Source organism: Pedobacter glucosidilyticus (assembly GCF_002483235.1).
GTDB lineage: Bacteria > Bacteroidota > Bacteroidia > Sphingobacteriales > Sphingobacteriaceae > Pseudopedobacter > Pseudopedobacter glucosidilyticum_B.
The window spans coordinates 60,812-172,069 of the sequence record NZ_DLHN01000029.1 but is presented as its reverse complement, the minus strand read 5'-3'; the positions used below and the strand labels follow the sequence as shown (position 1 = coordinate 172,069).

General features: G+C 34.6%; 95 protein-coding genes. 48 read left to right on the top strand and 47 right to left on the bottom strand.

The genetic code is table 11. The features are described 5' to 3' along the window. The first annotated feature begins 1,649 nt into the window (after positions 1 to 1,649). The 3 genes from rimP to infB all read left to right on the top strand — a co-directional run bounded on the left by rimP (position 1,650) and on the right by infB (position 6,446). Positions 1,650 to 2,123 carry a ribosome assembly cofactor RimP gene (gene rimP, locus B2745_RS13760; protein ID WP_304067740.1) on the top strand — a complete coding sequence of 158 codons (474 nt, stop codon included), beginning with the start codon at positions 1,650 to 1,652 and terminating at the stop codon, positions 2,121 to 2,123. A 30-nt stretch (positions 2,124 to 2,153) separates the two neighbouring features. Then, positions 2,154 to 3,389: a transcription termination factor NusA gene (gene nusA, locus B2745_RS13755; protein WP_026905323.1), complete on the top strand. Its 1,236-nt coding sequence runs from the start codon at positions 2,154 to 2,156 to the stop codon at positions 3,387 to 3,389. Between the two features lie 63 nt (positions 3,390 to 3,452). After that, the gene (gene infB, locus B2745_RS13750) at positions 3,453 to 6,446 is read left to right on the top strand and encodes a translation initiation factor IF-2 (RefSeq protein WP_304067737.1); all 2,994 of its coding nucleotides are present in this window, start codon (positions 3,453 to 3,455) and stop codon (positions 6,444 to 6,446) included. A 59-nt stretch (positions 6,447 to 6,505) separates the two neighbouring features. Here infB and B2745_RS13745 read toward each other — a convergent pair whose 3' ends face one another. Genes B2745_RS13745 through B2745_RS13730 form a run of 4 tightly spaced genes read right to left on the bottom strand, consistent with a single transcriptional unit; the run spans position 6,506 to position 10,296 of the window. Next, positions 6,506 to 7,498: a glycosyltransferase family 2 protein gene (locus B2745_RS13745; protein WP_304067734.1), complete on the bottom strand. Its 993-nt coding sequence runs from the start codon at positions 7,496 to 7,498 to the stop codon at positions 6,506 to 6,508. Further along, complete coding sequence (locus B2745_RS13740; RefSeq protein WP_304067731.1) at positions 7,495 to 8,352, bottom strand: alpha-1,2-fucosyltransferase; 858 nt, start codon at positions 8,350 to 8,352, stop codon at positions 7,495 to 7,497. Before B2745_RS13740 ends, B2745_RS13745 begins: the two co-directional genes overlap by 4 nt. A 60-nt stretch (positions 8,353 to 8,412) precedes the next feature. Next, on the bottom strand, positions 8,413 to 9,351 hold the full coding sequence (locus B2745_RS13735) for a glycosyltransferase family 2 protein (RefSeq protein WP_304067728.1): 939 nt from the start codon (positions 9,349 to 9,351) through the stop codon (positions 8,413 to 8,415). Next, the gene (locus B2745_RS13730) at positions 9,352 to 10,296 is read right to left on the bottom strand and encodes a hypothetical protein (RefSeq protein ID WP_304067727.1); all 945 of its coding nucleotides are present in this window, start codon (positions 10,294 to 10,296) and stop codon (positions 9,352 to 9,354) included. Positions 10,297 to 10,386: 90 nt separating this feature from the next. Between B2745_RS13730 and B2745_RS13725 the strand changes: the two genes are divergently transcribed. Beyond that, a complete protein-coding gene (locus B2745_RS13725) occupies positions 10,387 to 11,082 on the top strand; it encodes a glycosyltransferase family 2 protein (RefSeq protein WP_304067725.1) in 696 nt (231 codons plus the stop codon). On the opposite strand, the gene B2745_RS13720 is transcribed toward B2745_RS13725, so the two are convergent. The 5 genes from B2745_RS13720 to B2745_RS13700 all read right to left on the bottom strand — a co-directional run bounded on the left by B2745_RS13720 (position 11,083) and on the right by B2745_RS13700 (position 17,144). Further along, positions 11,083 to 12,912: an ABC transporter ATP-binding protein gene (locus B2745_RS13720; protein ID WP_304067722.1), complete on the bottom strand. Its 1,830-nt coding sequence runs from the start codon at positions 12,910 to 12,912 to the stop codon at positions 11,083 to 11,085. Between the two features lie 170 nt (positions 12,913 to 13,082). After that, positions 13,083 to 13,913 (bottom strand): FkbM family methyltransferase, encoded by an 831-nt coding sequence (locus tag B2745_RS13715; RefSeq protein WP_304067719.1) that lies wholly within the window; start codon positions 13,911 to 13,913, stop codon positions 13,083 to 13,085. Positions 13,914 to 14,050: 137 nt separating this feature from the next. Next, on the bottom strand, positions 14,051 to 15,037 hold the full coding sequence (locus B2745_RS13710; protein WP_304067716.1) for a glycosyltransferase family 2 protein: 987 nt from the start codon (positions 15,035 to 15,037) through the stop codon (positions 14,051 to 14,053). Positions 15,038 to 15,039: 2 nt separating this feature from the next. Next, the gene (locus tag B2745_RS13705) at positions 15,040 to 15,918 is read right to left on the bottom strand and encodes a glycosyltransferase family 2 protein (protein WP_304067714.1); all 879 of its coding nucleotides are present in this window, start codon (positions 15,916 to 15,918) and stop codon (positions 15,040 to 15,042) included. After that, positions 15,915 to 17,144 (bottom strand): O-antigen ligase family protein, encoded by a 1,230-nt coding sequence (locus B2745_RS13700; RefSeq protein ID WP_304067711.1) that lies wholly within the window; start codon positions 17,142 to 17,144, stop codon positions 15,915 to 15,917. The genes B2745_RS13705 and B2745_RS13700 overlap by 4 nt, the downstream gene beginning before the upstream one ends. Positions 17,145 to 17,197: 53 nt before the next feature. Here B2745_RS13700 and meaB point away from each other — a divergent pair, with 53 nt between their 5' ends. Beyond that, positions 17,198 to 18,094 carry a methylmalonyl Co-A mutase-associated GTPase MeaB gene (meaB, locus tag B2745_RS13695; protein WP_304067709.1) on the top strand — a complete coding sequence of 299 codons (897 nt, stop codon included), beginning with the start codon at positions 17,198 to 17,200 and terminating at the stop codon, positions 18,092 to 18,094. On the opposite strand, the gene B2745_RS13690 is transcribed toward meaB, so the two are convergent. Next, positions 18,078 to 19,367: an aminopeptidase P family protein gene (locus tag B2745_RS13690; protein WP_304067706.1), complete on the bottom strand. Its 1,290-nt coding sequence runs from the start codon at positions 19,365 to 19,367 to the stop codon at positions 18,078 to 18,080. The two genes, meaB and B2745_RS13690, sit on opposite strands and share 17 nt — an antisense overlap. A gap of 159 nt (positions 19,368 to 19,526) precedes the next feature. Here B2745_RS13690 and B2745_RS13685 point away from each other — a divergent pair, with 159 nt between their 5' ends. From B2745_RS13685 to B2745_RS13665, 6 genes are all read left to right on the top strand, one after another. Further along, positions 19,527 to 20,969: an OmpA family protein gene (locus B2745_RS13685; RefSeq protein ID WP_304067703.1), complete on the top strand. Its 1,443-nt coding sequence runs from the start codon at positions 19,527 to 19,529 to the stop codon at positions 20,967 to 20,969. A 69-nt stretch (positions 20,970 to 21,038) separates the two neighbouring features. Further along, positions 21,039 to 21,182, top strand: a complete 144-nt coding sequence (locus B2745_RS16955; protein WP_317131496.1) for a DUF6728 family protein — start codon at positions 21,039 to 21,041, stop codon at positions 21,180 to 21,182. 23 nt (positions 21,183 to 21,205) lie between these two features. Then, on the top strand, positions 21,206 to 21,589 hold the full coding sequence (locus B2745_RS13680; protein WP_026905312.1) for a RidA family protein: 384 nt from the start codon (positions 21,206 to 21,208) through the stop codon (positions 21,587 to 21,589). Then, complete coding sequence (locus B2745_RS13675) at positions 21,586 to 22,509, top strand: EamA family transporter (RefSeq protein WP_304067701.1); 924 nt, start codon at positions 21,586 to 21,588, stop codon at positions 22,507 to 22,509. The genes B2745_RS13680 and B2745_RS13675 overlap by 4 nt, the downstream gene beginning before the upstream one ends. Beyond that, complete coding sequence (gene recG, locus B2745_RS13670; protein ID WP_304067697.1) at positions 22,502 to 24,607, top strand: ATP-dependent DNA helicase RecG; 2,106 nt, start codon at positions 22,502 to 22,504, stop codon at positions 24,605 to 24,607. Before B2745_RS13675 ends, recG begins: the two co-directional genes overlap by 8 nt. Before the next feature lie 14 nt (positions 24,608 to 24,621). Next, complete coding sequence (locus tag B2745_RS13665; protein ID WP_304067694.1) at positions 24,622 to 25,881, top strand: MFS transporter; 1,260 nt, start codon at positions 24,622 to 24,624, stop codon at positions 25,879 to 25,881. Here B2745_RS13665 and B2745_RS13660 read toward each other — a convergent pair. Both B2745_RS13660 and B2745_RS13655 read right to left on the bottom strand, forming a co-directional pair. Further along, on the bottom strand, positions 25,878 to 26,114 hold the full coding sequence (locus tag B2745_RS13660) for a PLDc N-terminal domain-containing protein (protein WP_304067692.1): 237 nt from the start codon (positions 26,112 to 26,114) through the stop codon (positions 25,878 to 25,880). The two genes, B2745_RS13665 and B2745_RS13660, sit on opposite strands and share 4 nt — an antisense overlap. 30 nt (positions 26,115 to 26,144) lie before the next feature. Next, complete coding sequence (locus B2745_RS13655) at positions 26,145 to 27,908, bottom strand: ABC transporter ATP-binding protein (RefSeq protein WP_304067690.1); 1,764 nt, start codon at positions 27,906 to 27,908, stop codon at positions 26,145 to 26,147. Positions 27,909 to 28,100: 192 nt separating this feature from the next. On the opposite strand from B2745_RS13655, the gene B2745_RS13650 reads away from it, so the two are divergent. Further along, complete coding sequence (locus tag B2745_RS13650; protein ID WP_304067689.1) at positions 28,101 to 30,860, top strand: outer membrane beta-barrel protein; 2,760 nt, start codon at positions 28,101 to 28,103, stop codon at positions 30,858 to 30,860. A gap of 54 nt (positions 30,861 to 30,914) precedes the next feature. Here B2745_RS13650 and B2745_RS13645 read toward each other — a convergent pair whose 3' ends face one another. Next, positions 30,915 to 31,130 carry a hypothetical protein gene (locus tag B2745_RS13645; RefSeq protein WP_026905306.1) on the bottom strand — a complete coding sequence of 72 codons (216 nt, stop codon included), beginning with the start codon at positions 31,128 to 31,130 and terminating at the stop codon, positions 30,915 to 30,917. Between the two features lie 131 nt (positions 31,131 to 31,261). On the opposite strand from B2745_RS13645, the gene B2745_RS13640 reads away from it, so the two are divergent. Continuing rightward, a complete protein-coding gene (locus B2745_RS13640) occupies positions 31,262 to 31,855 on the top strand; it encodes a porin family protein (RefSeq protein WP_304067686.1) in 594 nt (197 codons plus the stop codon). A gap of 51 nt (positions 31,856 to 31,906) precedes the next feature. Here the strand turns inward: B2745_RS13640 and B2745_RS13635 are convergent, their stop codons facing one another. Together B2745_RS13635 and B2745_RS13630 are read right to left on the bottom strand one after the other, a co-directional pair. After that, a complete protein-coding gene (locus B2745_RS13635) occupies positions 31,907 to 33,112 on the bottom strand; it encodes an anhydro-N-acetylmuramic acid kinase (protein ID WP_304067683.1) in 1,206 nt (401 codons plus the stop codon). A gap of 1 nt (position 33,113) precedes the next feature. Further along, the gene (locus tag B2745_RS13630; RefSeq protein ID WP_304067680.1) at positions 33,114 to 34,274 is read right to left on the bottom strand and encodes an iron-containing alcohol dehydrogenase; all 1,161 of its coding nucleotides are present in this window, start codon (positions 34,272 to 34,274) and stop codon (positions 33,114 to 33,116) included. Between the two features lie 124 nt (positions 34,275 to 34,398). Here B2745_RS13630 and B2745_RS13625 point away from each other — a divergent pair, with 124 nt between their 5' ends. Both B2745_RS13625 and B2745_RS13620 read left to right on the top strand, forming a co-directional pair. Then, on the top strand, positions 34,399 to 35,586 hold the full coding sequence (locus tag B2745_RS13625) for a class I SAM-dependent rRNA methyltransferase (protein ID WP_304067677.1): 1,188 nt from the start codon (positions 34,399 to 34,401) through the stop codon (positions 35,584 to 35,586). A gap of 46 nt (positions 35,587 to 35,632) precedes the next feature. Then, positions 35,633 to 36,127, top strand: a complete 495-nt coding sequence (locus B2745_RS13620; protein ID WP_304067675.1) for a DUF2452 domain-containing protein — start codon at positions 35,633 to 35,635, stop codon at positions 36,125 to 36,127. Here the strand turns inward: B2745_RS13620 and B2745_RS13615 are convergent. Further along, on the bottom strand, positions 36,078 to 36,896 hold the full coding sequence (locus B2745_RS13615) for an SDR family NAD(P)-dependent oxidoreductase (RefSeq protein WP_304067673.1): 819 nt from the start codon (positions 36,894 to 36,896) through the stop codon (positions 36,078 to 36,080). The two genes, B2745_RS13620 and B2745_RS13615, sit on opposite strands and share 50 nt — an antisense overlap. 66 nt (positions 36,897 to 36,962) lie before the next feature. Here B2745_RS13615 and B2745_RS13610 point away from each other — a divergent pair, with 66 nt between their 5' ends. Further along, complete coding sequence (locus tag B2745_RS13610) at positions 36,963 to 37,649, top strand: OmpA family protein (protein WP_026905300.1); 687 nt, start codon at positions 36,963 to 36,965, stop codon at positions 37,647 to 37,649. A gap of 51 nt (positions 37,650 to 37,700) precedes the next feature. On the opposite strand, the gene B2745_RS13605 is transcribed toward B2745_RS13610, so the two are convergent. Then, positions 37,701 to 38,516: a maleylpyruvate isomerase N-terminal domain-containing protein gene (locus tag B2745_RS13605; protein ID WP_304067671.1), complete on the bottom strand. Its 816-nt coding sequence runs from the start codon at positions 38,514 to 38,516 to the stop codon at positions 37,701 to 37,703. Positions 38,517 to 38,607: 91 nt separating this feature from the next. Further along, on the bottom strand, positions 38,608 to 39,873 hold the full coding sequence (locus B2745_RS13600; protein ID WP_304067670.1) for a DUF6600 domain-containing protein: 1,266 nt from the start codon (positions 39,871 to 39,873) through the stop codon (positions 38,608 to 38,610). Positions 39,874 to 40,110: 237 nt separating this feature from the next. On the opposite strand from B2745_RS13600, the gene B2745_RS13595 reads away from it, so the two are divergent. Together B2745_RS13595 and B2745_RS13590 are read left to right on the top strand one after the other, a co-directional pair. Then, positions 40,111 to 40,824: an SAM-dependent methyltransferase gene (locus B2745_RS13595; protein WP_304067668.1), complete on the top strand. Its 714-nt coding sequence runs from the start codon at positions 40,111 to 40,113 to the stop codon at positions 40,822 to 40,824. Beyond that, positions 40,824 to 41,852 carry a hypothetical protein gene (locus tag B2745_RS13590; protein ID WP_304067666.1) on the top strand — a complete coding sequence of 343 codons (1,029 nt, stop codon included), beginning with the start codon at positions 40,824 to 40,826 and terminating at the stop codon, positions 41,850 to 41,852. The genes B2745_RS13595 and B2745_RS13590 overlap by 1 nt, the downstream gene beginning before the upstream one ends. A gap of 147 nt (positions 41,853 to 41,999) precedes the next feature. Here the strand turns inward: B2745_RS13590 and B2745_RS13585 are convergent, their stop codons facing one another. From B2745_RS13585 to B2745_RS13535, 11 genes are all read right to left on the bottom strand, one after another. Continuing rightward, positions 42,000 to 42,497, bottom strand: a complete 498-nt coding sequence (locus B2745_RS13585) for a hypothetical protein (protein WP_304067664.1) — start codon at positions 42,495 to 42,497, stop codon at positions 42,000 to 42,002. Between the two features lie 15 nt (positions 42,498 to 42,512). Further along, complete coding sequence (locus B2745_RS13580; RefSeq protein WP_304067661.1) at positions 42,513 to 44,009, bottom strand: SUMF1/EgtB/PvdO family nonheme iron enzyme; 1,497 nt, start codon at positions 44,007 to 44,009, stop codon at positions 42,513 to 42,515. 26 nt (positions 44,010 to 44,035) lie between these two features. Further along, the gene (locus tag B2745_RS13575) at positions 44,036 to 47,377 is read right to left on the bottom strand and encodes a beta strand repeat-containing protein (protein WP_304067658.1); all 3,342 of its coding nucleotides are present in this window, start codon (positions 47,375 to 47,377) and stop codon (positions 44,036 to 44,038) included. A 10-nt stretch (positions 47,378 to 47,387) separates the two neighbouring features. Beyond that, positions 47,388 to 47,909, bottom strand: a complete 522-nt coding sequence (locus tag B2745_RS13570; RefSeq protein ID WP_304067656.1) for a T9SS type A sorting domain-containing protein — start codon at positions 47,907 to 47,909, stop codon at positions 47,388 to 47,390. 363 nt (positions 47,910 to 48,272) lie between these two features. Then, on the bottom strand, positions 48,273 to 49,271 hold the full coding sequence (locus tag B2745_RS13565; protein ID WP_304067653.1) for a Gfo/Idh/MocA family protein: 999 nt from the start codon (positions 49,269 to 49,271) through the stop codon (positions 48,273 to 48,275). A gap of 11 nt (positions 49,272 to 49,282) precedes the next feature. Continuing rightward, entirely contained in the window at positions 49,283 to 49,876 is a 594-nt protein-coding gene (locus B2745_RS13560; protein ID WP_304067650.1) for a tRNA-(ms[2]io[6]A)-hydroxylase, read from the bottom strand. A 25-nt stretch (positions 49,877 to 49,901) separates the two neighbouring features. Further along, positions 49,902 to 50,219, bottom strand: coding sequence for a type II toxin-antitoxin system RelE/ParE family toxin (locus B2745_RS13555; RefSeq protein WP_304067648.1), 318 nt, complete (start codon positions 50,217 to 50,219; stop codon positions 49,902 to 49,904). Then, positions 50,195 to 50,392 carry a hypothetical protein gene (locus B2745_RS13550; protein WP_304067645.1) on the bottom strand — a complete coding sequence of 66 codons (198 nt, stop codon included), beginning with the start codon at positions 50,390 to 50,392 and terminating at the stop codon, positions 50,195 to 50,197. The genes B2745_RS13555 and B2745_RS13550 overlap by 25 nt, the downstream gene beginning before the upstream one ends. A 38-nt stretch (positions 50,393 to 50,430) precedes the next feature. After that, on the bottom strand, positions 50,431 to 51,003 hold the full coding sequence (gene nadD, locus B2745_RS13545) for a nicotinate (nicotinamide) nucleotide adenylyltransferase (RefSeq protein WP_304067642.1): 573 nt from the start codon (positions 51,001 to 51,003) through the stop codon (positions 50,431 to 50,433). Positions 51,004 to 51,011: 8 nt separating this feature from the next. Further along, positions 51,012 to 51,584, bottom strand: a complete 573-nt coding sequence (gmk, locus tag B2745_RS13540) for a guanylate kinase (RefSeq protein WP_304067639.1) — start codon at positions 51,582 to 51,584, stop codon at positions 51,012 to 51,014. Positions 51,585 to 51,642: 58 nt separating this feature from the next. After that, positions 51,643 to 52,506: a YicC/YloC family endoribonuclease gene (locus B2745_RS13535; protein ID WP_304067635.1), complete on the bottom strand. Its 864-nt coding sequence runs from the start codon at positions 52,504 to 52,506 to the stop codon at positions 51,643 to 51,645. Positions 52,507 to 52,631: 125 nt separating this feature from the next. Between B2745_RS13535 and B2745_RS13530 the strand changes: the two genes are divergently transcribed. The 4 genes from B2745_RS13530 to B2745_RS13515 all read left to right on the top strand — a co-directional run bounded on the left by B2745_RS13530 (position 52,632) and on the right by B2745_RS13515 (position 54,861). Further along, on the top strand, positions 52,632 to 53,327 hold the full coding sequence (locus B2745_RS13530; protein WP_304067631.1) for a hypothetical protein: 696 nt from the start codon (positions 52,632 to 52,634) through the stop codon (positions 53,325 to 53,327). Between the two features lie 117 nt (positions 53,328 to 53,444). After that, complete coding sequence (locus B2745_RS13525) at positions 53,445 to 53,909, top strand: hypothetical protein (RefSeq protein ID WP_304067628.1); 465 nt, start codon at positions 53,445 to 53,447, stop codon at positions 53,907 to 53,909. Between the two features lie 157 nt (positions 53,910 to 54,066). Beyond that, positions 54,067 to 54,438, top strand: coding sequence for a hypothetical protein (locus B2745_RS13520; protein WP_304067625.1), 372 nt, complete (start codon positions 54,067 to 54,069; stop codon positions 54,436 to 54,438). Positions 54,439 to 54,465: 27 nt separating this feature from the next. Further along, the gene (locus tag B2745_RS13515; protein WP_304067621.1) at positions 54,466 to 54,861 is read left to right on the top strand and encodes a hypothetical protein; all 396 of its coding nucleotides are present in this window, start codon (positions 54,466 to 54,468) and stop codon (positions 54,859 to 54,861) included. 87 nt (positions 54,862 to 54,948) lie between these two features. On the opposite strand, the gene metA is transcribed toward B2745_RS13515, so the two are convergent. The 4 genes from metA to B2745_RS13495 form a co-directional block, all read right to left on the bottom strand. Then, the gene (metA, locus tag B2745_RS13510) at positions 54,949 to 55,893 is read right to left on the bottom strand and encodes a homoserine O-acetyltransferase MetA (protein WP_304067618.1); all 945 of its coding nucleotides are present in this window, start codon (positions 55,891 to 55,893) and stop codon (positions 54,949 to 54,951) included. A 110-nt stretch (positions 55,894 to 56,003) separates the two neighbouring features. Further along, entirely contained in the window at positions 56,004 to 56,732 is a 729-nt protein-coding gene (gene rnc, locus B2745_RS13505) for a ribonuclease III (RefSeq protein ID WP_304067616.1), read from the bottom strand. 64 nt (positions 56,733 to 56,796) lie between these two features. Beyond that, the gene (gene fabF, locus B2745_RS13500) at positions 56,797 to 58,050 is read right to left on the bottom strand and encodes a beta-ketoacyl-ACP synthase II (RefSeq protein ID WP_304067614.1); all 1,254 of its coding nucleotides are present in this window, start codon (positions 58,048 to 58,050) and stop codon (positions 56,797 to 56,799) included. A gap of 20 nt (positions 58,051 to 58,070) precedes the next feature. Then, positions 58,071 to 58,307, bottom strand: a complete 237-nt coding sequence (locus tag B2745_RS13495; protein ID WP_026905281.1) for an acyl carrier protein — start codon at positions 58,305 to 58,307, stop codon at positions 58,071 to 58,073. A gap of 145 nt (positions 58,308 to 58,452) precedes the next feature. On the opposite strand from B2745_RS13495, the gene B2745_RS13490 reads away from it, so the two are divergent. From B2745_RS13490 to B2745_RS13480, 3 genes are all read left to right on the top strand, one after another. After that, on the top strand, positions 58,453 to 58,869 hold the full coding sequence (locus tag B2745_RS13490) for an IPExxxVDY family protein (protein ID WP_304067611.1): 417 nt from the start codon (positions 58,453 to 58,455) through the stop codon (positions 58,867 to 58,869). A 188-nt stretch (positions 58,870 to 59,057) separates the two neighbouring features. Further along, the gene (gene pyk / locus B2745_RS13485) at positions 59,058 to 60,488 is read left to right on the top strand and encodes a pyruvate kinase (RefSeq protein WP_026905279.1); all 1,431 of its coding nucleotides are present in this window, start codon (positions 59,058 to 59,060) and stop codon (positions 60,486 to 60,488) included. A 307-nt stretch (positions 60,489 to 60,795) separates the two neighbouring features. Next, on the top strand, positions 60,796 to 61,194 hold the full coding sequence (locus B2745_RS13480) for a hypothetical protein (protein WP_304067608.1): 399 nt from the start codon (positions 60,796 to 60,798) through the stop codon (positions 61,192 to 61,194). Positions 61,195 to 61,420: 226 nt separating this feature from the next. Here B2745_RS13480 and B2745_RS13475 read toward each other — a convergent pair whose 3' ends face one another. Next, positions 61,421 to 62,398 carry a helix-turn-helix transcriptional regulator gene (locus B2745_RS13475; RefSeq protein ID WP_304067605.1) on the bottom strand — a complete coding sequence of 326 codons (978 nt, stop codon included), beginning with the start codon at positions 62,396 to 62,398 and terminating at the stop codon, positions 61,421 to 61,423. Positions 62,399 to 62,543: 145 nt separating this feature from the next. Here B2745_RS13475 and B2745_RS13470 point away from each other — a divergent pair, with 145 nt between their 5' ends. The 6 genes from B2745_RS13470 (at position 62,544) to B2745_RS13445 (ending at position 70,604) form a co-directional block, all read left to right on the top strand. Then, positions 62,544 to 64,535 carry a T9SS type A sorting domain-containing protein gene (locus B2745_RS13470; RefSeq protein ID WP_304067602.1) on the top strand — a complete coding sequence of 664 codons (1,992 nt, stop codon included), beginning with the start codon at positions 62,544 to 62,546 and terminating at the stop codon, positions 64,533 to 64,535. Between the two features lie 355 nt (positions 64,536 to 64,890). Beyond that, positions 64,891 to 68,205, top strand: a complete 3,315-nt coding sequence (locus B2745_RS13465; protein ID WP_304067599.1) for a vitamin B12-dependent ribonucleotide reductase — start codon at positions 64,891 to 64,893, stop codon at positions 68,203 to 68,205. 278 nt (positions 68,206 to 68,483) lie between these two features. Further along, positions 68,484 to 68,639, top strand: coding sequence for a hypothetical protein (locus tag B2745_RS13460; protein WP_304067595.1), 156 nt, complete (start codon positions 68,484 to 68,486; stop codon positions 68,637 to 68,639). Between the two features lie 2 nt (positions 68,640 to 68,641). After that, positions 68,642 to 68,827, top strand: a complete 186-nt coding sequence (locus B2745_RS13455) for a hypothetical protein (RefSeq protein ID WP_304067593.1) — start codon at positions 68,642 to 68,644, stop codon at positions 68,825 to 68,827. Positions 68,828 to 68,863: 36 nt separating this feature from the next. Next, complete coding sequence (locus tag B2745_RS13450) at positions 68,864 to 69,058, top strand: hypothetical protein (protein ID WP_304067590.1); 195 nt, start codon at positions 68,864 to 68,866, stop codon at positions 69,056 to 69,058. Between the two features lie 991 nt (positions 69,059 to 70,049). Then, complete coding sequence (locus B2745_RS13445) at positions 70,050 to 70,604, top strand: REP-associated tyrosine transposase (protein ID WP_304067588.1); 555 nt, start codon at positions 70,050 to 70,052, stop codon at positions 70,602 to 70,604. Between the two features lie 166 nt (positions 70,605 to 70,770). On the opposite strand, the gene B2745_RS13440 is transcribed toward B2745_RS13445, so the two are convergent. The 4 genes from B2745_RS13440 to typA all read right to left on the bottom strand — a co-directional run bounded on the left by B2745_RS13440 (position 70,771) and on the right by typA (position 75,809). Further along, entirely contained in the window at positions 70,771 to 72,201 is a 1,431-nt protein-coding gene (locus B2745_RS13440) for a M48 family metalloprotease (protein WP_304067585.1), read from the bottom strand. 52 nt (positions 72,202 to 72,253) lie between these two features. Next, a complete protein-coding gene (locus B2745_RS13435) occupies positions 72,254 to 73,042 on the bottom strand; it encodes a DUF4349 domain-containing protein (protein WP_304067581.1) in 789 nt (262 codons plus the stop codon). Positions 73,043 to 73,210: 168 nt separating this feature from the next. Next, the gene (locus B2745_RS13430) at positions 73,211 to 73,888 is read right to left on the bottom strand and encodes an MCP four helix bundle domain-containing protein (protein ID WP_304067578.1); all 678 of its coding nucleotides are present in this window, start codon (positions 73,886 to 73,888) and stop codon (positions 73,211 to 73,213) included. A gap of 109 nt (positions 73,889 to 73,997) precedes the next feature. Further along, positions 73,998 to 75,809, bottom strand: a complete 1,812-nt coding sequence (gene typA / locus B2745_RS13425) for a translational GTPase TypA (RefSeq protein WP_304067576.1) — start codon at positions 75,807 to 75,809, stop codon at positions 73,998 to 74,000. Between the two features lie 123 nt (positions 75,810 to 75,932). On the opposite strand from typA, the gene B2745_RS13420 reads away from it, so the two are divergent. Then, a complete protein-coding gene (locus B2745_RS13420; RefSeq protein ID WP_304067573.1) occupies positions 75,933 to 76,085 on the top strand; it encodes a FeoB-associated Cys-rich membrane protein in 153 nt (50 codons plus the stop codon). Positions 76,086 to 76,132: 47 nt separating this feature from the next. Here B2745_RS13420 and B2745_RS13415 read toward each other — a convergent pair whose 3' ends face one another. From B2745_RS13415 to porU, 4 genes are read right to left on the bottom strand one after another with little or no spacing between them, the layout of a single operon-like run. Beyond that, positions 76,133 to 76,456 (bottom strand): heavy metal-binding domain-containing protein, encoded by a 324-nt coding sequence (locus B2745_RS13415; RefSeq protein WP_026905270.1) that lies wholly within the window; start codon positions 76,454 to 76,456, stop codon positions 76,133 to 76,135. 59 nt (positions 76,457 to 76,515) lie between these two features. Then, entirely contained in the window at positions 76,516 to 76,995 is a 480-nt protein-coding gene (gene ispF / locus B2745_RS13410) for a 2-C-methyl-D-erythritol 2,4-cyclodiphosphate synthase (RefSeq protein ID WP_304067570.1), read from the bottom strand. Next, positions 76,995 to 78,143: a type IX secretion system outer membrane channel protein PorV gene (porV, locus tag B2745_RS13405; protein WP_304067568.1), complete on the bottom strand. Its 1,149-nt coding sequence runs from the start codon at positions 78,141 to 78,143 to the stop codon at positions 76,995 to 76,997. The genes ispF and porV overlap by 1 nt, the downstream gene beginning before the upstream one ends. Before the next feature lie 32 nt (positions 78,144 to 78,175). Further along, the gene (porU, locus tag B2745_RS13400; protein ID WP_304067566.1) at positions 78,176 to 81,955 is read right to left on the bottom strand and encodes a type IX secretion system sortase PorU; all 3,780 of its coding nucleotides are present in this window, start codon (positions 81,953 to 81,955) and stop codon (positions 78,176 to 78,178) included. 201 nt (positions 81,956 to 82,156) lie between these two features. Here porU and B2745_RS13395 point away from each other — a divergent pair, with 201 nt between their 5' ends. Further along, the gene (locus B2745_RS13395; protein ID WP_304067563.1) at positions 82,157 to 83,803 is read left to right on the top strand and encodes an SUMF1/EgtB/PvdO family nonheme iron enzyme; all 1,647 of its coding nucleotides are present in this window, start codon (positions 82,157 to 82,159) and stop codon (positions 83,801 to 83,803) included. Positions 83,804 to 83,840: 37 nt separating this feature from the next. Here the strand turns inward: B2745_RS13395 and B2745_RS13390 are convergent, their stop codons facing one another. Together B2745_RS13390 and B2745_RS13385 are read right to left on the bottom strand one after the other, a co-directional pair. Then, the gene (locus tag B2745_RS13390) at positions 83,841 to 85,529 is read right to left on the bottom strand and encodes a sodium:solute symporter (RefSeq protein WP_304067745.1); all 1,689 of its coding nucleotides are present in this window, start codon (positions 85,527 to 85,529) and stop codon (positions 83,841 to 83,843) included. Between the two features lie 127 nt (positions 85,530 to 85,656). Next, entirely contained in the window at positions 85,657 to 88,083 is a 2,427-nt protein-coding gene (locus tag B2745_RS13385; RefSeq protein ID WP_304067560.1) for a PIG-L family deacetylase, read from the bottom strand. 175 nt (positions 88,084 to 88,258) lie between these two features. Between B2745_RS13385 and B2745_RS13380 the strand changes: the two genes are divergently transcribed. The 6 genes from B2745_RS13380 to B2745_RS13355 all read left to right on the top strand — a co-directional run bounded on the left by B2745_RS13380 (position 88,259) and on the right by B2745_RS13355 (position 95,249). Then, on the top strand, positions 88,259 to 89,611 hold the full coding sequence (locus B2745_RS13380; protein ID WP_304067559.1) for a 3-keto-disaccharide hydrolase: 1,353 nt from the start codon (positions 88,259 to 88,261) through the stop codon (positions 89,609 to 89,611). A 19-nt stretch (positions 89,612 to 89,630) separates the two neighbouring features. Further along, positions 89,631 to 90,983: a Gfo/Idh/MocA family protein gene (locus tag B2745_RS13375; protein ID WP_026905263.1), complete on the top strand. Its 1,353-nt coding sequence runs from the start codon at positions 89,631 to 89,633 to the stop codon at positions 90,981 to 90,983. 37 nt (positions 90,984 to 91,020) lie between these two features. Beyond that, complete coding sequence (locus B2745_RS13370) at positions 91,021 to 92,229, top strand: Gfo/Idh/MocA family protein (RefSeq protein ID WP_304067557.1); 1,209 nt, start codon at positions 91,021 to 91,023, stop codon at positions 92,227 to 92,229. A 137-nt stretch (positions 92,230 to 92,366) separates the two neighbouring features. After that, positions 92,367 to 93,413: a hypothetical protein gene (locus B2745_RS13365; RefSeq protein ID WP_304067554.1), complete on the top strand. Its 1,047-nt coding sequence runs from the start codon at positions 92,367 to 92,369 to the stop codon at positions 93,411 to 93,413. A gap of 6 nt (positions 93,414 to 93,419) precedes the next feature. Further along, positions 93,420 to 94,736 carry a TIGR00341 family protein gene (locus tag B2745_RS13360; RefSeq protein ID WP_304067551.1) on the top strand — a complete coding sequence of 439 codons (1,317 nt, stop codon included), beginning with the start codon at positions 93,420 to 93,422 and terminating at the stop codon, positions 94,734 to 94,736. A gap of 39 nt (positions 94,737 to 94,775) precedes the next feature. Beyond that, positions 94,776 to 95,249, top strand: a complete 474-nt coding sequence (locus B2745_RS13355; protein WP_304067548.1) for a DUF4112 domain-containing protein — start codon at positions 94,776 to 94,778, stop codon at positions 95,247 to 95,249. A gap of 51 nt (positions 95,250 to 95,300) precedes the next feature. On the opposite strand, the gene serS is transcribed toward B2745_RS13355, so the two are convergent. Further along, the gene (gene serS, locus B2745_RS13350; protein WP_026905259.1) at positions 95,301 to 96,572 is read right to left on the bottom strand and encodes a serine--tRNA ligase; all 1,272 of its coding nucleotides are present in this window, start codon (positions 96,570 to 96,572) and stop codon (positions 95,301 to 95,303) included. Between the two features lie 188 nt (positions 96,573 to 96,760). Here serS and rsmI point away from each other — a divergent pair, with 188 nt between their 5' ends. The 7 genes from rsmI to B2745_RS13315 all read left to right on the top strand — a co-directional run bounded on the left by rsmI (position 96,761) and on the right by B2745_RS13315 (position 105,637). Then, a complete protein-coding gene (gene rsmI / locus B2745_RS13345) occupies positions 96,761 to 97,468 on the top strand; it encodes a 16S rRNA (cytidine(1402)-2'-O)-methyltransferase (protein ID WP_304067546.1) in 708 nt (235 codons plus the stop codon). 40 nt (positions 97,469 to 97,508) lie between these two features. Then, complete coding sequence (locus B2745_RS13340) at positions 97,509 to 97,751, top strand: hypothetical protein (RefSeq protein WP_026905257.1); 243 nt, start codon at positions 97,509 to 97,511, stop codon at positions 97,749 to 97,751. Further along, positions 97,733 to 98,050 (top strand): type II toxin-antitoxin system RelE/ParE family toxin, encoded by a 318-nt coding sequence (locus B2745_RS13335; protein ID WP_304067543.1) that lies wholly within the window; start codon positions 97,733 to 97,735, stop codon positions 98,048 to 98,050. The genes B2745_RS13340 and B2745_RS13335 overlap by 19 nt, the downstream gene beginning before the upstream one ends. A gap of 7 nt (positions 98,051 to 98,057) precedes the next feature. Continuing rightward, on the top strand, positions 98,058 to 99,665 hold the full coding sequence (gene lnt, locus B2745_RS13330; protein ID WP_304067541.1) for an apolipoprotein N-acyltransferase: 1,608 nt from the start codon (positions 98,058 to 98,060) through the stop codon (positions 99,663 to 99,665). A gap of 34 nt (positions 99,666 to 99,699) precedes the next feature. Then, positions 99,700 to 100,086 (top strand): hypothetical protein, encoded by a 387-nt coding sequence (locus B2745_RS13325; RefSeq protein WP_304067539.1) that lies wholly within the window; start codon positions 99,700 to 99,702, stop codon positions 100,084 to 100,086. Positions 100,087 to 100,148: 62 nt separating this feature from the next. Beyond that, positions 100,149 to 104,486: a CusA/CzcA family heavy metal efflux RND transporter gene (locus tag B2745_RS13320; protein WP_304067536.1), complete on the top strand. Its 4,338-nt coding sequence runs from the start codon at positions 100,149 to 100,151 to the stop codon at positions 104,484 to 104,486. A 2-nt stretch (positions 104,487 to 104,488) separates the two neighbouring features. Continuing rightward, positions 104,489 to 105,637 (top strand): efflux RND transporter periplasmic adaptor subunit, encoded by a 1,149-nt coding sequence (locus B2745_RS13315; protein WP_304067533.1) that lies wholly within the window; start codon positions 104,489 to 104,491, stop codon positions 105,635 to 105,637. Between the two features lie 58 nt (positions 105,638 to 105,695). Here B2745_RS13315 and B2745_RS13310 read toward each other — a convergent pair whose 3' ends face one another. Next, on the bottom strand, positions 105,696 to 106,565 hold the full coding sequence (locus B2745_RS13310; RefSeq protein ID WP_304067530.1) for an ROK family protein: 870 nt from the start codon (positions 106,563 to 106,565) through the stop codon (positions 105,696 to 105,698). A 300-nt stretch (positions 106,566 to 106,865) separates the two neighbouring features. Between B2745_RS13310 and B2745_RS13305 the strand changes: the two genes are divergently transcribed. Next, on the top strand, positions 106,866 to 109,481 hold the full coding sequence (locus B2745_RS13305; RefSeq protein WP_304067528.1) for a PAS domain-containing sensor histidine kinase: 2,616 nt from the start codon (positions 106,866 to 106,868) through the stop codon (positions 109,479 to 109,481). 49 nt (positions 109,482 to 109,530) lie between these two features. Further along, positions 109,531 to 110,307 (top strand): alpha/beta hydrolase family esterase, encoded by a 777-nt coding sequence (locus tag B2745_RS13300; RefSeq protein ID WP_304067525.1) that lies wholly within the window; start codon positions 109,531 to 109,533, stop codon positions 110,305 to 110,307. A gap of 133 nt (positions 110,308 to 110,440) precedes the next feature. On the opposite strand, the gene tnpA is transcribed toward B2745_RS13300, so the two are convergent. Further along, positions 110,441 to 110,878, bottom strand: a complete 438-nt coding sequence (tnpA, locus tag B2745_RS13295) for an IS200/IS605 family transposase (RefSeq protein WP_304067742.1) — start codon at positions 110,876 to 110,878, stop codon at positions 110,441 to 110,443. Positions 110,879 to 111,258: the final 380 nt, after the last annotated feature.

The following is a 111,258-nucleotide window of genomic DNA, read 5'->3' as shown; positions in this document are numbered from 1 at the left end:
GTTTGTGCTTTGTTGAAAGCATTTGCAACACTTCTTCCGTTTGCTTTCCGGTAGTGTTTTATGAAAGTTTATGCAAAAGATTTATGGGTCTTTCCTGTCAAATCTTCATAGGCCGTCTTTCGTTCTTCGGAAAGATGGATTGATTTTTAAAGGCAGCTCCTAAATATCCGCTCTTTAGGGTCTTTATACTTTATACTATTCAAATCTCCGCTCCTTAGGTTCTTTTTACTTTCTACTTCCAGAAAGGAACAAACATTCATAAAAAACAGACTATCCCGAAGTGCATGAGCAATCCCCCAGAGCCGGAAAGACGAAAAAACAGGAGCAGAAATTAAAAAATCTTGCACAATCAAGCCTATAGCGCATGCGGTTTTGCGTTCGAGTTTGTGTAAACATTCATAAACCACAACCGAGCAAAAATAAGCGCTAATTGTTTTTGAGTGTGGGTAAGGGATGTGCGACAAAGGCTCCTGTGGGATTGATCAGGACTTTTGGTTCCTTTTGGTCCCTCAAAAGGAACGAGCCTCGCCGGCGATAGAGGCGGATAATTATTATTATTAAAGATATTATGAACTAATTAGCTAATGCGCTCAAGGCTTCCTAAGTCTAGCTGGATAGTAGCTTTTTCCTTTGCTGTAATGGCATTTTCACACAAGGCTTTCCGGCCTCATAGGCGGCCAACCCTATTCACTTTTTTCTTGATAAAAAAGTGAACAAAAAATCAAGGCTGATGAATATTTGTTGTTTCGTCTAAATAAATCTTTAACCACAATCCTGAGTGGTGTGAATGGTTTTGAATATTGAAAGCTTCTACAACACCCGTCGGATTGTTTCCCGCCAGTGCATAATGAAAGTTTTTGCAAAAGATTTATTTGCCTACACTTCCAAATCTTTATAGGCCGTCTTTCGTTCTTCGGAAAGTTTGGATTTAGCATTATTGAAAGCTCCTAAATATCTGCTCTTTAGGGCTTTTTAATTTTTACTTTTGATTTTAAACTTTTTAAGTCTTTCTAATCAATACTTTACACTTCCAGAAAGGAACAACCATTCATAAAAAACAGACTATCCCGAAGCGCATGAGCAACAATTAGTTCATTAGTTAAAATTTGATTAGGTTATAAGTACTAAATATCCGTTATTAAGTAATAAGTATAAACTATCCACTATTTAGGCATCTTTTTACTTTATACTTTTGACTTTTTACTTAAATAAAGCCTATAGCGCATGCGGTTTTGCGTTCGAGTTTGTAAAAACTTTCATAAAACATAAATGAGCAAAAATAAGCGCCAATTGTTTTTGAGTGTGGGTAAGGGATGTGCGACAAAGGCTCCTGTGGGATTGATCAAGGGTTTTGATTATTTTTTTCCTCTAAAAAGTAATGGGCCCCGCCGGCTCTTGAAGCGAATCATTAAAATTACGAAATCTAAATATCACTTAATCAACAAGCCATATTTTAGCTTTCCGCCTTTAGCGTTAAGCTTTCCGCCTTTAGCGTTAAGCTTTCTGCCTTCTGCATTAAGCTTTCCGCTTTTAGCTTTATTCACTTCATCATCAAAATTTTAGAATCTCAAAAATTTTATTACCTTTGTGCTGTTGAAAAAAGAGGGGGCTAGATGTCCCCTCTTTTCATTTATCCAAAAAATGTTGTCATGGGTGTTGAACAGAGAGTTAGAGCTTTAGCAGAAGAAAAAATAGCAGACAGGCCTGATTTATTTATTGTTGAAATTAAAGTCATCAATAACACCAAAATTATTATTCTTTTAGATGGCGATAATGGTGTAGGGATACATGATTGCGCTTTGGTAAGCAGACATGTGGGTTACCATTTAGAAGAGGAAAATTTGCTAGACCACGCTTATAATTTAGAAGTAAGTTCGCCTGGTTTAGATACACCTTTAATCTTGGATAGGCAGTTTGCTAAAAATATAGGCAGAAATGTAACTGTAAAACACCTTACTGGAGATAAAGTGGAAGGTAAGTTACTATTGGCAGATGAAGAAAGCATAACGGTGGCACATCAGGTGAAGGCTAAAGGTGCAAAAACCAAAAAAGCCGAACTTGTAGAAAGTAAAATTTTAAAAAACAGTATCGCTGAAGTAAAAGTAAGCGTATCTTTTAAATAGTAGCATTAATAAAATATTGATGAGAATAAAATGAATAGCATTAACTTAATTGATTCATTTCAGGAGTTTAAAGACTTCAAAAATATCGACAGACCAACCGTTATCAGCGTGTTGGAAGAAGTGTTTCGCAGTATGCTGCGTAAGCGTTTTGGTACCGATGAGAATTGTGATGTGATTGTAAACCCGGATAATGGGGATTTAGAGATTTGGAGAACCAGAACCGTTATGGAAGATGGTTTCTCTGAAGACGATGACTTAGAAATAGAATTAGCGGATGCGCATAAAATTGATCCTGATTTAGAAGTTGGTGATGATTTTATCGAGCAAATTACTTTAGAAAGCTTTGGAAGAAGAGCTATTTTAGCTGCTCGTCAAACTTTAGTATCTAAAATTTTAGAATTAGAGAAAGATGAGATTTTCAAAAACTATAAAGATAGAATTGGCGAGATTGTAACTGGTGAGGTTTATCAGGTTTGGAAAAAAGAGACTTTGGTTTTGGATGATGAGGGTAACGAGTTGATTTTACCTAAAACAGAACAAATTCCAGCAGATTATTTCAAAAAAGGTGATACCGTGAGAGCAGTAGTGCTTAAAGTTGAGATGTTAAACAGTAATCCAAGAATTATCATCTCTAGAACAGCACCAGCATTCTTACAAAGATTATTTGAGCTAGAAGTTCCTGAGATTTTTGATGGCTTAATCACCATTAAAAATATCGTTCGCGAGCCAGGAGAAAGAGCAAAAGTTGCAGTAGAATCTTATGATGATCGTATAGACCCAGTAGGAGCTTGCGTAGGTATGAAGGGTTCTCGTATACATGGTATTGTTCGTGAATTGAAAAACGAAAATATCGATGTGATTAACTTTACCAATAACATCTCTTTATACATCCAAAGAGCGTTATCGCCAGCAAAAATATCATCTATAAAATTAGATGATGAAACCATGAGAGCAGCTGTTTACTTGAAACCAGACCAAGTTTCTTTAGCTATTGGCCGTGGTGGACATAACATCAAACTGGCAGGTAAATTGACGGGTTACGAAATAGATGTTTACAGAGAATCATCTGAAGAAGACGAAGATGTTGATTTAGAAGAATTCTCTGATGAAATTGACGGCTGGATTATAGACGAATTTAGAAAAGTTGGTTTAGATACAGCTAAGAGTGTACTAGCACTTAATGTAAATGAATTAGTGAAACGTACTGATTTAGAAGAGGAAACTATCGAAGAAGTACTAGAAATTTTAAGAGCAGAGTTCGAATAATTTTAGATTTGCATTAAGTAAACGTACTTTTGTTTTAAAATTAGAATAGAAAGATCATAATAGATGTCAGAAGACAAAAAGTTAGGAATATTAAAAGTTGCAAAAGAACTAAACATCGGTATTGGTACGATAGCTGATTTTTTAGGTACTAAAGGTTTTAAAGTAGAAGCCAAACCTAATACAAAGCTAACCGATGAAATGTACGGAGCTCTTTTAAAAGAATATCAGGGAGATAAAATCCTGAGAGAAGAAGCTAAAAATATAGTTATTGGCAAGATCCGTCGTGATGACGCTACTCAGGTGAATGAAAAGCCAGAATCATCTACTGAAAGACAAGAAGCTCAGGAAGCGGATCATGAAATCCTGATCAAGAATACAGGTTCAGCAGTTCCGGTTTCACAAGAAGCTGAAAAAGTAGAAGCTCCAAAAGCGGAGCCTGCACCAAGTACTGGAGGTGTAAAAATTATTGGTAAAATCGATCTTGATAGTTTAAATTCTAAAACTCGTCCTGACAAGCGGAAAGAAGAAGTAAAACCGCAGGCAGCGCCACCTCAAGAAGTTAAAAAACCTGAGGTGCCACAACCAGTACCAGCTCCGGAGCCAGTTGCAGAAGTTGTAAAACCTGTTGAAGAAGTTAAGCCAGAACCAAAAGTCGAGGTTAAGCCAGAACCAGTTGCACCTAAAGCAGAAGAAGTTAAACCAGAGCCAAAAGCTGAGGTTAAACCAGAGCCAGTTGCAGAAGTTGTAAAACCAACGCAAGAAGAGCCTATTGATGATGAAGTGATTAGAGCTAAAGCTCAGCAATTAAGCGGACCAAAAATTATTGGTAAAATACAATTACCTGTAAATAAGAAAAAAGATCAGCCGGTTGCCTCTTCATCAAACCCTAATACGGCAGATAATAAAAGAAAGCGTAAGCGTAAACCAGCACCAGGTGGTCAGCAGAACAGGCCGGGTGGAGGTGCTCCAAATACCAATTCAGGAGGACAAGCTACTACAGGCGGCGGTGGTTACCAAGGTAATCGTCCACAAGGTGGAGGTCAAGGTCAAGGAGGTCAAAATAGACCAACTGGCGGCGGACAAGACAACAAAGGCGGAAGACCACCACACAAAAGAGGTCAGCCTTTACCACCTAAGGTAGAGCCTACAGAAAAAGAAATCCAAGATCAGATAAAAGCTACTTTAGCCCGTTTAAGCGGTGCAGGTAAGTCTGGTAAATTTGCACAACGTTCTAAACTACGTGGGCAAAAAAGAGATAGAGCATCAGCAAGTGCCGAAGAAGCAGCATTAGAACAAGAATTACAATCCAAAATATTGAAAGTAACAGAGTTTGTTACGGCTAATGAGTTAGCGAATATGATGGATGTTTCTGTTACAGAAGTCATTTCTACATGTATGAGTTTAGGAATGTTTGTATCTATTAACCAAAGGTTGGATGCAGAAGCCCTAACCATTGTGGCTGATGAGTTTGGATATGAAGTTCAGTTTGTAAGTGCTGAGGAAGAAGAGTTTAATTTAGAAGAAGAAGATAGAGAAGAAGATTTAATCCCACGTTCACCAATTGTTACGGTAATGGGTCACGTAGACCACGGTAAAACATCTTTACTAGACTTTGTGCGTAAAGCCAATGTTATTGCAGGTGAAGCTGGTGGTATTACACAGCACATTGGTGCTTATGAAGTGGTGGTAGAAGGCGATAAAAAAATTACCTTCTTAGATACGCCAGGTCACGAAGCGTTTACCGCAATGAGGGCTCGTGGTGCTAAAGTAACAGACGTAGCTATTATTGTTATTGCTGCGGATGATAGCGTGATGCCACAAACGGTAGAAGCTATTAACCATGCGCAAGCGGCAAGTCTTCCAATTGTATTTGCATTTAACAAAATAGATAAACCAGGTGCTAATACGGATAAAATTAGAGAGCAACTAGCTGCTATGAACATTTTAGTAGAAGAATGGGGTGGTAAATACCAAACTCAGGAAATTTCTGCTAAATCTGGCTTAAACATAGATAAGCTATTAGAAAAAGTATTGTTAGAGGCAGAATTACTAGACTTAAAAGCTAATCCTAATAAGAGAGCTGTAGGTACTGTAATTGAAGCGCAGTTAGATAAAGGTAGAGGTTACGTAGCTACAGTTTTAGTTGAAGCAGGTACCTTAAGAGTTGGAGATCCGATATTAGCAGGTTCTTACAGCGGACGTGTGAAAGCTTTATATAATGAGCGTGGAAACCGTGTAGAAAAAGCGGGTCCAGCAGCACCAGTTCAAGTATTAGGTTTTCAAGGAGCACCACAAGCAGGTGATAAGTTTAATGGTGTAGAAAGCGAACCAGAAGCTCGTGATATTGCAAACAAGCGTTTACAATTACAACGTGAGCAAGGTTTAAGAACCCAGAAACATATTACGTTGGATGAAATTGGTCGTCGTTTAGCGATTGGTAACTTTAAAGAGCTTAACATCATCATCAAAGGTGACGTGGATGGTTCTGTTGAAGCGCTATCAGACTCTTTACAAAAATTATCAACTGAAGAGATACAAGTTAAAATTGTACACAAAGCAGTTGGTCAGATATCAGAATCTGATGTATTGTTAGCTACCGCATCTGATGCCATTATCATAGGTTTCCAGGTTCGTCCATCAGCAGGAGCTCGTAAATTAGCAGAAGCAGAAGAAATAGATGTAAGATTATACTCTATCATTTACAAAGCTATTGATGAGATTAAAGCTGCAATGGAAGGTATGTTGGCGCCAGAATTTGAAGAGAAAATTGTGGCTAACGTAGAGATTAGAGAGACTTTCAAAATCACGAAAGTGGGAACTATTGCAGGTTGTATGGTTCTAGATGGTACCATCAACAGAAATAGCAAAATCAGAATCATCCGTGAAGGTGTAGTTATTTACACTGGCGAGTTAGACTCTTTAAAACGCTTTAAAGATGATGTTAAAGAAGTTAATCGTGGTTACGAGTGTGGTTTAAATATCAAAAATTTCAATGATATTAAAGTAGGCGATATTGTAGAAGCTTACGAACAAGTAGAAGTGAAAAGGAAGTTGTAATTTCTTAGATAATAATAGAAAACCCGTTTAAGTGAGAAGCTTGGACGGGTTTTTTAGTTTTAAAAATTAAATCCTATCATTTGTTTAAAGAGTTTTCGAAATTGCTTCGTAGTGAAGGCCTTCTTATCAAAAAGGGTTGAATTAAAAAAGTAGAAGATAGCACTTTTCTTTTTCTGATGCCTTAATATCTCAAACCACTTTAAATGAATAATAAGATTAAAATCAGATATAGGTAATTTTTTTGAACTTTGATTAGTAGCTTTTATTTTTTTTAATAGTGATAAAAATTCTTCTGTAGAATATTCTTTTACACGGCTGTAGAGAATAGCATGATGAATAGCTATTTCTCTTTCACTAACGTCTATACTCCATCTTAGATATAAAGCTTTAATTATTTTAAGTTCTTCTTGTGATAAGGCTTTATTTTCTGTAAGCGTAATATTGTGTTGATGCACTCTATATTTAACCAATATTTGGTTAAGGTTAGCTATCGGATAAAATTCAGAAATTCTTAAAGCTAAATCATAATCTTCTCCTAAACTATAATTTTGATAACCGCCAACTTCAAGCGCCGCTGCTCTTTTTAAGATAATACTAGAGTTTACAAATACATTCCCAAAGATTAATCTTTCGGCTAAATAATCGGTAGGCACATCTATAAGTACCTCCTCGTTTAAATGATTAAACTGAATAGCTTTACTTCCACAGATGGCAATATCTGGGTGGTTTTCCATAAAGTTATATTGTATTTCAAGTCTTTGTGGTAAAGCAATATCATCACTGTCTAATATGGCTATATATTTTCCTTTTGCTTCTTGAAGTCCTATATTTCTGGTGATAACAAGTCCTTGGTTTTTTTGGTTATTGATAAGTCTAATTCTTGGGTCTGTGTATTGATGAATAATGTTTTCAGAATGATCTGTTGAACCATCATTAACAATTAAGAGTTCAAAATTTTGGAAGGTCTGTTGCAAAATGCTGTTTAGGGCTTCACGAAGAAATCGTTCACCATTGTAAACAGCCATAAAAACAGTGATATCAGGTGAAATCATATTTTTATCCAATTAGAGGGTAAAATACCTATCTCTTTTTCATCATTTTTATGTATCCATTTTTTAGGACCGATAACCATCTTATTTGGATTTGTATTTAACCAAGCGCTCCACCAGCTAAAACTACTATTTGCTATGATTTGATGTTTACAATTACTCATCAATTGCATATCGATGTAATTATTTACCCCTGTATTTCCATCTATAAAAACTGCTTCTATGTTCTTAAAGTTTGATTTACACCACTCTATATCATCAGAGAAAAAATAAAAAATAGGTTGCTGAACATGCTCTTTTATATAATTTATAGCTTGTTGATAATAGTTTAAATTACAGATATTCCCTAATAATTCATGCCCTATATAGTCGCCTCTTCTAATATGAACAGCTATACTCTCATGAGTTCTCATTTGTATTAGTCTTTTTTCATTAGTTGTATCTAAGCTTTTTCTAAAGGTGAAATCTTTTCTTAGTTCGTCTTCTACATCAGAAAAATAAAGTGGATTTTGCCAATATCCCCAATAATATTTCTTTTTAACATCCTTAAAAATATCAGTATCGAAAAAGAATTCTTGTTGCTCTTGATAGTACGCACCTTTCAACCCTAATATTCTTCTTAACTTTCTATTATGCCACTCATTAAAATCCGGATTATAAAGTTTAGCTACAGAAGCCGAAACAATGTCTAATTTAATTGGAAAAATCTCCTCTAATTCTAATCCGTTGTGAAGATGATAATTGTTAAAGCCAGAGGTATCTGCTTTAACAGCATTAAATTTATGCTTTAAGGCTTTATAAAAAGCATATTGGAACATTTGATTCCCCAGGCCTCCAAGAAATTTAACAATTTTCATGATTTTTTATTTCTGAAACCAAAAGCAACTGCATTTATAAAATCAAATTAGTTTTCAGGTTTACTTTTGTAATCTCTTCCTATTTAATGCTTTAATAATAAATTTTATAAAATTAATTATTCCAGAATGTTTTAAAAGTATTAGTAGATTTTGTCTATTATTTAAGTTTCTAAAAAATAATTCTTTAAAATTATTGGTCTCAAGATGCTTATTCTTTTTTAGTAATATTTTCTTTTGTCTCTTACTTAAATTCTTATTTTCATTTATGAGTTCTTTTATTGTTTTTCTTATCACACAAACACTTTCATGCATCTTGAATTTCTCATGGCTTGTATTATTATTATGAACTCTTATAAGGGAATAAACCAAATCATTTTTTAAATAACCATATAAATAACCTTTAAAAGCTAATTTAAGCCAAAAATCCCAATCTTCGCCATAGTTCATATCATTTGAAAATCCATGCACATCAGCTAATATTCTAGCTCTAAAAACAGGACCACATATTGGTGTATTTCTTTCTATCAGACTATAAATTGTATTGTAAATATCTTCATCAAATTCAGGAGAAACTATATTATCATCTAATTCAAAACTAGAATATCGTATATTCATGTCGTCATTCTTAAAATAATAAGTATCACATGATAGTATATCCAAGTATGTATGTTTTTCTAAATATTCTATTTGTAACTTTAATTTATTTTCACTTATTAAATCATCTGCATCTAAAAACTGAATAAATTCTCCATTAGCAGTTTGAAGCCCCTTGTTTCTTGCTTTAGAAACTCCTTTCTTTTTTTCTGTCAGAAGTTTAAATCTCGAATCTTTTTTTGTGAATTGCTCTACAATTTCCTTAGTATTATCGGTAGAACCATTATCAATTATTATAGTTTCCCAATTATTATATGACTGTTTTTCTATTGACTTTAAAGTTTGAGCCAATAGGAAACCATAGTTATAGCTTGGAATAATTATAGAAATTAACCCTTTTATCAATTATTTTTGATTTAAATTATTAACTAACCATTCAAAATGTTCCTGAAATATAAAATCGTATGCATTATTCCCTTCAGGGATGACATTAGCAATCTCGTAATACACCTCTAAAATACGAGGTGTTTTTAATCCTTCTGCTATTGAAAAAGGAAATGATTGATTACCAATAAAGAATTTACATCCAGCAATTACTTGTGCCAAATGTAGAAAATCTGAAACTTGTAGCCACTCTAAATTAGGGATAAATTTTTTCATCGTTTTATATTCGGAAGCTACACCAACAAATTTTAAATTTTTATAGTTATTTAAAAATGAAAAATCTATTGATGGATTAGTGTATCTCTCGCTTCTAGCTAAGATTATGGTGTCTGAAAAAGAATAATCAGGTTTAACAGTTAACCAACTTTTGTACAATTCTGGATTAATACCTGTTACATAACCACACCATCTAGCTATATTACTTTTATCAAGAGGGATGAGACCTGCTCTAAAGAAATCTAAATCAACATGAATTTCTTGATGATTAAAAGGTTCACATACATTTATATATTCTTGTGAATTAATTAAAGGAATAAGCATGTTAGCCATCGCCTCGTTCATCATTACTTCTCCTAAAGGATGGGATGTAAAACCAGACATTTTAAGAGGTTGATTCAATCTTAAATAAAAGTTTATCTTTGTTTCAGTTAGTTCATAAAGCTTTTTTAATGTTGGTAAGGCATAAATAATATCACCTGCATTTCCACTATGTATAAAATTAATATACTGCTTTTGATTAATAAATTCTTGAATTTTATATAAATCAGTTAGTCTTTTATCTTCTATAAATCCTAAAATAAAATCTTTACTTTTTTGAGTTTGAATTAACCATTTATATTCTTTGTATTCTTTTTTATTAGTGAATTTAAGCCATAGCTTTGAAAGGGTATTTTTTTTTTTGACCATTATACATTTATTATGAGTACAAATTTACATTCTAACATATAGAATAAAAATGATTTAATTTATAATTGCTGAAAGTAATCATTAACCAATATGGAACATATAAGTATCATCATTGTAACTTTTAATGCCGCTAAAACATTGCAGAGATGTTTAGATAGTATTTATAGACAGAAAAATATAGTTGCTGAAATCATAATAATAGATGGAAATAGTACTGATGCAACAGTAGACATTATAAAAGCTAATACTGAGTATTTATATTATTGGGAAAGTAATAAAGATAATGGGATTTATGATGCTATGAATAAGGCTCTAAAGCATATCAAATCAAAATGGGTTTATTTCATAGGAGCTGATGATGAGTTATATGATGATTTCTCAAATTTTGTTTTGGAACTCGCGGACAATACTTGTATCTATTATGCAAACGTGATAACAAGAGGAATAAAAAGATCTGGTGAGCTAACCGCTTATCAACAAGCAAAAGATGGTATTTTTCACCAAGCTATGATTTATCCGAAAAGTGTGTTTGAAAAATTCAATTATAATCTTCGTTATCGTATTTTTGCTGACTATGAACTAAACATGAGATGTTTTAAACATTATAACTTTTTATATAAGGATTATATTATAGCTCATTTTAATCATACAGGTTCTTCAGGATTTATTGAAGATATTCAATTTAAAAAGGATAAAAGCTCTTTGATTTACAGAAATTTTGGCTTGATAATATGGCTTCGGTATATTTTTAAACAAATGAAAGAAAAATTTAGAAAAAAGAACTAACTACTCAAAAGTCTGCATATCAATTAATTTTTTATAAAGCCCTTGGTGCTGCATTAACTCTTGATGAGTACCTTGCTCAACTACTTGGCCTGCTTCTAAAACTAATATTAAATCGGCATTTTGGATGGTACTTAAACGGTGTGCAATAACCAAAGAAGTACGGTTTTTCATTAAATTATTGATAGCTTCCTGAACTAATTTTTCTGATTCTGTATCTAAAGCTGATGTTGCTTCATCTAAAATTAGAATAGATGGATTACGCAAAACTGCTCTGGCAATATTTAAACGTTGTTTTTGTCCGCCAGAAAGTTTCATCCCTCTATCTCCAATATTGGTATGATAACCATTTTCTGTAGCCAGAATAAAGTTATGAGCATTGGCAATTTTTGCTGCAGCCTCCACTTCTTCTTGGCTAACTTCATCTATCCCAAAAGAGATATTATTAAAGATGGTATCGTTAAACAAAATTGATTCTTGGCTAACCATGCCCATTTGAGATCTTAAAGATTCTATTTTTAGATTACGGATGTCTTTCCCATCAAATAAAATAGCGCCTTCATTTACATCGTAAAACCGTGGAATCAAATCAGAAATGGTACTTTTTCCACCTCCTGATGGGCCTACCAAAGCCACTGTTTGCCCTTTTTTAATGGTAAAATTTAATTTATCGAGTACTTTTTTATCGGTATAACCAAAAGAAACATTTTGAAACTGGATGCTATCAGAAAAAGGCTGAGCCGCAATGGCATCTGCTTTATCTGTAACCTCTGGTTTAGTATCCACCAAATTTAAAACACGCTCGCCAGCTGCAATACCAGAGTTTATATTACTAAAGGCATCTGTTAAAGCTTTTGCAGGGCGCATTACTTGTGAAAATATAGCAATATAGGTTACAAATTCCTCTGGAGCCAGGTTTGATGCATTTCCAAAAATCAAATTACCACCGTATAATAATATCCCAGAAACGGTACATATTCCCAAAAACTCTGATACCGGAGAAGATAATTGCTGTCTTCTGGTCATAGAGCGGGTAATTTTAGAATACTTTTGATTTTGCTTATCAAACCTATCTGTAACAAAAAATATAGCGTTAAAAGCTTTGATAACCTTGATGCTTGATAAGGCTTCATCTAAATAAGAAATCATCAGACCATAGGTCTCTTGTGATTCTGTGGCCTGTCTTTTTAGAGATTTTACAATTCTGGCAATGATTAAACCAGAAACAGGAATAACCAATAAAGAGAATAAGGTAAGTTTTACGGATATTAATAATAATGCGATGATATAGGCAATAAGTTGTAAAGGCTCTTTAAAAACAACTTGTAAAGTGCCAGTAACAGAGAACTGAACTACTTGTACATCAGAAGCAATTTTAGAGATAATATCTCCTTTTCTTTCATTACTAAAGTAGCCAACATGTAAATTCATCACGTTATTAAAAACCGTTTTACGGAGATTTAGCAAAGTATGAATGCGTAAATCTTCCATAATTCTTTGAGAAAGATAACGGAATAAGTTGGCCAGTAAGTTAGAGCAAATGATAACCACGCAAACAAACTTTAAGGCACCTATTTTACCTTCGTTAACAATGGTAGTTTTGAAGTAATAATTGAATAAATCTATCAGATAACTAAAAGAAAAGCTGGCTTCTGGAAAACTTGGTGCTATAATTTGTTCTTTGGTATCTAAAAATAGGGTGTTTAATAATGGGATAATTAAACCAAAATTAAGTGTACCAAAAACAACTGCAAACAGTGTACAGACTATATAAGGTATTGCGAATTTTTCTATAGGTTTTGCAAAAGATAATAATCTGAAGTATGTTTTCATGACTAAAAACGAAGTTGAGAAGATATAAAATCACCATTTGTGTCAGGCTGAGCAGAAGTCGGAGACTTTTCTGAGTATATCAGAGAACATTTCCACGAAAGCTTCATTAGACAATTATGATTTTTGAGACATCCTCTTTCTTAAATATTTTTACCAGCTAGTTCTAAAGCCTAATTTGTTGGTACTGCGTATATGTTAATTGTTTTTTTAAACTTCATCATATCCGTGTTATGAGGGAGCTTTTCTACCGTTGCATGAATATCAAAATCTTCAAAATAGAAGATATCGTAACCATGTTTTTTAATAACATCGTACAATTCTACCTTAGCGTCATTACTGGCTTTTCCGAAACTTTCTGCTATAATAACAGGCTTACATTGCTCAATTAAATCGCTTATAGATTTGATAATTTCCTTATCGTAACCTTCGGTATCAATTTTTATAAAAGAGAGTTTATTTACCCACTCAGGGTATTTACTTTCTAAGAAAGCTTTTAAATTAACACCTTTAACCTTACTTTCCTGAACAAACTTACCATGTGGGCTATCTTTAGTAGGTGATATTGCTCCATTAGCAAAAGATGCTTCTGATGATACAAAATAAAACTCTTCATCTTGTGTAGAGATGGCGTAATTTTGAGGCTCTAACCTATATTTATCTTCATTTAAAGACGCATTTTTTTGAAGAATTTTAAAAACAAAAGGGTTAGGGTCAAAGCCGAGTGCTAAACCTGATTTACCACTACAAATAGCCATAGGTACTGTAGTATCTCCAATATTTGCCCCAATATCTATAGTTAAATCACCTTCTTTAATAAACTGGTTAAAAAACTCAACCATTGCCGTATGAATTTTTATATGCGGAACCAAAGGGTTAGACCAGTTAGCAAAAGAGATTTGACCGTATTTTCCCAAATCAAAGTTTTCAATTTGTGGAGGATACTCTTGTGTAACTCTTCTTGCTTTTTTTCTGGCTAAAGAAGCTTTAATATAACTTAACATATAATAAAATTAACTTTATTGGGGTTTGGCTAAAACTTAGTCTGTAAAGTTTAAAGCAGTCTGAGAAAGCCTTTGAGGGGTAAATATACACTATTCTGTTAAATGATTACTTATCAAAATAATAACTTTAGTTGATTCTAGCATTTAACAACCTCTTTATTTCCAATAAATGAACGGATTTGATAGATAATATCCATTAAACTATGGTTAGTATTTCGTTCTTTCATTAGGTTTTGAAACTCATCTTTTTTAGTTTTAAGATGTTTTCTGTTTAAAAAAACATTAAAATAAGCCTCAGCTTTATAAAATTGAAATGTTAAGATCCCTAATATAATATCCGTAAATATTACTTGAATGTGCCATAGGAAAAGATTAAAACCAGTAAGATGCAAGTAATGCGTGTAATATCTGTTTCTAAAGTAAACCATTTTAATGTCACGCTTTTTACTATGGTCTTTAGTACTTCCTGATATTTCATGCCTACAAATGGCATCATGTTCATAATAACATTTCCATCCTAGACGCCAGGCTCTGATAGATAGTTCTTGATCTTCACAGTAAAAAGGATTAAACATTTCATTAAATCCTTTTATAGTTTTTAATTTTTTGGCATCTATAAGTGCAATAGCACCAGAAAGATAAAAAGTAGGAGTAAGTGTATTTTTATTTTTGAGGTAAAAGAAATTGCTGGGTTTTATTTTTTGTCCGCTAACCTTTGGGCATCTGGCAGCTTCCTGAATTTGGTCGTCATCCATACCAATTACACGACCCATCACACCAAACGTATCTGTTTTTTCAAAATATTTATAAAGCTTTTTGAAGTAATTGTTTTCTAGCTTAACATCAGTATTTAGAAGAAAAATTAATTCGTTTTTTGCAGCTTGGATACCAATATTACAGGTTTCTGAAAAGCCAGAATTTTTTTCTTTTTGTATTAAGATAATTTTATCTGCATAATTTTCTTTAAGATATTTTACCGAGTTATCTTCAGAAGCATCATCAATTACAATAATCTCAACTTCATCTGCACAAGCATGAATCACATTAAAATTATGCTCAAAATACTTTTCAAATAAATGTTTCCCATTATAATTGGGTATGATTACCGAGATACTTCTCATCATCTTTACTTTACTTTTTGATAATTCTTGTATTCAAAAGGCCTATATCCAGTTCGCTCTTCTATCCATTTTAGTAAGCGCCTTCTAAAATTTAATTTTTTCTTCACCACTGTGGGGTCAAAAGAGAACTCCCAATTAGTATTCGTAATTCGTTGCCGAATCGCTACAGGGTGACTAGAATTAAATTTTACCAATTCGTCTGCATTACCATAATCAAAGCTTTCTGCTTTTGGGATATGGGTTTCAATCCATTCATCATCACGATAAAACTTATTGAAATTTCTCACTTTATGGTTTAGCCCGTGTGGTGGTTTAACCCATCCATAATGATAAATATAAGCATCAATTTCTTTAACTTTTATTTTCCTGTTCTCAAATCTAAATCCTTGTGCATCTCTATAAGAGTGCATACCTTGCATATTTTTGATGATTCTTATTTCTTTCCTGTACCAACGTCTGGAAGTAGCGATATAATCATAAGAACCATAAAAATGTAGATACTTAAATAATAAGCCTTCTATATTTTTATCTTCTAAACATAGCTGCATTTCTTTTTTAATGGTCTCATGATATTTTTCATGCACCACCTCATCGCCTTGTATATAGAACGCCCAATCTGCATCTGGTGATATAGCTGTAAAAGCTTTGTCTGTTTCTAAAGCAAAAGTTTTACCGCCTTCTCTTACGCTATCATCCCAAACAGTATCAATGATTTTGATTTTTGGAGAATCTATAGCTTGCAACAATTGTAAAGTATCATCAGTAGAATTTCCATGGGCAATAATAAATTCATCGCATAGGGGTAAGATGGAAGTAATAGCCTCTACTATCGGATAATCATTAACTACAGCGTTTCTAATAAAGGTAAACCCGGCTACTTTCATCTTTCTGATAAAGTTTTGATATTAAAATTCGTGAATAAAAGTAACAAAAATACTACACTAATACCGCTTATTTGCCTTTCCATAGTATTATCTGTAAACATGTGAAGGATAATAGGAATTACAAATGCTAAAAATATGAAATTATGAATGAGTTCCTTGAGGATAATTATTAACCCACCTAAGAAAATCAAAATGCTAAAAATCACGCCGTAAGAGGCCATGTAATATAAGTATTGGTTATGGATAAAAACTCTGTTTTGAGGGATGAGCCAATAGGAATTATGGGTATATTGATGATCCATCTCCTGTTTTAAATCTGCAGGAGCAACACCCATGAAAATATTGCTTTTGATAATTTCTAAAGCACATTTATTTGCTGCCCAACGCTGGCTTATTGATAAATAATTGGGGTTTTTATTTTCTACTAAATTGATGATATCATGTTTAGTAGAGTTTATTTTTTGCTTAACAGCAGGCACTTTTTGATAAACAATAATACTGGCTAAAAACAATAAGAAAGCGTAACCTAGGTATTTATAGTTTTTATTGATGATGATTTCTCGGCACATAAAAAATAATCCGGTAAGCCATAAAGAAATTAGGGTAAAACGTTGTGCTACTACCACTAGACCTATCAAAAGCAAAATTAAACAAGTAGCAATAATCCCTTTTTTAAAAGATTTTGTTTGCTTTAAAAGTGAGAGTGCTAAAGCTATAAAAGCAAAGCTGTAAAGCAGGCCAAGTTCTGTATGATACGGACCCAAAACAGAAGTTATATTTCTACCTTGGGTGATTATCTCTTGATAAAGTTGCAGATGAGATAATATCCATAACAAATCTACACTGATGCAGAAAACTCCGCAAAATCCAAAAAATAAAGCTAAACGTTGTATACTTGCCTCATGAGGTGTTTTAGCCATCATAAAAACTAACGGAAGTAGCCATAAAAAGCTGTTTTTAAAGAGCAAATTTAACAAAGCAGCTTTATCAGTAGTATTCCAGAAACTCAATAATATGAGGATATATAAACCTATAAAAAAGTAATGCTTTAGCTTTATAGGATTTATTTTTTGATGATGATAAAAGCTATTTATAGCTGTTAAGAGCATTAAAACAAGAGAAATGGATAAAATTGCTCTAGAAAAAAACAATCCAAAAATGAGTAAAAAACAACTTGCTTCTACAGCATGTTCTCTTAATAAAGAATAAATGCTTGCTCTAGGCATCTTGCTCATTTTAAATTGATATTTTTACTTGAAACATAACCAAAGTTAAGTTAATGTTAGATAAGGCAAAAACACTATTAGCAAGTATGACTTCTGGAGATGTTAAATCTCTTGCCAGAGCTTTAACCATTGTAGAAAATGATTTAGCCGGGGCCGATGATATTTTGAAATCTTTACATCTACACCAAACTCCGGTTATTGGGGTTACTGGCCCACCAGGAGCAGGTAAAAGTACTTTGTTAAATAGTTTGATAGGGCATTTAACCGAAAAAGGTAAGAGGATAGCAATTTTAGCAGTAGACCCAACATCACCTTTTAGCTTTGGGTCTTTATTAGGAGACCGTATCCGGATGAAAGACCAGTTCAACCATCCAAATGTTTTTATACGTTCTTTAGCTACCAGAGGTGCTTTAGGAGGCTTGTCTAGCAAAACCATAGAGATGACGGATGTTTTAAAAGCCGCTCATTTCGATTTTATTTTTGTAGAAACCGTTGGCGTTGGGCAGTCTGAGGTTGAAATTGCTGGTCTGGCAGATTTAACTATGGTAGTTTTGGTTCCAGAATCTGGTGATGAAATACAGCATATTAAATCGGGCTTAATGGAGATTGCAGATATTTTTATTGTAAATAAATCAGACAGACCCGATGCACAATTATTTACCATTGGTCTCCAAAAATTAATTAGAGAAAAGCATCAGCAAATAAAAGTTTTTAATACCGTAGCTGATAAGGGTATAGGTGTAAAGGAACTTGCCGGAGAAATACTACTTTTTAAACCTCAGGGTGGGCTCAAGAGAATAGAGTTACTTACCCAGAAAGCTTGGCAATTGATTCAGCATTATCAAATGAGAGCTATCCAAAAAAATAAGCTTCAGCAGAAAATTACCGAAGCTTATCATCCTCATTTTAATATCTATCAGTTTATAGAAACTTTTATGCGTTCATTATAGCTTCTATTTCCTCTGCTTCTATGGGGATATGTGCCATTAAATCTACCGGACCATTTGCGGTTACTAAAATATCGTTCTCTAGCCTGATACCTAAATTTTCTTCCAAAATATAGATTCCTGGTTCGCAGGTTAAGATGTTACCAGCCTCAAATGGCTTGTACCTGTCAGAAATATCATGTACATCTAAACCTAAATGATGCGATGTACCATGCATGAAATATTTTTTATAAGCTGGCACCGCAGGGTTTTGTTTAGCCACATCATGTTTGTCCAGTAAACCAAGCTTTATCAATTCGCTTGTCATAATTTTACCTACCTCATCATGGTATTCGTTCCAAATGGTACCAGGTACTAACATTTTTCTAGCTTCTTTGAAAACATGTAAAACTGCATTGTAAACATCTTTCTGTCGTTTGGTAAAACGGCCGTTTACCGGGATAGATCTGCTTAAATCTGCATTATAGTTGGCATATTCTGCTGCAAAGTCAAATAATATCACATCCCCATCTTTACAAGGCTGATTATTATCATTATAATGAAGTATGCAGGCATTTCTTCCTGAAGCTATAATAGGTTCATAGGCATGCCCTGTAGCGCCTTGCTTAATAAACTCATGAATAATTTCTGCCTCAATTTCATATTCCATTACGCCTGGTTTAACAAATTTTAATACCCTATTGAAGGCATCTCCAGTAATATCACATGCTTTTTGGGTGATAGTAATTTCCATATCAGATTTTACCATTCTTAAATCACGCATGATGGGCGCAACACGTTGGTAATGATGTAAAGGATATTTAGATTTTAAATCCTCTATAAATCTTAAATCTCTATAAGGTACATGATTGGCGTAACGGTCATTCTCATTAGTGTTGAGGTATATATTTTCTGCATAATGTATAATTGCTGATAAAATATTCCAAAAATCATCTAGCCAGTAGATACTTTTAATACCCGAAACACGTTGTGCTTCCTCTTTGGTGTATTTATGACCTTCCCAAATGGCTATATGCTCGTTTGTTTGTCTTAAAAAAAGGACTTCTTTGTACAAAGGATTAGGACAATCCGGAAAAAGTAATAAAATTGTTTGTTCTTGGTCTATACCAGATAAGTAGTATAAGTCTGGATTTTGTTTGAATTTATACAATTGATCTCCACTTCTGGTATATTCATCGTTTGAGTTAAAAATAGTTAAACTATTTTTTTTGAGGCGATTAGCTAAATTTTTACGATTAAAAACAAATAAATCTGCGTTTTTAGTAGTGTATTTCATAAAACTAAATTAAGAAACCCTTATTTTAAAATTGCGTATAAACCTGTAATATGAAAAAAATATTTTGGAATGAAGTTTGATAAGTTGCTGATGTCAAACTTAAAATTTATTTTTGTGACAAATTACAATTAAAATTGTTTAACCTTTAAAAAAATGATTATGAATTATTCTACATTGAAGAAAACGGTCGCTTTATCATTAGCAACTGCTTTCGCTGTAGCGACTCAAGCACAGGAGACTCCTGCTACTACGTCGTCTGCAAAAGTATTCGGAGGGAGAGGCCAGTATAGAACTTGGACAATAGGTGTTAACGCTGGTGGTTCTTTACCATTAAGCATTATCGGCGGTACCAATGATTTTGGAAAGAACGTTGAATTTGGCGAGCACACTATGGGCTTTTACTATGGTATCTCTTTAAGAAAGCAATTAGCACACTCTTTTGGCTTACAAGGTAACTTAAGCAGAGGTAATGTTATTGCTTACAATAAAGGTGTTGGTACTTTCAGACCAGGCGATGCTACACCTTACAGCACTGCTAAAACAGAAGTACAATATGATATTAACTTAAGTGGAGTTGTTAACGTAGCAACTGTGGATTTCTTAAGAAGAGAGAATGCAGTTAATTTCTACGTATCTGCTGGTTATGGTTTAATTGCTTTTAACCCAATGTTATATACTACTTACGCTGATGGCGATGGTACTCCAGCAGTAAATAACAAAGGCTTATACGGTGATGAAGGTAACAATGACTACATCAGACAAGCTTACATCCCTGTAGGTGCTGGTGTTAAGTTTAAATTATCAGACCGTGTTGCTTTAGATTTTGGTTATGATACTAAATTTATTGATGGAGATAACTTTGACGGTGTTTACGCTGGTGGTACTTCTAAAGATAAATTCTCTGTTATACGTGGTGGTTTAGAATTCTCTTTAGGTTCTAAAGCTAAGCCAGACTTAAACTGGGCAAATCCAGTTGCTATGATGTATGATGAGTTAAAAGACCCTACTTTACGTCAAGAAGTTGAAGCATTAAAAGGTCGTGTTACAAATGTTGAGCAATCAGTTCAAGATCTTAAAAAAGATTCCGATGGTGACGGTGTTGCAGATCACTTAGATAAATGCCCTAACACACCTGCTGGTGCTAAAGTTGATGGTGCTGGTTGCGAGTTAGATACTGACGGTGATGGTGTGCCAGATTGGAAAGATGACTGTCCTACTGAAAAAGGTACTCCAGAATTAAATGGTTGTCCTGAAATGGGTTCAGCTACGATGTCTGGTGTTGATAACATCCAATTCGAGTACAACTCTTCAGTATTAAGAACTTCTGCTTACCCTACTCTAGATAAAATTTCATCAATGATGAGAGCTAATAAAGCTCAAGGTCTTCAATTAGATGGCCACGCTTCTGAAGAAGGTACAGATGCTTACAATATGCAATTATCTGTTGATAGAGCTAATGCAGTAAAAACTTATTTAGTTAACTCTGGTGTAGATGCAAAAAGAATTTCTACAAAAGGTTATGGCGAGAGCCGCCCTATTGCATCTAATGCAACTGAAGAAGGACGTGTTAAAAACCGTCGTGTTGAATTCAGACAGAAATAATTAAAACAAATTTTAAGAAAAGGGAGTTCTTGCAAAAGGACTCCCTTTTTTATTTTATAAATTTGCGATATGTTATATTTCTTTAGAAAGAAAGACCCAAACAGACCAGATAATTTTAATCTGAGGGTAATGCATTGGATTAATAAAACAGCCATTATTGTTTTTTTATTGGGTTTGATTTGGAAACTGTTAGATTGGTTTGTCTTACATTAGAGGCTACCATTTAAATTTTGAAAATGAAAAAAATCATCAATACACCTTCAGCACCAGCGCCGATAGGCCCTTATAGCCAGGCTGTGTTAGCAGGTAATACTTTATATGTTTCTGGCCAGATAGCTTTACATCCTGTAAGCGGCGAAATTATAGACAGCACTTTAGCTTTAGAAACTAAGCAAGTAATGGCTAATTTACAGGCTGTTTTAGAAGCAGCAGCTATGGATTTTAGCCATGTAGTAAAAACCTCTATTTTTTTAAGTGATATGTCTTATTTTGCTGAGGTGAATGAAATTTATGGACAATATTTTACTGGAGATTATCCGGCAAGAGAAACAGTAGCCGTGAAAACATTACCCAAAAATGTAAATGTAGAAATATCGCTTATTGCAGTTAAAGCTTCATGAGCTTAAAATTAAAATGCTTTTTGGCTGCATTATCTGCAAATATCATTTGGGGTTTTGTAGCCGTACCTATAAGATTTGTTCAGCATTATGAGGCAGAGCAGATCCTTTTTTGCAGAATAATTATATCATTAATAATTTGCTGTGTATTCATTGCCGGTTTTCAAAGAAAACAATTGTTAGATGATATCCAAATCTTAGCATCATCTTCAAAATCAGAAAGAAAAACACTTCTTATCCTATTACTTACCTCTGGTGTTTTAATCACCTTTAACTGGTATGCTTTTATCTATGTTATCAATCATGTAAGTCTCAACTCAGCAGCTTTTGCCTACATGATTTGTCCTTTGATTACGGCCTTATCTGGCTTTATTATTTTAAAGGAGGATATCAACCGACAAAAAATTGTAGGAATTATGATTGCACTTGTTAGTGTACTTATTTTGGCAACTGGCTCCTTACATGAAGTTTTATGGTCTATTGTTACTGCTAGTTTTTATGCTTTTTATTTAATCATACAAAGGGTTAGTAAGGTATTTAATAAAGTTAACATGTTGGGTTTGCAGTTAATGATAGCTTTTATTGTGATTTTACCTTTATACTTAAATTTAGGATTAAGCCTTCCTGTTGATTTAAACTTTTGGTTTGATATTACCATCATAGCGGTTCTATTTACTCTGATACCGCTATTTTTAAGTTTATTTGCTTTAGAAGGTTTACCATCATCAACAGTTGGGATTATTATATATATTAATCCTGTCATTGCATTTGCTGTAGCGTTTTTATATTTTAACGAGGGAATTAATTTTATTCAGGCATTTGCATATTTACTATTGGTATTTGCAGTTATCATATTCAATTGGAAAATTATATCCGGTACAATACGTAAATTAGTAGTAAGAGAAGTTACAGATTTTGAATGATCCATTATTTAAAACTCCTATAGAGTATCTTAAAGGTGTTGGTCCGCAAAGGGCCGAAATCTTAAAAAAAGAGGCTGCAATTTTCACCTATGAAGATTTACTGTACTATTATCCTTTTAGATACATCGATAGAACGCAATTTTATAAAGTAGCAGAAGCACCACCAGATTTAGCGCATGTACAAATATTAGTAAGGCTAAAGTCTTTTGAAGTCATCGGCGAAAAGCAGAGTAAAAGATTAATAGCTAAAGCCTATGATGATACTGCCGAGATAGAATTGGTATGGTTTCAGGGAATAAGATGGGTGGAGAAAAACCTGAAATTAAATCAGGTTTATATCATTTTTGGGAAGCTTAACTATTTCAATGGTAAAGCGCAAATGGCTCATCCAGAAATGGAGCTTTTTTCTAAGGAAAATGTAACCAAGGGTAATTTAAGCTTACAACCTGTTTACTCATCAACAGAGAAATTAAAACAGTTTTCACTAGATACTAAAGGCATACAGAAGTTAACGGCAAACTTATTAGAGCAGGTTGTCGATAAAATAGAGGAAGTATTGCCTCGCTATATCTTAGAGCAATATAAATTAAACTCGCATAAAGAGGCTCTATTGCAAATCCACTTTCCTACAGATAGTAAATCCCTAAAAAGAGCCCAAATAACCTTAAAGTTTGAAGAGCTATTTTTTATTCAGCTTAAAATGTTGAGGAGTAAATTGCTGAGGACTTATAAATTTAAAGGTAATGTGTTTGCTCAGGTTGGTGATAAGTTTAATTATTTTTATGAGAACCTTTTGCCATTTTCTTTAACTAACGCACAAAAAAGGGTTATAAAAGAGATCAGATCGGATACCCAAAAAGGTATACAGATGAACAGATTGGTGCAAGGCGATGTGGGCTCTGGTAAAACCGTAGTTGCTTTAATGAGTATGCTTTTAGCTATTGATAATGGCTTTCAAGCTTGCTTAATGGCACCAACAGAAATTTTGGCTACACAGCATTATCATTCTTTAAAAGCTTTGTTAAAAGATGATTTTGTAGAAATAGCTTTACTAACAGGCTCAACTAAAAAGAAAGAGCGTAACATACTTTTTGAAAAGTTAGCCAGTGGAGAATTAGCAATTTTAATTGGTACGCATGCCCTCATAGAAGATACAGTACAGTTTAAAAATTTAGGTTTGGTGGTGATAGATGAGCAACATCGTTTTGGTGTAGAGCAAAGAGCTAAACTCTGGCGTAAGAATGTGATACCGCCTCATGTTTTGGTAATGACCGCCACACCTATACCGCGTACCCTGGCCATGACTTTGTATGGAGATTTAGATGTATCTATGATTAATGAATTACCTGCTGGTAGAAAACCTATTGAAACCATACATCTTTATGAAACACAAAGGTTAAGGATGTTTGGTTTGATGAAGCGAGAAATAGCACTAGGTAGGCAGGTATATATCGTGTATCCGCTTATTCAAGAAAGTGCCAAACTAGATTTAAAAAATTTAATGGATGGTTTAGAGGTTATGGCTATGGAGTTTCCTTTACCACAATATAAATTTAGTGTTGTGCATGGGCAATTAGCTGCAAAAGATAAAGAATATGAAATGCAGCGCTTTGTAAAGGGAGAAACCCAAATTATGGTAGCCACTACGGTTATTGAAGTTGGAGTAAATGTACCTAATGCTTCGGTTATGATTATTGAGAATGCAGAGCGTTTTGGATTATCACAATTGCATCAATTAAGAGGAAGAGTAGGAAGGGGCGCAGAACAATCTTATTGTATTTTGATGTCTGGTGTGAAACTTAGTAAGGAAGCTAAAATAAGATTAGAGACCATGGTAAGAACTAACGATGGTTTCGAAATATCAGAAATTGATTTACAATTGCGAGGCCCTGGTGATATAGAAGGAACTCAGCAAAGTGGTATTTTAGACTTAAAATTGGCTGATATTTCTCAAGACCAACAAATACTACAAGAAGCTAGAAAAACAGTGATAGAAATTTTTGAGGAAGACCCAGACTTAAATTTGGAAAAACATCAGACCTTAAGAAAGTTCTTCTCTGTAAAGAAAAACGGAATCTCATTAGACAAAATATCTTAAAATTATAAACAACATTGGCAGCTACTTCTAACAACCCCTACATAGCCCTTAAATTTCCAGAATTTAGGTATTTCTTAGGGATGCGATTTTTCTTTACCATAGGTTATCAAATACAAGCCGTAGTATTAGGTTGGTATGTTTATAACATTACTAAAGATCCACTTTCGCTAGGTTTAATAGGGCTAGCCGAAGCTATTCCATCTATAGGAATTGCTTTGTATGGCGGTTATGTAGCTGATAAATCAGACAAAGCGGTTTTAATAAAATGGGTGGTTGGTTTAATGGTTTTAGCATCTTTTGCTTTGTATGTAGTAACCACACCTAGCATTGTTGCGTTATTGGGGACATCAAAAGTTATTATCGCTATTTATAGCATTATTTTTATAGTTGGGATAGCCAGAGGATTTTTTTCGCCCGCCGCTTTCTCTTTGATGGCGCAAATTATACCGAGAGAACATTACCCTAATTCTTCTACCTGGAATAGCTCAATTTGGCAAATTGCAGCAATTGTGGGTCCGGCTTTAGGCGGCTTGTTATATGGTTTTATAGGTGTGCATACCACCTTGTTAATTATTGTTGCAAGTATTTCTGTTTCATTTTTGGCTACATTCTTTTTTAAAAGTGTACCTCCCACTTATATACCTAAAACCAGTATTTATGAAAGCTTATCAGAAGGCTTAAAGTTTGTTTTTAAAACCAAAATGTTGGTTGGTGCCTTAAGTTTAGATTTATTTTCGGTGTTTTTTGGGGGTGCTGTAGCTTTAATACCGGTAATAGCCAGTGAGGTTTTAAAAGTAGGTGCTCAGGAATTTGGAATGATGAGAGCTGCACCTGCTTTAGGCGCTGTTTTAACCATGTTAGTGATGACACGCTTCTCGCCTATGGGTAAACCTTGGCGTAATCTCTTATTTGCGGTTGCTGGTTTTGGAATCTCTATAATAGGGTATGGTTTATCCAGAAATTTATACCTCACCCTTTTCTTTTTATTTTTAGAAGGTGCTTTTGATAGTGTAAGTGTGATTATTCGCTCTACCATTTTACAATTGCTTACACCTGATGAAATGCGAGGTAGGGTATCAGCTGTTAATGCCATGTTTATAGGTTCTTCAAACGAGATTGGTCAGTTTGAATCTGGTTTAACAGCAAAATTGATGGGTACCGTACCAGCGGTTTTATTTGGGGGCAGCATGACTTTATTGGTAGCTGCTGTTACTTGGATGAAGACTAAAAAACTGATCCCAAAAACCTTACATGATATTAGCAATCATCATTAAAATTTCTTTTTGGCTGCCATAGGCTTACCCCAAAAGAAATAAATAATAGCGCCTAATAAGGGTATTAAAATGACAATTAATAACCAAAGCAATTTGAGGTTTGCAGATAAGTTCTCGTTAAAAAAAATATCTTTAGCAGTTACCAAAGCCACTAATAAAGGGAAAAAGAACAAACCAGCCAGCAACATAAAATAGCCAGTTTGTGATAGTTGTAACAATACAGATAGCATCATGAGCTATATTTTAAACATCAATACACTAAATTAAACAAAAGCTTTATCGTTTAGCCTTTTTTCTCCAATTTGTTGTCTCCACATGGCGTAGTATAAGCCTTTATCTGCTAATAAATCTTCATGTTTACCAACTTCAACAATATGGCCACGCTCTAAAACGAAAATTCTATCGGCATGCATAATGGTTGATAAGCGATGGGCAATTAAAATGGTTATTCTTTCTTTTCCTCCAGATACATCTCTGATGGTTTCTGTAATTTCTTCTTCCGTAATAGAGTCTAGTGCTGATGTTGCCTCATCAAAAACTAAAATATCTGGCTGTCTTAAGAGTGCTCTGGCGATAGATAATCTTTGCTTCTCGCCACCAGAAACTTTGACGCCACCTTCGCCAATGACGGTATTTAAACCAGCATCGGCCCTAGCCAATAAAGATTGGCAAGCGGCTTTTTGTAAAACCTGCATACAAGCTTCATCCGTAGCGTTTGGACTCACAAAAAGTAAATTTTCTCTGATGGTACCAGAAAAAAGCTGAGTATCTTGAGTTACAAAACCAATTCGCTCTCTTAACTCATCCAAATCTATTTCATTACTGTGGATGCCGTTATAGTTAACCTCACCTTCTTGTGGTTGGTATAGCCCAACCAGTAATTTTACCAAAGTAGTTTTACCAGATCCAGAAGGGCCAACAAATGCAATAGTTTCTCCTTTTTTTACGCTAAAGCTGATGTTGTGCAAAGCCGGAGCTAAGGCTGTTAAATGCTGAAAGCTAAGATTTTTAAGCTCCAACTCATGAATTGGTCCGGTATGTTTCGGGTGTAAAGGTTTAACCTCTTTTGGTGTGTTTAGGGTTTTTTTGAAATTATTTAAGGATGCTTCTGCCTCTCTATAAGTTAAAATGATATTACCAAACTCTTGTAATGGGCCAAATAAAAAGAATGAGTAAAATAAAAATGTAAAATACTGTCCTGCTGATATATCGTTCTTAAAGATAAGCAAGAGTAAAATTACTACCATAGTGCTTCTAACCAGGTTTACGGTTGTACCTTGTAAAAAGCTCATACTACGCACATATTTTACTTTTTTAAGTTCCAGATCTAGAATTTTATAAGTTGTATTATTTAATCTGTTAATCTCTTGGTTGGCTAAACCTAAGCTCTTTACCAGTTCTATATTTCTTAAAGATTCTGTTGTAGCACCAGCCAAAGATGTTGTTGCACCCACAATTTTCTTTTGGATGGTCTTGATTTTCTTACTTAAGAACCAACTCACTACAAATATCAAAGGTATAGAAGCAAAATAAACCAGCGTAACTTTATAGCTTACGGTTAAAGAATAGATGATGACGAAAACCATCCCTACCAAACTTGTAAATAAGATATTGATGAAAGCGATGATAAACTTTTCAGAATCTGTACGTACTTTTTGTAGGATACCTAAGGTTTCTCCACTACGTTGGTCTTCGAAAGTTTGATAAGGTAATTGTAAAGAATGAGCCAAACCATCAGCATACATTTTAGCGCCCAATTTTTGAGTAATGATATTAGCAAAATAATCCTGAAAGTTTTTAGCAATACGAGAAATCATAGCTGCACCTACAGCTAAACCAATAAGCTTTAAAACTCCTATAGTAAATTCAGACTCTGTTAACTCATCTTTTTTATTGATAAAATTATCAACAATTTTTCCTGTAATATGTGGGTCTATTAAAGAAAAGCATTGGTTTATAGTGGCAAATAATAGGGCTAAACCTATTAAACCTTTATAAGCTTTTAAATACTGAATAAGAATTTTCATGAAAACCAGGTGCTATTATAAATCACAAATATAAAATTGATTAAGAGCCCATGTCTCATATAGGGGTAATATTTATAAATGATGGTGATATTTATATGTATCCTAAAAGTTACAGCTAATATTTAAAGGCGTTTAAACTTAAATCAAAAAAAATAGTCCTTATTTTGCAGTCGAACTCACCTAAACTTATAAATGAAAAATTTTTTCATCAGTATTTTATTTGCCTTAATCTTTGTACAAACCTTTGCACAAAGTCAACCTATCACAGTTACGGGGCAATTAAAAGATAGCACCGGAATTACCGTTATTGGTGCATCAATTAAATTGGTATCAATTTCAGATACGGTTTTAACTGGCTCAGATTTGGACGGCAATTTTACCTTTAAAAATATAAAATCTCCTGTTTTTACACTCTCTATTTCTGCTTTAGGCTTTAAAGCGATAACCAAGAGTTATAATTTAGAACGCCAAAAAGCACAGCAACCCATATCAGTAGGTAGTATTATACTTATTCCTGATAGCAGACAGCTAGGTGAAGTTGTAGTAGATGGCACACCAGATGTATTGGTTAAAGAAGATACCTTACAATATAAAGCAGATAGATATAAACTTAAAGAGAATGCCTTAGCAGAAGATTTATTAAAGAAATTACCGGGTGTAGAGGTTGATCGGGAGGGTAATGTAACCGCACAAGGTAAAGCGATTACCAGAGTACGTGTAAACGGGAAAGATTTTTTTGGTGGCGATGTTAAAACTGCAACACAGCAACTCCCGGCAGATTTATTAGAAAACGTACAAATTATTGATGATTATGGCGATAGAGCCAACCTAACTGGTGTAAGAGATGGCGAACCAGAAAGAATCTTAAACTTTACCATAAGACCTGATAGAAATAAAGGTTATATCACCAGAGGGACTGTTGGGGCAGGTAATTTAGAACGCTATCAAGCATCGGTTTTTGCTGCTCATTTTAATAATGCCAGGCAAATATCAGCGCTAGCGAATTTGAATAATACCAATGCAAATATTTTTAGCTTAACCCAAGGTACAGGTGGTGGTGGAGGCAGAGGCGGTCGTGGTGGTTTTGGTGGCGGTAATGCGGATGGTTTAACCAATATCAAATCATTAGGCTTAAACTATCGTGATGAATGGAGTAAGAAAGTAACCGCTTACGGCAGCTATAGTATTGCTTCCAGAGATAATAATACTTTTAACAGGTCTTTTCAACAAATATTAGATACAACCTCAGTAGTACAAAACCTAGATTTTAGTAATGCTGATAATGGTAACCTCAGCCATAGGTTTGATTTTAATATTGAATATAAAATAGACTCTTTAAATTATTTGAAAATTACGCCAAGGTTTAGCTATGCCACAGGAGATGCGGTAGATATATCAACATTTTCTATAAGTAACGATGATAATCTTTTCTCTAACGGTCGTATCAATGATTTTAGCGATTCAAGATCCCCTAATTTTAGTACTGCTATTTTGTTTAATCATAAATTTAGGAAACCGCAAAGAAATTTAGCCCTTAATGCAGATTTTAGCACCAATTCAAACTTAAGAAATCAAGAAACAGAAAATTTTAATTTTTTAGCGGCTAATCCTAATGATTTAGAATATCAGCGACAACTTATAGAGAATGATAATGGAAATGATAACATAAAGTTGGGTTTTTCTTATAACGAGCCTTTATCTAAAACAGCAGGTTTAGAGTTCAACTATGAATACAATTACAACAATATAAAAAATAACAGGACAGTATTTTCTACCCAAACACAAAATGCAACACCTATTATTGATGAAAATTTAAGTAACGAATACGAATTTCAGTTTGTTACCAATAGGTTTGGATTAAATTATCGGGTAAGAGAAGCTAAATACAACTACTCTGTAGGTATGGGGGTGCAACCATCAGTTTTAACGGGTAACGCTATAACTTTAGGTACCACAACAAAAACAAAAGTTGTAAATATTTTCCCTTCAGGTAGATTCAACTATAAATTTTCTAAAACAAAAGAACTTACAGTAAACTACAACGGTAGAAGTAACCAGCCTAGTTATAATCAATTACAACCAGTGGTAGATAATTCAAACCCACAGTTTCCGGTAAGAGGTAATCCAAATTTGGAGGCCGAGTTTAATAACAATTTTAACATCAGGTTCAATAATTTTAATGCAGAGTCTGGTAGAACATTCTTTACTAATATATCTTATAATTTCACTCAGGATAAGATAGTTACCAATACCATCAGGATACAAAATTCTGCTATTGGGGCTCTACAAGAAACCCAATATTTAAATACCAATGGTTTTTATGCAGTAAATGGTTTTTATTTCTTCTCCAAAGCATTTAACGAGAAAAAATATACTTTAGGTTTTAGAGGGTCTGCAAACTATAATAATCAGGTCTCTTTTATCAATAGCGAAAGAAATATCGCAAGAAATACAGTGCTTAGTCAGCGTTTACAATTACAAATACAACCAAAAGAATGGTTAGAAATTGTACCAGCAGCTAGTTTTAGCTATAATGTTAACGATAATACTTTGAACGAAAGAGCAAATGCAAAAGTTAATACCTGGAGTTTTAGTTTTGATAGTAAAATTTATTTCACCAAAACTTTCTTAATTGGAACTCAGGCCGATAAAAATTTAAACAGTGGCTTTAACAGCGTTAGCGTAAATCCGTTTATCATCAACGCCTATTTAGAAAAGCAATTCTTTAAAGGTAAAACAGGAGCGTTAAGATTATCAGCATTTGACTTATTAGATGAAAATGTAGGGGTTAGCAATACGGTTAATTCAAATATTAGGGTAGAAAGAGAAAGCAATCGTTTAGCACAATATTTCATGCTTACCTTTACCATGCGTATTAATAAATTTGCCGGAAAAAATAATCTGGAAGAGATGGGAGAAGGTCAGAGAAGATGGAGAGGGTCAAATAATTAACAGGTGATTTTTTAACAAAAAAGAGGTTTGATTTTTAATCAAACCTCTTTTTTGTTAAAGTCTGTTATTATCTATGTTGATTAAACCTTTTTTAAGTGTAAAAACCACATATTCTCTATTTCTATGCAGTCTTTCTTGCAGATGATTGATGAGGTCATCCTCTTTGCCAGGTGCAAAAACCAGGTCATCATCTGTTAAATGATTGTATTTTCTTTTTAGCTTTATTTTTAGCCTGTCCCAATCTTTTATAGCTATTGTAATCTCTGCCATGGTTTTATATTTGATACAAAAATAGAATAATGTACTTAATTGTAAAGGGATTTCCCTATCATTATTTAGAAATACAAACAATAATTTGGTCCAATTTGTGTTAGGGCTTACAACAAATTAAAAAAACGAAAATGAAAAAAATACTATTCTTGAGTTTATTTGCCCTGCTATGTGCAAGTAGCTCTTTCGCTCAGTTTAATCTAGGAATAAAAGGAGGTTTAAATTACTCCACCATTAAAGCAGAAAATCAAGAGATTGATGAATCTGGAATTTTGGGTTATCAACTAGGTTTATGGTCTAGAATTGGTGGTAATTTCTACTTGCAACCCGAGCTTTATATTGGGTCTAAAGGATCTGATTTTGAATTCCGATCAACCGTTGGCGGCAACACTGTGGTACAAAGCGGTGAAGCCAGATTTACAACTTTAGATGTTCCTTTATTACTAGGTGCTAAAATAGGGGGTGATAAACTAAACTTTAGGTTGATGGCTGGTCCTGCTTTTCAGTTTAATTTAAATACGGATGATGATAATTTTTCGCAAGCTATTGATCCGGATTTTTATAGATACAGAGATTTTGTAACCAACCTACAAGCTGGTGCCGGTGTTGATGTTGGTAACTTGTCTGTTGATTTAAGATATGAGACCAGTTTACAAGACATCAATAAAAATGATGGATTAAAACAAAGTTTGTTACACCTAAGCTTAGGGTTTAAGATTTTTTAATAAAATAAACTAACATAAAAAAGCCGATTTTGATATTCAAAATCGGCTTTTTTATTGAGGAAAACTCAGTTTTCCCATGCTAATTTTTGGTAATTTCTCTTGATTGGGGAAGTCATATTCATCAGGCTGGCCACACAAAGTTTCATTAGCCAATAAAGCAAATAATAAAGCCTCTTTAGCATCGGGGTTAATACCCAAAACCTCTTGCATGTTTATAAAAGTAAGATTTGGTAAATGATGTATCAAGCGCTCTACCAAAAGTGGGTTATGCATACCGCCGCCACTTATCAAAATTTCTATTTCTCCGCTTACGCTGATGTTATCTCGAATAGCTTTAACAATACCCATGGCAGTAAATTCGCATAAGGTTGCCAAAACATCTTCTGCTTTTAAATAGCTGGTATTACTTTTTTGTTGTGCCTCATTTAAATAAACTAGATTAAAATGCTCTGGTCCAGTGCTTTTTGGAATAGGGTTGGTGAAAAAATCATCAGCTAATAAAGCCTCTAATAAATCATGATTGCATATTCCTTTTTTAGCATATTTGGCATCCTCATCAAAATACAAATTGAATTTTTGCATCATATATTGGTCTAAAATGGTGTTTCCAGGACCAACATCGGTAGAGAAAATATTTTCTGCTTTTCTTTTCGCTGGCAAATAAGTAAAATTAGCTATACCACCAATATTCAATAAAATTCTATCTATTTCTTCATCAGCAAAAAGTAAATAATCTCCATAAACAGCAAGCGGAGCGCCTTCTGCTCCTGCTGCTATATTTTTTTGTCTGAAATCACTCAGCGTGATAATACCTGTTAAATGTGCTAAATGATCACCATCACCAATTTGCAAAGTCGCATCAGGATAGTTGTTAAGTTGATGCTTGATTTTAGGTGCATGGTAAACCGTTTGACCATGACTGGCAATAGCATCTACATCATTTGAAGTATAGCCCCATTTTTTTAAAGTTTGGTTTATAATTTCAGCATGTTGTCTGGCTATTTGCGCATTTAATAAGCATAGCAATTCTAAGTCGACCGTTTTTTTAGAGAAAACTTGTTTAATAGCTTCTTTAAAAGAGCTTTCATAAGCGCAAGTTTCAAAATGCAGGATTTCTACCGAGGTACTTAAACCAGTACCTTTAAATTTGCATAAAGCCATATCTAAGCCGTCTAAAGACGTTCCAGACATGAGGCCGAGAATAATTCTCTCTTCTTTTTGAGCAATTTTGAAAAGCTTCTCTAAATTTTTATTCATCTTAATAACTCATGCTTACAATTTTGGCAACATCTGCTGGCGTAATAGCTTTATGTTCGCCTAGGGCTTTCCAGCCTCTCGTATTAAATCTCTCCTCAATGCTTTCTGCAGTTCCTTCATAGGCTTCAGTATACTCTGATAATTTAGTTTTTATTCCTAAAGAATGGAAAAATTCTTCAGTTTTAACTATCGCTTGATTGGCTTTTTCTTCCACAGAGCCTTCTTCGATACCCCAAACGCGTTCTGCATATTGGGCTAATTTCTCTTTTTTCTGTGCTAAATGGTATCGGTAATGGCTAGGCGCTATAATAGCTAAAGTTCTGGCGTGGTCTATTCCGTATAAAGCGGTAAGTTCATGCCCCATGGCATGTACCGCCCAGTCTGTTGGTACACCTTTTTGTATTAAACCGTTTAAGGCCATAGTACAGCACCACATAAAATCTGCCGCAGCGGTATAATCAGCGGGGTTAACCATTACTTTTGGAGCCACTTCTATTAAAGTTTGCATGATACTTTCAGCAAATCTATCTTGCAAGCATGCGCCAATAGGGTAAGTCATATATTGCTCTAAAACATGCGTATAGGCATCGGTTATGCCGTTCGCAATTTGCCTTTGCGGGATAGATTTAATAACCTCGGGGTCTAAAATAGAAAAAGCAGGAAACAAGCCTGGGCCTCCCATCGCTAGTTTTTCTTTTGTTTCTGCTCTGGATATAACCGAGCCCGAGTTCATTTCAGAGCCTGTTGCAGGTAAAGTTAGAACCGTACCAAATGGTAAAGCAACTTCTGTTCTGATGCCCTTGGCTAAAATATCCCAAGGTTCATCGCCTTCATATAAAGCGGCTGATGCCAGAAATTTAACACCATCTATTACAGAGCCTCCGCCAACGGCTAAAATATAGCTTATGTTTTCTTTTTTTATGATGGCTAAGGCTTCGAGTAATACCGCATATTCTGGATTTGCAGGTACACCACCAAATTCTATCACATCAAAACCTTCCAAAGCTTGGTTAACTTGTTGGTATACACCATTGCTTTTGATGCTTCCACCGCCATAAACCATTAAAATTTTAGCATTTGCGGGTATTTCTTTACTTAGGTTGGCTATTTGTCCTTTGCCAAAAAGTATTTTGGTAGGATTTTTAAACTCAAAATTTAACATCTCTTATCAATTTATTTCTCTGTTCTTTAACAAAAGTAGTTCCTCATAAGTTCTATTTTATCTGTAAAATGTAATGTTCCCTAATTTAAAGCATTATCAATCTCTTTAAGTATTTTTGCGCACTATGGTAGATATTATTCTAAAAAAGACTAAAGAAAAAGCTGTTTTACAAAGACATCCTTGGGTATTTTCTGGCGCATTGGCACAGGTTAAAGGCAAACCACAAAATGGCGATGTGGTTAAGGTTTTAGATGCTGATGCTGATTTTTTAGCTTATGGATATTATAACGACCAGTCTAGAGTTGCCGTAAGATTATTAGATTGGGATGAAAACGCTACCATAGATGAGCAGTGGTGGAAAACTAAAATTGAAGCTGCCATTAAAGCTCGTGAGCATTTGCAAAATGATGATACTACCACATGTAGGTTAATTTTTAGCGAGGCTGATTATTTACCTGGTCTTATAGTAGATAGGTTTGGAGATTATCTGGCCTTGCAAATCCTTACCAGTGGCATAGAGCAAGTAAAAGAAACCATCGTGAATACTTTATCAACATTGTTAAATGTTAAAGGTATTATTGATAAAAGTGATGCTTCTGCCAGAGCGCATGATGGCTTGCAAACTCAACATGGTACTTTACTTTGGGGAGCCTTACCACCCGATTTTGTAGAAGTTAAAGAGAATGGTGTTAAATACCTGATCAATATTTTAGAGGGACAAAAATCTGGTTTTTATTGTGATCAACGTGATAATAGAAGAATAGTAGCTTCTTATGCTACCGGTAAAAATGTTTTAGATTGTTTTAGCTATAGCGGAGGTTTTACTTTAAATGCTTTGTTAAATGATGCTGCTTCTGTTACTGCGGTAGATAGTTCTGCTTTGGCGGTAGAAACTTTAAAAAAGAATATCCAACTTAACCAGTTTGATGAAGGGAAAGCTGTTGCTATACAGTCTGATGTGAATAAATACCTGAGGATATTAAAAGAGGAAGGTGAAACTTTTGATATTGTTGTGCTAGACCCACCTAAATATGCACCTTCTCGCTCTTCTTTAGATAGGGCAGCCAGAGCCTATAAAGATTTAAATCGCTTAGGTATGCAAGTTCTTAAAAAAGGCGGTTTATTAGCTACTTTTAGTTGTTCTGGAGCTATGGATATCGAAACTTTTAAGCAAGTAATTGCTTGGGCAGCGCTTGATGCTGGTAAAGAAGTTCAAATTATACATCAGTTTTGCCAGCCGGAGGATCACCCCGTTAGGATTTCTTTTAGCGAAGGCGAGTACCTGAAAGGCTTATTTTGCAGAGTTTATTAAAACTTTTTTTGCAGAGATAAGTTATTGCTAGCAAGTATTAGATAACATGGAGCAGGATAGCACTTCACAAAGCAAGGAAAAATCTCTTTATTATACGGGTGAAGCCAAATTTTCTCCGGTACCTTTAACGGTTAGCTCTCCGGTAATTAAACCTATTGATAAAAATAAGTTAAGAGCAAACGCGGTAGAGTCTATGCACATGCAGGCCAATCAGCAAATGACCATGCTTCGTAAACAGGCCGAATTGATTATGCAGCAGGTTAAGGATATTGAGGAGCGCTTAAAAATATCAGAATTGATTTATACTGCCGAGATGAAGTTTAAGCCTGTTATTGGGCAATTATACCATCTTTATCAGAAAGAGGATAATACCTTTTTGGTAAGTATGATAGCGCCTGCAGAGTGGGGCAGATCTAAAACCTTTAAAAAGTTTGTTTCTACAGTAAAACTTCTAGCAGACCATACCTGGGAAGTTTTGGATAAATCATCTCTTAATTTTGATGACTTTGAAGAAGCCACGCCATTAAATCAGGATGTTTAAATTGATAATTTAAATCATTGACCAATTTATCTGGATTAATGATTTTAAACTTCCCTTTTTCTTCTATAAAATCTGCTTTGGTATTGTTATAAATAGCTGATGCTAAGCTGTAAAACTCTTTTTTTGTTGGATGACTTGGCGCCGCCGCATGGATGGTTTGTCTCCAATAATCTTGCTTGATAACTTCTTCGATAATCCCAATACAATCATCTAAATGAATCAAGTTGACAGGTATTAAACCATCAGGTATTTGTGTTTTACCACCAAAAAATCTTCCGGGGTGGCGGTTTGGCCCAATCAAACCAGCCATTCTTATTACCGTAGTTTGGATATTAGGATTATTTCTGAATACTTCTTCTGCCAGAAATAGGCGTTGTGCCGATGGGTTTTTGCTGATAGAACTGTCCTCAAATACGACATCATTATTTTCTTCATAAACAGAAGTAGAGGAAACAAAAATGATTTTTTGGATATTGCTTTGGTTGATGTGGGTATTCAATCGAGCTAATTTATGTGGATAATCATCTGCATTTATATAATTTCTGCCAGGGGGAACGTTAATAATTAATATCTCATTATCTAAAAATTCCATCAACTCAGCTTCATTAGACAAATCGTCTAATTGTATCAAAAATGATACAATTGATTGTCTGCTAATTTCTTCAAGCTTATGTGGCTTAGTTGTAGACCCTTTCACCAATTTACCAGAACCGATAAGGGCTTTACCTAAAGGCATTCCCAACCATCCGCAACCTAAAATACTTACCATCAAATTAATTTTTTATTTTTGGCATTCGCTTTGACTAATAGAACTATAAATATCAAAATAAATAATATGAAAACTTCAAGATTAAAAATATCTGTTTTAGGATTAGCATTTGCCATTGGCGCAACTACCATTTTACCAGGATGTGATTCTTTAACCAATACACAAAAAGGTGCTGGTATTGGAGCTGCTGCTGGGGGTACTATTGGTGCTTTAATTGGTAACAAAGCTGGTAATACAGCCGTTGGTGCTATCATTGGAGGTGCTTTGGGTGGTACAGCAGGTGCTTTTATTGGCAGAAAAATGGATAGACAAGCTAAAGAGTTAGAGCAATCTATACCAGGTGCAGAGGTTATCCCTGCTGGAGAAGGTATCATTGTAAAATTTGATTCTGGGTTGCTATTTGAGTTTGGAAAATCAACCTTATCAGCCGCAGCTAAACAAAACATAGATAACTTAGCAGCTTCTTTAAACAAATATCCTGATACAGATATCATGATTATTGGTCATACTGATGCTATTGGTTCTGATGCTGTTAACGATAAATTGTCTTTAGAAAGAGCAAATGCTGTTAGATCTTATGCAGTTTCTAAAGGTGTTAGTACTGGTCGTTTAAAATCAAGCGGAAAAGGTAAAAATGAGCCTATCGCTTCTAATGATACAGAAGAAGGAAGATCTCAAAACAGACGTGTAGAAATTGTAATTGTTGCAAACGAAGCTATGAAAGCTGAGGCAAAAGCATCTTCTAACAACTAAAAATTTATTTATATACTATAAAAAGCATCTGCCCCAAAGCAGGTGCTTTTTTTATGCCATTATGGTGAGCATATTTAATACTGGAAGTGCCAAATTGCGTTCGCCATGAATTTGATAAAACTGCCCAGCTTCTTCTGCCCTAATGCCTTTAGAGAATAAAAGCCATGCTATTTGTTGGTCTATATAGATTAAGGCATCAGCTTCTTTATTTTCATCATCAAAAATCCAAAACTTTTTATCTTTTGTTATGGTCCAGCGTTTTCCAGCAGGCCCTACAACTTCCAGCGCTACTGTTTTGCCTATTTCTGCGTTAATTTTTTGATAGGTGTATGGTAGAGCTTCCATAATAATTTCTAAATATGGAGAATAGAATTTTGGGTCTAAAATCTCTTGATTGTTAAAAGCAAATCGTATTTGTTGTTGATGAAGCCATCTTTCAGAGTATTCTCTGGCAATATCAAACCAATTTTCTGAGTGTGATTTTCCGGCCCAGGTTACCGGGAAAAGGGCCATATCAAAAGGGTCTAATGTCTTAAAATAAGCTATTAATTCATCTTGATATTTGCTTGTCAGTTCTATCAGAATTTTTGGACTAAGTCTTTTAGACGCTGCAACCCATTCTTTATTTAGGTTGTTGATATGGGCAATAAGGTCTTCATAAGTAGCAAATTCTTGTTGTACATGTTGGTAATCATCTCGTCCTAATGATAATCTTCTTATGCTAGTATCAAGGAGGTGTGCTACAATATCTTTTACTGTCCAACCCTTACAAACGGTAGCTCTTTGCCAATCTTTTTCATTTAATTGTTTAAGAAAATCAATCAAAGCTTGGTTTAAAGGGTCAAATAGAGGTAGAAAATCGGTCATATCCCGAAAGATAATAAATACTGTAATGATGCCATAAAAAAATGGCTGTCTTTTTTAAAAAAGACAGCCATTTTATAAAATTATAAGGTATTTACCTACTTGGTCTTCCAGATCTTGAGCTGTTTTCTGAACTACTTCTACTGCTATTTCCTCTCTCACTACTGCCACTTGATGGTCTTGAAGGAGAAGAACTTGGCGCAGATGTTCTTTCTACTCTTTGAGGAGCAGATGGTGCTCTTTCTGAGCCAGAAGATCTTCTACTATTATCCCCAGAAGGATAACTTCTGCTTTCTGTTGGTGTAGAAGAGGGTCTTTCTCTTTCTACCCGTTCTGGTCTGCTATTGTAATCTGGTCTGGAAGGTGCGGAATTACTTGTTTCTGGCCTATCAGAAGAACTAGGTCTTTCTACACGCTCTGGTCTGCTATTATAATCCGGTCTAGAGGGTGTTGAGTTATTTGTTTCTGGTCTGGCAGGAGAGCTAGGCCTTTCTACCCGTTCTGGTCTGGCATTGTTTTCATTTCTATCCGCAACCCTATTATCATTAGAAGAAGGTCTTGTGCCTGTTTCTGTTCTTGATGGTCTTGAAGTATTATTAGCAATAGCTCTTGGCGCTGCATCTTTTCTTGTTTCTACCTGAGGGCGATAAACATTTACTGTGCCTCTTTCTACCCTTGCAGAGCCTGGTCTGTTACTGTCATTAATTTTATATACGGTAACATTTTGTCTGGTAGCTCTTCTTACATCCTCAACTCTGGGGCCGCTGTTATATCTAACGTTTCTGTTTACATAAACATTATTTATAATCGTTGTATTCCTGATAATAACTACGTTCCTTCTTGGTTCCCAATATCTATAATATGAAGGGTAATAAATACATCTTTGAGGTATAAAAACCCAATAGTGGTCTGGATAATATCTTCTGCCAATATTGATATTAACAGATATTCTTGGTCCCAGGGGCGCCCATCCATAATATCCGCCACCTGTTCTCCATTCTACCCAGGCTGGTCCCCATTCTGTATCGGGTAACCAAATCCATCCATCATAGCTATCGTAAAACCAACGTCCATAATGGAAAGGAGCCCAACCCCATTCATAATCAGAAACCCAGGTATTGCCATATTCTGTCATTACCCATCTTCCATTGGTATAATAAGGTCTGAAATCGTTACCAACATTTGGTCGCCAAACGTAGCCATATTCTTGGTTATTTATCCAATCTCCATGATAAGAAAGCTCATCATAAAAGGTTTGTAAACTAACACTTCTACTTTGTGCTTGGCTTGTGTTAGCATTTACGATTAGGAATAAGATGCTTATCCCCAAAACTGACAAAGATTTTTTTAATCTGTTCATGGTACATTTTCCTTTCCATTTTTTACGGAACTATTTATAAAACGTTATCTATAAAGCTTTTTATACAAGAGTCTTGATAATTTGACAAGCTTCAGATATTTATAAATAATTTGGTTATTTGACGGTAACTAAACAACCGTTTATAATAGTAAGACGCACTATGCATAAAAAGGTGTCAGCAAAAATTAGATTTTTTTATTTGCGTATTTCCTTTTGTAAAATCACGTACTTTGCGGTATGACAAAAGGCACCTTATATCTTATTCCGGTTGTAATGGCAGAAAATGCTGTTGCAAAGTCTTTAACTCCTTTTTTAGTTGATACCATAAATGCTATTGATGAATATATCGTAGAAAATGAGAAAACAGCCAGAAGATGTTTAAAAGAAGCAGGTTTAAAAACGCCACAAAGCGATTTAATTATTCACGACTATGGTAAGCACAGTAGAGAGGGGAGTTTAAAGCCTTTTTTTAAAGGATTAGAACAAGGTAAAAATGTGGGTTTGATGAGTGAGGCTGGATGCCCGGGTATTGCAGACCCCGGAGCAGAAATTATAGCTGAAGCGCACAAAAGAAATATCAATGTTGCACCCTTGGTAGGGCCTAGTTCTTTATTGTTAGCCTTAATGGCATCGGGCTTTAACGGACAAAGTTTTGCTTTCCAAGGGTATTTGCCAATTGATAAAATGGCCCGAGCTAAGAAGATTAAAGATTTAGAAGGTTTTGCAGAGCGTTTTAAGCAAACGCAACTATTTATAGAAACGCCTTTTAGAAATAACCCCATGTTAGAAGAAATTTTGAGAACATGTAGGCCAGATACCTTGTTATGTATAGCAAGTAATTTAACTGCTGAGGATGAGTTTGTAAAGACCAAATCTATTGGCGATTGGCGTAAAGAGGCACCTGATTTGCATAAAAAGCCTACCATATTTTTATTATACAGAAGCAAATAATGTTGAAACCCGATACCGATGTAAGCATTTATGGCATTAATTTGCCGGCTTTATTTTTGGCTACCGCCTTAAGTTATAATGGTGTATCGGTTTGTATTTGGGCAGAGCAAGAGAAGCCAGATGATTTCCCGGAAAACTTGGTTTTTGATAACTATATTGGGCACTTTTTAACGCAATTTGGTTATCAGATTAAAAATAATGCTGATGTGACTACGGTTTCAAACTTTTTAGAACAAAGCTTAAAGTTACTGGCAAGTAGGGTATGCCCAGTAGTTTGGAAATCATCTGAAAAGGAAATAGAAGAAAACTTGCTGCCAGCAACATACTCCCACAATGAAGCTAAAGATGATGCTTTTATTTACCATGCAAAGGCTTTGCTTTTAAATAACAACCTTGATTTAAGTTTTAGAAGTATTTTGATATTAGGCTGGCGAATTAGTGGGGTGTTAAATAAAACTTTAACGCAGAGAACACTTGTAACCGAAGTACATGAAAAAGCTTTATTGCAGGAGCAGTGGAATTTAAAAGCCTATAAGCAGCCGCTTTTTAAAAGGTTATTAGATAAAATACATCCGCCTAAGGCAAAAGCTTATCAGTTGATAAACGCAAAAACAAACCTTCATTTAAGTCAAGATAGGAGTTTAGAGGCCGGGGAACTTTTTCCTAATTTTAATTTTTATGATGAGAAGGCTCAGGTAGATATCCAACTACATCAGTGGACCAATTACCAGCATTTTTCGGTTATCCTTTTCGGTTATTTATCACAGCCAAATTTATTTACTGTTTCTCGGTGGATGCAGTTAAACTATCCGGTAAAACTTTATTATTTACCACCTAGTGAAAAAAACAAACCCTTATTTGAATTTATGGGCATAAAGCCTGATACAAAACGAACCTTTATTGTTAGACCAGATTTGTATTTAGGCCTTATTCATGATACTATTGATGTTGAAGTGATAGATAATTACCTTAAAAATGTTTTGGGTATGAAAATCAACCATGAAGCAATAGATAGTTCTGGTGCTTAAGGATAATCAATCGGATTTTTTAGTAAGAGAAGATGTGTTAAGTAAGTCTAGTCTTACGTTTATCCTACGTTTATCTTACGTTCATCCTACGTTAAGCTTATATCTCTGGTGTTGTTTTATATAAGTTTATACATATAAGTGTTCAAATCAATAAATACAATTATTTTGAGTGATGACGCTGTATTGGCTGCCAAAGCCTTGTCCTCCTGAAAATATACTTTCTACTGATAATGGAGGACAGGTATTTTGAGTGACTATCCTTTGTTGTATGCCATTACCTGTACCACCGAAGAAAATACTTGCTACAGGTAATGGATTACAGTTTGTTTGTATTTGTAGATTTTGTTGAGTTCCATAGCCAATACCTCCATAGAAAATGGTCTCGACGCTTAATGGTGGACAAATGTTTTGTATCTGTAGATTTTGCTGAGTTCCATAGCCTGTACCTCCATAAAAAATACTTTGTACTGGTAGAGGTAGGCATAATGCTTGAATATTTTGGTTAAAATTAGCACCATAGCCAATACCACCAGCAAATAAAGTAAGTGGTTTTTTATTCAAAACGCCTCTCATAGCAGGTAAAGCAATTTGAGAAAAGCATTTTGAAGCTGTAAGAAAAACAAGCAAAAAGAATATTTTCTTCATCAATTTATATCTTACTTAAAAAGAACGAACACCTCTGCCTCCTGATGCAAAGTCTCGGTTGCCGTCAGAGAAATTAGACCACTGTCTGTTAGATATGCCTATGCCTTCGTATCTGTTACATGAACCTCCTCTTCTTGGATAATAAGTTTCATAAGTGTTTACCTCTGTTGATAGAGGCCATCCAATCACGTCAGCAAAACTATCAGTGGTAATTTGACCATTACCATTAGCTGTTGTAAAAGCAGCATAATTATGAGCTAAACCCCCAATGCATCTTTCAAAAACACTCCCTGTCATATCCATTATGCCATAATAGGTAGCACCAGCATTTAGTCGGTCACTTATAGGGGTGGCTGTTATACCTACTCTGTACAAAGTATTAGAGCCAACATTAGCCATTCCTAAACCGCTTCCTGATAATACTTCTGAAGAAGTAAATCTGTTGTTAACCGCATAATTATTGAACTGTCTTAAATCTGTTGTACCCCAAGAATATTCGTTTAAAACAGGCGTGAGAGGGCCTCTAGAGGCTTTTTCATATTCAAATTCTGTCATAGGCCTTAATGCCGCCCAATCTAAAAAAGCTAAAAAATCTTTCACCCGAATAGAAACGGGTAGTCCTATACCATCATTTTCTTGGTCGAAATTATTATCATCTGTAGCATCATTTCCATAAATGGCAGGTGTTAAACTGGTGGTAGAAATTCCTGGTGTTTTAATTTCTATTCTATATCCAAAGCGGGCATTTATTACTGTACCTATTGGAGAAGATGGAGGAGTAGCGTTAGGATCTTCCTGAAGACGTAGCTGCTGATTATAAGTTAAACTATTTAAAAATGAAACATATTGACCTGTTGTAATCTCATATTTCATGCAATAAAAGCTATTATAACCTAATGGGAAAGTTGCTGGTAAGGACCCTATACTACCAAAGCCACTTTTTTGATATACTGTAGCAGCACCTATTCCTGCTGCTTGTATAGCGGCAGTTATTCTTAATGGATTATCTGTAGCTCCATCTGTGAAGTTTATTCTGTTAGTACTAGAAGGATTATTACCATCGCCTATAAAAAATTCTCCTTCAGGAACATTTACCATTTCAATTCCGTATACGCCAATATTATCTGCGCCAATAGGGCTAGAAAGCGTTAAGGTTACTGTAGCTTCGTTGATATTGCCTATTCCGTCTGCATTTCTTCTGATAAAAACACCCATTTGATCGGTTGGTAAATCAACTTGTAACTGCGTTCCTGTAACGCTGTGTCCAGATGCTGCAAGCTGCCCATGTAGCCAAGGATTTTGGTTAGGTTGATCACAATTTTGTCTTTTAACAAATACCCATACAGCATCCCAGTTTGCCGGTCCGGCACTTACTTTCCAGCTGTTATCCCATTTGATGGTAAAGGATACTGTACTGCCACCAATGGAGGGTACTCCCATAATTAGGTTATTGGCAAAGGTAAATGTACCCACAAACATGATTAGTAATGAAGTAAATAGAACTTTTTTCATATCTTAATTTATAAAAGCTTTAAAATTTATTGCATATCTCCAGCTGTAACTACAATATTGTCTCCTATGTGTACAATGGTTACTATAGCATAATTACCTGCTGTTGATGTTAAATTGTATCTGTTTTTTACTAAAACTCCAGGACCACCATTAAAACTTATTTTGTTGATGTCAGCACTCTTTTGTAAAACCATACAGTTAAAACCAATAGGTAAAGCGTTATTAAATGTTATGGTGATAGGACTTGTAGGATTACAAATAAGCACTTTTCCCTTATACTCTTCGGCATTTGCTGAAGTTATAACAAGATTGGAAGTAATTTCTGAACTTATAGCAGCATTAGCGGTAAGTGCTCCATTGGTATTAACATTTGTGATACTGCTATTACCCAGTTGTATGGTATTGCTGGCATTAGCTACTGCTCCGTAGCCAATAGCCGTAGTATTGGTTAAGTTTGCAGCACTGGCATTAGCTGATTTTCCGATAAAAGTATTTCTAGTTCCAGTGGTAATGATTGAGCCAGCTTGTTGTCCTATGGCAGTATTGTCTTCTCCTGTAGTATTTTGAAGAGATTGAGCTCCCACGGCTGTATTAGCATGGGCAGTAGTTGAGGCAGATAAAGCTTCTGCACCTACAACGGTATTTCTTTGACCAGTAGTTAAGCCTAAAGCGCTAGAATATCCAATGGCCGTATTATAATCTGCTGTTGAGCCACTATAAGATTTTAAAGAAAAATAGCCTATTCCGGTATTCCCACTTCCAGTTCCAGCACCAAGTGCGTCTACACCGAATGCCGAATTTTGGTTATTATCACCTGCTCCTCTTCCTACTTTTAGTCCATTTACGGTAATATCATTCTCAAAATCAGCCCCACTTGAAGTGAGGTAAACAGTACTGTCTACACTACCATTAGCTTTTAGAAACTCGGTAGCTTTACCATTTAATTTTACAATAGAGGGAGCGGTTAGTACTCCGGTAAAGGTTGGCGAAGCAATAGGTGCTTTAGCATTTATTAACGCTAAAGTAGCAGCACTTTTCGCATAAGGCGCAAGCATGGCCGTAGTATCAGCAATATTCACTTTGGTAGCGATAGCTGCATTGGTAATGGCGCTTTTTGCATAAGGCATAAGCATAGCAGCTGTATCAGCTATATTCACTTTTGTAGCGATAGCTGCATTAGTGGCTGCACTTTTCGCATATGGCGAGAGCATAGCAGCAGTATCGGCAATATTCACTTTAGTCGCGATGGCTGTATTGGTAATGGCACTTTTCGCATAAGGAGAAAGCATGGCAGCTGTATCGGCGATGTTTACTTTAGTCGCGATAGCTGCGTTGGTAATGGCACTTTTTGCATAAGGCGAGAGCATAGCAGCAGTATCGGCAATATTCACTTTAGTAGCAATAGCTGCATTGGTAATGGCACTTTTCGCATAAGGCGCAAGCATAGCAGCCGTATCAGCGATGTTTACTTTAGTGGCAATGGCTGCGTTGGTGATGGCACTTTTCGCATAAGGTGCAAGCATGGCCGTAGTATCAGCAATATTTACTTTTGTAGCGATAGCTGCATTGGTAATGGCGCTTTTTGCATAAGGCGCAAGCATGGCAATTGTATCGGTGATGTTCACTTTGGTAGCAATAGCTGCATTAGTGGCTGCACTTTTTGCATAAGGCGAAAGCATAGCAGTCGTATCAGCAATGTTTACTTTAGTGGCGATAGCTGCATTAGTGGCTACACTTTTTGCATAAGGTGCAAGCATGGCCGTAGTATCAGCAATATTTACTTTAGTCGCGATAGCTGCATTGGTAATGGCACTTTTTGCATAAGGTGCAAGCATAGCAGCCGTATCGGCGATATTCACTTTAATAGCGATGGCTGCATTGGTAATGGCACTTTTCGCATAAGGTGCAAGCATAGCAGCTGTATCGGCGATGTTCACTTTAGTAGCGATAGCTGCATTAGTGGCAGCACTTTTCGCATAAGGCGCAAGCATGGCCGTAGTATCAGCGATATTCACTTTAGTGGCGATAGCTGCATTGGTAATAGCACTTTTCGCATAAGGCGATAGCATAGCAGCTGTATCGGCGATATTCACTTTAGTAGTAATAGCTGCATTGGTAATGGCGGTTTTCGCATAAGGCGAGAGCATGGCCGTAGTATCTGCGATATTTACTTTGGTAGCGATAGCTGCATTGGTAATGGCATTTTTCGCATAAGGTGCAAGCATAGCAGCTGTATCAGCGATATTCACTTTAGTGGCGATAGCTGCATTAGTGGCTGCATTTTTTGCATAAGGTGCAAGCATGGCCGTAGTATCGGCGATATTCACTTTAGTAACAATGGCTGCATTGGTAATGGCGCTTTTTGCATAAGGCATAAGCATAGCAGCAGTATCAGCGATGTTTACTTTGGTAGCGATGGCTGCGTTGGTAATGGCGGTTTTTGCATAAGGCGCAAGCATGGCAACTGTATCGGTGATGTTCACTTTGGTAGCAATAGCTGCATTAGTGGCTACACTTTTCGCATAAGGCATAAGCATAGCAGCCGTATCAGCGATATTCACTTTGGTAGCGATGGCTGCGTTGGTAATGGCGGTTTTTGCATAAGGCGCAAGCATAGCAGCAGTATCAGCAATGTTCACTTTGATGTTTAAAGCGGATTGAGTTGCATTGGAGATTGGTTTATTGATATCACTTGTATTATCTGTATTCTGAATGCCGAGATTTGCTCTTGCACTGTTTACGTCAACGGCTCCGGTTCCACCGTTAGCAATCGCAACAATACCTGTAACATTTCCAGATTTGCCTGTAATATCCCCCGTAACCTTAGATCCACTAACACCAACAATTTTAACATCCGTAATACTCAAATCAGCAATTTTTGCTGTTGTGATAGCTCCATTAGCAATTGATGGATTTGGATAAACGCCAGTTAAATCTCCAGATGCCTGACCTATAGGATTAGCTGAATAAGCATTTAAAGCATAGGGAACAGACTGTAATTGCGTCACGCCTAAATCAATAAAATTATTTCCACCTAAAGGATCAATTTCTAATTGTAAGTATTTATTACCTAAGCCCCAATTAACGGTACTCAAAGAACCATTTACTGGACTTGCTCCTGGGCTACCTATAACCACATTAAATAATCCTACTATATTGGTTGAAGTATTTCTTGTCTCACTATATACAGTGGTACCGGTGGGACTTAGATCTCTGATGGATAATCTTATTTTAATTCCTTGATTCACAATAGGCTCTCCCCTGTCATTTCTGGCTACAGCCTGAAAGTTGAGCTGTAGTGGAGCTTGAGCCCATAATGAGCTAGCAAAAAATAAAGTAAGCAATACTGCAAGTAGAACTTTTCTCATATCGTATTATTTAAAGCTTGATAATTTTAAAACTTCCGTTTTTAGTAGGAGAGAAAGGTAGACCCATACGAGCTGTTAGGTAATAAATACCAGGCGCTAAATTAGAAATATCAAATCTTTCTGGTTTACTATTTAAAGTGTAATTAAGAACTCTGGTTTGTATGGGTCTGCCATACTGATCAATAAGTTTGAGATTTATTTCTCCAATACTGTTAAGTTCAAATTTGATGTCAAAAAAATCTTTTGTAGGTAAAGGATATATAACGACTTCTTCTTTAGTCCATGATTGCCCTGTATAAGGGACTATAAAAGTTGGAATATACTTAGGTTGTAGTAAGCCCGAAGTTATCAATAATTTATTTTGACTGGTAAAAGAGTTTATAGAACTGCCTTCACCGATACTCCAATCAAATTGATATTGTGCCGATTTGAAAGTGTTTCCGCCTATATTAATGGTTTGTTGGTCTATATTCTGACCATAAGCACCAGAGATGATAAGCGTAAAAAATAATCCAAGTAGAGTTAGCCTCATATATTTTATTTTAATGCACATAAGTTCTAAAATTGAATTTTATTCAATATTAAACGAATTTACTAGAGCTAATAAAGTGAGGCGTTAAATTTTTGTTTGAATATATAAATTATATATAAAACTTGTTAAACAGTTGCTAAAAATTATTAAAAATAATGTAGTTGATAATCAGAACTTTGAAAGAGCAGAGACTTATTTTATCCAAATGATTGATAAAAAACTAATAAATCGGGAGATATTTTAGCTTTTTGAGCTGAAAATTCCAGGAAGTTTATATCTATTGGAACATGATTTGGTGATAGATAATTCTTAACGTGTATGAGTTATCACATTTGGTTCATTATGAAAACAGATTATCATTTCTTACGCTTTATTGATATGTTTCCAACATCTATCTTTATCACTAGCAAACATAGCTTCCATCACCCTCATATTATTTAAAGCATCTTCTAAAGGCGTTGGTACATTTTTATCTTCTAAAATAGCTTTAGAAAAAGTATCAAATTGTAAAGTATATTGGTTACTGATGTCAAAGAAAATATCTTTTTGTTCATCGGCCTTGTAAAGGCTGATTTTAGCTGGCTCTAAAGGTTTAGCATTAAAAGGGATTTCTATTTCTATACGACCTAAATCTCCAATGATATTTACCCTTTGGTAAGGCACCAATTGGGTAGAACAAGTAAAACTTGATACTCCGTTCTCAAATTGCATCATTCCGGTTGATATGACATCGGTTTTTAGTACAGGGTCGTAATTTATGGTAGACACAACCTGTAAAGGTTCTGCATCAAATAAAAATCGTGAAAGCGAAATACAGTAACAGCCAATATCCATCAGCCCGCCACCGCCAATTTCTGCTTTATTTCTAATATTTTGAGGGTCTACATTATAGTAAGAGAAGAAAGATTGGATAACTTTCAAATCGCCAATCCACTTTTGGTTTACCAGCTCTTTTGCATGTATCCATTGCGGATGAAACCTATACATAAAGGCTTCCATGATTTTTAAATGAGGATATTTTTTAGAAGTTTCTAGCAGGGTTTCTGCTTCTTTGCTAGATAAACCGATAGGCTTTTCGCACAAAACATGTTTGCCTGCTTTTAAGCATTTTATGCTCCATTCAACATGCAAATGATTGGGTAAAGGGATATAAATAGCATCAATATCTTTATCATTTAACAGCTCTTCATAGCTGCCATATGCTTTTTCAATATTTAAAAGACGAGCTACTTTTTGTGCTTGTGCTAAATCTCTAGAGCAAATTGCATCAACTTGTGTAAACTTACAGTCTACAAGTGCAGGTAAAACCCTATCTGTTGCAATTTTTGCTGTGCTTAAAATTCCCCATTTAATTTTTTTCATTTTTTAGGATGTTAGCCATGTATGGTTTCGCTTTTTCCGTAGCTTCTGATGATGATGCCCTCGTAATCTAGCCATTCTTGCCAGCGTTTATCTACATCAATACCATTTCCGTATTTTCTGGCTAGGCCGATGAAAAGCGTATAGTGTGTAGCCTCAGAAATCATCAACTCGTGGTAAAAAGCCGCTAATTCTTTATCTGCAACATGTTCTGATAGCACTTTAAAGCGTTCGCAGCTTCTGGCCTCTATCATCGCGGCAAGCAAAAGACGGTCTACCATGTTTTCTGTTCTTTGGTTTTCGCCTCCACCTTTTTTCAAGAATTTTAGCAACTCGTTTACATAATTGTCTTTACGCTCTTTGCCAAAAGTATATCCTCTTTTAATGATGATATCATGCACACGCTTAAAATGGTCCATTTCTTCTTTTACCAATTCTGCCATTTCTTGTACCAGCTCTGGCACATTTGGGTTTTGGATAATGAGGGTTATGGCGTTGGTAGCTGCCTTTTGCTCACAGTAAGCGTGGTCTGTTAAAATTTCTTCGATATTACTTTCTACCACATTTTTTACCCAAAATGGGTCTGTTGGCAATTGTAATTTAAACATGGTTTTTATGACTTAAGCTGTAAATTTAAGCATTGTCATCAAGATTTGGATGATTAGCAATTAATCTTGCGGTATGATGAATAGTAAGTATTATAATAAAACCGTCATCAATTTTATAAATAATTAGGTAATGCTTAAATATAAGCTGATGAGCTTCTATATTTTTATAGAAAAAACTTTTTCCTTTTAGTGGATGAGTTGGAATTTTTCTAAGAAAGGCAATGATACGGTCGACTTCAATTTTAGCATATTTTGGAGAATTGATGGCGATGTATGAAGCTATTTCTTTAAGATCCGAAATGGCAGTTGGTAGAACTTTTAATCGTAGTTTTCTTTGAACCATTCATTCATTTCTTGTTCTAGTTTTTCATCAGATATACCTTTGCCATCTTCAAGCTCTTGGAAAGCATGATCCAGCTTAGCCATTAATAATATTTTATCAATAACAAGGGCAACATCTGTTTTAGGTAGCATATGATTAACAATATGCTGCATAGCATCTTTTGTTATTTCCATAATTAAATATAAAAATAATCTTTCATAACAGAGGTAGATTATTTATACAAACTTTTACTATCTATAAACTCCAACACTTCTTCTGATAAGAAGTATTGCACATTTTTATGTTCTTTAATGGCTTTTCTGATAAAGGTAGAAGAGATTTCCATCAATGGCGTTTGGGTAATGGTTACCGATGGATGATGGCTAAATTCTTCATCAATATAACCCGGTCTTGGGTAAACATAAATGTGATAATCTCTTAAAATAAGCTCATAATTTTTCCATTTTTTAAGGCTCTTCAGATTATCAGCACCCATAATCAACACAAAATCATGTTCTGGATAAATATCTTTTAGATGTGTGAGGGTATCAATGGTATAAGATGGCTGAGGTAATTTAAGTTCTATATCGCTTACGCTGATGTTTTGGCTTTTATCAGTAGCTATTTTTGCCATCTCAAGTCTATCATAAACCTGAATGAGGTCTTTTTTATCTTTTAAAGGGTTATGCGGAGAAACAACCAGCCAAACTTTATCTAAAGGGGTATGGTTGGCCATATAATTAGCAATAATCAAATGCCCGGTATGAATAGGATTGTAAGAGCCAAAAAATAGACCAATTTTCATCTGCTCAACTAACCGTTAATGAAATTAAAAATCAACTCTTCTGCTTCTTTACAAGCGATATCTAAATCGTAATTTTTTAAAATAACATCAAATTTAGAAGCATAATCAAGCTCTTTTTCTGCCTTTTTAATACGCTCTGCTAGTTTCTCGGCAGAATCTGTACCTCTGCCGGTTAATCTTTCTACTAAAACTTCTAAAGATGGCGGCTGTACAAAAATGGCCAAGGCATCATCACCAAATTTTTTCTTTAATCTTAAACCACCTTCAACATCAATATCAAAAATTACATGCTTATCCTCATCCCAAATTCTTTGGATTTCACTTTTTAAAGTACCATAAAAAGTTCCGGTGTATACCTCTTCAAACTCTACAAACTCATGCTTAGCTACGCGGTGTAAAAACTCTTCATTACTGATGAAATAATAATCTCTGTTATTTACTTCATCGCCTCTTAATTGTCTGGTAGTTGCCGATATAGAAAAGGAAATTTTATCCGGAAATTTATTCAGTAAATGATGAACGATAGTGGTTTTACCTGCACCAGATGGTGCCGAAAATATAATGAGTTTGCCTTGTTTCATTTATTGAGATATGAGTATTGAGTAAAGCTTTAAGCATTTAGCCTTTTGCCTTCAGCTTCTATAATACGTTTAACAGTTGTTCTTTAATTTTTTCTAATTCTTCTTTCATGCTTACCACGTTTCTTTGGATATTGGCATCATTAGCTTTAGAGCCCATGGTATTAATTTCTCTACCTATTTCTTGCGAGATAAAGCCTAATTTTTTACCATTGGCATCTTTATCTTTTAAAGTTTTAATGAAATAATCGCAGTGGCTTCTTAATCTTACTTTTTCCTCGGTAATGTCAAACTTGTCTATATAGTAGATAATTTCTTGTTCTAGCCTATTGTTATCGATGTTTTCTTTGCCAACAGCATCAGCTAAATAGGTGTTTAATCTTTCTTTAAAAACAGGTACGCGGTTAGGTTCGTCAACTTCAACTTTTTGTAAAAGCGTTAAAATATTCTCGATACGTAAAATCAAATCTTTTTCTAAAACCTCACCTTCGTCTGCTCTAAACTTCTTAAAATTCTCTAAAGCAGTCTGAAAAGTTGCCAAAACCTGATTCCATTCTTCTTCAGAAACGGCATTCTCATCATACTTTACCACTTCCGGTAAGTTGATGGCCAGGCTTAATAAGTTATCGGTATTTTCACCTAGCTCTAAAGCGGTGCTTTTAAGTTCTTGATAGTAATATTTTAATAAATCTTGGTTGATGGTAGCTGCTTTAGCACCAGCCTGATTACTTTCTATATTGATAGAAAGCATTACTTTACCTCTTTCTATTTGTTTATTGCACTCGTTTCTTAAGAAAAATTCTTTTTCAGAATAGGCTTTAGGGAGTTTCAGGTTAAGCTCTAGAAACTTGCTATTGAGAGACTTAATTTCTACGGTATATTTTCCGCTGTCCAGATCTTTAGTTGCCGATCCGTAACCAGTCATTGATTTTAACATTTGCAAAGATAAAAATTAATCTATTAAATGGATATGGCTTTTCTGTATCCTACAAATGTTAAAAAAGCTAAAATATAGGGTGCTTAAAGAAGTTAATCTTAAATTTAAGGTCTATGAGGTATCTGCTGTTTTTCTACTTATGCTTTGCGCTTTTGTCTAGATCTTATGGACAAGAGCAGTTTATCCTTAAAGGTGTTGTTTTTAGCGATTTAAATAAGCAAAGATTACCTTATGTGAATATCATCAATCAAAGAACACAAGCGAGTTTAAAAAGTGATGAATGGGGCGTTTTTGCCATTCCTGCACAAATAGGCGATACGATTTTAATTCAGAAAGAAGGTTTTCAGGAGTTTAGTAAAAATATCAGCGCTAAGCAAAATTTGGTAGTTTATTTAAAAGGTGTTATCAAGTTAGATGAAGTGGTGGTAAGGCAGCCTTCAAAAAAAGCCGACCAAAAAGAAGTTTTAGATGATTTTAGAAGTAAAGGTGTTTATTTTAATGGTAGTCCGCCTTTGTTGTTTTCTATATTTCATCCATTAACAGCCATACACGAGCTTTTAAGTAAAGATGCTAATAATGCACAAAGGTTTGTCAATTATATCAGCAGAGAAAATGCCGAAAGTGCTGTAGACAGGAAGTTTAATAAATGGCTGATTATGAAACATATTCCTATAAAAGATGAGGATGTAGCAGAGTTTATGTTCTTATACAGACCCAAACCCAACCAAGTAACCTATTGGAATGATTATGATGTGATTAAGTATATTAAGGATTCTTATCAGAAATATCTTAAGGAGCATAAAAAGTAGCTTGTTATCCTATTTATAGGATTGTAATTGAGTCATGTTTCTTTAAATTTTATATTAAAATCATTTCATTGTAGCAGCTAACCCATAAGATTCGTAATTAATTAAAATCTTTACTTTATGAAAAACTCAAGGCTCCTTTTATTTTCTTTAATTATAGCTCCTTTATATTTTTCTGGATGTGAAAAACAAGAGACAGATTGTGGCTTTCTTGATTTTGAAACCATTGATTTTGGAAATTATCCTTCTTTAGGAATTGTTAATAGTGATGATGAGGATAAGTATCTAGTTATTAACTCTGAAGCTGAATTTGATGAAAAAGTATTTATTTCAGAAGGAGATAAAGAGCGATTTCATGTAGATTATAATAAGTATACGCTTCTTCTTGGGAAAAAAAGAATTGGAGGGATAGCAGGCAGTTTAATCAGCCAAACATGGCAGAAAGAATGTGGAAGTAATAACTACATTTATAAAGTTGCTATAGAGAATGGAGGTTATACTGCGTTAGGTAATTTTTATTTTGGTATTATCATAGATAAGGTTAACGCCGATGAGGTTGTGTTTGATGTTTATTTAAGCGAATAATATCTAATTAGATTTAATGCTAAATTATCAAAATACTATAAGCATTAACTTGACTCCGTAATTGTTATCAGCCGTGTCTTTTTCTTATAATCAACGTATTATCTAAAAAGAGCTTTAACTAAATTCAATTAACATCTAACTATTAATATTTTACAATATGAAAAATTACATTATGATTCTACTGTCTATAATATTGATGAGCTGTGAAGATACAAATAGCTCATTAATAGAGAGCGATAATTTTAACGCATGTGGAGTTTCTTCATTTCGTCAACTTAATTGGGCTCAGGAACTTGTAGCAGGCAAAGGGGCATGTAGTCAAATTTATTCAGGGGCTAAGCTTACCATGTATGATTACATGGGGGAGAAAGTTTTTTATTTTGAAAATCTAGCATCATCTATAGGTAGTTGTAATAGGGTCTTATATAATTGTTCGGGTATGATTTTAATATCAGCTAATTCTGAGCAAAGTATTTGGACGGATTTTGAAAATAATAGGTCTAGTGGTAAATTAATTTGGAGTAAATAAGATGAAATTAGTAAACTTAAAATCACTATGATAAAGTCTGTCTATTTTAAATTAACCATTATCACTTTCCTTTCTTTTTTAAGTTTTAGTTGTGAGAAAGATTTATTAAAAAAGGAAAATATTGATCCAAAAGTAACCTACAAAGGTGTAGTGCTAGCTAAACAGTGTCCGAGTTACGCAATAATTCAAATAATTGATAAAAATATTGGCTATAATTGGGTTCAGAATAGTATAAGTTACGATCATGTAATTGCCATATCTAATCTACCTGAAGATTTTCAAAGTGACAGTATTTTTTTATCAATTGATACTACAAAATTTAGTCAGGATTGTATCATACAAAAGCCATGTCAACAAATTGTAACCGTTGATTTGAGTAGTTTTGAAAAGATATATTGTGCTTCAAAAATAACCTCCAATTAACTGTTTAGCATAGTGGTAGTTTAAAGTTCATTTAGGTTCTTTTAATCAAAAAACTTATTGGAAGGTCATCTATTCCAATTATACTCCCTAACTATTCACTTTAATATCACCCAAATGTTCTACATCTTTTAAATCATAAGGTGTTTCTTGGTACACAAAATAGTTTAACCAATTATTGAAAAGTAGATTGGCATGGCTGGTCCAGCATACTAAAGGGGGGTTTTTAGGATTATTAGCCACATAATAATTTTCTGGCATGGCTATCTCCAAACCTTTTTTAACATCTCTTTTATATTCTTCATGCAAGGTTAAAGGCGCATATTCAGAATGTCCCGTGAGGTAGAATTCACGTCCTCCTCTGGAAGAAATGATAGCTACACCAGCATCTGCAGATTCTGATAAAATAGAAACCCCTTCTTTACTGGCAATATCCTCTTTTCGCATGGTGGTATGGCGACTGTGAGGGATGAAAAACTCATCGTCAAAACCTCTAAATAGTGGGTTGGTTTTTTCTGTAGCGCTATGTTTATAAACCCCAAATAGCTTTTTATCTAATGCAATTTTCTCTACTCCGTAAAAATGATAAAGTGCCGCTTGCGATGCCCAACAGATGTATAAAGTTGAGGTTACGTGTTTTCTAGCCCAATCAAATATGGTGGTAATTTCTTTCCAATAGGTTACTTCTTCAAATTTAAGCATCTCTACTGGGGCACCTGTAATGATCATCCCATCATAAAAGTTTTCCTTGATATCGGTAAAAACTTTATAAAACAGTTCAAGATGTTGTTCTGATGTATTTTTTGATTTATGCGAATCTAGCCTTAAGAAGGTTACTTCTACTTGTAAGGCATTATTAGAAAGTAACCTTACAAAATCTGTTTCGGCCGTAATTTTTATAGGCATTAAGTTAAGAATGAGTACACGCATAGGACGGATATCCTGTGTATTGGCTCTTAAATCATTAATCACAAATATATTTTCCTTTTTCAGGATTTCTATTGCTGGCAGATTATTTGGAATCTTTACGGGCATATACTATTTCGCTTTTCTGCTTATTTAAGCGGCAAAAATAACAAGATTAAACAGGAAGTTAAAACTTAAAGCAGTTTATGACATCAAAGAGAGATGAAATAACAAGATGCTTAGATGGCTAATAGCTCGCAAGTTTTTTCTGCGGCTAGTTTTTCAGCACTTTTCTTATTAAAATCTATACCGGTTGCCATAGGTTCGTTATCAATAAGCACCTGTATAGAGAAAAGTTTTGCATTATCTCCCTCCTGGTTGGGGATAAGTTCAAACACAATATCTTTAGAGTGCCTTTGGCACCACTCTATCAACTTACTTTTGAAATTGGTTTCGGTTTGTTCTAAAGTGTGGATATCAATATGAGGCTTGATAATCCTTTGGATAAGGAAATCTTTGGTGAAATTATAACCTTTATCTAAATAAACGGCTCCAATTAAAGCTTCAAAGGCATCGCCCAATAAAGAACTTTGTTTTGAGGTAATGTTTACGGTGGTAGGGTCAAATTCTATCAGCTCGTTAAAACCTAGTTTTTTGCCCAATTGGTTTAAATTTACCCTACTTACAATTTTAGAGCGCATTTCTGTAAGAAAGCCTTCTTCTTTGTAAGGGTACATTTTAAAAAGCACTTCGGCAACAACGGCTCCTAAAATGGCATCGCCTAAAAATTCTAATCTTTCATTACTGTTTTTTCCGCCACGTTTGATGCCTAAAGCAATAGATCTGTGCCTGAAAGCCATCTTGTATAAAGAAAGGTTTCCAGGCACAAATCCTAATAAATTCTTTAGCGCCTTAACGTATTTACGGTCAGGAGAAAGGTGTAATTTATAGATTCTTGATAAGGGCATTTATTTAAGCGCTGTACGTATTCATGAATGTATAGATTTACAGAAACGCAACAGTTTTAAATAACTAATCCTCGTACTTTTTAAAGATTACCGATGCGTTATGTCCACCAAAGCCAAAAGTATTACTTAATGCTGCCCTTACTTCTCTTTTCTGAGCTTTATTAAAAGTAAAATTCAACTTAGGATCAAAAGCAGGATCATCTGTAAAATGATTGATTGTTGGAGGCACTATGCCATGCTTAATGGCTAAAATAGAAGCTATAGACTCCACTGCTCCGGCAGCACCTAATAGGTGACCTGTCATTGATTTTGTTGAACTAATATTCAGTTTATAAGCATCTTCACCAAAAAGACTTCCAATAGCTTTTGTTTCGCTAATATCACCTAGTGGGGTTGATGTTCCGTGAACATTAATATAATCAATATCTGCAGTGGTTAAGCCAGCATCGTCTAGTGCACCTTGCATTACCAATTTAGCGCCAAGCCCTTCTGGGTGTGGTGCAGTAATGTGGTTTGCATCGGCACTCATGCCGCCACCAACTATTTCGGCGTAAATTTTGGCACCTCTTGCTTTTGCATGCTCTAAACTTTCTAAAATGATGGTTCCAGAACCTTCACCGGCAACAAAACCTTCTCTGTCTAAGTCAAACGGACGAGAAGCAGTTTGAGGATCGTCATTCCTGGTAGAAAGTGCATGCATCGCATTAAATCCGCCTATACCAGCTTCATTAATGATAGCCTCTGAACCACCAGAAACAATAATATCTGCTTTATTTAACCTGATGTAGTTAAAAGCATCTATTAAAGCGTTGGTAGAAGAAGCACATGCAGAAACACATGCGAAGTTAGGACCTCTTAAACCATATTTGATAGAGATATGCCCTGCGGCAATATCAATAATCATTTTAGGAATAAAAAAGGGATTTAATCTTGGTGTTCCGTCGCCTTTTGCAAAATCAGTAATTTCATCCAAAAAAGTTTTTAAACCACCAATACCAGCTCCCCAGATCACTCCGATTCTGTTGGTATTAAGTTTTTCAAAATCTAATCCAGCGTCTTTTACAGCTTCCTCAGTAGAAACTAGTGCATACTGTACAAACGGATCTAATTTACGGGCTTCTTTCTTGTCGAGATAATTTTCAGCGACAAAATTCTTCAGCTCACAAGCAAATTTTGTCTTGAACTTCTCTGTGTCAAAACGAGTAATAGGAGCGGCACCGCTTACTCCGTTGATTAAACCGTTCCAATATTCTTCAACGGTATTACCAATCGGGGTAAGCGCACCTAGTCCTGTTACAACAACTCTCTTTAGCTCCATCTATTAGGTTAAGAGTTAAATTACTTTACATTTTTTTCCAAGTAAGCGATAGCCTGGCCAACAGTACTGATGGTTTCAGCCTGATCGTCTGGGATAGCCACGTTAAACTCTTTTTCAAATTCCATGATTAGTTCAACGGTGTCTAACGAGTCAGCACCAAGATCGTTGGTGAAAGATGCCTCTGGTGTTACCTCATTCTCGTCAACACCTAATTTTTCAACGATGATTGCTTTTACTCTTGAAGCGATATCAGACATAATACTCTATTTTAATGGTTAATTAATTCTGTGCAAAGAAAAATAAATTCTATTAAATATCAAACCTTTTTGTTTTTCCTCTAATTTTGACAAAAAGCAAGCCGGTTTATTTAAGGTTTCCAGTGCTAAATTAAACTTAATTATATTGAATAAGAAATTTTTAAAGCTAGAACTTGATTTTGATTTCATCTTAATCTCTATAACGTCTCCGCTTAAGGACTATAGACTGTGCTATCAGATCAATAAAAACTTACAATTTGAGTTCGAAAAAATAGAAGATTTAGAGATTACCTACACTGGTTTGGACACGAAGTATTATTCTCGTTACTTGTATCATGTGGATGAGTTTGCACCAGCATATTACCTTATTGCTAATAAAGGTTTAGGGGGATATTTGGTACCAGAACTTAAAGAAACCGATTATTTTGTGCTGATTAAAGAGTTTATTGATGATGAAGATTTGAGTTTTTTTCTGGAAGGATTGAAGCGGATAGAAGACATTCAGGTAGCTGTAGAAGTGAATCCTAGGAAGCTAAAATCTAAGGAAAATCTTATTTTTTAGCAGATGAATTTGAGTTGGTGTAAAAAATACACTACTTTTGAATTAGAATCTTTATGTAGATTCAAAAAATAGTTAAACCAAAAAATCAGAAAAATATATGAGATCATCATGATTTTGCTAATTATTCCAGAAGGATATAATTTTATATCATGAATGCTTCATAACCATTAAAAAAATAAAAAAAGCAAATGAAAATTGTTCAAAAAAGAACCAAAATCGTAGCTACTTTAGGTCCGGCTACTTCAAATAAAGACGTTTTATTATCCTTAATTAAAGCCGGAGTTGATGTTTGTAGATTAAATTTCTCTCATGGCAAAGCAGAAGATCATCAAAAAGTGATTGATATTATCAGAGAAATCAATCAAAAATATAAAACCAATGTTGGTATTTTGGCAGATTTACAAGGTCCAAAGATTAGAATTGGTTTAGTAAAAGATGGTGGTATTAACCTGATTAATGGTACACAAATTAAAATTACAACCAATGAGTGTATAGGTGATGATAACCAAATTTATATCACTTATGAAACCTTCCCTCAGGATGTAAAAGCAGGAGAAATTATCTTATTGGATGATGGTAAATTGCAAATGCGTGTGGTTGAAACCAACAGAAAAGATACCGTTATTTGTGAGGTTTTACATGGTGGTATTTTAACCAGTAGAAAAGGTGTAAACCTTCCAAATACGAAAGTTTCTATCCCTTCTTTAACTGAAGAAGATTTGGTAAATCTTGATTTTGCATTGGCAAATGATGTGGAGTGGATTGGTTTATCTTTCGTAAGAAAAGCAGAAGATATTATAGATTTAAAGCGTATCATTAGCAGAAGTGGTAAAACTTCTAGGGTAATTGCCAAAATTGAGAAACCAGAAGCCATTGATAATATAGACGCTATTATTGAAGTTACAGATGGTGTAATGGTTGCCCGTGGAGATTTAGGTGTTGAAATGCCAATGGAAGAGGTTCCTGTTTTGCAGAAAATGATTGCTCAGAAATGTAATAAAGCATCAAAACCTGTAATTGTTGCTACGCAGATGTTAGAGAGTATGATTACTACTCCGCGTCCTACCAGAGCTGAAGTGAATGACGTTGCAAACTCTGTTTTAGACGGTGCAGACGCAGTGATGTTAAGTGGTGAAACCTCTGTAGGTGAGTTTCCATTGATTGTTATCGAGACGATGAGCAAAATCATCAACCATGTTGAAAATACTTCTTATCCGTATTACAAAAACAAAGAATTAGACGAGAGCTGTCCAACTTATATGGCTGATGCAGTGTGTAGCTCTGCCGTATTTTTAGCAGATAAAACCAATGCAGAAGGTATTGTTGCGATGACATCTTCTGGATATACTGCTTTCCAAATCTGTAGTCATAGACCAAAAGCAGGTACTTATATTTTTACATCAAACCGTAATTTGTTAAACACCCTAAGTTTACTTTGGGGAGTAAGAGGTTTTTACTATGATAAGTTTGATAGTACCGATACCACCATTAGCGAGGTTAACAAAATCTTAAAAGCAGAGAAGTTAATTGAGTCTGGCGATATCATCATCAACACAGCGTCTATCCCGATTGAGAAAAAAGGAAAAACGAATATGATTAAAGTGAATGTTATTGATTGATAAATTAGCGTTTATATAAAGAAAAACCCAGCCGAAAAGTTGGGTTTTTTTGTTTAAAATATTAGGATTCTTTTCATAAAGAGGCTAAAATAAGCTTCTAAAAGTGTATCTGATTTTAGAAAGTGTAATTATTTTTAAAGTTATTTGTTAATGAAAAAAAAATATTTTAAATTATTGGCTTTAAAAAGAAAAACATCATACTGCTGCTACTATTGTTAAACTAGATTCTTTTTAATAAAAATCTATCGTTTTATTAAGATAAAGGTGATGAACTATTATTTTCCAAAACTTAAAAAGTCTATACTTTATGAAAAATCTAATTGCTTATTTCGCTGTGTTTTACACAATAACATTGTCTAGTTGTGAGAAGTCTGATAACCTTAAAGACAATTGCTACCGAGCAAAGGTACTTAATAAATCTACTGGTTGCGGTGGGGTTATCCAAGTTATGAAAGGGAGTCCCAGTTTACCAAATTCTAAATGGATTGGGGACGAAGGTATAAAATATCAAAAGTCTTATGCAGTCAGGAGTTTACCAAGTGATTATACTGTAGGCAAAATAATCTATTTGAAGGTTAACGATGTAATAAAAACACCTGACGACCAAATTTTACCAACAATTTGTGGTCCTTTGCCTGAATATTCACTAGATATAGATCTAGTTGATGCTAACTGCGTAATTATAGAAGATTCTGAGGCGCTTTGAAATAAGTTATACTACTTTATCATCAACACAGCGTCTATCCCGATTGAGAAAAAAGGAAAAACGAATATGATTAAAGTGAATGTTATTGATTAATAACCGATAAAATAGAAAGAGGCTATTTCAAAAATTAATATTTGAGATAGCCTCTTTTTTTATGTTAGTACGTTGTGATAGTTTTATCAAAATTTAAGCTAAAATCTTTTTTTTCTTCTGACTTAAGTTTAGACTAAGAAATTGCACTTGGTCTGATTTGAAATTCTTTGAAAAAGGCTCTTGAAAAGGATTGTGGGGTGTTATACCCATATTTCAAAGCGGCTTCAGTTATACTTATTCTATTTTCTTTGATATCATTAAATGCTCTTTGTAAAACTTGTTTGCGATAAAATTTTATGATAGATACGTTAAATAGACTTTGAAAACCTGATGTAAGTTTAAATCTATTTATCCCATACTTTTTGCATAAGTTTTCTACAGAAATATCTTCCAAATCATAAGTGCTTAAATCGCTTTTAATTCCTTGAAGCTTCTTTATATCATCTGCAGAGAAGTATATTTCAGAATTATTTACAAAGGAGATAGACTGGAAATAGTAAGCCATTAATTCATAGGCTTTACACTCCAAATAAACTCTTCTAAAATTTTTAATAAGCCTACAACTTAAAATTTGTTTGATAATAAGGTTTACTTCATTGGTAATATCAAACAATTCGCCAGGTTGCTTACCAGAAAAGAATGCTTTTAAACAAGCTTCTTTTTCTTTCTTTTGAGTTTTATCAAAGAATTTATCTAAGCATAGATGAAAGGCTTCTTGATCGAATATTAGCGAAGCTACTTCAAAACGCTTTGATTTTTTATACTCTACTACAGATAGTTTACCATCTTCTTTAATGGCATAAATAAAAGATTGATTTTTTTTAAGGTTTACTTCTAAATTACCCTGTAGATGATGGGTTGAGTTTCCAGAAAGCATTAGACTGATTAAAATTTTATCCTGAAAATATTGGCTGTATCTCATTTGATAAGTTTCTTCAGGTTTTCCAGCATAATAAGCTAATAAAATACCAGGAGTTAATGGAATTAATGCAGTATGACTTTCGCCTAAAACAGGAGCCTTAAATTTGAGCATATCATCCTCACAATTTAATCTGGTTACCTCATCAAAAGGGTAATCTTTTAATTCTTCTACGAGTATTGGCGTTTCCATATTTAATTAAATTTTTCGGAAGGTTTTTGTTTTAAATATATAGGAAAATTTCAAAAAAATGCGTTTTGGATAAATCAAAATGCGTTTTGGGTAAACATTTCGACTGTGTGCGCTATAATTTTGAGTAAATCAAATTCAACTAAATATGAAAAAAATATTTACGCTATTTATCGTTTGCCTATCTTTTACCAAAATATCTGCACAAACCATTAGGTATGTAAAATCCGTTGCTTCTGGTACTGCCGATGGTAGCAGCTGGGTAAACGCCTCTTCAGATTTGCAAGCGATGATAGACCTCTCTATTGAAAATGATGAGATTTGGGTTGCTTCTGGTACATACCTACCAAGTAGTCTTATAGCGATAAGAGATGCTTCTGACTTTTCAAATCCAGCATCTAATGATAGAGATAAGACTTTTTTGATTAAAAAAAATATCAAACTTTATGGGGGATTTGCTGGTACAGAAACCGCCCTTTCTCAAAGAAATATTAGTAATAACGAAACCATACTGAGTGGAAATTTGGGTGATAATACAAGTGCTATAGATAATTCTTATCATGTGTTGTCTATAGTTACCCCAGTTGGGCAGAGTCTAAATAATTCTTTAGTTGTTGATGGATTTACCATCACAGGAGGTAATGCAAATTCAGGACTTGTTTATAATAATATTTATCCTAGATATTGGGGAGGCGCTTTATTTATTGCGGCTGATGATTTAAACCTTAATAATACACCTACCATAAACAATTGTAAATTTATAGATAATTTTTCAACAGCAGGAGGAGGGGCAATTGCAGTATTGGCCTTTAATCTCGGATCAGAATCAATAGAAATACAAAATTGTAGTTTTATAAATAATAGGTGTAATTACCAAGGCGGAGCACTTTTTTTCTATTATGATGGGGTAAATACTGGTGAATATAAGGCGAATATTTATAATAGCTATTTCGAAGGAAATTCAGTAAATAATTTTTTTCAAGGAGGTACAAATGGCGCAACTGGCGGAGCAATTTGTGGGTATAAATTGGGCGAATTAATTATTAACCGATGTATATTCAAAGATAATAGTACAACTGCTGGCTTTGCATCTACTGGTAATGGAAGTGCTGTAGGGTTATTGTTAGGAGCTAAATCTACCATCATTAATTCTTTGTTTTACGATAATGATAGAGCTGCTGTTTACAATAAAGAATCAGATTTGAACATTATTAACTCAACTTTATATAACACTAACGGGACATTAATTGAGGTTAATTCTGCTAAAAGTATCGCCCTAAATAATAGTATTATTTGGACAGATAATCCTATTCAAAATGCTATTACCAATGTGAATACAGCTCCTTTATCCTCAACTTTGAATAATAGTATTTTAAACAGCACCAATCAGCTGGCTTTTACAACACCTCCTGTTAATTTAATCAATACTGATCCACAATTTTTAAATATCAATACTAAAGATTTTAAGGTTGAACCAAACAGTAGCGCAGTTAATGCTGGTAATAATAGCTTGTATAATTTGGTGGCATTTGGTAATATAGATTTATTAGGAAATAACCGGGTTGATAATCAAATTGATATTGGGGCTTATGAGTCACAAGGGACATTACCTGTTACCTTAGTAAATTTTACACTCAAAAAAGAGTTGAATAGTGTTTTATTGGCTTGGCAAACAGTATCTGAGATTGACGCTAAAACGTATATAATTTCACGTTCTAATGACGGGATAGCGTTTAAGGAATTAGGTAAAATTAATGCTAAAAATTTTCAACAAAATAATTACGTGTATGAAGATGATAAACCAAGTAAGGGGATAAATTATTATCGATTAGAGCAGATAGATTTAAATGGCGAAATAAACCTTTTGGGGATAAAGTCTATAAATTTTGAGTTGTTAACAACTGAGGTGAAAGTTTATCCAAACCCAACTACTAACGAGGTAATATTAAATTTTAATCAAGGAGATTACCAGGTTTTAAAACTTATTAGTAAAAGCGGGCAAACATTAGAAACCATAGCTGTATCGCCTATACAAAATGAAATGCGAGTTTCTTTGGCCAAATACGCTAGTGGAATTTATTACCTAAGTTTACAAGGAAAGGGAGAGAATTTTTTTAGTAAAGTGCTAAAAAAAGAGTAGCTTTTATAAGTGAATGTTATTGACTCATAACTCAACGTTTTTACATAGAAAACCCAACCCAAAAGTTGGGTTTTTTTATTTAAATATGACATAAATCATGTACCAAATACACTTATGTTTTTTACATATCATTTTTTATGAAAATATCGTGTAAAAAAGAAAATTTTTAGTTTTCCACACTTGTAAATATCTTGTTATCAGTGTTTTTATGATAAAAACAACTCACAGGCAAATTTTATAAATCTACCTGTGGAAAACTCAAATCTGTTTATGTCTAAGTAGAAATTAAATTTGATAAAAACTCCTGTAGTTTTTTTAGCAAATAATCAGAATAAGAAAAATTAAAATATCAGTTATGGGAAAATCATCATCAAACAAGGCGGCTACGCCTACCGGGAAAGGGTTGAAATTTGATCGTTACTTTACAGTCGAGGGAAAAGATGTCTATGATCTTTTTACGTATGATAAAAGGTCATCGGTAATCAGAAACCCTTCTGGTGACGCAGTTTTTGAAATGAATGATGTTGAAGTACCAAATACTTGGTCTCAAGTAGCAACTGATATCTTAGCTCAAAAATATTTCAGAAAAGCGGGTGTGCCACAAGCTGATGGTTCTTTAGGGTCAGAAAAAAGCATTAAGCAAGTAGCGCATCGTATGGCAAATTGCTGGAAAGTTTGGGGAGAGCGTTACGGTTATTTCGCTTCTGCCAAAGATGCGCAAATATTTTATGATGAAATTGTTTATACTATTGTTGGGCAATTAGCAGCACCAAACTCGCCGCAATGGTTTAATACCGGTTTACACAGTTCTTATGGCATTACAGGTGGTCCTCAAGGTCACTATTATGTAGATCCAAAAACAGAAAAATTAGAAAAATCAACTTCAGCTTATGAGCGCCCACAACCACATGCTTGTTTTATTTTATCTGTAGAAGATGATTTGGTAAACGAAGGTGGTATCATGGACTTATGGGTTCGCGAGGCTCGTATTTTTAAATATGGTTCTGGTGTGGGTACCAACTTCTCTAAAATAAGAGGCGAGAACGAAAAATTATCTGGCGGAGGTTACTCATCAGGTTTAATGTCTTTCTTAAAAATAGGTGACAGAGCTGCTGGTGCTATCAAATCTGGTGGTACAACCAGAAGAGCGGCTAAAATGGTTTGCTTAGACTTAGACCACCCAGAAATTGAAGGCTTTGTAAATTGGAAAGTAGAAGAAGAGAAAAAAGTTGCCGCTTTAATAGCTGCGGGTTACTCTTCAGATTACGAAGGAGAGGCTTACAGAACCGTTGCTGGCCAAAACTCTAACAACTCGGTACGTATTCCTAATGAGTTTTTTAGAGCACTTGAAAACGGTACAGGTTGGAATTTAACTGCCCGTTCTGATGGCAGAGTGATGAAAACCATCGACGCAAAGAAATTATGGGATGATATCGCTTTTGCAGCTTGGGCTTGTGCAGACCCTGGTGTACAGTATGATACTACCATTAACGAATGGCATACTTGCCCTGCTGGTGGTCGTATCAATGCTTCTAACCCATGTTCTGAGTACATGTTCTTAGACAATACAGCTTGTAACCTAGCTTCTATCAACTTACGTCATTTCTTTGATTTAAAGACTTTAGTTTTTGATGTAAAAGGTTTTGAGCATGCTTGTCGTATCTGGACAACTGTATTAGAAATTTCTGTTTTGATGGCTCAGTTCCCATCTAAAGAAGTAGCGCAGTTATCTTATGATTACAGAACTTTAGGATTAGGATATGCTAACTTAGGTTCTATGTTAATGGTAGCTGGTATCCCTTACGATAGCGATAAAGCAAGAGCTATGGGTGGTGCTATTACCGCAATTATGACAGGTACTGCTTATGCAACATCCGCAGAGATGGCAAGAGAATTAGGTACTTTTAGCAGATACAAAGAAAACAAAGATAGCATGTTAAGAGTAATGCGTAACCACCGTTATGCCGCTTACAATGCTACAGATGCTTATGAAGGCTTAGAAATTGCGCCTCCAGGAATTGATCAAAAAGTATGTCCTGATTATTTATTATCAGCAGCTTGCAATGCTTGGGATAAAGCAGTAGAAATGGGTGAGAAATACGGTTACCGTAACGCACAAACTACTGTAATTGCACCAACGGGAACTATTGGTTTAGTTATGGATTGCGATACTACTGGTATTGAGCCTGACTTTGCTTTAGTGAAATTTAAAAAATTATCTGGTGGTGGTTATTTCAAAATCATCAATCAAGCGGTTCCTGCTGCTTTAAGAAACTTAAAATATAGCGAAGCAGAAATTGAAGCTATTGTAAATTATGCTAAAGGTGCTGCTAGCATTAAAGGAGCGCCACATATTAATCCTGATTCATTAAAGGCAAAAGGATTTACTGATGCTGATTTAGAGAAATTAGATAAAGCTATCATCTCTGCTTTCGAGATTAGCTTTGCATTTAACGTTTGGACTTTAGGTGAAGATTGTTTACAACGTTTAGGCTTTAAAGCCGAACAATATAATGCTCCTGATTTTAATGTTCTAAGATCTTTAGGTTTTAGTCGTCAACAAATTGCAGAGGCTAACGAATATATTTGCGGAACCATGACTATTGAGGGAGCTCCTTACTTAAAAGAAGAGCATTACCCAGTATTTGACTGCGCAAATAAAAATGGTGCTAAGGGTGTGAGATATATCCATGCACATGGCCATATTAAAATGATGGCTGCAGCACAACCTTTCTTATCTGGAGCGATTTCTAAAACCATCAATTTACCTAACGAAGCTCAGGTAGATGAGATTAAAGATTGTTACGAGTTATCATGGGCTTTAGGGTTAAAAGCAAATGCACTTTACCGTGATGGCTGTAAATTATCTCAGCCTTTATCAACAAAATCTGATGCTAAAGAAGATAAACTGGATACAGTAGAAGAAGTTTTAGGTAAAGCAGCAGAATTAAAATTAAGTGACTTAACGCCAGAACAGGTATTAGAAGCAGCAAATGCCATTTTACAACGTTCTGAAGATACCAGCTTCATGAGACAACTCTCAAGGGTTGTACAGAAGAAAGTAATGCCTGCAAAAAGGAGAGGCTTTACTCAAAAAGCTAGCATCGATGGTCAAACCGTTTTCGTACGTACCGGAGAATATACTGATGGTACTTTAGGAGAAATCTTCGTGGATATGCACAAAGAAGGTGCTACTTTCCGTTCTTTGATGAACTGTTTTGCTATTGCCGTATCAGTAGGTTTACAGTACGGTGTGCCTTTAGAAGAGTATGTAGAGAAATTTACTTTCACCAGATTTGAGCCCGCAGGTATGGTGAGTGGCCACGAGAATATTAAATCTGCTACATCCATTATTGATTACATGTTTAGAATGTTAGGTTATGAATATTTAAACCGTACAGACTTAGTTCATGTTATTACCGAACAAAAAGCTATAACAGGAAACCCACAATTAGAAGATACAGATGTAAATACTGATGCTACAAACGTTTACACGCCAGCACCAGTTAAAGAAACCGTTGCTTCAACAGCTAAGAAAGGTTTATCACTAGATATTTCTATGGGTGCACAGTCTGATGCTCCTGCTTGCAGCAGCTGTGGACATACCACTATCAGATCTGGTACTTGTTACAAATGCTTAAACTGCGGAACCTCTATGGGATGTTCTTAATTTAGAAATTTGAATAAATTTAAAAGCCCTGCAAATTGTGGTTTGCAGGGCTTTTTTGTTGAATAACTATAGATGACTCTTATTCTATGATTTTTATGAGCATCCCTTTTTCAACTTGGTCATTCAACCCTCAATAGCGTAATAATGAGATTCAAGCCAAGCGGGCAAAGGCTTCATGTGCCAAATAGAAGTAGAGACTTAAATATTTTGTATAAAGGGAATAAATCTTAATTTGCAGATGATGGATGGTAGTAATTCTAAGAAAGTGATAAATAGGTATGATAATTTGGCAAGCCAGGCACAAGTATCTGATGCACATGGCTTGGGGTTTATTATCTTTAATGCCAGATTTAGTTTCACCGACTCCTTTACCACTTATAAAACCTACTCCAGCATCAAAACCTCAGGCAGAACTAAAACCTAAAACAAATTAGAAATGAATAATACGTTATATTTTATAGGAGGAATTACGTCTTTAATATTAGGTTTATACATAACAATAAACCAAATTAGAATTTTCCTCAAAAAAGAACAAGATGAATTAGGTTGGGATATTAAATTGCTTGGAGGAGGAGTTACTTTTGTAATTTTAGGCATAATGTTAATTATGGATTCTTTTTGATAAGGTTCTAGTATTAAAACCTAAAACAAATTAGAAATGAATAATACGTTATATTTTCTTGGAGGCATTGTATCCTTAATACTTGGGATATTTATCGTAATAAATCAAATAAAGTTTTTTCTAAGAAAAGAGAAAGACGAATTAGGATTTAACTTTGGTTTATTAGTTGGTGGTATATGTGCAATAATGTTAGGGATAGGATTAATAGAGCATTATTGGGTGTTGATTTAACTGTATAAAACTTAAGAATTAAGCGAGAGGAAAGAAATAAAAATATTAGCCTAGCCATAACTGGCACAAGTCTTCCAAGCGAGCATAAAGCGAGATAGGAGACTTGTGCTTAAGAATTGCAATTAATAACAAAATTTAAGATAAAAGAGACAAATTGTGTTAGGGATTGCAGCGGCCCCCCTCACTGGCGCAAGTCTTAGCGAGTAGGTAAAGCGGGAGAGCCTGACTTGTGCCTTATGATTAAAAGCACTAAATTTAGTAATGAGTACAAAATATAAGTTTAACAACCCAGAGAGAGATTATCAAGAAGGTAAAGGTTTAATAGAAATAGATGTATTACAATAATGAAAGCACAAGTCAGGCTTTTGCTCTATCTAGCCCGCTAAGACTTGCGCTAGTGAGGAGACAGGAATACTCAAAAACAAATAGTTGAAAAGACAAAAGAAGTCTTTGAGAAGAAGTAAGTATGAAAAAGCAAATTTTAAAAAGTTTTATAACGTCATCTTGTATTTTAGGAGTTATATTCCTATTTGGATTATTGACAAAAGACGCAGGTGATATAATAATTGTAGGATTGAGTTTTTTTGTGAATATCCTATTTATTGTATTTCTAATATATACTTCGATAAAGTATGATTATAAAAAAGCTATATATTATTTTTTAGGTATCTTACTTTCTAATATCATTTTCTTAGGACTGTTTTTCTTGATAGATAATTATAAATCAACAAACAGAGATTTTGAAATGAAATATGAGGAGATAAAGTAGTGTTCCAACTTAGTTAGCTACGAGAAGTAAAGCCTCTAGTTTGGCCCCTCGTTTGGCGCAAGAATGAAGGGAAAGGAAGCGAGTAAAGGCTTCTTGTGCCATTATTAGATAGGAAGTATTGAAATAGATATAATGAAAACCCTCACTGGCGCAAGTCTTAGCGAGTAGGTAAAGCGAGAGAGCCTGACTTGTGCCTCATGATTAAAAGCACTAAATTTAGTAATGAGTTCAAAATATAAGTTTAACAATCCAGAGGGGATATATTTTGTTTCTTTTGCCGTTGTAGGGTGGATAGATATTTTTACAAGACAAGTGTACAGAGATTTGTTTTTAGAGAGTTTGGTTTACTGTAGAAAGGAAAAGAATTTAAACATACATGCATGGATAGTCATGAGTAATCATGTTCATTTAATAATCAGTTGTAAGGCTGGATTTATTCTCTCGGATATAATGAGAGATTTAAAGAAATACACAGCATATAAAATACTAAAGGAAATTAAGGAAAGTACAACAGAAAGCAGAAAAGAGTGGATGCTGTTTTTATTTGCAAAAGCTGGAAAGCAGAATAGTAACAATACAAATTATCAGTTTTGGCGGCAAGATAATCATCCAATAGAATTAGATTTTCATAGTAATATGTTTGAACAAAGGTTGGATTATTTGCATAACAATCCAGTAGAGGCAGGCATAGTAGAGCATGCAGCGGATTATGTGTACAGTAGTGCAAAGGATTATCAAGAAGGTAAAGGTTTAATAGAAATAGATGTATTACAGTGATACAAGCACAAGTCAGGCTTTTGCTTTGTCTAGCCCGCTAAGACTTGCGCTAGTGAGGGGTCGAAATGTTCTCTGATATACTCAGAAAAGGCTTATATTCCGCTCAGCCTGACACAAAGTGATGATTTGAGACAGCCTATTTTTTGTTAAATGATTATTAGCAATTTTATTCTACAATTTTAATCAGCATTCCTTTTTCAACTTTATCAGTTAATTCCATACCATTTAAAATAGCATGTTCTTCCAGCCTGTTAGCCGCTACATTAAAAGCTTTAAGAGCTTGTTGTAAATTAACGTTTTGTGATACCGTTTTGATACGAATGCGTTCTGCTTGCTTATTCAATTTATCGGGCTGTGATAAAGGTTTAAAACCTGTCATCGTATTTATAAAGGCACTTTTATAATTGTTAAAATTAGTTGTAGATGCAATACCGGTGATCACATAAATTTGGTTTTGATATTTGATAAAATAACTCAGTATCTGAATTTCTTCTTGGTTTTCTTGCTGTTGCTTGCCAGATACAGTTATAGCAGATAAATTATTTATAGTGGTTTCAGAAGTTGTTACTACATTCAATTGATTTTTTTCGATAAAATTATCTGCAGCGGTTTGTAATTCTTTTTCTTCTGCCAGTTGCATGCTTAGTAAAGCACCACCGTCTTCTGGTGCCATTTGTACTATTTGCGGTGTATTTTGCAAATTCCACTTTGCAGGTGTAGGAAATTGAAATTTTAAAACCGGATGGTAAAAGATATTACCCTCTTGAAAGCCTTGTCGCGGGTCTGGTCCATAAATTAAACCATCAATTTTTTTGAGGTAACTGTTACGGTTAATTTTAAATTGATTGGTGGCTAATTTTTCTTTCCATGCTTTGGCTAGCTCACCTACAACTACATATCTATCTCCTGGATTTGGGTGTGTAGATAAAAAATCGGGTAACATTTGGTTCTCTTTGGCCGATTTTCTTTCTAAAGTTTTAAAAAAAGAGGCCATTTCTTTGGCATCGTAGCCAATTTTTGAGGCGTATTCTACACCTAATTCATCTGATTCACGTTCAGCGTCTCTTCCAAATTTTAAAAAAAGTAAGCCTAAACCTTGGGAAGCTTCATTGCCAAATTTTGCTAAATCTGGTGCTATAATCATCCCGGCTAATAAACCAAGCTGACCTAGTATAGCATTCCGTTGTTGTTCTACCGAGTGGCGGGCGGCAATATGTCCTATCTCATGACCTAGAACTCCGGCAAATTCGGCTTCGTTATTAAAATGAGCCATAATACCTCTGGTAAAATATACATATCCACCAGGTACAGCAAAAGCATTGATGATATCAGAATCAACAATTTTAAACTCATATTTCAACTCTGGCCGATGAGAGATAGCAGTCATTTCATTGCCTTTTGCAGTGATAAATTCTTGCAGATTTTTATCCTCATATAAACCATACTGAGCAATAATTTGAGGGTCAGTCTCTTGACCTAAAGCAATTTCTTGCTCTGTAGACATTAACACGAGCTGTTTTCTGCCTGTTACAGGGTTTTCTGAACAGGAGTTGATTAGAAGTAAAATAGTAAAGCTTAATAAATAGTATTTTTTCAAAACGATAATCATATTTTTCTAAGGGATCTCATAATTGATGCCATTTTATCTTTTACTTTTTAATATATTTCCTAAAAACAACGATTCCCAAAGCTACACACAACCATATCGGCCAAAGTGTGATTAAACCTAAAATTATAGACTTTAAAATTGAAAAACCTCCTTTTAACGCATTAAAAATTTCCGTAGTGAATTTTGGTGAATCGGAAATTGAGTTGGAAATTAGGGTAATTTCTATAGTGCTGTATTTAAGCTGTTTATTTAAATAGTTGAAATGATTACTCTCATTTTGTATACTGGATTTAATCTCATTTAGTTTAGCTTCAATTTCTATCATTTCGGAAACTTTTGAGGCTTTTGCCAAGAGCTCGATGTACCTCATTTGTAAAGCTTTATAAGAGTCTATTTTTAAAGCTGTTTCTTTGTATTCTCGTGTTATGTCTGTTCTTTTAATTTCTTTAAGTGTAATTTGTCCTTGAATAAAGCTTAATTTATTAACAAACTCATCAAATCTTTTTTCTGGAATTTTACAATTGATAGTTTGTGTCAAATTATTCAAGGTGCCAGTTTGATTTTCATATTCTATATAGCCGTTAAATTTTAAGATATCATTAGATATTTTTTGATACAAAGCTTTAATACTATCTGTTTCAATGTTTATAATGGCACTTTTTATTATCTTCTGGCTATTGTCAAATTTGTTGGTAGTATCATTTTTAAGATCTTTAACAGGTGATGAAATAGAAACCTCGCTAGTAGAATATTCACTTTGTTCTGTTGATTTATTACAACCTATTAAGGTTAGTGTTGATATTGTTACATAAAGAATAATGTGTTTCATAAATAGTAAATTTAGTTTCTATTTATACTCATTATAGTAAGTAGGTAACCCTAATGAGATTATAGAATCCTGCTTACTCATATATCTTTTATTTCGTATAACATAAAGTATTTATTAGCTGTGCAGAAGGAAATTGATAAAGAAATTAAGTTTTAAAATCTGCTAGAGTCAATTAAGATTAAACTTCTCTCTCTTTAGTAATACCTGCTTATCTGTAAGGATAAGTATCATGATGATTAAGCCTAGAATTATGGCAATGAAGAGTTGTAATTTGGTGATGAAAGAGGAACTAGCTTGGCTTTTCCTAGACTCGGCCATGAGCTCTTTGCCTACCTGTGTTTGTACCTGTGTAAGCTGCATCAAGTCTTTGTTGAGTTCATCATAAACAAAAATAGTTCGGTTTAAGTAGATGCTTTTTGCTTTTTCTTTATCTGTTAAAGAAGTAATAATTAAAGCTTGCTCTTCTTTTCTAAAGTCTTGTAAGTTTTTTTTTAAGTGAGCCAGATAATTGGTTTCTGTTTTTACCAAAAAGGTATTTTCATACTTGTTAATTAAGGTATCTAATTTGGCGTCTGTTGCTTTCAAATACTTCGTTACAGCTTGTTGGCTAACGTTATCTCTAAATAAGAAACTAAATAATTGTTGCCTTTTATTTTGTATCTGGTTGGCTATCGTGTATAAATCAACAGCTGGTATTAGCCTGTCTTCGTAAATAGAATTAAATGATTTGGCTATTTTATTGATGTTATAGGATTCAATTAAACTAAAGATGATACTAAAAAACATCAAAATGGCCAGTGCTATAGCCAAACGTATCTTCCTTTGTATTGCAAAAGCTAGTTTCATAATTTTTGGGTTTCATTTTCAAGATACTGAATTTTAATAAAAGAAAATTTATAAAGCAAAAAAGGGTTATCTGTTTTTCAGATAACCCTTTTTTCTACATTGAAGAAGATTATTGATTCACAAACTTCTTAGCATTTATTTTACGCTCATTCTCTGTTAAGTAGATTTTACGTAAACGGATATTTTGTGGCGTAACTTCGATATACTCATCTGCTTGGATATACTCCATACACTCTTCTAAAGAGAATTTAATAGCAGGAGCAATTCTTACGTTATCATCACTTCCAGAGGCTCTCATGTTGGTTAACTGTTTACCTTTGGTTACGTTAATCACTAAATCGTTATCACGGATGTGCTCACCTAAAATTTGTCCTTCGTAAATATCAACACCTGGATCAACAAAGAAACGGCCTCTATCTTGTAATTTATCAATAGCATAAGCGGTTGTTAAACCTTTATCCATAGAGATTAATACACCATTAGAACGTCCAGGGATTGTCCCTTTCCAAGGCTCGTAAGCTTTAAAGCGGTGTGCCATGATAGCTTCACCGGCAGTTGCGGTTAAAACGTTGTTACGTAAACCAATGATACCTCTTGAAGGAATTTCAAACTCTAAGTGTTGTAAATCGCCTTTAGGTTCCATGATTAAAAGCTCTCCTTTACGTTGTGTAACCAGCTCGATAACTTTACCTGCAACATCACCCGGTACATCTACAATTAAAATCTCGATAGGTTCGCATTTAACACCATCAATTTCTTTAACGATAACTTGTGGTTGACCTACTTGTAATTCATAACCTTCACGACGCATCGTTTCTATCAAAACTGATAAATGGAGAATACCACGACCATAAACTAAATAAGCATCTGGTAAATCAGTCTCTACTACACGAAGGGCTAAGTTTTTCTCTAATTCTTTGTGTAAACGCTCTCTTAAACGTTGCGAAGTAACAAATTTACCTTCTTTACCAAAGAAAGGCGAGTTATTGATGGTAAACAACATGTTCATGGTTGGCTCATCAATGCTGATTACTTCTAATTGCTCTGGATTTTCGAAATCAGCAATGGTATCACCAATATCAAAACCATCTATACCTACAACAGCGCAAATATCACCAGAAGAAACAGAAGAAACTTTAACTTTTCCTAAGCCTTCAAAAGTGTATAATTCTTTAATTCTTGATTTTACAACTTTACCATCGCGTTTAACTAAAGAAACGGGCATATTTTCTTTGATGGTACCGCGAGCTACCCTACCAATGGCAATACGACCTACGAAAGAAGAATAATCTAAAGAGGTAATTTGCATTTGTAAAGTACCTTCTTGTACTGGTGCCGGAGGAATATTTGCTAAAATAGCATCCATTAAAGGGAAAATATTATCCGTTTGTACTTTCCAGTCGGTATTCATCCAACCTTGTTTAGAAGAGCCATAAATAACAGGGAAATCTAATTGCTCTTCTGTAGCTTCAAGGTTAAAGAATAACTCGAAAATTTGCTCGTAAACCTCTTCAGGACGGCAATTTTCCTTATCAACTTTGTTTACCACAACAATAGGTTTTAAACCTAATGCTAAAGCCTTTTGGGTTACGAAACGTGTTTGAGGCATAGCACCCTCAAAAGCATCGCAAAGTAATAAAACACCATCGGCCATTTTAAGAACACGCTCTACTTCACCGCCAAAATCCGCGTGACCAGGTGTGTCAATGATATTAATTTTAACGTCTTTATACTGAACAGAAACGTTTTTTGAAACGATGGTAATACCACGTTCACGCTCTAAATCGTTATTATCTAAAATTAATTCTCCGGTTGATTCGTTATCTCTAAAGATAGAACAAGAATGTAAAATTTTGTCAACCAAGGTAGTTTTTCCGTGGTCAACGTGAGCGATAATCGCTATATTTCTAATGTTTTGCATGCAAAAAATGCTTAAAAAAATTTTTTGCAAAGGTATGATTTTAAATCGGTAATTTAAGCACTAAGCTATCGTGAAAATTAGATGACGATTAAAACTTAACAAAACCTTAACTTTGAGCTTGTTATGGATACACAAACGATATTGGTTTTTGCACTGTTTTTAATTGCAGTTATTTATGTTGTAAGGCTTGTTTATAGAAGTTTTAATACCAAGACAAGTTGTGGTAGCAGCTGTAAATGTGGGGTTGATTTTTCTAAGATAGATGTGAAAAAATAAAGCCCATGATTTATTATCATAGGCTTAAAAAATAAGTTTTAGAGTATTTAATCCTCTATAATTACCGCTGTACCGCTAGCAGAAACCATCAGCATACTGCCAGAAGCACCCATAGTTTCGTAATCTAAATCTACACCCAGTATAGCATTTGCGCCAAGTTTGGCTGCATAATCTTGCATTTCTGCTAAGGCGATGTTTTTAGCTTCTCTTAAGCCTTCTTCATAAGAGCCAGATCTACCTCCTACGATGTCTCTGATACCTGCAAAAAAGTCTTTCACAATGTTGGCACCTATAATGGCCTCGCCACTAACTATACCAATATACTTAACTACTTTTTTTCCGTCTATGTGTGATGTTGTTGTTACGATCATGTTTTTAAATTTTATATAGATGAGACACGTATCAGGGATTTTTGTTACAAAAAAGCCAATTATTTTTTCTCTATTAAACAAACAGCATAAGCTACAACACCTTCTTCTCTGCCTATAAAGCCCATGGTTTCGTTGGTAGTAGCTTTAATAGAAATATCTTCTTCATCGCAACCCATGGCTTGTGCTATGTTTTTTTTCATAGCAGGTACATGAGGGTTGATTTTTGGTGCTTCTAGGCAAAGCATTGCATCCACGTTACCTATGGTAAAACCTTTTTCGGCTAATAATTTAACACATTCTGTTAGCAGAATTAAACTACTGATACCTTTCCATCTTTCATCGGTATTTTTAAAATGATGACCAATATCACGAAGGTTTGCAGCACCTAAAAGGGCATCGCATATTGCATGCGCTAAAACATCAGCATCAGAATGCCCAAAAGCACCTTTATGATGTTCTAATTTTACGCCGCCTAATATAAAAGGATGTTGATCTTTTAACTGGTGAACATCAAAACCAAAACCTACTTTTATTTTCATTATTTAGCCGTTCCTGCCTCTCCAAAGTTTAATGATAATGAAAACCTAAGGGTATTAGCTAAAGGAGATCTTTGCTGGTTTGCCAAAACATAAGAGAAATCGATATTTACAATGTTATATTTCAAGCCAGCGCCTAAGGTTAGGTAGCTCCTGTTTCCTTTGTTTGGGTTTTCGTAAAAATAACCTGCTCTTAATGCAAATTGTTTATTGTACCAGTACTCTAAACCGGTAGAGTAAATAATTTCTTGCAATTCTTCTGAAAAACCGCCTGGGGCATCGTTAAAAGAACCAAAAATACCAGCAGGTACAGATTTGGTGCTGTTAGGTTCTGAGGGTACTAAAAGTTTATTGATGTCTAGAGAAAGGGTAAAATCACTATACTCATCTAAATGTATGGTTGATGCACCACCTAAACGTAAGTTGGTTGGCATAAAAATTCTTGGAGCATTATCAGAATAGCTCATTTTTGTGCCGATGTTAGAAATGTTAAGTCCGGCAGCTAAGGTTGCTTCTTTGCCAAACATAGGTTTTCTGTTGCCTTTATAATAGGCAGAAATATCTGCCGCAACGCCGGTTGCTGCTCTGTTTTGGCTACCATCTACAATACCGTTGTTAGAGATGTTTGAGAATACAAATCGTAAAGCTGTACCTAATGAGAAGTTTTCGCCAAAAGAACGGGCTAAACTAGCATCTAAAGCTAATTCATTAGGATTGTAAAGAGCTATATTTGAACCTGTTGCATCAGTAAGTTGTATATCTCCATAAGAAAAATATCTTAAGGAGCCACCTATCACGTTTCTTTCATCTAAACGGTAATAACCATTTAAATAAGCCATATTAATATCTGGAGCTATATTTTGTAGCCAAGGGCTATAAGATGCAGAAAAGCCATATTTATCTGATAAAAATGCCAGTTTTGAGGGGTTCCAATGGGTAGCGTTTACATCAGGCAGTGTGGCTACACCGGTTTCTCCCATAGCTCCGGCTCTGGCGTCAGGAGATACCAGTAGAAAAGGTACAGCTGTGGTGATGATATTACCTATTCTACCGTCAACTGCATCTGGTGGTGGTGTACCGCCAGATTGTGCATATCCAAATTTTGCTATGATGCTGGTTATGATGAGTAAAAAGTATTTGTTAATTTTCATGTTATAAAGCTAAAATTTCTTGTTTAAATTCATTATAGGATAACTAATTTTTCTGTTTTTTTTACAATTTCGCCATTTGTATTTGAGCGTACTTTCAGCTCATAAATATACACCCCTCTTGCTAATTTATCTCCAAAATTATCCTTAGCATCCCAAAATATATGATCTACCCTAGTTCCAGAACTTATAATCGGTTGGTTAATAGTTTTAATCAGCTTACCTGCAATAGTATAAATATTTACCTGCACATCCAAATCCTGGTTGGGTTGATTATGTTCGAACTGGAAACTGGTTTTGGTTGTAAAAGGGTTTGGGTAATTAAATACATGTGCGATTTCCAATTTTTCAGAATTCTTTACTTCAAAATCTATCGTTTGCTCTGATGAATTGTTGAAAGTATCCCATGCTTTTAATTTTAAGGTGTACATACCGGGTTTTAAATCTCCTAAAGGATATTTAATGGTACCAGCCTGATAATCGTCTGTTTTTGCTTGGTACCAATTGTTTAAAATGATGTTGGTACTTTCATTTTGAGCAGTTAAAGTAGCTACAATATCATGCCCTATACCAATACCTGTAGTATTGATACCGTTTTCATCTAACAAGTTAACCAATAAAAAAGGTGAAGTATTGGTGATACCTCCCGAAACAAATTTTTCATCATTTAAGAAAAGTTCTATGGTTGGCCCTTCGCTATCGGTATTAGAGTTATTGGCTATGCCACCAACAATAATATTGCTTAAGTTTCCGCTGGCGTCTATTTCTTGGTTATCAGCATAATAGCTTATTTTTCCTTCACCATATTGTAGGTTGATGTCTTTAGGTACTACAAATTCGAAACTAAATTGCCCGTTTTTAACGCTGGCTTTACCTTTGTAAATGATATTGGTTTGATGATTAAAAGCTTGTGGAATGCTACCGAAGATACCTGCATCTTGACCTAGTGTAGTAGTAACTGTAGCTTTATCATAAATTACAGGATAAACAGTACCATTAAAAGAACTTAATAAAGTTTGATTTGGGGCAAGTATTTGTCCTGTAATTTTAACTTTTGCCAATGCTTTTAGGGTATCAGGATGAGTTACTAATTTTTCGTTAACGCTTAAAGTATTTACTTTATTGTAGGGGATAGGAAATATTGTTGACGGGTCTCCTAAAAGGGTAAAATTTCTAGCATTGATATTTAAACCGCCTATATTATTGTTTTTTGCCATGGTAAAAACTTCGCCAAAACTTATACTTCTATTTTGATTGGCCATTTGGCAAAGAGCATTTAGAAAACTTTGGTTTAAATCAAAGTTGTAAGATGCAAATACAATTCTGGTGGTTGTAAATAAAGCTATTACACCGTGTTTTTCTTTTTTTAAGGCGAGCTCACCGGCAGAGCGTATTAAAGGATCATCCCACCTGCTAAAAGAGCAAGTTGCTGTAAAAATGATGGGTAAATGAGTGTTTTTCCAATTGTTAATGTCATCTACAGTAAGTATTCTTTCTGCAGCTAGGCCTCCTTCTCCGCCGTGGCCGGTATAATTCATCAGCATTACCCCATTATTTAGGTTATCATCAATTGCTTTTTTTACATCAGGGTAACGGTTTCCAGATACGGTACTTTCTTGTTGATAGGCATCAAAATATATTTTTTGGATGTTAAAATTGGGTTTTTGCTGCTGTAGGATATTTGCATTGGCTTCTGCTTGATTAAGATGGGTATTAGCATCTTCATCATCAGCTATGATGCTGATTTGGTTTCTCCAACTGCCTAGTTGAGCAGTTTGTGTATAATAAATCAGTTTATCTACTATATCTTTAGCTTCTTTTAAGGATGTTATGGGTAATCTACCAACACTTATATCTAACATTCCAGCGGCATCAACAAAATTTTCTGGAAAATTGCCTTCATCATCATCTAGTAAAGCAAAATAATCATCAGATGTATAGCTTTGTGTTGGCGATAGTGAATTTCTTGATTGATAAGTTACAATAAAATTATTGTTCTTGAATTGGATATTCCTGTTATCAAAACTTCCACTACCAAACAGCAGTAAATATTTAGGTAAATTATTTATACCAGCTCTTTTATAAAGCATTCTCATAAAATCTCTTATTGCACTGGCATCTCTGGCTCCGGATGAAAACTCATTATAAATTTGTTCTGGTGTTACAATATGTGTTCTGATATTTTGCTCTTTAAGTCTAAAATCGGCCAATCTTTTAGCTTCTGATAAAAATTCTGGTGGCGATATGATAACCATATCAACCGGATTTAAAGCATGTAGATTTTGGTTAGCTACTTTTTTGATGAATTTAGGTTCTTGTACCTGCTGCATATCAAAAAGTAAAAATTCTTTTAAGTTGGGTGTAGGATAAATAAAAGAACTGGTTGTGTAATCAATAGCAATAGGTAGTAAAGGGTTGGTAATATCCCAAATTTCTTTACCTGTTAAGTTGCCAGTAAAGTTAAATTGGGTGATGTTATTAGACCCACTTGATGAAATGTCCCTAAACCTAAGCCAATTGTTTGCTCTTAAATCTTTTTTACAACTAAATCTGATATAATTTAACCAGGCATTAGCCAAGGAGTTGGGCTTATTATAGCTTATACCAACCAAAAAATTATTGGTATTTGGTAAAAAAGAAAGGGATTGATGTGCAGGCGCAGCATAATCAGTGTCAAAACTTAAGGGTACTGCACTAGCATTTAAATTAAAAAGGGTTTGGTTATTAATTTTTAGTTCTGCTGCTGAGTTTTGACCTGCCCGTATAGCCATATCGGCTTCTATGTAAACAGAATCTGTAATTTTTATTCCATCCAAATTAAAACTGAAATTTTGGTTATTGTTAAATTCAAAATCTTCGCCATACCATACTCTACCTGATTTTAAATTATCCATGATAGCGGTATAATTTTCTTGCTCATGAAGCTGTAAATCGGTATAAGAAGATGTGTTGAAATTTGGGTTTTGATTGAGGTAGGATTGCTTATTTATACGTTTGCCATTTGCACCCTCTGTTTGGATGAAATAAAAAGAAGAGTCAGAATAGTGATTTCTGTGATGAATAAATTTCTGATTTTGCGGGTTAAACTCCCAAAAAATATTTCCTTCTGCATAAAATAAGACATAATCTTGTGGGTCAAATTTACCATCCTCTTCACCGATAACTTTGATGGCGTTTTCAAATAAATCATCGTATCTGGCAGCGTTATTTTCCTGAGCTAAGGCTCTGCCACCTTGACTAAAAATTTTAATTAAGCGTGGGTTTAACTGGTCAACAGCTATCCCCATATTTCTGAAAAAATTATAGTCTAGCTTATAAATACCTTCATTTTTTAAGCCTATTTTATACCAATTTCCATTGGCTAAAACAGAGTTGGAAGCATTACTTAATCTAAATGAGTTGTTTTTTTGTCCAGTAGCCTTATCACTTACTTGAATGTTATATGCTAATAATTGGTAGATAGTGCTTGAACTTTTATAAAAAGGTAATAAATCAATAATCAACCATCTTTTTTTCTGTTCCTCAACTACCTGGTATTGAAACCATATTGTTTGCGAAATTTGACTTTGTTGCTGGCTATACTGGTTAGAGACTTGAGTTTGCAGCGGATGAATAATTACCGAAACTTGGGTTAAAGCAATAGGTATTTTAAGATGAACCAAAGGTAAATGACCAAATTTTTCTGGTAAATATCTTGGAAATTCAGGGTCGACCTTAATATTTGAGATACTTTTGTTAGTTGATAAAAGCGTCCAATCAATTGTTTTTTTGATACTGATGTTTTGTGCTTTTATTAAAAAAGGTACAAGTAGCAAAAACAAAATTATCTTAACTTCTTGATATACAGATATTTTCAATCCTAAATAAATATTTATATTTGTGTAACTTAAAGTTTTAAAGTTCGTTTTAATAACTAAAAATAGGTAAACTAAAGCTTAAACTTAATATACCATAAAATTAATCATCTTGATTAAGATAATTTATTATTTTTAAGCTTTGAAAATTTAAAAAATCGCATGAGAAAAAATACCATTACTTTTCTTTGGGCTTGCATAGGTTTGATGATGATGTTAAGTTCTTGCCAAAAGAATGCTGGTCCGTCAAAAATATCTGGTAAAACAGGGGCTCAATACAATCAGAAAAGGCCAGGTTCTCTACAAGTAATGCCAAAAACTAAACCAACTCCAGGCCCAGGTTTAGTGCATATAGAAGGAGGAACTTTCGTATTAGGTGGCTCTTCTATAGATGATATAGGCTATGATTATGCATCTCCTAAAAGAAGAGTTTCTGTGGCTACATTTTATATGGATGAAACCGAAGTAGCAAATTTAGATTGGCTGGAGTATTTAAACTGGATAAAAGAAGTAGCTGCTGATACCAGATGGTATTATGAAGCTTTACCAGATACTTTAGTTTGGAGAAGTCCATTGGCTTATAACGAGCCTTATGTAAACAATTATTTAAGACATCCAGCTTACCAAGATTATCCAGTTGTGGGTGTTACTTGGGAGCAAGCAAATGCTTATTGTGATTGGAGAACCAATGTGGTTAACGAAAATATCCTTCGTAATAAAAATATTATGAATGATTGGGGCACCTATTCTGCCGCTAAAATGGGAACAGCAAAAGGCGGTAAAGGAGCAGGTACAAATAATGTAAATACTGAGCCCTTTGATTTAGACCTTTATTTAAATGGCCAGTATAATGATTTAGGTAAAGGTGCTCCTAAACCAAATGTAGTAAATGCAGCACCACAAGGTGGTGCTAAAAAAGGAGCAAACACTGGAAGAATTGCCAAAATAGAGGATGGCGTTTTTACACCTGGCAGGTATAGATTACCAACTGAAGCCGAGTGGGAATACGCAGCTTTAGCCTTAAAAAGCGATGGTGATAACAGCATTGTAAAAAGCGGTAAAATTTATCCTTGGTATGGTATAGGGGTGCGTTCTCCTAATAAGGATACCAGAGGTTTAATTTATGCTAACTTTAAAAGAGGTGGTGGTGATAATATGGGTGTTGCCGGATACTTAAATGATGGTGCAGATATTACAGCACCAGTAAAAGCATACACTCCAAACGATTTTGGATTATATAACATGGCAGGCAATGTAAGCGAATGGACAAGTGATACTTACCGCCAATTATCTTTTGATGAAGTAGAAGATTTTAACCCTTATCGTGGTAATGTGTTTGAAAACAACGCTTATGATGATAAAGGACAAATACAAACGATAGGTAAAACCAATGTACCTAAAAAGGTTAAAGCCACTGCCGGTAAAAAGGACCCTTACGAAATACATAAGAGTAAATACGGTAATGCTACCGAGCCTAGCCCAAGTACTCCAGAGCCTAAAAACGATAAAATGGCTTCTGTTGTACCAACATTTAATGCCGACCAAAGAGGTTATATTGATAATGAAAATCTAGATCTTTATGGGAAGATAACGTTAATTAGTGATCGTTCAAAAGTTTACAAAGGCGGTTCTTGGAATGATAGAGCTTATTGGCTAAATCCTGGTACCAGAAGGTATTTAGACCAAGGTGAAGCAAGTTCTGAAATTGGTTTTAGATGTGCCATGAGTAGTGTAGGAGACCCTCAGATTAATCCTAAATCAACACCACAATTTAAGCAGCCAAAATCCAGAGTAGGATTTAGAAAATAATAAAAAAGTCTCTCCAGTAAATTTGGAGAGACTTTTTTTATACTATTGACTTTTCTTTTTGTAAATACTGAAATACATAACCCCAGGCAATCACCAATACACAGCCAAAAAGATTAAGCCATAAATAAGCCATCACATCAAAATAATAGGCCGTAAAAACAAATACTTCTGTAATGAGTGCTGCTGTAAACACAGCCCTTCCGCCAATCTTTTTAAAATAGAAAGCTACTAGAAAAATTCCTAGAATGGTTCCATAGAATAAAGAGCCCAGAATATTAACAGCTTCTAATAAATTACCTAATTTACCTGCAAATAAGGCCATTGCTAGGCTTAAAATACCCCAAAACAGGGTTATGGCTTTACTTACGTTGAGGTATTTTAAATCGCTACCTGTTTTATTGATTAATCTTTTATAAATATCAACACTGGTGGTGGATGCTAATGAGTTTAAGGCGCTAGCTGTTGAACCCATAGAGGCTAAGCAAACAATAGCTACCAATAAACCAATTAAACCTTGTGGTAAATATTGTGTAACAAAGCTTAGGAAAACGTAGTTGGTATCGTCTGTATCTGCATTAGGGTCGTTTTTCTTCATAACAGCTAGGGCTTCTTCTCTTTTTTCTTGTAGGTTTTTATTTGCCAATACTACATCTGCTTTTAAAGAGCTTATTTCTTTCTGCTGGTTAATAGCGTTTTCCAGTGCTACAACTTTTTGCTTTTTAGCTTCAAACGCGGCATCAAATGCTTGTTCTTTTTGTTTAAACTCATCAGCGTAAGCACTTTTTTCTATTTTATTAATCTCATAGGTATTAAAAAATACAGGCGGTTTTTGGTATTGATAAAAGCAGAAAACCAATATCCCTATCAATAAGATTAAAAATTGCATGGGTACTTTTAGCAAACCATTCATCAATAAACCCATTCTGCTTTGCCCAACAGAGCTCCCGGTTAAATATCTACCAACCTGAGATTGATCTGTACCAAAGTAAGACAGTTGTAAGAAAAAGCCGCCTATTAATCCTGTCCAAACGGTATATCTATTATTTAAATCAAACTCCCAATCTATCACATTCATCTTTCCCATTTTACCTGCAATGTCTAAAGCATCGGTAAAACCTACAGAAGTAGGTAAAAGTGCTACTACCACAAAGCCAGCTAAAAACAAGCCCGAAAAGATAATGCTCATTTGTAAAAGCTGGGTATAAGAAACAGCTTTTGTGCCACCATAAAAGGTATACAATATCACTACAGAACCTATTACTAAAGTGGTATAAGTAGGGTCTACATTTAATATGATTGATAGGATGATAGACGGAGCATAAATAGTTATTCCGGTAGATAAGCCTCTTTGTATCAGAAATAAAAAAGCCGTTAAAACTCTGGTTTTTAAATCAAACCTTTGCTCTAAAAACTCATAAGCGGTATAAACTTTAAGTTTATGAAAAATAGGAATGAAAGTTATACAAAGCACAATCATGGCTAAGGGTAGGCCAAAATAGAATTGTACAAAGCGCATTCCATCGGTGTAAGCCAAACCTGGTGCTGATAAAAAAGTAATGGCGCTAGCTTGTGTAGCCATTACCGATAAACCTACATGATACCAAGGCAAAGAACGGTCGCCAAGTAAATAGCCATCTATGTGTTTACTTGCTTTACTTTTCCAGATGCCGTAAACCACAATAAAAATGATGGTAAAAGCAAGTACAAACCAATCTATTAAACTCATGAGAAGCGAATAGTAATCAAGTAAAAAATTATAATAAGGATAATAAGCCAGTAAACCAGCAGACGATAAAATTGACCCCACGATTTAATAAAAGGAGGAAGCTCGGTATCTTTTACTTTTTTATCCATTATTTACTTATCAGGTTTACAAATAAACGGTAAGCGCCTGCAACGCCAGCAGGTAATTCTCTAAAAAATGATAAACCGGTGTAAACAAATTTCCCTTTACCATAAGGTGTTACTAAAAGTGCACCTGATGTTTGTTGCTCCCCAGCATCATTCATACCTAAAGGTAGTTCGTATCGGTTATCGGCATTGTCTGCAAAATACAAACCTCTTTCTTGTATCCAGCCATCAAAATCTTGAGCAGACAATTTATTAGGGTAATTTAAAACTTTACTCTCTGGCTTTAAGAAAAACACTTTGGCATTTTCCTCAGTAACTCTATCTCTTGTGATGTTAAATGGATAAGGACCAATTTCGGTACTTAGCAATGGTCTGTTTACATTGTACTGCACCAACAAAGTACCACCGTTTTCTATATACTTTAACAGATTCTGTCTTGCAAAAGGTAATTTCTCATTGGTATTAAATGCTCTTACTCCGGTTATAATAGCATCGTAAGCAGATAAGTCTCCGGTTAGCATTTCTTTTTCTGTAAGGATATTTACCTGATAACCTATTTGCTTCAGCGATTCTGGAATTAAATCTCCGGCTCCGTTGATATAGCCGATGAGCTTATTGCCGGTTGTTTTTATGTTTAGTTTGGTAAGTTTTACTTCAGCCTCGGAGAAATAACTTATGGTAGGGATATGCTCATACTTAATTTCATGAAAAGCTTTTTGATAAGTCTCATTAGCCATTTGAGCTGTAAATTTTAAAACAACACTTTCATCTGTAGTTGCTGGGGTAACTGTAAACGTAAGGTTAAGCTCTTCTCCAGAATTTTTGAAATTAAAGCTATGCCTAACAGGGCTTATTTTCCAATTCTTTGGTAATTCAGGAATCAATTCGCCACTCAGGTTTTCTTTAAATGCTTTTAACTTTATGCGAATTTCTTTTTCACCTAGATTTGGGAAAAGTAACACTTTATCTTCCGGATTAATGGTTACAGGTGGTGCTATTACTAAAGGTTGATAAACTTCGCCCCTTACCTGGTCTGTATATTTATAAATGACAGGAATTTCATCATCCAGACTGTAATTATTAAAGCTAAGTTTAACTTGGATAGTATGCGCCACTGGTCCATCAGGCTGTAAGATGTCTGCTTGTTTATTTAAAACATATTGCCCAATAGGATGCTGATTTACCAACCAATAAGGCTGCGTAATTTTATTTACTTGTGTTTGATTTTTTGCACTATAGAGTTGATTGATGTTCAAATCATCTGTTCTTTGGTTAAAAGCTGTAATTTTTACATTTGGATATTGCGTAACTGCACTTATGTTAAACTCGATAAGAGTGTTTTGTGCATAAAAAGCCTGCTTAGCTTGCGCTTCTAGCCAAGTTCCGCTGCAATGCAGAATCAGTTTTTTTACTTCTTCTAACTTGATATTTTTATAAAAGCTATCTGGTAAAGCCGCTATTTTTTGATGAAGTTTGATTAAATCCTCAACAATTAAACCTGGGTTTTCTACATTAAATTTCTCCTGAATGGTGTTAATATCTTTAGCGATTTCAGTTTTAATTTGAAGTCTGTCCCAGCTTAAATCTATTCCTTCAAATAAATCTTTTTGTGGAAGTTCACCTTGCCAACTGCTAAAATATTCTATACTTGAGCCTCTTTGTTTGGCAGAACCAAATCCTTGACTTTTGTGCATCGATCTACTTTCGGCAGCAATTTCACCATAACCTTTTCCCAGTAGGTTACTAAACAGGCCAACATCAATTTTTAGTTGATCATTGGCAGTGGTATTGGCCGAGCCAAAATTATAAGTATTCCAAAGAATTCTTTTCGCTTGCCATACGCTTACTTCTTTCAACTGTTCTGGAAACTGTTTTGGGTCGGCAGCAGCTTTAAAAGCTTCCTGCGCTAAAATAGAAGATGCTTGATGATGGCCATGCCCTGCTCTTGCATCATTAGGAAACCGGGTGATGATAACATCTGGTTTAAATTTCCTGATGATGTATACCACATCGCTTAATATTTCCTTTTTATTCCAGATGGTAAAAGTTTCATCGGCAGTTTTAGAAAAACCAAAATCATTAGCTCTTGTAAAAAATTGGATAGCGCCATCAGTTCTGCGGGCGGCTAAGAGTTCCTGAGTTCTTATCAATCCTAATTCTTCAGATTGCTCATTACCGATAAGATTTTGCCCGCCATCTCCTCTGGTTAACGATAGATAAGCAGTCCTTACCAATTTTTCTTTAGCTAAGTAGCTTAATAAACGTGTGTTTTCATCATCAGGATGTGCCGCAATATATAAGACACTTCCTAAAACATCTAATTTTTTTAAATCGAGTTTGAGCTCTGCTGCATTGGGTAAAGCATTGTTTTGGGCAAAAGAAAAATAAGGAAGCGCTAAAAAATATAAGAGCAGGTTTCTAAGTTTCATGGATGCTTTCTTTTAAACTTCGGCTAAGTAAAATAATAAATTTTTGCTTATGAACTTATAGCACAAAAAAATTACAAAACTTATAATCAAATTTCAAGAAAGTTTTGACCTCTTAAAGATATTTAGATTTAAATTTTTTAGATTAGAGCTCGCTAACCAATTTATCAATTCAAAAATGAAATTTAAAACAAGCATTGTATTGTTATTAACATTTACGGCATTTGGGCAAACGATTGCCCAGAGTAAATGGGAGTCTTTATTTAACGGAAAAGACTTTAAAGGCTGGAAACAACTTAACGGAAAAGCCAAATATGAAGTTAGAAACGGCGAGATTGTAGGTACTACAGTTGCTAATGAACCTAACTCTTTTATGGCAACCGAAAAAAACTACGGCGATTTTATTTTAGAACTGGAACTTCTTGTTGATAACAGCATGAATTCTGGCGTTCAATTTAGAAGTTTAAGTAAAGCAGACTATCGTGATGGCAGAGTTCATGGCTATCAAATGGAAATTGACCCTTCTAGCAGAGCTTGGAGTGGCGGTATTTATGATGAGGCCAGAAGGGGTTGGCTTTATAATCTGGAACTTAACCCAGAGGGTAAAAAAGCTTTTAAACCGGGCCAATGGAATAAATATCGTATTGAAGCTATAGGTAACACCATCAGAACTTGGGTAAATGGTATCCCTACAGCACATGTTGTAGATGCAGAAACAGCATCAGGTTTTATTGCTTTACAGGTGCATTCTATCAGAAAAGACGAAACCCCGGGTAAAGAAATCAGATGGAGAAATATCAGAATACAAACCACCAACTTACAACCTTCTAAACCAGATGGTATTTTCATCGCTAATTATATCCCAAATCATTTATCTCCGCAAGAAAAAGCTAAAGGTTACAGTTTGTTATTTGATGGTACAAGCACTTCGCAATGGCGAGGCGCTTATAAAACCACATTTCCTACCCAAGGTTGGGAAGTTGTTGATAACGAGTTAAGGGTTAAAAAAGCAGATGGAAGCGAGTCTACCAATGGTGGTGATATTGTTACTTTAAAAGAGTATAGTGCTTTTGAGTTTCAGTTTGATTTTAAACTTTCTAAAGGGGCTAATAGCGGTGTAAAATACTTCGTTACAGAAAGTGAAGGCAATAAAGGTTCTGCTATTGGTCCAGAGTATCAAATTTTAGATGATGCTACACATCCTGATGCAAAATTGGGCAGAGATGGCAACCGTACATTAGGGTCTTTATATGATTTAATGACTTCAAAAAAAATACCTGCTGCGCAGAAAGCTGTAGGCGAGTGGAATAAAGGAATCATCAGGGTTTACCCTGATAATAGGGTTGAATATTGGTTAAACGGCCATAATATCCTTAATTATACCAGAGGCTCGGCAGAGTTCTTAAAATTGGTTTCAGAAAGTAAGTATAAAGACTGGAAAAATTTTGGAATGGCTCCGAAAGGAAGAATTTTACTACAAGACCATGGCGATGCTGTAGCTTTCAGAAGCTTAAAAATTAAACAACTATAAACCTAACACTCAAAATAAAATGAACTCACGTAGAAAATTTATAAAGCAGTCTGCTATTGCAGCAGCCGGAACATATTTTGGAGCTATGGGCTTCAGCGCAAAAAGTTATGGTAGAATTTTAGGTGCAAATGATAGGGTACGTGTTGGTGCGGTTGGTTTTTCAGATCGTTTTAGAGATACCTTATTACCATGCTTTTTAAACCATCATCAGGAATTAAATTTTGATATGGTAGCCGTTTCTGATTTATGGAGCTATAGAAGAAACCTTGGTGTAGAGCTTTTGAAATCAAAATTTAACCATGATATCAAAGGCTGTAGAAATAATGATGAATTGTATGCCATGAAAGATTTGGATGCTGTTATTGTAAGTACGGCAGATTTTCAGCATGCTTTACATGCTATAGAGGCTGTTAACGCTAAATGCGATGTTTATTGCGAAAAGCCTTTTGCAGAAACCATGGAAGATAACAGAGCGGCATTAAAAGCTATAAAAGCTTCTAAGCAAATTATCCAAATTGGTTCTCAAAGAAGAAGTGGCGCTAATTATAAAGCTGCGGCAGATTTTATCCAACAGGGTAAATTTGGCGATATCACGATGGTAGAACTTACCTGGAATGTAAATCAGCCTGGCAGATGGCGCAGACCAGATTTAGTTGCTAAACTAAAACAAGAAGATACCGATTGGAAGCGCTTTTTAATGAACCGCCCATTTGAAGAATGGGATCCTAGAAAATACTTAGAATATCGTTTATTCTGGCCATATTCTTCTGGTATGCCTGGCCAATGGATGTCGCACCAGATTGATACTGTACACTGGTTTACTGGCTTAATGTATCCAAGAAGTGTGGTTGCTAATGGTGGAATTTACCAATGGAAAGACGGAAGAAGAAACTGGGATACCACAACTGCAGTTTTTGATTATGGCGATAAAGACATGAAAAAAGGTTTCCAAGTTGTATTTGGTTCTAGAATGCATAATGGAGATGAGCGTCCAGCAGAGATTTACTACGCTAACGGTGGCGAGTTAAATTTAAATACCAATAAAATATCTCCTAAAGGTGGTTTACAAGAGAAACAAGCTGCTGCAATGGGCCTAAAACCTAACTTGCTTCCAGAACTAAGCTTAACCAGCCAAGAAGAAAAGGTAGTTGCATCTGCCAATACAGGTGCGGATAGGTTAACTTCTAACCACATGCGTAATTGGATGGAGTGTATCCGTAGTAGAAAAGAAACTAATGCACCGGTAGAAGCTGGTTATTATCATTCTGTTGCTACAATTATGACAAACGCGGCTGTAAGAACAGGTGCTAAAGCAACGTTTGATGAAAAAACACAAGAAGTTATGGTGAATGGAAAAGTGTTTAAATATTAACAAACTGTTTCATAGCTATCGTTAATTATAATTAGAAATGCTAAGAAGAAATTTTATCAAAAAAACAGGTGTTATAACAGCTGGGGGATTACTTTTGCAGCAAGAGCTACTACATGCTTTTGCTGCAGATACTCCTTTAAAGGTTGCTGTAATAGGTTGTGGGGATAGGGGCAATGGCCTTATTCAAGTGATGCAGCAATTGAAAGAGCAATTTAAAGTTACTGCTATTTGCGATACCTTAGATTTTAGACTTGCAGCTACGCAAAAGTTATTGGGTGGAGAAAAAATTACTTCTTACAAAGATTATAAAAAGCTTTTAGCTGAGGCCGATGTACAAGCAGTACTTATTGCTACTTCTCTTAATGCACATTATGATATTGCTTTAGCAGCCTTAAAAGCAGGGAAGCATGTGTATTTAGAAAAAGCCATGACCTATAATATCCAGCAAGCTTTAGATTTGGTAAAGGCTAAGCAATCTCATCCTGATTTAACCTTGCAAGTAGGTCATCAATACCGTTATACTCCTCTTTATTTTAAGGTGAAAGAGATGATTGATAAGGGCTATCTGGGTAAAGTAACACAGATTGATTGCAGATGGGATAGAAACTGGAATTGGCGCAGACCTGTACCAGAACCTTCTTTAGAAAGAAAAATAAACTGGCGTATGTATAAAGAGTATTCTGGTGGTTTAGCTGCCGAATTACTTTCACATCAAATTGATTTTATCAATTGGGCGTTTAATACGCACCCTACAGAGGTTTATGCCACAGGCGGTGTAGATTATTATAAAGACGGACGTGAAACTTTTGATAATGTGCAAGCAACTTTTAGGTATGATAAAGAGGGCATGATTGGTAATTATGGTGCTACCTGCGCTAATGCTAAAGATGGTTATTTGTTTAAATTAAAAGGTACCAAAGGCAGTGTTTCTTTATTAGTAAACCAAGGTGTTTTTTATCCCGAAAAGGAAACAAGAGCCGAATTAGAAACCGTTGATGGTGTTACCGGTGCTACAAAAATTGTTTGGAATAAAGATGGAGGAATACCTATCGAAGCTGATAAAAGTAAAGATGGAACTTGGTATGCTTTAAAAGATTTTTTTGATTGTATAGTTACTAAGAAAAATCCTCCATCAAATGTTTTAACAGGAGCCACCACGGCTATATGTGTGCATCTGGCTAATGAAGCTATGTATAACAGAAAAATACAATATTGGCAAAAAGAATATGATGTGTTTACTTCATAAATAGAAATTAAACTCCTAATCATAGGCTGCATATTTATGGATGCCAAATGAAACCCATTCTAAATAAAGGATGGGCTTTTTTATTTTCAAGAGCCATTAAATATTGATAAATTACCAACAGAAAGCATCATGATGATATGAATATTATTGAAGAGCGGAATGATGTACCTTCTAAAAAGAAGATACTTTATACCGTTAATCCAACTTTAAAACAATACCTCCTAAAATATGATAGGGAAATTAAACTTCCTGTTGTATATGCAGATATGCTGCGTTTTAATCTTTCTACTCCGCTGTTAGATAAAAATAACCAAGATACTTTGTGGCAAACGGTTTATTATGATGAATCGGAGATGAAAGAACTTTATCCCGGTTTAAAATATATTTACGCCCTGCTCCATACATCTGGCCGTATGGAGGTTATGGATCATCTTTCTGTTTCCAGGATAGATTATTGCACTTTTGGTAATTCTAAACCATTTAGGGTAAGAATCATCAATAGGTTAAATGATAATTACGACCATTTTTATGTTAAAATTGCCGATGCCAGCAGGGTTTATGGCTTAGAATTGGAACATATTTTATCTCCAAACCGAATCAATTATTTAACAGATGACCATACTTTAATAGAGGAACATATACCCGGTTTGCCTGGAGATGTTTTTTTAAATAGCTATCTTAATGATAGCAGCTTTAACCAAACCCGCATCAGCAAAGAGTTTGTTAAATTTAATGAGCGTTGTTTTGTAAGGCTTTTAGGCGATATGCGCTCTTATAATTTTGTAGTTGATATTACACCAGATATTGAAGGTAACCAATACCGTATCAGAGCTATAGATTTTGACCAGCAGTCTTATGAAAGCAGATTAAAACTATATCTTCCCCATTATTTCAAGGAGAATAACAATATTGTTTTTATGGGAATGGAGCACATGAACGAAAAATCTATGCTACAATACCAACAAGAAGAGCGGAGCTTAATTAGCCATCGAGTTAAACTGGCACATTATAGGCTAAAAGAAATTTTTAATGTGATGAGTCATGATATCATCGCCCCGGAAGAGAAAGTAATAGCTTTGAGGGAGGAACTTGCAAAATATCATAAAATGCCTAAGTTTAAAAAAATGACTACCATGGGTATGTTGGTGAAAGAGCATTTGCATGCATGCTTGTTTTTAAAATAATTAACTATGAATTTGGCAGATCTTATTAAAAACTACGTACAAAAGATATTTCATTTACAAGAAACCACAGACCAAGAAGGAACTGTTAAAAATATCAATGAGAATATAGATTTAAAAGGATATAATATCTGGATTCTGATATGTTCTGCCGTACTTGCTTCTATAGGATTAGATGTAAATTCTGCTGCGGTTATTATAGGTGCTATGCTTATTTCGCCGCTAATGTCGCCCATTTTAGGTGTTGGTTTAGCATTTGGAATAAATGATAAAGAAATGCTTACTCGCTCTTTACGCAATCTGGGTATGGCTACATTTATCAGTTTAACCACTGCTTATATCTATTTTACCATTACTCCTTTGGGCGATGCTACTACAGAAATTTTAGCCCGTACCCAGCCTACTTTATTAGATGTAATGGTGGCATTTTTTGGAGGTGTAGCGGGTATTGTATCAGGGTCAAGAAAAGAGAAAACCAATGCCATACCAGGGGTTGCTATTGCTACAGCCTTAATGCCACCACTTTGTTCGGCAGGTTTTGGGCTTGCTACCGGGCAGTTGATGATTTTTGCCGGAGCGTTTTACCTTTTTATCATCAATGCTATTTTTATCAGTTTATCTACCTATTTGGTAATCAAATTTCTACAATTCCCTTTAAGGCAATATATGGACATTAAAACCCGTAAAAGGGTAAGCAGGATTATGTCTTTTGCCTTGCTTTTTGTAGTACTGCCAAGCGGCTATTTTTTGTGGGAGGTATATCTTAAAAATAAGATGAACAGGCAGGTGCAAAATATCATCATCAATAAAATTAGTAATGATGAAACAGAAGTGCTAAAATGGAATATCGAAAATAGAGACTCTTTAAAATACGTACAGGTTGTTATTGCTGGCAAACCAGTTTCTGACCAAGAAATAGCCAGTTATGATAGTTTATTAAAAGCCAGTGGTTTTGATGATTTAAGAATAAAGCTTTCTAGAGTAAATGTTTCTAAAGAAGAAATTGCAGACATGAGCCGTGAAGTGGCTGCAAGCATGTTAAATGCCATAAATTTAAAAGCTACTTCACCAATCAGCAGTGAAAACCAGTCAGATTCTACATCAAATATCTCTAAAGAACTTGCCGTTTTATACCCAGAAGCCAATCAAATTAGTATCGGAGAGATGGTAAATTTAAAACAAAGTCAGCAAACCGCAGATACGATAACGCATGTAATCATCAATTGGAAGAAAAAAACTTCTTTAAGCAATCAGGAAGCAAAGAAGCTTTATGCTTTTCTAAAGTTGAGGCTAAATAAAGATACTCTAATTATGATCAACAGGTAAATAAGGTATATAAATTGCTTGTTGAGCTAAAATAGTAAAATGAACCAGCAGCCGTTTAAAAATGATAAATTAAGATGGGTAGAACGTATTTCTAAACTGATGGATGAACAGTTTAGTATTAAAGGCTATCGTTTTGGTTTAGACCCTATTTTAAATTTTATTCCCTATCTGGGAGATTTGGCAGGTTTTGCTGTTTCCTTAGCCCTTATTGCTACCATGCTGAAAAATGGAGCCAGCAAAAAAGTGGCTATTAAAATGTTTGGTAATGTTCTAATAGATACCATTTTAGGCGCTATCCCAATTTTAGGCTATTTCTTTGATTTCGGCTTTAAAGCCAACAGTAGGAATATTAAATTATTAAGAGAACACTATACAGAAGGTAAACATACTGGTAGTATAACGGGTATCATCATTGGTTTTATACTTATTGCTGTAGTGGTATTGGGCTTAATTGCTATTGCTTTATACTATGTGTTTGCTTATTTGTATACGCTTTTGCAAAATTGGTTATAAAAAAAGAGCGAAACGTTTAAGTTTCGCCCTTTTCTTTTAAGCTTTTTTTAATTATTTAATCATATCAAAACCTGTATAAGGCACCAAAACATCAGGAATTTTAATGCCTTCTGGTGTTTGGTAATTCTCTAAAATAGAAGCTACAATTCTTGGTAAAGCTAAAGCACTTCCGTTTAAAGTATGTGCTAGTTGAGTTTTACCCTCGCTACCTTTAAATCTTAATTTCAGGCGGTTACTTTGGTAAGTTTCAAAGTTGGAAACAGAAGAAACCTCTAACCAGCGTTGTTGTGCAGCACTCCATACTTCCATATCATACGTTAAAGCCGATGTGAAACCCATATCTCCACCACATAACCTTAAAACGCGGTAATGTAAGCCTAAGCTTTGTAATAAGCTTTGTACATGCAGGCTCATTTGCTCTAACACATCATAAGATTTATCAGGATGTACCACTTGTACAATTTCTACCTTATCAAACTGGTGTAAGCGGTTTAAACCTCTTACATGTGCGCCATAAGAACCTGCTTCTCTTCTAAAACAAGGCGTATAACCACAGTTTTTAATAGGTAGCTGGTCTTCTTTTAAAATAACATCCCTGTATAAATTAGTGATAGGTACCTCGGCAGTAGGTATTAAATATAAATTATCTAAGCCTACATGATACATTTGCCCCTCTTTATCTGGCAATTGCCCCGTACCAAAACCCGATGCTTCATTTACCAAATGTGGTAACATCATTTCTTCATAACCAGATTTCTCAGCCTCAGCTAAAAAATAGTTAATTAAGGCTCTTTGTAGTTTAGCGCCCTTACCTTTATAAACTGGGAAACCAGCTCCCGTGATTTTAACCCCCAATTCAAAATCAATCAAATCGTATTTTGCGGCTAACTCCCAATGTGGTAAAGCATCATCTGCCAAATTTGGCATTTGACCATAGGTTAAAACTACTTCATTTTCTTCCGGAGTTTTACCTTTAGGTACAGATGAATGAGGTAAATTGGGTATTTGAACTAATTTTTGATGTAATTCCTGCTCTATCACAGCAAGCTCATCATATAGTTTTTTTATCTCTTCTTTTGATGATGATGTTTTTGCTTTAATAGCCTCTGCATCTTCTTTTTTACCTTGTTTCATGAGCTCACCAATTTGCTTGGCTGCTGCATTTGCTTCTGCCTGCAAAGCGTCTCCTTTGGATTGCGTAGAGCGTCTTTTCTCATCTAAACTGATAATTTCATCAACCAACTCTGGCTGACTAAAATTTCTTACACTTAAACGTTCTAGAACCTGCTCTTTATTTTCGCGGATATAACTAACTTGCAGCATGATTTTTATTTTTTCTGCAAAGATATAAAAGGATGTACGATTTACGATTTTTGAGGCTAGATATTTTTATCACTTTAGAAAGAGAAACCATTTGTAAGATTAAATAAAAACAGATAGTGTTAATTAGGAAATAAAACACAGACCCAAAATTTCCTCTCTTTTAGAGCAGTTTAGGGTTAAGCTAAAGCATGAACGGAAAACTATACCTCGTACCCACGCCCATAGGGAATCTTGATGATATGACTTTTAGAGCTGTTAAAGTTTTAAAAGAGGTAGATATTATTTTGGCAGAAGACACCAGAAACTCTTCTCCTATGCTAAAACATTTTGGTATCGAAAAAAAACTTTTCTCGCACCACCAACATAATGAGCATAAGGCCGTTAATGAGATTATCCGTTTCTTAAAAGAAGGGCAAAATATTGCTTTAATTTCTGATGCAGGTACGCCAGCCATCTCAGACCCGGGCTATTTACTTACCCGCGAAGCCATTAAAAACGATTTGGAAGTTGAGTGTTTACCAGGTGCAACAGCTTTTGTACCGGCTTTGGTAAACTCGGGCTTGCCTAATGATAGATTTGTATTTGAAGGTTTTTTACCTGTTAAAAAAGGTCGCCAAACACGATTAAAAGAACTGGCTTCAGAGGAAAGGACCATGATTTTTTACGAATCGCCACACCGCTTGTTAAAATCTTTAGAAGAGTTTATCACGTTTTTTGGCGAAGAAAGAGAAGTTTCTGTTTCTAGAGAACTAACCAAAATGTACGAAGAAACCAAAAGAGGTACTTTAACAGAAGTAAAAAACTACTTTGAAACAAATACCCTTAAAGGCGAGTTTGTGATTTGTTTAGCTGGTAAACCAGCAGACAAACCTGTAAAAGAGAAATTTAGAGATTAGTTTTTGTTATACACAAACAAAAGCCGAAATTTATAGAACTATGAGTAATATCAACACTTTAAGGAATAATATTATAGATAAGTTGCTTACAATATCCAATCAAGACTACTTAAATGCACTTGACAAGTTGTTACAGCAGCATACTAAAACTGATATGAAAGTAAACTTGTCTGATGCACAAATTGCTTTATTAAAATTAAGCGATTTAGATATTGAAAATAATCAAGTTATTTCTCAAGATGACCTTGATAAAGAAGATTTAGAATGGCTAAAAGGTCTATAATTTGGACTCAAACTGCTGTTAAGCAAAGAAGAGCTATCTTAAACTACTGGATTAAAAGAAACCATTCAGCAAAATTTGCACAAAAACTTATTCAAGAAATTAAAGAAAGATCTGAAATAGTTGCTCAAAATCCAGAAGCATTTGTGACTACGGATTATCCCGAAACACGAATTTCTGCCATGGGGCATTATAGTATCTTATACAAAATTACAGATACACAAATTATCATTACTGCTTTTTGGGACAACAGACAAAACCCTCAAAAACTTCTAGACCTTTTAACAAAAAATATTCGCTAAAAATTAAATGAAAAAGCATATCCAATACGCACTTATATCAGCTATTATACTTTTTATAGCTTGGCCACCTATTCCTTACACTTCTTTGTTATTATTGATAGGTTTTTTTCCGCTATTAGCAGCTATAGAAAACATCCACAACAGTGACACTCAACAAAAAGGGAGAAAAGTATTTATTACAGCCGGTTTAACCTTTTTATTGTGGAATACCGCTAGTATTTATTGGATTTGGAATGCATCGCCAGAAGGCTCTATTGTGGCTTATTTATTAGGCGCTTTTTTGATGACTTTAAGCTTTTTCTGCTATTACAAACTTAAAAATATCACCCAGCCCATTTTAGCTGATATAGCCCTCATAGGTTTTTGGATTTCTTACGAGTATTTACACCAAAGCTGGGATTTAAACTTCCCATGGATGACTTTAGGAAACGGTTTTGCTAGCAGTCCGCAGTTTATCCAATGGTACGAGTATACGGGTGTTTACGGAGGCTCTTTATGGATTTTAGGAAGTAATATCCTATTATTTAACATCTGGAAACAGTTAAAAAACAGTGAGAAAAAGCAAAGAAACACATTCAAACTATTAGCAGGTTTAGCTTGCTGGGTGCTTATCCCGATAGGTTTTTCTACCCTCACTTATAGCAATTATGAAGAAGAAAGTAACCCCGCCCATGTAGTAGTAGTACAACCCAATATAGACCCTTATGCTAAATATGAAAGTTATACTACTAACCAGCAATTAGATACTTTGATTGCTTTAAGTGGTAAAGCAATAAAGGTAAATACCGAGTTTATCATTTGGCCAGAAACAGCTATTCCAGAATATGTAAATGAAGATTACATCAGGCAAGGAAGTATATTTTACCGACTACAACAATTTATGCAGCCTTACGCCAATGCAACTTTAATTACCGGGGCAGAAACCTATTTAACTTATCAAACCCCAAAAACTAAAACAGCAAAATTTAATGCTCAAAGTAACCAGTATTGGGATAGTTTTAATACTGCCATTGCGATAGAAAACTCTGCCAAAGTACAGTTCTACCATAAATCTAAACTGGTACCCGGGGTAGAGAAAATGCCATTTATTAATGCTTTATCTTTCTTGAAACCTATTTTTGCCAAATTTGGGGGTACTACAGGTGGCTATGGTTACCAGGAAGAACCATCAGTATTGTATTCGCAAAGTGGTATTGGCGTTGCGCCCGTTATCTGTTACGAATCTATTTGGGGTAATTGGGTTGCAGGCTATGTTAAAAAAGAAGCGCAGTTTATTGCTATCATTACCAATGATGGTTGGTGGGGCAATACCTCAGGAAAAGACCAACATTTACAATATGCCCGTCTAAGAGCCATAGAAACCAGACGTTGGATTGCCCGTTCTGCTAATACAGGGATATCGGCTTTTATTAACCAACGTGGAGACATGATACAGCAAACATCGTGGTGGCAACCTGCTGCTATAGCGCAAGATATTAACTTAAACTCCGAGCTTACTTTCTACGTTAAACATCCAGATATTGTGGTTTATCCTTTTTTAGGGATAGGCGTTTTGGGCTTATTATATCTATTGATTTATAAAGTCAGAAACAAAGTCACTAAAAACACTGTTTAGACATTGAAAAGATAATCTTTATATTTGTAATGATTTGAAAAAGATAATTGCCATATTGTTATTAAGCATTCATTTAATAGCCACTACAGAACTGTATCAGCTGTTAAAATTGCCTATTTTGGTAGAGCACCTGATAGAGCATAAAATGCAAGATAACAATATCACCATTTTTGAATTTTTTAGCATGCACTATGCTTTAGAAGATGTTAGAGATGCAGATTATGAACGTGATATGCAATTACCTTTTAAAACACACAACCATATTAACCAGGTAGATTGTAACGTAAGTTTACCCCAATACAGTTTAAGCGTTATCACACTACCAGCTATTATACAACAACATAAAACGCCTGTTTACAGGAGTTTGTTTATCCATTCTGTATACTTATCTACTATCTGGCAGCCGCCAAAAACTTGCTAATATTTACGCTTAATCAATACATTTTCTTGTATTTTTTTATTTAAAAATTAGCAATACTTATTATGTTAAATAAGATTATTGAGTTTTCCATCAGGAATAAACTCATCATTGGCTTGTTTACCCTAGCCTTAATTGGTTATGGTATTTACCAAACTACACGGTTACCTATAGATGCTGTACCAGATATTACCAACAATCAGGTTCAGGTAATTACTGTTGCCCCTTCTTTTGGTGCTACAGATATAGAAAGGCTGGTAACTTTTCCTATAGAGCAGGCAAACAGTAATATAGATGGGATGAAAGAAATCCGTAGCTTTTCTAGGTTTGGATTATCATTAGTAACTCTGGTTTTTACTGATGAAACGGATATTTATTGGGCCAGGCAACAGGTTGCGGAAAGACTACAAAAAGTACAAACAGAAATTCCGCAAGGGATAGGTACACCAGAATTAGGTCCGGTTTCTACAGGCTTAGGCGAGATTTATCAATACGTAGTAAAACCTAAAAAAGGCTATGAAGATAAATACGACGAAACAGAACTCAGAACCATTCAGGATTGGATTGTAAGACGCCAGCTTTTAGGTGTTAAAGGTGTAGCAGAAGTAAGTAGTTTTGGTGGTAAGCTTAAACAGTATGAAATAGCACTTAATCCCAATAAGTTGCAGGCTTTAAATCTTACCATAGACGATGTTTTCTCTGCTCTAGAACAAAACAACCAAAATACCGGAGGTGCTTATATAGAAAAAGGTGCTAGCGTTTTATTCATCAGAAGCGAAGGTTTAATTGCTAGTGTAAGTGATATTGAAAATATTGCAGTAAAAACAAATACCTCTACTACCTTACTTATCAAAGATATTGCAGAGGTTAAAACAGGTTATGCAACACGTTATGGTGCCTTATGTTATAATGATGAGGGTGAAGTTGCAGGTGCTATTGTGATGATGCTTAAAGGCGCAAATAGCAACGAGGTTATCAAAAATGTTAAAGATAGAGTAGCCCAAATACAAAAGACCTTACCAGAAGGTGTAGAGATAGAGCCTTTTCTAGACCGTACAAAAATGGTCAATAATGCTATTAAAACAGTTGAAACTAACCTGATGGAAGGTGCTTTAATTGTTGTCTTTATTCTGGTACTTTTCTTAGGGAATTTTAGGGCCGGTTTAGTAGTTGCTTCTGTTATTCCGCTTGCTATGCTATTTGCCATCATCATGATGAATACTTTTGGTGTAAGCGGAAATTTAATGAGTTTAGGCGCTTTAGATTTTGGTTTAATTGTAGATGGTGCTGTTATTATTGTAGAAGCTGTCATGCACCAGCTTAAGCATAGCAGTAAATTTGGTTCAGTTGTACAACTTAACCAAAAGCAAATGGATAAAGAGGTACAAACATCAGCAAGTAAGATGATGAATAGTGCTGTTTTCGGGCAAATTATCATCCTGATTGTTTATCTACCTATTTTCACCTTAGAAGGTATAGAAGGTAAAATGTTTAAACCTATGGCGCAAACAGTAGCTTTTGCCTTGATAGGTGCATTTATACTTTCGCTCACCTATATTCCTATGATGAGTGCTTTATGCTTGAATAAAAAGCTTGATCACAAGCCAAATTTCTCTGATCAATGGATGTACAAACTGGAACGGGTTTATCAAAATGCCTTAGCTCGTGTACTAAAATATCCAAAAATGGTTTTAAGCGCTGTAGCTGCATTATTTGTTCTAGCACTTGTAACACTTTCTACTTTGGGTGGCGAGTTTATACCTGCTCTGGAAGAAGGAGATTTTGCTGTTGATACCCGCGTTTTAACAGGTAGTAATTTGAGTACAACCGTAGAAAGCACTCAAAAAGCGGCACATATTTTAAAAAGTCGTTTTCCGGAAGTAGAAAAAGTAGTCACCAAAATAGGTAGTGGCGAAGTGCCAACAGATCCTATGCCTATGGAAGCCAGTGATATGATGGTTATTTTAAAAGATAAAAAGGAATGGACATCTGCGGAAACTTTTAATGAGCTTGCAGAAAAGATGGGCAAAGCACTGGAAGAGGTACCCGGTATTACCACTGGGTTTCAGTTTCCGGTACAAATGCGTTTTAACGAGTTAATGACAGGTGCCAGACAAGATGTTGTATGCAAGATATTTGGAGAAGATTTAGACACTTTAGCTTATTATGCGCAACGCCTTGGAAAAATCATCAACACGGTAGAAGGCTCTCAGGATTTATTTGTAGAACCTGTAACAGGTATGCCACAAGTAATTATTAATTATAACCGAGCAGCAATTGCCCAATACCAGCTAACCATTGCTGATGTTAACCGAATGGTGAATACTGCATTTGCTGGCCAAAGTACAGGTTTGATATTTGAAGGCGAAAAGCGGTTTGATTTGGTAGTGAGACTAGGAACAGAACAGCGTAAGAGTTTAGAAGACATCCAAAACTTATTGGTACCTACTCCAAAAGGCCCACAAATTCCTTTGCAACAGTTGGCAGATGTAAGTATACAAAATGGTCCCAACCAAATACAGCGTGAAGATGCGAAGAGAAGAATTATAGCAGGTTTTAATGTAAAAGGAAGAGATGTGCAAAGTATTGTAGATGAATTGCAAAAAAAGGCCGAAACACAACTTAAATTACCTGCTGGGTATTACATTACTTATGGCGGTGCTTTTGAAAATTTAAACGAAGCAAAGCAACGTTTATTGATAGCTGTACCAGTTTCGCTTGCGCTGATATTTGTATTGCTATTCTTTGCCTTCAATTCGGTTAAACATGGTTTGTTAATTTATTCTGCTATACCGCTTTCTGCTATTGGTGGTATATTTTTTCTGGCATTAAGAGGCATGCCATTTAGTATCAGTGCAGGCGTAGGCTTTATAGCCTTATTTGGGGTTGCTGTTTTAAATGGTATTGTGTTGATAGCCGAATTTAATCGCTTAAAAGCATCAGGTTTAAAAAATTTAAACAGAATTGTCTTAATGGGAACTAAAGTAAGGTTAAGACCTGTTTTAATGACAGCCTTTGTAGCGTCCTTAGGTTTTTTGCCTATGGCTTTAAGTAGTGGTGCTGGTGCCGAGGTACAAAGACCATTAGCAACCGTAGTTATTGGAGGTTTAATGATTGCTACTTTTTTAACCTTATTTGTACTCCCTATTTTGTATATCATTTTTGAAAAAGGGGCTAAAATAAAAGTGAATCCAAAACTTGGTGCTTTATTATTGATGTTAAGTTTAGGTATTTCATCAGCGCAAGCGCAACAAAATATTACACTAAAAGCAGCTATAGATACAGCTTTGAAGAATAATAGGATGGTAAAAAGCGAGCGTTTGAAAGCGGCTTATCAAGAGCAATTAGTGAAGACGGGTGCTGGGCTACCTTTAACAAATTTTAACACCGACTTTGGGCAGGTGAATAGTGTTTACAACGATTTGAGATTTGGCGTATCGCAATCTTTCCAATTTCCTACGGTTTATGCAAGGCAAAAAAACCAACTGAAAGAAGAAGCTAAAACGGCAGCTTTAAACATTGCTGTTAAAGAAGCAGAACTTATCAAAGCTGTTTCTCTAACTTATTTCCATATCCTAAACCTTAAAGAACAGGAGGGTTTATTATTAAGAAGTGATAGCATTTATGCCGAGTTTCTTAAAAAAGCACAATTAAGACTTGCAAAAGGAGAAACCAATGCTTTAGAAACAGCAACAGCATCAAGCCAAAGAGGGCAAATATTGATGCAATTGAAACAGTTGAAACAAGATGTAGCATTATCTGAACTGCAATTTAAACTTTTGTTAAATAGTAATTCAGATTTTAATCCGGCAAAAGAAAATCTTAAATCAGTAATTGGATTTAGCCAGCTAAGTAAGGTAGAAGAACACCCGCAACTTAAAATATTGGAGCAACAAAAGGCAGCAAGTAAAGCACAACTAGCCACAGAAAAAGCTAAACGCTTGCCAGAAATATCACTAGGGTATTTTAATACCAATTTCCAGGGTGTGGGTCCAGACGAAGTTTTTTACGACCGTAGCAAGCGTTTCCACTCTGGGCAAGTAGGTTTAGGAATACCCATTTTTAGTTCGCAAAATAACAGAATTGCAGCTTCTAAAATTAATCAGGAAATTGTTTCACAAGAATATGAGCTTCAGAAACAACAGCTAGAAAATCAATATCAGGCAACGTGGGCTCAATACCAAAGTAGTTTAGAAATTGTTCAGTATTTTGAAGATAAAGCTTTAGCTGATGCTGATATGATTGCTAAAGCTGCGGGCAAACAATTTGAGAATGGAGACATCAATTACCTGGATTGGGTGATGTTGATACAGCAAAGTATCGGTATTAAGAGTCAATATCTGCAAGCTTTAAAAAATTTGAACGAGCAGAGTATCCAGTTACAATATTTAAACGCAAAATAAACATGAAAGCATTCATATATTCCTCTAAAGTATTTTTTATGCTTACTAGTATTGCCCTTTTTACGGCTTGTAATAATACAAAAGAAGAGCAAGTAGCAAGTGAAGAAACTAATGAGCAAGTAGTAACCTTAACCCAAGAACAGCTTAAAAACGTTGTTATAGATACAACAAATCTTAGTTTAAGAAATATTTCATCCGTAGTAAAAGTAACCGGTACTATAGATGTGCCTCCGCAAAATATGGTCTCGGTAAGTACCCCTCTGGGCGGATACATAGCCAGTACAAAACTTTTACCAGGTATGCACATTTATAAAGGAGAAGTAATTGCTAAAATGGAAGACCAACAGTATATCCAACTACAGCAAGACTATCTGATTACAAAATCTAAATTGAGTTATGCAGAGCAAGAGTATGTGCGACAAAAAGAGCTCAATTTAAATAAAGCTAGCAGCGATAAAGTTTTACAACAAACAGAGACAGAGTATAAAACGCTCAGAATCAGTTTAAACGCTTTGGCAGAGAAGTTGAGACTCATCAATATCAATCCTACAAAACTAAGTGAAGGCAATTTATCCAGACAGATTAATATTTACTCGCCTATTGATGGTTATGTATCTAAAGTGAATGTAAACATTGGTAAATATGTTAATCCTACCGATGTTTTATTTGAATTGATAGACCCAAGTGATATCCATTTAAATTTAAAAGTTTTTGAAAAGGATATTGATAAATTAGCCATAGGTCAGAAACTGATAGCCTATACCAATACTAATCCTGATAAAAAATATCTTTGCGATATCATTTTAATCAGTAAAGATTTTGACGCAGATAGAACTGCCGAAGTACATTGCCATTTTGATAAATACGATAAAAATTTACTATCAGGTATGTATATGAATGCTGAAATTGAGGTTAAAAATCATGAAGCTTATACTTTACCAGAAGATGCTATTGTTAATTTTGAAGGTAAGGATTATGTTTTTATAGCCAACAGCAAACAAGCATATACGATACAAGAAGTACAGCTGGGGGTTAAAGAAAATGGCTTTATAGAAATTAAAAATACTGCTGCTTTAACAGGGAAAGCTATTGTAAATAAGGGTGCTTATACTTTGTTAATGAAAATGAAGAATAAAGCTGAGGAAGAGTAAGGGAATATCAAGCATAAATCAACCATGATGTTGTTGATTTATGCTTTTTAATTTTTTTTTAGTGATGCCCTATAGAAGCAGCACCTATTAAAGGTGCTCTTTCGCCATGTACAGCTATGTGTATAGGGATACTATAAAACATCTTATCGTGTAAGTATTGTGCTGTTTTTCTCCAGAAATATTTTTGTGCAGGTATAATAAGCCCGCCAATAACAATACTAAGCGCATCTTTTTTTCTTATAAACGTGTATAAAAATTCGGCTAAATTAACAGAAAACTCATCAAATATAATCTCAAAGGCGGCGTCTTGTGTGTCTGTAGCTAATAATGCTCTAATGTCTTTAATCGTGTTTCCGGTAAGTTCTTTATATCTTTTCACAAACCAGCGGGTAGATAAATAATCTTCTGCTTTACCTTTTAAAAAGGGAGTTTTCCAAAGTTTACAGTCTTCTGTTATACCGTCTTTGTAGTGTGCGGTGCCTAAGCCGGTACCAATGGTAATACCAATGGTGTTGTTACAGCCTTCTAGGTCTCTTTTAAATAACTCGCCAGTAAGAAAACAAGCGGCGTCATTCATCATTTTAATGGATGTTTTTGGATAGCCTAACTCTTCTGCCAGTAAATTTTTAATATTTAACCCGTATAAAGATTCATATTTTCCATTGGCTTTAAGTAAAGATACCCCATCATCGTAGTTAAAAGGGCCAGGGAAAGCCATACCAATACCGCTTACCGGTCTGTAACTAGAATTCATAATATCCTTCATCACTACACTCCAGTTTTTGATGATGTTCTCTGCCGAGTCTTTAGCGTTAATCCGCTCTCTTCTATAGCTATCATCCAGAATATGACCCGATCTCAGATCTACCAAGGCAGCAGTAATATGCGATCTGCCAATGTCTACACCCAAAGTAATGTGCTTTTCCAAAATATTAATTTTACTTAAGAGCATCAAAAATATCAAATTCTATGGTATTATGGTGTAACAACAAGAAATACTTAAATGAATGAATAAAAAATGTATCTTAAAATCAGAAAAATATATATATTTATCTGGTTTATAAATTTATTATGAGTTAATAACTTTTTATTTTTATGTATTTATAATTAAAATTAATTATTTTTATACATCAGAATTATTTTAAAAATTGAAACTAATATCTATAATAAGAGTATAAATATGATATTTCACTACTTTATGTTAACCACTTCTTAAGCAAGCTTTTTTATGAGCTATTTAAAAGACGAATTATATCAACTCGTAAAGCAAGACTCATCAATTTTCAACTTTGTTCAAGACATTGCGCTTGATGGTTTATGGTTTTGGGATTTAGAAAATCAAGAACATGAATGGGTAAGTTTAAAATTTTGGACTATTTTAGGATACAACCCGGAAGAATTACCAAGCACTGCTTCTTCATGGCAAAATATGATACATCATGAAGATTTAGAAACTGTTTTACAGCATCTTCAGGAAATCAGTCATAAAGCAGAAACAAACTTTAACCTTATTGTAAGATACTATCATAAAAATGGATCGGTTAAATGGTTAAAAATGATAGGTTTAATCATTAAAAGTGATACAGGGAAGGCTATAAGATTGATAGCGGCGCATGTAGATATTACCGATTTAAAAGTAAAAGAAGATTTATTGGTGCGGTGTAATGTAGCTGCTTCTGTAGGCTTTTGGGAAATTAACCTAAGCACCATGCAGCCTATTTGGAGCCATGTAACCAAAATTATCCATGAAGTATCAGATGATTACATCCCAGATATACACTCTGCATTGGATTTTTATGCTGTTGGTAATAAAGAGCTTATTGAAAATGCGGTTACTAAATTATTAAAAACGGGTACTCCTTATGATTTGGAGCTTCAAATTATAACAGCTAAGGGTAATTTAAAATGGGTTAGGGCTATAGGTCTATCAGAATTTGTAAATGGTATTTGTACCAGAGTTTATGGTACTTTTCAGGATATAAATCAAAGTAAAGTATTGGAAATTGCTTTAATTTCTGAGCGGGAAAAGCTGGAAAATGTTATTCTGGGTACCAATGCTGGAACTTGGGAGTGGAATATCCAAACCGGCGAAACCATATTTAATGAGCGTTGGGCAGAAATTGTGGGTTATACGCTTGATGAATTACAGCCTATCAGTATAGAAACTTGGGTTAACCTGAGTCATCCGGAAGACTTAAAAAAATCAAACGAAAAAATTAACGATTGTTGTAATAAAATTACAGAATACTACCATATTGAATGTAGAATGCGCCATAAAAATGGCCACTGGGTGTGGATTTTGGATAGAGGAAAAATAACATCGTGGACAGCAGACGGAAAGCCTTTGATGATGTTTGGCACCCATACAGATATTACAGAGCAGAAACTAGCTTTTGAACGCAATCAGCAGTTTGTTAAACAAGCACCAAGCGCTATAGCTATGTTTGATACCAACCTTCATTATTTAGCCGCTTCAAATAAATGGATAGATGATTATAAACTTAATGGTTTAGACATCATTGGTAAATCTCATTATGAAATTTTCCCTGAAATTGGTGAAGATTGGAAAAAAATACATCAAAACTGCTTACAAGGTGTCAGTCAGAAATGTGAAGAAGATAAATTTCTTAGAGAAGACGGAACGGTACAATGGATTGAATGGGAAATTAAACCTTGGTTTTTAGATAGCAAAACACAAGGTGGTATCATTATGTATACCGATGATATTACCGAACGTAAAGTAACGCAAGAAAAGCTGAAAATTAGCGAACAAGCTTTTAGAGGAAATTTTGAAAATGCTGCTATAGGAATGGCATTATTGAATAAAGAAGCTAACTTAATACAGGCTAATAAAAGATTGTGTGACATTATTGGTTATACCGAAAATGAGCTTAAAAAAGCAACATTTAAAAATATTACTCATCCTGATGACAGAGATTTAGATACAACACTTTACCATAATTTGATAAATGGAAAAATAAACGATTATCGGTTAGAAAAACGTTATATCCATAAAAATAATAGTATTGTTTATGTGATATTAGCAGCCTCTGTAGTAAGAGACGACGAAGGAGAAATTTTATACTTTATTTTTCAGGTTGTGGATATAACAGCTCTTAAAAATGCCGAGTACGAAATACAAACACTATTAGAAGTAACTAAAGATCAAAACAAAAGGCTAAAAAATTTCGCTCACATTGTTTCGCACAATTTAAGATCACATACCAGCAATATAGAAATGTTGATTTACTTGCTTTTCCAAGAAAACCCCGAATTGGAGAGTAATAACATTTTGCAATTGATCAAAACCGCAGCCGACAACCTTACAGAAACTATTGCCCATTTAAACGAGGTAGTTCAAATGAATTCTGAAACACTAGCAAATCTTATAAGTTTAGATTTGTATGCGTTTACAGAGCATGCAATCAGCAACTTGAAGGTTATGGCAGCTACTGCAAATGTTAAAGTACAAAACCATATCACAGCTAAAATTTTAGTAAAAGGTATTTCTGCATATTTAGACAGTATACTTTTTAACTTGATCAATAATGCCATTAAGTATAGCTCTACAGAGAGAGAAAGCTTTGTGAAAATTGATTGCTATGAAGAAGATAAATATATCGTTTTAACCATTACTGATAATGGTTTAGGTATAGATTTAAAAACACAAGGTTCAAAACTTTTTGGTATGTACCAAACATTTCATGGAAACCCCGATGCAAGAGGAATAGGTTTATTTATCACCAAAAATCAAATAGAAACCATGGGTGGTAAAATAGAAGTGCTAAGTGAGGTTAACAAAGGAACAACTTTTAAGGTTTATTTATTATCTGCACAAAAATAATGCTTAAACTTTTATGATTTTTAATCATCTAAAAATGAAAATTTAGACGATGTTTAAAAGGTTACTTTTATTATGTGTAGGACTTGGCATCCTAAATTTAGCTTGTGCTCAAACACAACTCCAAACTTTAGAATGGATGGTAGGTAAAGAAATGCGCAAAGCTTTAGTTTATATTCCTGCTTCTGCAAAAAACAAAGCTACACCTGTGGTATTTGTTTTCCACGGACATGGCGGTACCATGAATCACGCTTACCAAGGTCGTAAATTTGAACAATTGTGGAACAACGCCATATATATTTATCCGCAAGGTTTACCCACACCTGGACAAATTACAGATAAAGAAGGTAAAAAAAATGGTTGGCTTGTTGATACTAATGAGCAAAACAGAGATTTAATTTTCTTTGATACGATGTTGGCTTACCTTAAAAAAGAGTACCAAGTAGAAAAGGATAGAATTTTTGCTACAGGGCATTCTAATGGAGGCTCTTTTACTTACTTATTATGGGCAACAAGAGGATCTATTTTTAAGGCATTTGCCCCAACAGGTGCTGCTGCAATTAAATTACTGCATTTAATAGAGCCAAAACCTTTTTTTCATTTAGTAGGTGAAAAAGACCCATTGGTTAAGCCTGCTTGGCAAAAACTTACCTATCAGACTTTGTTAAAGAAAAATCAATGTGAAGTTGTAGGTGAAAAAATCAATGAATTCGCAACGCTTTATCCATCATCAAGTGGAAATAGAAGTATTATTTATAGCTATCCAGGGGGGCATGAGTATCCTAAAGAAGCCAATCAAATTATTATAGATTTTTTTAGATCTTTTTGATGTATTAAAGAAGTTTGTAAAAGACAGTACAGGCAAAAATCAAAAATAAATTAACCTAGATATTTATGAAAGTACGATTTTAGGGAAACTAAAATGAATGATTTTGCTTATCATTTAATGTTTAGGGCAATTATTAGTCTATCCATTCAAAAAGATATTTCTCATTGTATTCTACATCAAACTTTTGAAGTAATTCTAAGTATTCATCTCTGAATTTTTTCTTTTCATGATGTTGTTCTTGGTTATTAATGTATAAGATAATCGTATCTAGTTGAGATTTTGAATAAGAAAATGCACCAAAGCCCTCTTGCCACTGAAAAAGACCTGTTATCAATCTTTTTTCGTTAATCCATTTTGATGAATTTGCTTTAATATCTCGCACTAAATCAGATATAGCGATGTTAGGTTTTATACTGAGTAGAATGTGTATATGATCAGGCATACCGCCAATGGCATATACTTTTTGTTCCTTTCCGTTTACAATTCCGCAGATGTATTTGTGCAATTCGTCTTGCCAGTTTTTAGAATTAGATTTTGTCTTCCTTTTACAGAAAACACAATATGTAAATATATTTGGGTGTATGTGTTGGCCATTTGATTTGTTTTTTAATTTCGCCCCTCTGGGGCTTTTTGGGTTATTTTTATGGAGATGTTATCCCTCTATAGGGTTATTAAAGAGATATATAAAATATTTTTTAAATCTATAGGTTAATATACTATAATTTTCTTTTTTTTCTAAAACGTAAATTGATAAACGAAATATTCAATCAGACATTAAAGTGTTATTTCAGTTCAGCGGAGCGGCATAATCATAGCGCAATAATCATAAAATCAATCAGACATTAAAGCGTTATTTCAGTTTCCAGCGGAGCGGTATAATCATAGCGAAACAATCATAAAATCAATCAGATATTAAAGCGTTATTTCAGCTCCAGCGGAGCGGCATAATCA

Bases quoted from the DNA above. Each gene is read 5' to 3' on its own strand.
- B2745_RS13340 (WP_026905257.1), top strand. From the start codon at position 97,509: ATGAGTAATATCAACACTTTAAGGAATAATATTATAGATAAGTTGCTT.
- B2745_RS13475 (WP_304067605.1), bottom strand. From the start codon at position 62,398: ATGGAAACGCCAATACTCGTAGAAGAATTAAAAGATTACCCTTTTGAT.
- infB (WP_304067737.1), top strand. From the start codon at position 3,453: ATGTCAGAAGACAAAAAGTTAGGAATATTAAAAGTTGCAAAAGAACTA.
- rimP (WP_304067740.1), top strand. From the start codon at position 1,650: ATGGGTGTTGAACAGAGAGTTAGAGCTTTAGCAGAAGAAAAAATAGCA.
- B2745_RS13640 (WP_304067686.1), top strand. From the start codon at position 31,262: ATGAAAAAAATACTATTCTTGAGTTTATTTGCCCTGCTATGTGCAAGT.
- B2745_RS13730 (WP_304067727.1), bottom strand. From the start codon at position 10,296: ATGGTCAAAAAAAAAAATACCCTTTCAAAGCTATGGCTTAAATTCACT.
- B2745_RS13320 (WP_304067536.1), top strand. From the start codon at position 100,149: ATGTTAAATAAGATTATTGAGTTTTCCATCAGGAATAAACTCATCATT.
- B2745_RS13315 (WP_304067533.1), top strand. From the start codon at position 104,489: ATGAAAGCATTCATATATTCCTCTAAAGTATTTTTTATGCTTACTAGT.
- B2745_RS13720 (WP_304067722.1), bottom strand. From the start codon at position 12,912: ATGAAAACATACTTCAGATTATTATCTTTTGCAAAACCTATAGAAAAA.
- B2745_RS13450 (WP_304067590.1), top strand. From the start codon at position 68,864: ATGAATAATACGTTATATTTTCTTGGAGGCATTGTATCCTTAATACTT.
- B2745_RS13395 (WP_304067563.1), top strand. From the start codon at position 82,157: ATGAGAAAAAATACCATTACTTTTCTTTGGGCTTGCATAGGTTTGATG.
- B2745_RS13530 (WP_304067631.1), top strand. From the start codon at position 52,632: ATGAGGTATCTGCTGTTTTTCTACTTATGCTTTGCGCTTTTGTCTAGA.
- B2745_RS13415 (WP_026905270.1), bottom strand. From the start codon at position 76,456: ATGATCGTAACAACAACATCACACATAGACGGAAAAAAAGTAGTTAAG.
- B2745_RS13705 (WP_304067714.1), bottom strand. From the start codon at position 15,918: ATGAAAGTAGCCGGGTTTACCTTTATTAGAAACGCTGTAGTTAATGAT.
- B2745_RS13635 (WP_304067683.1), bottom strand. From the start codon at position 33,112: ATGAATAAAAATTTAGAGAAGCTTTTCAAAATTGCTCAAAAAGAAGAG.
- B2745_RS13465 (WP_304067599.1), top strand. From the start codon at position 64,891: ATGGGAAAATCATCATCAAACAAGGCGGCTACGCCTACCGGGAAAGGG.
- pyk (WP_026905279.1), top strand. From the start codon at position 59,058: ATGAAAATTGTTCAAAAAAGAACCAAAATCGTAGCTACTTTAGGTCCG.
- B2745_RS13745 (WP_304067734.1), bottom strand. From the start codon at position 7,498: ATGATTTCACCTGATATCACTGTTTTTATGGCTGTTTACAATGGTGAA.
- B2745_RS13660 (WP_304067692.1), bottom strand. From the start codon at position 26,114: ATGATGCTATCTGTATTGTTACAACTATCACAAACTGGCTATTTTATG.
- gmk (WP_304067639.1), bottom strand. From the start codon at position 51,584: ATGAAACAAGGCAAACTCATTATATTTTCGGCACCATCTGGTGCAGGT.
- B2745_RS13460 (WP_304067595.1), top strand. From the start codon at position 68,484: ATGATAATTTGGCAAGCCAGGCACAAGTATCTGATGCACATGGCTTGG.
- B2745_RS13675 (WP_304067701.1), top strand. From the start codon at position 21,586: ATGAGCTTAAAATTAAAATGCTTTTTGGCTGCATTATCTGCAAATATC.
- B2745_RS13560 (WP_304067650.1), bottom strand. From the start codon at position 49,876: ATGTTTAAATTACAATTGCCAACAGACCCATTTTGGGTAAAAAATGTG.
- B2745_RS13455 (WP_304067593.1), top strand. From the start codon at position 68,642: ATGAATAATACGTTATATTTTATAGGAGGAATTACGTCTTTAATATTA.
- B2745_RS13580 (WP_304067661.1), bottom strand. From the start codon at position 44,009: ATGAAAAAAGTTCTATTTACTTCATTACTAATCATGTTTGTGGGTACA.
- serS (WP_026905259.1), bottom strand. From the start codon at position 96,572: ATGCTGCAAGTTAGTTATATCCGCGAAAATAAAGAGCAGGTTCTAGAA.
- B2745_RS13600 (WP_304067670.1), bottom strand. From the start codon at position 39,873: ATGAACAGATTAAAAAAATCTTTGTCAGTTTTGGGGATAAGCATCTTA.
- B2745_RS13305 (WP_304067528.1), top strand. From the start codon at position 106,866: ATGAGCTATTTAAAAGACGAATTATATCAACTCGTAAAGCAAGACTCA.
- B2745_RS16955 (WP_317131496.1), top strand. From the start codon at position 21,039: ATGTTATATTTCTTTAGAAAGAAAGACCCAAACAGACCAGATAATTTT.
- B2745_RS13590 (WP_304067666.1), top strand. From the start codon at position 40,824: ATGTTGAAACCCGATACCGATGTAAGCATTTATGGCATTAATTTGCCG.
- B2745_RS13420 (WP_304067573.1), top strand. From the start codon at position 75,933: ATGGATACACAAACGATATTGGTTTTTGCACTGTTTTTAATTGCAGTT.
- B2745_RS13685 (WP_304067703.1), top strand. From the start codon at position 19,527: ATGAATTATTCTACATTGAAGAAAACGGTCGCTTTATCATTAGCAACT.
- typA (WP_304067576.1), bottom strand. From the start codon at position 75,809: ATGCAAAACATTAGAAATATAGCGATTATCGCTCACGTTGACCACGGA.
- B2745_RS13655 (WP_304067690.1), bottom strand. From the start codon at position 27,908: ATGAAAATTCTTATTCAGTATTTAAAAGCTTATAAAGGTTTAATAGGT.
- B2745_RS13565 (WP_304067653.1), bottom strand. From the start codon at position 49,271: ATGAAAAAAATTAAATGGGGAATTTTAAGCACAGCAAAAATTGCAACA.
- B2745_RS13710 (WP_304067716.1), bottom strand. From the start codon at position 15,037: ATGATGAGAAGTATCTCGGTAATCATACCCAATTATAATGGGAAACAT.
- B2745_RS13630 (WP_304067680.1), bottom strand. From the start codon at position 34,274: ATGTTAAATTTTGAGTTTAAAAATCCTACCAAAATACTTTTTGGCAAA.
- B2745_RS13625 (WP_304067677.1), top strand. From the start codon at position 34,399: ATGGTAGATATTATTCTAAAAAAGACTAAAGAAAAAGCTGTTTTACAA.
- B2745_RS13515 (WP_304067621.1), top strand. From the start codon at position 54,466: ATGATAAAGTCTGTCTATTTTAAATTAACCATTATCACTTTCCTTTCT.
- B2745_RS13380 (WP_304067559.1), top strand. From the start codon at position 88,259: ATGAAATTTAAAACAAGCATTGTATTGTTATTAACATTTACGGCATTT.
- B2745_RS13355 (WP_304067548.1), top strand. From the start codon at position 94,776: ATGAACCAGCAGCCGTTTAAAAATGATAAATTAAGATGGGTAGAACGT.
- nusA (WP_026905323.1), top strand. From the start codon at position 2,154: ATGAATAGCATTAACTTAATTGATTCATTTCAGGAGTTTAAAGACTTC.
- B2745_RS13700 (WP_304067711.1), bottom strand. From the start codon at position 17,144: ATGCCTAGAGCAAGCATTTATTCTTTATTAAGAGAACATGCTGTAGAA.
- B2745_RS13335 (WP_304067543.1), top strand. From the start codon at position 97,733: ATGGCTAAAAGGTCTATAATTTGGACTCAAACTGCTGTTAAGCAAAGA.
- B2745_RS13555 (WP_304067648.1), bottom strand. From the start codon at position 50,219: ATGGTTCAAAGAAAACTACGATTAAAAGTTCTACCAACTGCCATTTCG.
- B2745_RS13585 (WP_304067664.1), bottom strand. From the start codon at position 42,497: ATGAAGAAAATATTCTTTTTGCTTGTTTTTCTTACAGCTTCAAAATGC.
- B2745_RS13615 (WP_304067673.1), bottom strand. From the start codon at position 36,896: ATGGTAAGTATTTTAGGTTGCGGATGGTTGGGAATGCCTTTAGGTAAA.
- B2745_RS13525 (WP_304067628.1), top strand. From the start codon at position 53,445: ATGAAAAACTCAAGGCTCCTTTTATTTTCTTTAATTATAGCTCCTTTA.
- B2745_RS13445 (WP_304067588.1), top strand. From the start codon at position 70,050: ATGAGTTCAAAATATAAGTTTAACAATCCAGAGGGGATATATTTTGTT.
- ispF (WP_304067570.1), bottom strand. From the start codon at position 76,995: ATGAAAATAAAAGTAGGTTTTGGTTTTGATGTTCACCAGTTAAAAGAT.
- B2745_RS13610 (WP_026905300.1), top strand. From the start codon at position 36,963: ATGAAAACTTCAAGATTAAAAATATCTGTTTTAGGATTAGCATTTGCC.
- B2745_RS13495 (WP_026905281.1), bottom strand. From the start codon at position 58,307: ATGTCTGATATCGCTTCAAGAGTAAAAGCAATCATCGTTGAAAAATTA.
- B2745_RS13360 (WP_304067551.1), top strand. From the start codon at position 93,420: ATGAATTTGGCAGATCTTATTAAAAACTACGTACAAAAGATATTTCAT.
- metA (WP_304067618.1), bottom strand. From the start codon at position 55,893: ATGCCCGTAAAGATTCCAAATAATCTGCCAGCAATAGAAATCCTGAAA.
- nadD (WP_304067642.1), bottom strand. From the start codon at position 51,003: ATGAAAATTGGTCTATTTTTTGGCTCTTACAATCCTATTCATACCGGG.
- B2745_RS13575 (WP_304067658.1), bottom strand. From the start codon at position 47,377: ATGAGAAAAGTTCTACTTGCAGTATTGCTTACTTTATTTTTTGCTAGC.
- B2745_RS13435 (WP_304067581.1), bottom strand. From the start codon at position 73,042: ATGAAACACATTATTCTTTATGTAACAATATCAACACTAACCTTAATA.
- B2745_RS13535 (WP_304067635.1), bottom strand. From the start codon at position 52,506: ATGACTGGTTACGGATCGGCAACTAAAGATCTGGACAGCGGAAAATAT.
- B2745_RS13520 (WP_304067625.1), top strand. From the start codon at position 54,067: ATGAAAAATTACATTATGATTCTACTGTCTATAATATTGATGAGCTGT.
- B2745_RS13390 (WP_304067745.1), bottom strand. From the start codon at position 85,529: ATGAGTTTAATAGATTGGTTTGTACTTGCTTTTACCATCATTTTTATT.
- B2745_RS13650 (WP_304067689.1), top strand. From the start codon at position 28,101: ATGAAAAATTTTTTCATCAGTATTTTATTTGCCTTAATCTTTGTACAA.
- B2745_RS13370 (WP_304067557.1), top strand. From the start codon at position 91,021: ATGCTAAGAAGAAATTTTATCAAAAAAACAGGTGTTATAACAGCTGGG.
- B2745_RS13620 (WP_304067675.1), top strand. From the start codon at position 35,633: ATGGAGCAGGATAGCACTTCACAAAGCAAGGAAAAATCTCTTTATTAT.
- B2745_RS13645 (WP_026905306.1), bottom strand. From the start codon at position 31,130: ATGGCAGAGATTACAATAGCTATAAAAGATTGGGACAGGCTAAAAATA.
- B2745_RS13740 (WP_304067731.1), bottom strand. From the start codon at position 8,352: ATGAAAATTGTTAAATTTCTTGGAGGCCTGGGGAATCAAATGTTCCAA.
- B2745_RS13605 (WP_304067671.1), bottom strand. From the start codon at position 38,516: ATGACCGATTTTCTACCTCTATTTGACCCTTTAAACCAAGCTTTGATT.
- B2745_RS13690 (WP_304067706.1), bottom strand. From the start codon at position 19,367: ATGAAATACACTACTAAAAACGCAGATTTATTTGTTTTTAATCGTAAA.
- B2745_RS13595 (WP_304067668.1), top strand. From the start codon at position 40,111: ATGACAAAAGGCACCTTATATCTTATTCCGGTTGTAATGGCAGAAAAT.
- B2745_RS13430 (WP_304067578.1), bottom strand. From the start codon at position 73,888: ATGAAACTAGCTTTTGCAATACAAAGGAAGATACGTTTGGCTATAGCA.
- B2745_RS13365 (WP_304067554.1), top strand. From the start codon at position 92,367: ATGAATATTATTGAAGAGCGGAATGATGTACCTTCTAAAAAGAAGATA.
- B2745_RS13715 (WP_304067719.1), bottom strand. From the start codon at position 13,913: ATGTTAAGTTATATTAAAGCTTCTTTAGCCAGAAAAAAAGCAAGAAGA.
- meaB (WP_304067709.1), top strand. From the start codon at position 17,198: ATGTTAGATAAGGCAAAAACACTATTAGCAAGTATGACTTCTGGAGAT.
- B2745_RS13680 (WP_026905312.1), top strand. From the start codon at position 21,206: ATGAAAAAAATCATCAATACACCTTCAGCACCAGCGCCGATAGGCCCT.
- B2745_RS13470 (WP_304067602.1), top strand. From the start codon at position 62,544: ATGAAAAAAATATTTACGCTATTTATCGTTTGCCTATCTTTTACCAAA.
- B2745_RS13375 (WP_026905263.1), top strand. From the start codon at position 89,631: ATGAACTCACGTAGAAAATTTATAAAGCAGTCTGCTATTGCAGCAGCC.
- B2745_RS13300 (WP_304067525.1), top strand. From the start codon at position 109,531: ATGTTTAAAAGGTTACTTTTATTATGTGTAGGACTTGGCATCCTAAAT.
- fabF (WP_304067614.1), bottom strand. From the start codon at position 58,050: ATGGAGCTAAAGAGAGTTGTTGTAACAGGACTAGGTGCGCTTACCCCG.
- B2745_RS13725 (WP_304067725.1), top strand. From the start codon at position 10,387: ATGGAACATATAAGTATCATCATTGTAACTTTTAATGCCGCTAAAACA.
- porV (WP_304067568.1), bottom strand. From the start codon at position 78,143: ATGAAAATTAACAAATACTTTTTACTCATCATAACCAGCATCATAGCA.
- lnt (WP_304067541.1), top strand. From the start codon at position 98,058: ATGAAAAAGCATATCCAATACGCACTTATATCAGCTATTATACTTTTT.
- B2745_RS13385 (WP_304067560.1), bottom strand. From the start codon at position 88,083: ATGAAACTTAGAAACCTGCTCTTATATTTTTTAGCGCTTCCTTATTTT.
- B2745_RS13480 (WP_304067608.1), top strand. From the start codon at position 60,796: ATGAAAAATCTAATTGCTTATTTCGCTGTGTTTTACACAATAACATTG.
- B2745_RS13570 (WP_304067656.1), bottom strand. From the start codon at position 47,909: ATGAGGCTAACTCTACTTGGATTATTTTTTACGCTTATCATCTCTGGT.
- B2745_RS13550 (WP_304067645.1), bottom strand. From the start codon at position 50,392: ATGGAAATAACAAAAGATGCTATGCAGCATATTGTTAATCATATGCTA.
- rnc (WP_304067616.1), bottom strand. From the start codon at position 56,732: ATGCCCTTATCAAGAATCTATAAATTACACCTTTCTCCTGACCGTAAA.
- rsmI (WP_304067546.1), top strand. From the start codon at position 96,761: ATGAACGGAAAACTATACCTCGTACCCACGCCCATAGGGAATCTTGAT.